Below are 115,343 nucleotides of genomic sequence, written 5' to 3' on the forward strand. Positions count from 1 at the left end.
CAGGAGCCCACCGGGACGCAGCACCTGCGCGGCCTTGGTGGCACCCGCGACCGGGTGCACCCAGTGCCAGGCCTGCCCCGCGACGACCGCGTCGAAGACTCGGCCGGCGGGATCCCAGTCCTCGAACGTCGCCACCTCGACCTCGACCCCACTGCGGCGTGCGAACTCGGCCATCCGTACGTCCGGATCGACACCCAGCACCGTGCAGTTGGCCGACTGGAACTGCCGGGCTTCGATGCCGGTGCCGCAGCCAACGTCAAGGACGTCCGGTCCGGGGCTGGCGGCGACGATCCGGTCCACCAGGGCGTCGGGATAGCGGGGTCGGGCCCGGTCGTAGCGTTCGGCCTCCGCACCGAACGACTCGGCCACCTGCCTGGCCTGGTGAAGCTCGGGCCGAGACGGACGTGATTGCTCCTGCGGTACCGTGGGCACGCGCCCACCGTAGTGGGCATATGCCCACTCGTCAACGGCGAGCACAAGGAGAGTGCGCGGAATGCCGACCGGGATACAGATCCGGGACGCGCGCAAGCAGCTGCTAGACGCCGCCGAGCGCATCCTGCTGCGGGCCGGGCCGAGCGCGCTGACCAGCCGCGCGGTCACCACCGAGGCGGGCTGCGCCAAGGGCGTGCTGCACAAGCACTTCGCCGATTTCGACGCCTTCCTTGCCGAACTCGTGCGTGACCGCATCGCCCGGATCGAGGACCAGGCCACCGCCCTGCGCAAGTCCGCCGGGACCGGCAGCGTGGCTGACAATCTCACCGACACGCTGACGGACTTGTTCGACCCGGTCGCCGTGGCGATCATCAGCCTGGTCATCTTCCGGGACGAACTGCGCGCCCGGCTACGCCAAGCCAGACCAGCCCATCGCGTCCCGGTCCTGACGGAGGCCAGCGCCATGATCGCCTCCTACCTCACCGCCGAGTGCGAAATGGGCCGCATCGCGGCCGACGCCGACATCGACTCGCTCGCGCTCTCGCTGATCGGGGCAGGGCACCTACTGTTCACCGCCCGGAACGGCACCCCGCCGGACGCTGGAGCTGTCGACAAGGTCGTCACCACCATCGTCGCCGATGTCGTACAACGGCGACTGCTCTGAACGGCCCAGCAGCAAGCCGCTGGATGCAACGTGTTGAGGAACGTCGCACAAGCGCTCGCTGCTGAGCAGTCCTCACCGGATGCGGCGTCCGCCACGCCGTAAACGGCCTTTGCTCCCGTCCGGTGGGCAACCATCATCAACCACCTGCCGCCCACCGTTGACCATCGGTGGCGGACGCAGCCAGGTGCCTTTGCCTCGATCCGCCACCGGGTCGACGTACTCGTGGTCTACCGTGGTGGGATCAGCTGCAGGAAGCAGAACCCGTCCGAGTAGTTGGTACCGGCGTACGTGCCGATCACGCGGATGCAGTGGTTGCGCTGCCACACGTCCAGCTCGCCGTTGCTGAGCACGAAGCGGTGCTTGGCCCAGCCGCGTGCCTGGTCGCGGACGATGCCCGTGTCCTCGGCCTGGATCCCGTCATACCGCCAGCCGGGCGCGACGATCTCACTGCCCGAGTCGTACATGCTGACCTCGGTGACGGTCTGGCCGACCGCGCAGTAGTAGATCATCGTCCAGAAGGTGTAGAGCGGGTCGCCACCGGCCGTCTGCCGGGAGTCCCAGCCTCTGGCGTACCAGCATCCATCGACCTGGCCGGAGACCCTGTCCGGCTTGTTGCCGGCCTCGGCGTTCCTCCGCGCCACGGCGTCCGCCGGCTCGATCTCCACCGAGACGACGGACCTGGCGGGCAGCATCCTGCGGTCGAACGCGGCCCGGTCCGCCGTCGACAACCCGTGGTACGCCGTACTCGGGTCTGCGGCGTTCAGAACCCGCGCCACCACGTCGCTCGCCGCACTGTCTACGCCAGAGCCGAGCGCCGGTTGCGCGACGCCGAGCACCATCACGACAGCCGCGAGTACGGCGACAGCCGGTCTTCGGCCGGCTGCCAGAGTCTTCCTGGGCTTCATCACTTCTCCTTCGGGGCAGTGGGGGAGCGGCACGACTACGTTCACCATCTCCGGATCGATCGCCTGGGATCGATTGCCACGCTACGGGTCGATGGCCCGGTCCACAAAGGGCGAAACTGGCCCGACAGCCGCTACCCGGCATGCCAACATCTGCTGCCTGTACGCCATCTACTGCCGGAGGCGAGTTGGCCAGGTAGCCTGCCAGCATCCGCCACCGTGCCCCTACTGACTCTGGACGAGCCTCCAAATGAAAGTGAACGAAAACCGGCCGGTAACCTCGTAGGAGCCCAGCTCAACAAGTCTGCTCCCCGCGTACGCGGGGATGGTCCCTGTCCGAACTGATCAAGGCGGCGGTGGAGTCCCTGCTCCCCGCGTACGCGGGGATGGTCCCAGTGCGGCGGCGAGTGAGCCGACCGCGTGGTGCTGCTCCCCGCGTACGCGGGGATGGTCCCAACGCGATCGCCACCGTCGACCCGAAACCGGTCTGCTCCCCGCGTACGCGGGGATGGTCCCCTCGCCGTGGCCGGCTGGCTCGTCGACGGCGACTGCTCCCCGCGTACGCGGGGATGGTCCCCAGGGCTTCTGACGCCTGCTGGATGGGCTTTGCTGCTCCCCGCGTACGCGGGGATGGTCCCCGGAAATCGCGCTGCTTCGCCTGGTAGCCGACCTGCTCCCCGCGTACGCGGGGATGGTCCCATCGGTGGCGCCATCTGTCTTGGCGTCGACTCCTGCTCCCCGCGTACGCGGGGATGGTCCCTCTTGCTGGCGAGGTCACGGCTCCGGGTAGCCCTGCTCCCCGCGTACGCGGGGATGGTCCCCAGGGTCAGCAGCCGCGCAGCACCGGCCGCAGCTGCTCCCCGCGTACGCGGGGATGGTCCCGGTGAGCCCGCGGGCCGGGCGGGGCGCCACCCCTGCTCCCCGCGTACGCGGGGATGGTCCCGGCGTTGCGGTCCGGGCGGTACGGCAGCGGGTCTGCTCCCCGCGTACGCGGGGATGGTCCCGTCGTCTGGGGTCGGCGCGAAGACGCGCGGGACTGCTCCCCGCGTACGCGGGGATGGTCCCGTCTTGCGTCTGGGGCAGCAGCTGGGCCTGGTCTGCTCCCCGCGTACGCGGGGATGGTCCCCGGCCGGCGGCTCTACCCGGCACGGCCGCACCCTGCTCCCCGCGTACGCGGGGATGGTCCTGGACCACTACAAAGTCGATGAGATCCGAAACCCTGCTCCCCGCGTACGCGGGGATGGTCCCCCGCGACGATCTCCGAGCCTGCCGCGACCAGGCTGCTCCCCGCGTACGCGGGGATGGTCCCCTCCTCGCCGTGCGCTCGGGCTGCTTGCTGCGCTGCTCCCCGCGTACGCGGGGATGGTCCCGGGTCAGCCCAGCAGCGGCCAGCGCGCCGCACCTGCTCCCCGCGTACGCGGGGATGGTCCCGGGTGCTGGTAACACCCGAGCCGGCCTAAGGACTGCTCCCCGCGTACGCGGGGATGGTCCCTGCGCGCATCACGCCCAATTGCTGACAGGTATCTGCTCCCCGCGTACGCGGGGATGGTCCGTACGGCAGCCAGTCGATTCGCGCCCGGCACGTCTGCTCCCCGCGTACGCGGGGATGGTCCCTCGTTACGGATGCTGACCACCCGGTGGCCTTCCTGCTCCCCGCGTACGCGGGGATGGTCCCCGGGGCACCAGTCTCCCCGGGCCGCCCGCCAACTGCTCCCCGCGTACGCGGGGATGGTCCCGGCCGGCAACCAACCGGGGCTACGGGCCACGACTGCTCCCCGCGTACGCGGGGATGGTCCCATGCGCAACGCCCGCGCGAAGCTGATCGTGTTCTGCTCCCCGCGTACGCGGGGATGGTCCCTTGCGCGGGGTGTGTGCGCGGTGTCATGCGCACTGCTCCCCGCGTACGCGGGGATGGTCCTTACGCGGGCAATGCCCGCCGACACGCCATCGGCTGCTCCCCGCGTACGCGGGGATGGTCCTCCCACGCTGCCGCGGGACCTGGAGGCTAATCCCTGCTCCCCGCGTACGCGGGGATGGTCCCGCCAGGTCGTTCACCGAGTCGGCGCCGTCGCGCTGCTCCCCGCGTACGCGGGGATGGTCCCGCAGCACCGACATCACAGACGAAGCCGAAACCCTGCTCCCCGCGTACGCGGGGATGGTCCCGCGGTGAAGTTGCGGCCGTAGAAGATGGTCAGCTGCTCCCCGCGTACGCGGGGATGGTCCCTGCCATGGATCACCTCGGGCGGTAGGTGTGGACTGCTCCCCGCGTACGCGGGGATGGTCCCAATCTCAGTGTCCGGTGCCGACCGGCACCGCGCTGCTCCCCGCGTACGCGGGGATGGTCCTCGTGGCAGGTCACGATCTACGACCGGGAAGCCCTGCTCCCCGCGTACGCGGGGATGGTCCCCAGCCCCAGGAGCCGAGGTGTGCCGCATCGGCCTGCTCCCCGCGTACGCGGGGATGGTCCGGCGGATGCGGCCTCGCCCCAGAGGTTCTGCAGCTGCTCCCCGCGTACTCGGGGATGGTCCCAGTGAAACGGCAGTCCCCGCCGTGTCACACAACTGCTCCCCGCGTACGCGGGGATGGTCCCGGTGCCGGAGGTCGCCGGGTTCCTGGGCGTGGCTGCTCCCCGCGTACGTGGGGATGGTCCCTAGGGCATGGTGTCCTACCTGTACTACCGCTCCTGCTCCCCGCGTACGCGGGGATGGTCCTCCGCTTACGCTCATGTCGATAATTGCCCGGCCCTGCTCCCCGCGTCCGCGGGGATGGTCCCTGCCAAGTCGGGATGCCGTACTCGTGCACGGTCTGCTCCCCGCGTACGCGGGGATGGTGTCCGCGCATCGAACGCGACCAGCCAGGTGCACTGCCGCTCCCCGCGTACGCGGGAGATGGGTCCTTACCGAGGAGACGGTCTTGGCCGTCGGCAGGCTTACGTTGGCCGCGACCGAGCTGGAGTACCTTCTCGCGGGGATCGGTGCCGGTCAGGCCTACGGCGATTGTGCCGCGATCCGCACTGCTCCGGCGAGCCGTCCCGAGCGGTACGAGGTGTTGCTCGGCTCGCCTCGCTGGACCGCCGTGACGAGTTCATCGGACTGGTCGAGGCTGCCGGGAACTGCCTGCGATGCCGGGACCGGTTGCAGGCGCTGCCTGACGATCTGGACCGCACGCCGTCCGCCCTGCCCTGTCTCGGTAGCAGCCGCGACCACGCCTTGTCGGCGGCATGTGTGGATGCGCTCAGAGGTGCAAACCTGACGTCGACAGTGACGGATCAACGACAGCAGTCTGCTTCGACTGTCGCGCCATCAATCGATGAAGGTGTATGATCTGCTCTTGCGGCCTACTTCATGGGAGCGATTGTGCCGATTGGGCAGGGCGTGCCGGATCCGATTGCGCTAAGGAAAGTTTGGCCGAAGGGATCGCAACTTCTCTCTCGCTGTCGACCACTCACTTATGCGCTTTTCGCGGCGGCCCTGGCCGCAGCACAATTTGCTGCAGCGGAGTTTATTCATGTACGAGACGTAGGAATCGATGACGGAACCTTTGTCGTCGTAAGAGAGAACGGACAGGTGTATCGCATAGCTGGCGGGGCTCCGCTGCACGTCTCCAGTTGGGATGCGTTTGGTGGGCCGCAGCCGACGATGCCAATTTCGGTGGCGCAGCTGAACGCGCTTCCCTATTATCCGGCGGATGGCACGTTCATTGTTGGTGGTCAGACTGATCAGATTTTTCGGGTTGCTGGTGGGGCTCCGTTGTATGTGTCTAGTTGGGTGCCGTTTGGTGGGCCGCAGCCGACTGTCGTTGTTGACCAGGATGCGATTGATAATGCTGGAAGTGGTGGTGCTGGCAGTCCGTGGAGCCATCTTAGCCTCAATCCGTGGACCTGCCTGGTTGGGTGATGTCCGAATCACAGTATGGATGCAGTGAGAGTGCCCTCTGAGCTGGGATGATCGGGTTTGTCTAGAACACGATCGATTTCCAGTCAGGAAGGCACTCTCGGTGCAAGGATCTCATGCTTGGCGTGGCGACAGCGCGGTCTTCGACGAGGAGAATCTCGTGTCGCACGCCGGACTCGTACCGCTGATGGCGTTGGCCGAACAAGCCGGGCTGTCTCGGCTGCTCGATGAGCATGTGCGGTTCACCAGTGAGCGGGTCAAGTCCGGGGCGGCCAACCCGACGCCGAAGCTACTGTCGATCATCGCCGGGATGGCTGCCGGGGCTGACAGCATCGACGACCTGGACGTGATCCGCGCTGGCGGGATGAAGAAACTCTTCCGCGCGGTGTATGCCTGCGCCACGTTGGGGATCCTGTTGCGGGAGTTCACGTTCGGCCATGTTCGCCAACTCGGCGCGGTGCTGCGCACGTCGTTGATCGCGTTGGCCGGGCGGACCACGGTCCTGGCCGGAATCACCGAACGCGCATTCATAGACATCGACTCGCTGCTGCGGCCGGTCTACAGCAAAGCCAAGCAGGGCGCCTCATTCGGCCACACGAAGATCTCAGGCAAGAACGTGCTGCGGCGCGGGCTGTCCCCGTTGGCGGTCACGATCTCCACACCGCAAGCGGCACCGGTGCTGGCCGGGGTCCGCCTGCGCGCGGGTAGGGCCGGGTCGGCACGAGGCGCGACGACCATGGTCGTCGAAGCGATCAACACCGCGATCGAGGCGGGAGCCGACCCGGCCACCATCGTGGTCCGCGGCGACTCGGCGTTCTGCTCGGGCAAGACCATCGCCGCGATCGTCAAAGCCGGAGCCACGTTCTCATTCACTATCGCCCGCAATCCCGCCGTCGACGCCGCGGTCGCGAGCATCCCCGACGATGCGTACACTCCGGTGCAGTACCCCGGCGCTGTCACCGACCCCGACACCGGCGAACTGATCTCCCACGCCCACGTGGCCGAGATCGAGTACACCGCCTTCGCCGGCACCCCATACGAAATCACCGCCTGGCTGGTCGTACGGCGGGTCCTTGACGCCAACACCCAGGACCCGCTGTTCCCGGTCTGGCGTCACCACCCGTTCTTCACCAACAACGTCGAGCCCGTCGCCCAAGCCGACATCACCCACCGCGCCCACGCCATCTGCGAACAGGTCTGGGCTGACCTCATCGACGGACCCTGGGCCCACCAGCCCTCCGGCTCATTCGCCGCCAACGCCGCCTGGAGCGTGCTCGCCGCGATCACCCACAACCTGCTCCGCGCCGCGGGCACGCTCACCGCCACCACCCGCCACGCCGTCGCCCGCGGCGCCACCCTCCGCCGCGAACTGGTCAACGTTCCCGCCCGCCTGGCCCGCCCACAACGCCGCCCCGTGCTGCACCTACCCGCCCACTGGCCCAAAGCCCAAGCCTGGCAACACCTCTGGATGGCCGTCTTCACAACCTGAACACCCATCCCGGCACCACGAGCACCTGACCAGCACCGCGAAACCCCCACGCCGCCACGATCGCAACAACCGAGGGAAGCTGGCAGTCAGGCCAGCAGATCCGACACGCCCCCATCCACCACCCGCCAGACATAATCGTCAAGTGTCGATGACTGCCGTCAAGTCCTATCGAGTCCACGGATTGAGGCTTAGCTATCGTCCGGCGGATGGCACGTTCATCGTCGGTGGCCAGACCGGTCAGGTTTACCGGACTGCGGGTGGGGCTCCGCTGTACGTCTTCAGCTGGGTACTAGATGACGGATCGCAGCCGACTGTCGTTGTCGATCAGGATGCGATTGATAATGCTGGAAGTGGTGGTGCTGGCAGCCCATGGAGTCACCTGAACTATTATCCGGCAGACGGCACGTGGTTGACGGGATCACAAACAGGTCACACCTTCCGGGTCGGCGACGGATACGCTTATCGCCTTGCAATGCCGCCGGGGGAGAGATCTGTCGTGATCGACCAGGCCGCAATCGACAACGCCGGTACCGGTGGTACAAATGGTTCATGGAATCATTTGCGCGGTGTCCGTTAACTACCCGGCCATGTCAGGGTGCAACACAAGCTGCTGTGGCGCTGCTCTCCGCGTACGCGGTGATCGTTCCGGCGGCGGACGGGGAGACCTTACTGGCTCTGCTCGGCAGTCGGCCCGCCGGCCGAGTCCGGTCATCGACCGCCGTCTGATTTTGTCACGGTCAAGCCGTTGTCGTTGTCGTAGTGCAGGTTGAATCCGGCGACCTGGGCGTTGCCGTCGTCGTCGAAGTCGAGAACGAGCTCGCCGGCAAGCCAGTGCGACTCGTCCCACGCCGGAAAGTGGTTCCGGGCTTCGAGTTCCGCGATCACGGCGTCGAGGCCGCCGGTCATCACCTTCGGCAACGCGATGGTGCAGCGGGCGATCGATCGGGCGAGCCGATGGTCCGGCGCCATCTCGGTGGGCACTTCGCGGTCCGGATCGTCCGGCACCCAACTCGGGATGCGCAGCCGGCCGTCCCGGCGTACCAGAAGGATCACTTCCAGGCTCTCGGCGGAGTCGGCGCGGACGTGACCCCGGCCGCGGGCGTCGTTGCCATGTGCGTCGGCGTCGCCGATGTGCGCGCTCAGCCAGCCGAGCAGGGCAGTGGCGCTCCCGGCGACACCACCGAGCCGGTACCGGTCGGCGCGGTCGCGGTGCTCCTGCTGCTTTTTGCCGCTCGCCTGATCAGCCTCCCGCATCGCCGGATGCCAGTCGGCTGGCCCCACCACCGGGTCGTCGTAGGCGGTCTGCACCAACCTCGGGATGTCCGCCGGCAGTTCGACCGGTGCGCCGCCGTCGAGGTGCGGCCACAGCACCCCGGCCGACCGCAGCAACGCGGCATCGCCGTAGACGATCCGGGACCCCAGCACCGGCTCGGGCGGGGTGGCCGACCAGTCCGCGCCGGTGACCAGGCAGCGGGCGGTGGCGAGGTGCGCCGGACGGCTGCGGTGGTGCCGGTGCAGCCGACCCATTCGTTGCAGCAGCAGGTCGACCGGGGCAAGGTCGGTGACCAGCAGGTCGAAGTCGACGTCCAGGGACACCTCCGCGACCTGGCTGGCGACCACGACGTAACGCTGCGGCCGGTCCGCGGCCCGGTTCGGTGGACCGAACTTCTCGACCAGCCACCGGTCGTTGGCCGCCCGGTCGGGTGCCAGGAAGCGGGAGTGCGCCACGAAGACCGGGATCGCACCGCCGAAGCGGCGCCGCAGTACGGTCGCGGTTTCCTGCACCCGCCGCACCGTGTTGCGGATCACCAAGGCGCAACCGGCCGGCCCGATCCCGGTCGCGAGCAGATCGGCCAGGCTGTCGAGGTCGTCGTCGAGTCGGCTCACCCGCACCGACACCGCGCGACCGGACGACGCGGTCGTCGTCACCACCGGGTCGCGTCCCGGCCCGGACGCGCTGATCACCGGGTAGCCGATGTCACCGGTCAGGGAAGCGTACGGGTCCGGTGCGGATGCCCGCCGCTGCCGCCGTCCCGGCGTCCTGCCGGGACGTCCGAGACGGCCGTCGTCGTAGGCGGCCATCATCTCCCGACGTCGACGCGCCGGCAGCGTCGCCGACAGCACGATCACCGGTACGCGGTACGCGGCCAGCCACTCCAGCGCCCGGTCCAGGAACTGGCTCATGTGCACGTCGTAGGCGTGTGCCTCGTCGATGACGACGACCTTGCCGGCGAGTCCGAGATGACGCAGCACCACGTACCGCGCCTTGAGCGACATGAACAGCAGCTGGTCGATGGTGCCGATCACGAAGTCCGACAGCAGGATCTTCTTCCGGGACGCCAACCAGCGGTGTACGGCGAGGTCGGCGCCTGCCTCGTCCGTGCCGATCGCGCTGGGGCGGCCCTTCATCCGCAGAGTGCCGTACTCGTCGTTGAAGCCTGACTTGCCGTGCGCGAGCGCGACCCCGTACGCCCCGCGCCCGGTGTCGCGGTCCGGCAGCCGCTCCAACCAGGACAGCCCACGCGACAGCATCGCGTCGCTGGTGGCCCTGGTCGGCAGGGCGACGAAGCAGCCCGACGCGCCGAACCTGGCGGCGAGGATCTCCACGGCGGCGAGCGCCGCCTCGGTCTTGCCGTCGCCCATCGGTGCCTCGACGATCATCAGACCCGGCGCGATCATCCGCCGGGCCTGCTCGATCACCGCCCGCTGCACCGGGTACGCCGACGCCCCGGCCGGCAGCCCGAACCGGGTGCCGATGATCTCGTCGGGGGACAGGTGCGGGTCCGCCGCCCGCCACGGTGACGGCAGGTCGAGGTCTTCCCACGCCTGCCGCACCCGGTCGGCGTCACAGGCGTACGAGGTGGGAAACAGCTCCTGGTTACTGGCGATCCAGTCGGCGACCACGACGACGCCGGTCAACAGCGCCTGCACCGGTTGTGGCAGCGCCGCGTCCCGCCACGCCGCCAGCCGGTCCCGGACGCCGCAACGGTCGGTCATCCAGTCCAGCAGCTCCTGCTGCACGTCGACCCACGCGTCGTCGCCGAGCAGGTAGCCCAGGCCGCGTGCCTCGGCCAGCTCCTTGTCCGAGGGCGGTACGCCGTGATGACCGCCGACCACGATCGCGAACGTGCCGGCCGTTTCCGGTTTCCAGTCGTACGCGTCGATCAGCCAGTCTTCAAGCAGGATCTGCCCGGCCAGCGCGTGCGGGGCGAACCGGCGGTCCGCCTTCACCCGGTCGTCGAAGGAAAGCCCCTGCTGGCGCATCCGATCGGCGAGATGGCAAACCTGGAAGGCGAACGCCGGAGTCGCCTTGCCGATGTCGTGCAGCCCCGCCAACCAGGTGACGAGAAGCAGCCCGTCCTCGTCGCCGCCGGGCAGCGCCGCGCTGATCCGTCGCCGTACGGCGTCGTTGAGCCAGTCGCGCCACAGCCGTTCGGCCACTGCCGCCGCGTCGGCGAGATGACGCCACAGGGGCAGCCAGCCGAGGCCGTTCTCGCTCGTCTTGCCCCATGCCGACGCCGCCGGTCCACTCAGCTCGACAGTCCCATGTGCAGCCACGGCCGTCCATCCAATGTGACTACAGGTGACCTATCCATCGCAAGATCGAGCGGAATGCGCCGCCGATCGGATGAGTCACTGTCGGACAAGTGACTGATTCTTCGAGAGTTCGATGCGTCGTCCAGTTCTCATTGTCTCGTGATTCTGCGGTGGAAGGGCAGCGTTGGGCGAGCTCAACGCATTGTCAAAGGTAGACGCGACGAATCTTCACGACGTACTGATCAAGTTCTGAATGTCGGTGGACGGCAGTATGGTCCCGGCTTGTGTCAGCGTGCAGTGCCCGCCAGGTGATGGGGGACCCTCGTGTCATTTGATCTTATTGATCGACCGTGGCTGTTGGTGCAGCGGCTCGACGGCCAGGTCGAGGACGTATCGCTGGCCGACGTGTTCCGACGAGCCCACCAGCTCAAACGTGTCGCGGGCGATTTGCCCACACAGGAGTTCGCCATCCTGCGGCTGCTGCTGGCGGTGCTGCACTGCGCGGTCGACGGCCCGACCACCGGCCAGTGGGCCGACCTGTGGCGAGCCGGGGAGCTGCCAGTCGACGACGTCATCGGGTACCTCGACGACTACCGGGACCGGTTCGACCTGCTCCACCCGCAGACCCCCTTCTACCAGGTCGCCGACCTGCGCACCGGCAAGGACGAGGTGTTCGGGTTGGAGCGGCTGATCGCCGACGTACCGACCGGATCGCCGCTGTTCACCGCGCGGAGCGGACCGGCACTGCGCCGGATCAGCCACGCCGAGGCCGCCCGATGGCTGGTGCACGCCCAGGCGTACGACCCGGCCGGGATCAAGTCCGGGGCGGTCGGCGACAGCCGGGTCAGAGGCGGAAAGGTGTACCCGCAAGGGACCGGATACGTCGGGTCCCTCGGTGGCGTCTTCGTCGAGGGCGAGACACTGCGCGAGACGCTGCTGCTCAACCTCGTGCCCCACGGCGACGACGTGCCCTACCTGCGTGGTGCCGACACCGACGCCCCGATCTGGGAGCTGGACCAACCCGGGCCCGCCGCCCAGGACGACCTCACGCCGCACGGCGTGCTGCGCCTGTACACCTGGCAGTCGCGGCGCATCCGGCTGTGCGGTGACAGCGACGGCGTCACCGGCGTCGTCCTGGCCTACGGCGACCCGCTCAGCCCGCGCGACCTGCACCAACGCGAGCCGCTGACCGCCTGGCGCCGCAGCCCCACCCAGGAGAAGGCACTCAAGACGACCCCGGTCTACCTGCCCCGCACCCACACCACCGACCGGGCACTGTGGCGCGGCCTCGACGCGATGCTGCCCGGCACCGCCGGCCGGGGGAGTGCCGGCGAACCGCCAGCCAACCTTGACCCCGCCGTCATGGAATGGATCGGCGCCGCCGCCAACCGGCGACTCCTCGACCGCCGTCTCGTCCGGCTGCGTGCCATCGGCGCGGTCTACGGCACCCAACAGTCCGTCGTCGACGAAATCGTCGACGACGCGGTGACGATGCCGGTACGTGCCATCACCGACGCCGAGACCGCCGCCGAGGTGCAGCGCGCCGCCGACGACGCCGACAAGGCGGTACGCGCGCTCGTCACGCTCGCCCGTGACCTGCTGCGGGCGGCCGGAGTCCGCGACGACAAGCGGACCGACGGCTCCCGGGCCGAAACGACCGCCGCCGCGTACAACGCTCTTGACCAGCAGTTCCGCGACTGGCTCCGCAGCCTCGGCGACGCTGGCGACCTCGCCGCCGCCCGAGCCGCCTGGCACCGGCAGGTCGCCGCGACACTACGGCGAATCGCCGACCGGATGGTCGCCGACGCCGGACCGGCCGCCTGGGCCGGCCGGGACGTCGACGGGCACCTGCTCACCAGCTTCAAAGCCGACGCCTGGTTCCGCGTGCAGCTGGCAAAGGCCCTGCCTCTGGCGAAGCTCGCCGCGCACGCGGAGGCCGGCCCACCTGATGTGAAGCAGAAGGAAGTGGTCCCGACATGAGCCAGACCAGCACACCGACCCGGCCATCGGCCCGTGCCCGCACACCGTTCGGCGACCACGTCGCCGAAACCGTCGCCAAGCTGCAGGCCGGCTACCTCCGGGAGGCACCCGCCACCGTCGCCATCCTCGCCCGGCTGCGCGCCGCCGCCGGCACGCCCACCGGCTCCCGCCTCGACGTGCTCGGCGCCACCGCCGTGCCGCCGGAGTTCCTGCCCCGGGCGATCGGCGACGATCCCGAGCCGATCGAGCACGCCAAACACGCAGCCCTCACCCTCTACGCCGTGCACCAGCAGTCCTACCGGGAGCGTGGCCTGCACCGCGACGGGTTCGGCTTCGGTCAGGCCGTCGCGCTGCTGGCCAAGGAGAGCAGCAGCCCCGAAGCGGTACGCCGGCGGTTCGTCGCCGTCGGCACCGCCGCCACCTTCACCGAGGCGCTGCACCACTGCCGTGGCCTGATCCGGCTGCTGCGCGACAAGCGGATCGCCCTCGACTACGGGCTGTTCGCCGACGACCTGCGCACCTTCCAGCACACCGGCGGTCCGGACCGGGTCCGCTCCTGGTGGGGCCGCGAATACCACCGCCTCCAATCCGACACCGTGACCAGCGACACCGCGAAGGACGAGCAATGACCCGCACCATTATCGACATCCACCTCCTGCACACCGTTCCGCCGAGCAACCTCAACCGCGACGACACCGGCTCGCCCAAGACCGCCACCTACGGCGGAAAGCGCCGTGCCCGGGTCTCCAGCCAGGCGTGGAAGCGGGCGACCCGCACCGAGTTCGACAAGCTGCTCGACCGTGCCGACCTGGGGGAGCGGACCAAGCGGCTCGGCGAATCGCTCGGTGAGCAGATCGCCGACCAGGCTCCTGACCTTGCCGACCAGCGACTCGAACTGGCCAACCAGGCGTTGACCGCGTTGGGCCTCGCCAAGCCCGCCAAGGCCAAGGCGACCGGCAAGACCAAGACCGACGACACGGTGGCCGCCGCCGAATCCGACTACCTCGTCTTTCTCAGCCACCGTCAACTCGACGCGATCGCCGCCCACACCGTCGAGGCGTACCGGGAAGGCAAGCAGGCCGACGGCAAGATGCTGAAGAGGCTGGCCAACCAGCACCACTCGATCGACATCGCCCTGTTCGGCCGGATGCTCGCAGACCTGTCCGACACCAATGTCGACGCCGCCGTCCAGGTCGCGCATGCCATCAGCGTGCACGCCGTCACCAACGAATTCGACTACTACACCGCCGTGGACGACCGTAAGGACGACGCGGGGGAGCAGGGTGCCGGGATGATCGGCACGATCGAGTTCAACTCGTCCACCCTCTACCGCTACGCCACTGTCGACGTCGACCGGCTCAACGACAACCTTGGCGACCCGGACGCCACCCGCCGTGCCGTCGACGCCTTCCTCACCGCGTTCGTCAAGAGCATGCCGACCGGCAAGCAGAACACCTTCGCCAACCGCACCCTGCCCGACGTCGTCGTCGTCCGGCTACGCGACACCCAGCCGATCAACTTCGTCGGCGCGTACGAGGAAGCGGTCGCCTACGACGGCGCCACCGGCCGGATCCGGGACGCCGCCGCCCGGCTCGCCGAATACGCCACCGCCGTCGAAGCCACCTACGGCGAGCAGCCGGTGCGCGCCTGGGTCAGCCGGGTGGGCGAGCACACCACCGCGCTCGACACGCTCGGCGAGGTCGTGCCCTTCGCCGAACTGGTGGCCTCCGTCGCCGACGAGGTGGCCGTGCGGCTCGGGAAGGAATGATGGACAGCCTGCTGCTCCGGCTGGCCGGGCCGCTACAGGCATGGGGCGCCAGCAGCCGGTTCGTCTACCGCGGCACCGAGATCGCCCCCACCAAGAGCGGCGTCATCGGCATGCTCGCCGCCGCGAAAGGCATCCGGCGCACCGAGCCACTGACCGAACTACTCGGGCTCAGCTTCGCCGTACGCCTCGACCAGCCCGGCACGGTCATCCGTGACTTCCAGACCGCCCGCCGCCTCGACGGCACATCCCTGCCGTTGTCCTACCGGCACTACCTCAGCGACGCCGTCTTCGTCGCCGCCGTCGGCGGCGAAGCCGACCTGCTGACCGGCCTGCACGAGGCCCTGCGCCGCCCACAGTTCCCGCTCTACCTCGGCCGGCGGTCCTGCCCACCGGTGCTCCCGGTCAGCCTCGGCGTGCACCCCGGCACCCCGGTCGACGTGCTGAGCCGCCATGAGTGGCAGGCATCGGCCTGGCACCGACGGTCCAAGCGGACAGCCACCGTGCAACTGGAGGTGCTGCGCGACGCGGACCAGACCGATCAGGTCAGCGAAACGATCCGCGACGAACCGGTCAGCTTCGACCCCAGCCACCGCCAACACGGCTGGCGCCTGGTCGTCCGCGAACACGTCGAGCTGCCGCACCCCGATCCACAGGTGCCCCGCGTTCCCCGCCACGATCCCATGTCCGTAGTCGGAGGCTGACGATGTACCTGACCCGCTTCCGCTTCAACCGGGCCCGCCGGGACAGCCGACGCCTCCTCGGCTCCCCGCAGGTCATGCACGCGGCGGTCATGTCCAGCTTCCCGCGCGACACCGACCACACCCGCGACGGCCGGCGCACGCTGTGGCGACTCGACCAGGTCGACGGGCAGCCGATCCTGTACGTCGTCAGTCCGGGCCGACCCGACCTCACCCACCTCGTCGAGCAGGCCGGCTGGCCGACCAGCGACGAGCGGTGGCTCACCCGACCGTACGACGACTTCCTCGACCGGCTCGCGCCCGGCCAGCGGTGGGCCTTCCGGCTCACCGCCAACCCCGTCCACGACGGGCGCCCCAAGGACCCGACCGCCGACACCCGGCGGTTCGGGCACGTCACCGTCGAGCAGCAGACGCAATGGCTGCTCAAGCGGGCCGAGCGCAACGGCTTCAGCATCATCACCGGCGCCAGCGGGCAGCCCAACCTGATGCTGCACAACCAGAGCACCCAGAGCTTCGGCCGGCGCGGGGCAGACCGGCCGGTGACCTTGCGGACCGCCACCTATGACGGCGTACTCGACGTCGTCGACGCCGACGCGTTGCGGCGCACGTTGACCGCCGGGCTGGGCCATGCCAAGGCGTACGGCTGCGGGCTGATGACCCTCGCGCCGGCCAACGACGCCAGATGAAGATCCCCGGCGTCCCGCCGCCCGAGCTCCCCGACCTGGTCCGCGCCCAGGACCGGATCAGCTTCCTGTACCGCGACCGGTGCATCATCCACCGGGACAGCAACGCCATCACCGCGACCGACGCGAAGGGGACCGTACACATCCCGGCCGCCAGCCTCGGCGTGTTGCTGCTGGGACCGGGCACCTCGGTCAGTCACCAGGCGATGATGCTGCTCGCCGACAACGGTGCCACCGTGGTCTGGGTCGGGGAGCAGGGAGTCCGCTACTACGCGCACGGTCGGTCGCTGGCCCGGTCCAGCCGGCTGCTTGTCGCGCAGGCGGCTGCCGTCACGCACCGGGACCGGCGGCTCGCCGTCGCCCGCGCCATGTACGACATGCGCTTCCCGAACGAGGACACCGGCAAGCTCACCATGCAACAGTTGCGGGGTAGGGAAGGGGCGCGGGTCCGGCGGACGTACCGGGAGCATGCCCGGCGGACGAAGGTGACCTGGACGCACCGCGACTACGACCCGGACAACTTCACCGGCTCCGATCCGATCAACCAGGCGCTGTCCGCCGCGCACGTCTGCCTGTACGGCGTCGTCCACGCCGTGATCGTCGCCCTCGGCGCGGCACCGGGCCTCGGCTTCATCCACACCGGGCACGAGCGCTCCTTCGTGTACGACATCGCCGATCTGTACAAGGCGGAGATCAGCATCCCGGTCGCGTTCGACGTCGTCGCCGCCAACTCGGCCGACATCCCCGCGGACACCAGGCGGGCGGTACGCGACAAGATCTTCGAGCTCGATCTGCTCGACCGCTGTGCGGCTGACATCCGGCGGTTGCTGCTGCCCGGCTCGGACGCCGACGCCGACAGCCACGACTTCGGCGACGATGTGGTCAACCTCTGGGACGAATCCGGTGTGGAGATGCCGAGCGGAATCAACTACGCCGACGAGTACGAGGTCGATTTCTAGTGGTCGTCATCGTCCTCACCGCCTGCCCGGCCGGACTGCGTGGCCACCTCACCCAGTGGCTGCTGGAGATTTCCGCCGGCGTGTACGTCGGCCACGTCACGGCCCGGGTGCGCGACCGGCTCTGGGGACGTGTGGTCGAACTCGCCGGTCCGGGGCGGGCACTCATGGTCTACCAGATGCGCGGCGAGCAACGGCTCTCCTTCAAGGTGCACGATCACCACTGGGAGCCGGTGGACTGCGACGGCATTACACTGATGCGTCGTCCGGCCGACCCCGTCGCACTTTCGACCGCACCACCGTCCGGCTGGAGCAAAGCCTCGAAGCGGCGCCGATTCGCTCGACGCGCCTCCACCCAATCCGGACAAGCTGCCCGACAGGAGCCAACTCAAAGTGAATGAAAACCGGGCTCAGAGCTTGTAAACCTGCAGGTCAACAAGTCTGCTCCCCGCGCACGCGGGGATGGTCCCCATTTGCCGCATGTCCGCGACCGCGCGGGCTTCTGCTCCCCGCGCACGCGGGGATGGTCCCGATCATCCAATCCGGTCTTTTTCAAACACCATCTGCTCCCCGCGCACGCGGGGATGGTCCTCGCCCACAAGAATGTGGGCGGACGGGGTCGAACTGCTCCCCGCGCACGCGGGGATGGTCCCCGGCCCCGATCGAGCGCTTCAACGCTTGGTGGCTGCTCCCCGCGCACGCGGGGATGGTCCCGCCACCAGATCATTAGCGGTGTTGTAGATTTCCTGCTCCCCGCGCACGCGGGGATGGTCCCGGCGAGAGTAGCACGGGCGGAGATCAGTGGGACTGCTCCCCGCGCACGCGGGGATGGTCCCAGAGGCAAGCCCGATGGTTCCCGACTCGCCATCTGCTCCCCGCGCACGCGGGGATGGTCCCGGCCAACCGGCCGGCAAGAAGAATGACAAGGACTGCTCCCCGCGCACGCGGGGATGGTCCATGCGCCGGGACAGATCAAAGTGAACATGACGTCTGCTCCCCGCGCACGCGGGGATGGTCCTGAGTTTTTTCACTCCCACCAACGACCCCACCACTGCTCCCCGCGCACGCGGGGATGGTCCCAACATCGAAGAAGCAAGGAAGTTGACCGAGCTCTGCTCCCCGCGCACGCGGGGATGGTCCCGCGGCGGCCGTCCGCCAGTGGGACATGCCGGCCTGCTCCCCGCGCACGCGGGGATGGTCCCGCAGTATTGGGACATCTCGGACTACACGGTGACTGCTCCCCGCGCACGCGGGGATGGTCCCGCACCCACTATTCCCCACTCTTGGGAAGAGAACTGCTCCCCGCGCACGCGGGGATGGTCCCCGTCTGCCGGGCGGTCCCGATGTGGCTTTCGACTGCTCCCCGCGCACGCGGGGATGGTCCCCGGCCGCCCGCGGACGTCGGTGCCTGGTGGTGCTGCTCCCCGCGCACGCGGGGATGGTCCGCACATGTGGGGGGCCGAATACCGACCATTGGCCCTGCTCCCCGCGCACGCGGGGATGGTCCTTGTACGGATTTCGCGCGGGCGGGGCGAACAACCTGCTCCCCGCGCACGCGGGGATGGTCCCAATGGGACGGAACCATTCCATCGGCCGGAAACCTGCTCCCCGCGCACGCGGGGATGGTCCCCGATTCAACATCGCAGGCACACGGACTCACTCACTGCTCCCCGCGCACGCGGGGATGGTCCCTCCGAGAAACAGATGGAACTGCTGGCAGAATCCTGCTCCCCGCGCACGCGGGGATGGTCCCCGTTGCGGAGCAACGGTTTCACCGTTAGGTGACTGCTCCCCGCGCACGCGGGGATGGTCCTGGTTCCGTCCCATTGTTGAAAAAAGGTTCCCCCTGCTCCCCGCGCACGCGGGGATGGTCCTTAAGCTCATGGTCAGACGGTAGATCGGAGGCACTGCTCCCCGCGCACGCGGGGATGGTCCGGTTCGTGCAAGACGGACCGATTGACGACACTGACTGCTCCCCGCGCACGCGGGGATGGTCCGATTCTCTCAACCGGATTCCTGCGCATTGACGGCTGCTCCCCGCGCACGCGGGGATGGTCCCCGAGACCGGGAAGGACAGCGGTGATCCTCGGACTGCTCCCCGCGCACGCGGGGATGGTCCCGAAAAGCTGCAGGTCAGGCTGGACTATTGGAACTGCTCCCCGCGCACGCGGGGATGGTCCCCGCAACTTCTTCATCAACTCGGCAGAGCCGGGCTGCTCCCCGCGCACGCGGGGATGGTCCCAACCCGGGTGTCTTCCTCGCCGCCTTGCTCGACTGCTCCCCGCGCACGCGGGGATGGTCCCGCCGACCCGAACGCCTCGAAGAGTCCCCGCATCTGCTCCCCGCGCACGCGGGGATGGTCCCTCCAACGCCCCGGCGTGCAACGTCCCCCGGGTCTGCTCCCCGCGCACGCGGGGATGGTCCCAAGTACGTGGCGACGGGCAGCTTCTTCAGCTCCTGCTCCCCGCGCACGCGGGGATGGTCCCTTGATAGTAACAGTCACGATGTGGTAGGGCCCCTGCTCCCCGCGCACGCGGGGATGGTCCCACCCACCGGTCGACGTCACGGTGGTCGACGCTCTGCTCCCCGCGCACGCGGGGATGGTCCCAGCTTCGCCGCGTCGGCGAGATTGCCCGACGCCTGCTCCCCGCGCACGCGGGGATGGTCCCGCCGCGCCGAGGTAGTCGTCAGCCGCACCCACCTGCTCCCCGCGCACGCGGGGATGGTCCCACGATCTTGTCGTTGTCGGCGAGCGCCGTCGACTGCTCCCCGCGCACGCGGGGATGGTCCCCGGCCCTCGCTGCCCGTGCCGTGGACGGCGGGCTGCTCCCCGCGCACGCGGGGATGGTCCCTCGTCGGGCGGCCCGCTCGACCTGCGGGTGCACTGCTCCCCGCGCACGCGGGGATGGTCCCGGGCAGCTGCGGGAGACCCGGGCGTGGACGGACTGCTCCCCGCGCACGCGGGGATGGTCCCTCGTGGCCAGCAGGTACGCCGCGCACGACGAACTGCTCCCCGCGCACGCGGGGATGGTCCCGCGTCCGCCGATCCGCGCACCCCGACCAGTCCCTGCTCCCCGCGCACGCGGGGATGGTCGGATACGGCCACCGCGACACCGGCACCACCGTCCCTGCTCCCCGCGCACGCGGGGATGGTCCCGTGTTCCCCGCCGACGTCGTCCGCACCTTCGGCCTGCTCCCCGCGCACGCGGGGATGGTCCCGCGCCTGAGCCGCACATCAGGCCGTCGGCCGCTGCTCCCCGCGCACGCGGGGATGGTCCCGAGCAGCTGCTGGTGGAGACCTAGCCGATCGTCTGCTCCCCGCGCACGCGGGGATGGTCCCCAGCAGTCGACAGCCGGCCCGCAGACGCGGGCCTGCTCCCCGCGCACGCGGGGATGGTCCGTGGGCGGGCCGGGCAACGCTGGCCTTCGCGGCCTGCTCCCTGCGCACGCGGGGATGGTCCCTGGGCTGAGACCGGGAAGGCGTCCGGTGAGGCCTGCTCCCCGCGCACGCGGGGATGGTCCCGGGCTCTGCACCCGCTCCGCTCGCCGAATCAGCTGCTCCCCGCGCACGCGGGGATGGTCCCCACCCGGTACCTGTCGTCGGCCACGGTCAGACCTGCTCCCCGCGCACGCGGGGATGGTCCCATCGCGGCCCCGACCGTGGCCGAGCTCAACGCCTGCTCCCCGCGCACGCGGGGATGGTCCCGCGCCGAGCGCAAGGCCGAGGCGGCCGGCAGCCTGCTCCCCGCGCACGCGGGGATGGTCCCCGCACTCGGGCCTCGGCGGTCGGCGCGTTCGCCTGCTCCCCGCGCACGCGGGGATGGTCCCGTGCCCGACGTGCTCGCCGAGAAGAACAGGGCCTGCTCCCCGCGCACGCGGGGATGGTCCCGCCACCGGTTCGACTCGTCGGTACCGGCGGCGCTGCTCCCCGCGCACGCGGGGATGGTCCCGCGTCCAGTTCCAGATCGCATGTCGCGCTGGACTGCTCCCCGCGCACGCGGGGATGGTCCCCGACGTGCGCGGGTTCAACGCCTCGTCCCGGTCTGCTCCCCGCGCACGCGGGGATGGTCCCGAGTCCCGCGACTACTCGCCGGAGAACGGGTCCTGCTCCCCGCGCACGCGGGGATGGTCCCCGGGCGCTGGCGGTGCCCAACCGGTCGAGATCCTGCTCCCCGCGCACGCGGGGATGGTCCCGTCGAGTGGCCACACCGCCCGCCACGGCGTGCCTGCTCCCCGCGCACGCGGGGATGGTCCCGCCCGGGGTGGCGACTCCGACGCGGCCTCCGTCTGCTCCCCGCGCACGCGGGGATGGTCCCGCCGTCCGGCGGATGCCCGCCGCCCCGATCTGCTGCTCCCCGCGCACGCGGGGATGGTCCCTCGACGGTGGGCTTCTCTGTCTCCCACTTGGCCTGCTCCCCGCGCACGCGGGGATGGTCCCGCGGACCCCGAGTCGATCTGGCTCGACTGGCCCTGCTCCCCGCGCACGCGGGGATGGTCCCTCGGTCTTACCGGCCCCGGACGTCCCGACGACCCTGCTCCCCGCGCACGCGGGGATGGTCCCGAGATTGCCCGCCGCCTCGAAGCCGCTGCACCCTGCTCCCCGCGCACGCGGGGATGGTCCCGCATACCAGTTCTTGATTCAGGTCGACGACGGCTGCTCCCCGCGCACGCGGGGATGGTCCCACCCCGCCGCGTACGCGCACCGGCGGGTCGACCTGCTCCCCGCGCACGCGGGGATGGTCCCGCGGCCAGATCGGCCAGCTCAGCGGTCATCGCCTGCTCCCCGCGCACGCGGGGATGGTCCCAGCTCAGTCACCGGCGTGAAGCGGCTCATCGGCTGCTCCCCGCGCACGCGGGGATGGTCCCCTCCCGTGATGGGGGACGAACGGCTGAGGGCTCTGCTCCCCGCGCACGCGGGGATGGTCCATCCGCCGTGAGCTCGTCGACGTCGTCGTCGGACTGCTCCCCGCGCACGCGGGGATGGTCCCATGACCAGCTTCGTGCTCAAGGGCGCGGAGTGCTGCTCCCCGCGCACGCGGGGATGGTCCCATCTCTTCGACGTACGCGATGGTGTGCCGGTACTGCTCCCCGCGCACGCGGGGATGGTCCCAGCGCCGCCCGGTGGATCGGACCGGCAGAGTTCTGCTCCCCGCGCACGCGGGGATGGTCCCCGGAGTTCACCGTGTAGTCCGAGATGTCCCAACTGCTCCCCGCGCACGCGGGGATGGTCCCCGGCTCGGATAAGCCCGGCCGTTGGAGTGGCCCTGCTCCCCGCGCACGCGGGGATGGTCCTTTCGGTAATTTCATGGTGACCGCCTCGACAATCTGCTCCCCGCGCACGCGGGGATGGTCCCAAGATCCGCACCACCCTCGGACTCCTGCCCGACTGCTCCCCGCGCACGCGGGGATGGTCCCACGGCAGTAACTACAGCCCGCTGCAGTGGATTCTGCTCCCCGCGCACGCGGGGATGGTCCCTGGCTACCGAGGAGGTGGGGGCGGCTGCAGGGCTGCTCCCCGCGCACGCGGGGATGGTCCCTCGGCACCCCGTACGCGATCTGGCAGGGAGACCCTGCTCCCCGCGCACGCGGGGATGGTCCCCGGCTGCCAGCAGACTCTTCATCCGGGCTGACTGCTCCCCGCGCACGCGGGGATGGTCCCCCAGCGCGGTCCACGCCGGGTCCCACGGGGTGCTGCTCCCCGCGCACGCGGGGATGGTCCCTCGACACCACGGTCACCGTCAGTAGAGGCCGTCTGCTCCCCGCGCACGCGGGGATGGTCCCGCGGAGCTCACTACCGTCAAGAATTGTTATCGCTGCTCCCCGCGCACGCGGGGATGGTCCCCCCAGCCAGCCAGGACCCAACCGGCAGCCGCGCTGCTCCCCGCGCACGCGGGGATGGTCCCGACAACCGCGGCGAGGCGTGGCCCACCGAGCACTGCTCCCCGCGCACGCGGGGATGGTCCCGCCGCGTACGTCGGCCTCGGCTACGTGTCCGACTGCTCCCCGCGCACGCGGGGATGGTCCGTGAAACGTGGGGTAGACAAGTTGTGAAACCTCCTGCTCCCCGCGCACGCGGGGATGGTCCCTGTCCAATAACGGCGCGGGTCCGGGCGGACGACTGCTCCCCGCGCACGCGGGGATGGTCCCGATTTCCGATGGTCACGGACGGTGAATTCGGACTGCTCCCCGCGCACGCGGGGATGGTCCCACGGCGACCGTCCACCAGTGGGACATGCCGGCCTGCTCCCCGCGCACGCGGGGATGGTCCCGGTCGAAGCTGGCGCGCTGGAGGCCGAACAGGCTGCTCCCCGCGCACGCGGGGATGGTCCCGGTCCGGACGGGGCCACCGAGCGTGACGCTCTCTGCTCCCCGCGCACGCGGGGATGGTCCCCGGTGATGCCTCCGTGCCGGAGCCGACCAGCACTGCTCCCCGCGCACGCGGGGATGGTCCCTCCCGGCGATCGAGGTAGCCACCAGCTACCTGCTGCTCCCCGCGCACGCGGGGATGGTCCCGAATTTGGGACGTTGACCGGTCGCACGTTGAGCTGCTCCCCGCGCACGCGGGGATGGTCCCTGATTCGGCGATGGCCCGCTGCTTCGACCACACTGCTCCCCGCGCACGCGGGGATGGTCCCTCCTGGAAGTCCCCCAGGATGAGGTAGCCGTCCTGCTCCCCGCGCACGCGGGGATGGTCCCTCGGTACCCAGCTCGTACGGGGTGCTATCCGTCTGCTCCCCGCGCACGCGGGGATGGTCCGGTGCTGGTGAAGCTGGTCAACGACCACGGGCCCTGCTCCCCACGCACGCGGGGATGGTCCCTGCTCATCACGGAGCAGTACCCCGGCACGTGTCTGCTCCCCGCGCACGCGGGGATGGTCCCCCGACTACCGGCCGGGCGTCCTGGGCATCCTGCTGCTCCCCGCGCACGCGGGGATGGTCCTACCGGCCATTGGCCTATCACAATGTGGACGTCCTGCTCCCCGCGCACGCGGGGATGGTCCCACCGTCTTGGTCGGGTGGGCGGGGCCAGCCGCCTGCTCCCCGCGCACGCGGGGATGGTCCCTCGAGTTCACCGCTGGCCGGGCTGGTGCTGCCCTGCTCCCCGCGCACGCGGGGATGGTCCCTCCTTGCGCCTTGCGGCCTCGCGCAGCGGTCGCTGCTCCCCGCGCACGCGGGGATGGTCCCTACGCCACCACCTCGCCGACCAGGCCGACCGGCTGCTCCCCGCGCACGCGGGGATGGTCCCTACGCCACCACCTCGCCGACCAGGCCGACCGGCTGCTCCCCGCGCACGCGGGGATGGTCCCTGGGCGGCCTACATCGTCGCCCTGACCGACATCTGCTCCCCGCGCACGCGGGGATGGTCCCGACCGGTCAGCCTGCGACCGCGACAAACCGGCCTGCTCCCCGCGCACGCGGGGATGGTCCCACCTCGCAGGGCTACATGCAGGTCACGAGCGACTGCTCCCCGCGCACGCGGGGATGGTCCCGGCAGCAGCGCGAGCGCGAGGCCGACCAGCGTCTGCTCCCCGCGCACGCGGGGATGGTCCCGCCGCGTTCACGATCCAGCTGCTGAGGTACTGCTGCTCCCCGCGCACGCGGGGATGGTCCCATCAGGCCGTGCAAGGCGTGCGCCTCGGCGATCTGCTCCCCGCGCACGCGGGGATGGTCCCGGATCGAGGGCCGCCCCGACCTCATCTCTGCGCTGCTCCCCGCGCACGCGGGGATGGTCCCACCGCGATCCGGCAGCGCTGCCACTCTCTGTCCTGCTCCCCGCGCACGCGGGGATGGTCCCCTCTCGGCGAACCGCTGGACGATCTCGGGGCCCTGCTCCCCGCGCACGCGGGGATGGTCCCACGTCGTCGACGAGCAGGACCCGGCCGCCCAGACTGCTCCCCGCGCACGCGGGGATGGTCCCCACTCTGTCAGCTCGTCCTCAAGGGCCTGGTGCTGCTCCCCGCGCACGCGGGGATGGTCCCGGCTACGGCAGATCGAGGTGAAGCGGTACGACCTGCTCCCCGCGCACGCGGGGATGGTCCATCCCGCCACCGTGCCCTGATGGGTGGCGAAAACTGCTCCCCGCGCACGCGGGGATGGTCCTGTGAACCCGCTTCGCGTAGCCGCGATCTGGTCCTGCTCCCCGCGCACGCAGGGATGGTCCCATCCTGCAGTCGCCCCGTCGGCCATGCTTTTCCTGCTCCCCGCGCACGCGGGGATGGTCCCGTCACCAACAACAGCCGTCTCGCGGCGCCGTCCTGCTCCCCGCGCACGCGGGGATGGTCCTTTCGGGTGCGGCAATGGCTGCCTGGGGCTGGACTGCTCCCCGCGCACGCGGGGATGGTCCCGCGGCGTTCGAGGTCTGCGTGATCTGCCAGCGCTGCTCCCCGCGCACGCGGGGATGGTCCCCATGACCCGACGCACTCGTCCCGCGCCGCTGCTCCCCGCGCACGCGGGGATGGTCCCCCGGAGCGCGTCAAGCCGGCCGCCTGAGCCGGCTGCTCCCCGCGCACGCGGGGATGGTCCGCACATGGACGAGTTCCGCGCCGTGAGCCGCGCCTGCTCCCCGCGCACGCGGGGATGGTCTCACATCCGCGCTGATGTCATGCCACTCGCCGCCCTGCTCCCCGCGCACGCGGGGATGGTCCGTGGCGGAGTGCATGGAAGCCATACCCCTTGGGCTGCTCCCCGCGCACGCGGGGATGGTCCCTGGCGCGCCACCGCCTGCATCTGCCCGGCCATCTGCTCCCCGCGCACGCGGGGATGGTCCCGCGCGCGGCCATCGCGGTGGTCTTGCCGGAGCCTGCTCCCCGCGCACGCGGGGATGGTCCCTGGTACCGGCCCGGCAGACCCGCCGACACCAGCTGCTCCCCGCGCACGCGGGATGGTCCCATCTGGCAAGGATCAGTCCGCAGCGGGAAGACCTGCTCCCCGCGCACGCGGGGATGGTCCCCGCGTCGTGTGCGCCGACGGCAAGGTGCGCACCTGCTCCCCGCGCACGCGGGGATGGTCCCTGCCGGCCGCACGCCCGGTCAACGGCGCGGCTCTGCTCCCCGCGCACGCGGGGATGGTCCCGCGCCAGCCAAGGAGATTTCGGCGTCGAAACGCTGCTCCCCGCGCACGCGGGGATGGTCCCCGCTGCGCGCCGGTCGGACCGGTCATGAACGGCTGCTCCCCGCGCACGCGGGGATGGTCCCGCCGCCCTGACCGCCAACCCGATCGGCCTGGTCTGCTCCCCGCGCACGCGGGGATGGTCCCGGGTGGGCCGAGTACTGGGGCGCGCTCGTGCCCTGCTCCCCGCGCACGCGGGGATGGTCCTGATCCTGAACCACCTGCACTGGCGGGACATCGCTGCTCCCCGCGCACGCGGGGATGGTCCCGGCTCACGAAACGAAGCGTGCGGCCCTGATCGCTGCTCCCCGCGCACGCGGGGATGGTCCCGCGAACGTCTTCCCGCTGCCGGGTTGGCCACCCTGCTCCCCGCGCACGCGGGGATGGTCCCGAACAACTACCTCTGATCAGGGAGATGTCATGCTGCTCCCCGCGCACGCGGGGATGGTCCCCAATGGGCACGACGAGGTAGTCGGCGCACTGCCTGCTCCCCGCGCACGCGGGGATGGTCCCGCGACGGCGACGAACAGGGCGGCCAGGCCGAGCTGCTCCCCGCGCACGCGGGGATGGTCCGCTGCCGGATGGTCCCCACCTCGCGATGTTCCGCGCGGTCACGCCGTCCTGCTCTCCGCGTACGCGGGGATGGTCCCAGGTCGTGCTCCCACCACAGACAGACGGTGCGCTGCTCCCCGCGTACGCGGGGATGGTCCTACACGGCGCAGGCCGCATGGAGTCTCCGGGAGTGCTCTCTGCGTATGCAGGGACAATTTTGACTGGCTGGTCAGCTGCCGAGGTGCACGGCGGTCTCGTCGATCAGTGCGTCGATCAGATCGTGGAGAAGTGCGAACACCTCTGTCTTCGATCCGGCCGGGGCGATCGCGTCCCCGTACACCATCAACACCAGGTTGTCGTGGCGGATGAGATGGGTGACATCGACGTGGCTGGCCGCGAAGTCGCCCACGGTGAAGTTGTCCGGGTCCAGGACCTCGACGGTCTCCAGCGACATCCCGGTCTGTCCCCACCAACCGCTGATCTCGGCGGCGGTGGCGTCGGGCAGGGTCTCCTTGCGCAGGTCGACGTAGTTGTAGACGTTCTGGGCGTACGCCTCCACCGCGCCCGCCACATCGTGGTAGACCCGGACCTGCACTGCGCCGGACGGCTGAAACTCCCCGAGTTTGGTGGCGAGACGTCCGTTGGGTGCGAGGGCGACGAAGGCGCAGTGATTCCACCAGTATGTGCGTTCCGCGCGGTAGTCCGAGTTGGGCTCATGCGCGGGCGCGAGGATCAACCCGAACGGTGCGAGCACGTCCTCGAACGGCAGTCTGTCGCAGAGATCTTCGGGAATTTGCTCGTATCGTGGCCGCGGGTCGAGTTGTGGGGTCGGGTCGCCGACCCCGCACCCGCCGGTGACCGTTGCCAGTGTGACTGCCGCGATCATGGCGTGGAGTCTGGCTGTGCGCAGGCGCATGGGTGGTCCTCCAAGGCCCGGTCGACGAGGCATTAGGGGAGGTAGAAGTCATCGCCGTCGACTCCGGAAACGAGGTTCGGCCGGATCGGGATGAGCCGGCCGTCGTTGCTGCCGCCGCTGCGAAGCGTGCGCACCCGCTCGAGTGCGTGCTGAACCTCTTTTCGCAGCGCCTCGTGCTGGACGCTGTCGTTGTGTACGACTTGTCCGATCGCGTCTGACATCGACGTGAGTAGATCGGTGGCGGTGGCACCATACAGGTCCAGCGCGGCCCAACCGCCGTCGGGGATGGCGGTCGAGGCGATGCCGGCGCCACCCGCGACGGCCCCCGCGCCGGCCGCCCACAGGCTGCCGCCGCTGACGATCGCGCCGAACACGGTGGCGGTGCCGCCGGCGATGACCAGGATGCTCCGAGTGGACTCCTGTCTCGCCAGCTCGGCCCGGCTTTGGCACAGTTGGAGCTGTTCGCGCACCGCCTCCCAGGTGTAGTGCACGACGTTCATAAGGCTGCGCTGGGTGGATTCGGCGATCGCCTGGGCGGCGGCGACTCCGCCAGCCAGGGCGGTGAGTAGTTGTTTCTGATTGCGCAGGGTGTGCTCGAACGGATGGTAGAAGCTGGTCGCGAAGTTGTCGGCGGCGTCGCCTTCCCAGCTTCCGAGGCTGTGACCCAACTTGCCGAAGTCTGCGCTGACCTCATCGGCCAGCGTGTCGTGCACGGCCAGGACCGGCTCGACGCACCCAATTTCGTACAACGAGCCGATCGGCCAGGTGAAGGGTCTGACCCGGGTGGCGACGGCGTCGATCTCGGTGGCCGCCCAGGCGTTCGCCTCACCGGCCAGGGCGCGGAGGCGGCTTTCGACCTCCTCCCTCTCGCTGTCGTGCCACGGGATGCGGAAATAGCCCGCCGGCACCTGGTAGATCTTCCGGAACGGGAACGTGGTGCCGAATTGGATCTCGATGTTGAAGGTGCCAGGGCCGATCGGCGCGCTGTGCCACCAGCGGGCTTTCTCGTCTTCCAGGTAGGCCATGGCGGTATCGATGTAGCGCAGTTCGGCGAAACAACTTCGGACTTCCAGGAGCTTCCGATGGAATTTGCCGACGTCGTACGTGATCGAGGGCTCGGCCATGGTGTCTCCTGGTGGGCACGGTGCCTGTCGGCGTCCGGGCTGGATGATCCTCAATAGCCGCCGGGGCGGCCGTTGTCGCGTGTTCTGCTGTGCGGCGATTCGTGGAGCGCGGGTGGTTCCGGGACGTAGGGTGGCAGTGTCCGGTAGTCGTCCGCGTTGTCGGTCAACATCCGGGAGAATTCGTCGGCCGCGTGTTGATCGGTGGCGGCGTAGGCGTCGGCGATCTGCACGAGCGCCGCACCGACCTCCACCATCCGCAGGCAGGTCTGGCGAAGGACGTCGTGTGCCTCGCCCCGCAGCTCCAGCAGCCGCAGGTGTGCCGACTCCATGCCGAGGCCCGGTCGATCGAACTGGGCTTCCATGGCGGCGACAATCTTGTGTATTTCGCCGGTGAGCCGGGCATAGACGGCGGCGATCTCCGGGAGCTCGTTTCGGCCGGCGCGGTACAGGTAGTAGAGGTGGGCTCCGAGACGTCTGCCGGAACCGACACTGCCCAGGCTGTTGCCTCCGGTGTACTCCGGTTGCCATCCTGGCTGGCTCGGGTTGGGCATTCGAGATCTCCGTACGATCTTGAATGTTGCGGTGGTGAGGATGCCCTACCCATCCTGTTGTAGCAGAGCTGTGCAATAAGTGAACGCGAGCTTCTTTGTCGCTTTCTTGACCTTCAAATATATTGATCTTAGTAACCGTTGTACCGACGGTGTCATCGTAATGTAGATCGAGACCGAACGTGTTACCAGCTGACGTACACCTCGCGGTTCGCACCGCTGACGGCGGTGATCTGTACGAACACTCCTTCGGCGGTGACCGACTGCCACTGGCTGGGCGAGGACCTGGTATCCCCAGAATCCACGGTCGGCGCCCAACGCCGCCCCGTGTCGCAAAACTCCACCTGACTGTTCTCCGCCGTGACGCCGAAGCTCTCGTCCGCGATGAACGCGGGTGACCTGCCGATGCCGGTCGCTCCCGGCGGGGAGACGACGTAGAGCGGGTCGTACTGCGAGAAGTCCACGGTCGGGTCCCACAGGTCGACGGCGTCCTGCATGTATTTGTGGTGCTGTTCGAAGGTCGGCGTCGGCCAGCCGTACTCGTCGTGGTCGTCCGGCATCTGCAGCCAACTCGTCGTGAAATCCAGGTCCACGGTGACCTGGCCGTAGGACGCGGCGTCGAACCAGGCCGGCAGGGCGGTGGCGAAGTCGTCCTCGACGTCGTCGCGATCCGTCCCGGTGCCCGCTGCCCCGGTGAAGTCGACGAACAGGAAAACCCCGTGCAGCGTGCCGCCCGGCTCCAGCCATCGGTCGTAGTCCGTGAGCCACCAGGTGCTGTGACGGTGTACGTGTTGCACGATTTTCGATCGACGAAGGCCAATGCCTATGGTGATCGTGACGCGCCGACCTCGGTCACGCGACGGCACGCGATCCGAACTGGATGAATCTGGCGCGCAGCCCGGCCGGCGCGAGTCGGCCGACGAACCGCATCGGCACCGACGCGGCGTCCGGCGACTCGACCGCGCCGCGTTGCGCCAGGCGCGACGCGGCCAGCGTGAGCTGGCGCATGGTCAGTGTCGTACCGAGGCAGACCCGGGGACCGGCGCCGAACGGAAGGTACGCCGTCCCCGGTGCCGGCCGCCCGGCCAGCCACCGGTCGGGCTCGAACTCGTCCGGCCGCGACCACCACCGTGGATCCCGGTGGACCAGGTACGCGCAGATCAGTACCTCGTCACCGGCCGCTAGCGACCATGGTCCCAGCCCGGTGGCGGTCCGGGCGGTACGGGTCATCAGCCACGCTGGCGGATACAGCCGCAGCACCTCGTTGACCACCGCCTCGGCCAGCGGCAGCCGGGCCACCGGTGGCGGGTCTCCGGTGCCGGCCGGCCCGCCCGCCTCGTCGCGCAGATCGGCGACGAGACGCGGGCGGCCGGCGAGCTCCCGGACCAGCGAGGTGAGGGCGGCGGCGGGCACCCCGTGCCCGCCGAGCAGGACGGCCTGCAACACCGCCACGACGGCCCGGTCCGGCATGGCTGCTCCGGCCGGCCCCGCCGCGAGCAGGACGTCGAGCAGATCCACGGCTGACGCACCGGCGTCACCGGTCCGCCGACGCGCCACGATGGACCTCATCGCGTCGCCGAACCTGCGGTGGGCGTGCCGGAACCGCCGGTTGCGGCGCAGCGGCAGCCAGGCCGGCAGCGCGTACGTGGCCGTCTCGAACGGTGCGGTGGCGGCGATTCCCTCGGCCAGCAGCTGCGGAATGTTCCCGGCGTCGGCCCCGAAGCAGTAGTCGGCGATGGTCCGAGCGGTGTAGCCGCGCATCAGGGTGAGCACGTCGACGTCACGGCCGGCGGCGGCGTCGAGGGCGGCGTCGAGGATCTCGACGGTACGGGCGTCCGAGCCGGCGGACGCCTGCCGGTTGAGCCCGGCCCACGCGGCCCGCCGCACCGGCATCCAGGACTGCGACCTCTCGGCGGCCCGGTCGAGGTCGGGCCGCACGTCGAAGGGTGCCAGCTCGGGCAGGAAGCCGCCGTCGGGGCGGGTGAGTACGTCGTGTGCCAACTGCGTGTCGATGACGAACACGGTGCGTTCGTCGAAGGCGAACACATCGCCGTACTCGTCATGGTTGCGCCGGATGAAGCCGATCCGGTCGGCTTCGTACGCGGTGGTGTTGCCGGTCAGCCAGTGCCCGCGCGGACCCGGCGGCCGGTTGTCGTGCTCACGGCCTGCCATCCTGCCGCCCGAGCGGCCTGCCATCGTGCCTCCCGACGCGAGCGCAGGATCCCGTCAACGGGATCCTGCGTGTCTGCCTGGCCCGGGTCCGTGGAGATCAGGACTCGTGGTGGTACCACCACCACTCGTACCGGCCGGTTACTCGCTTCCTGCTCACCAGGCGGGCCGCAAGATGCCGCAGCGTACGCATGACCACCTCCTTGATCGGCTGAGGTGAATACCTCTCACGATCGTGACACTTTGGCAACGTGTACACAACGCCGCGAAAGAAAAACAGCTTGTTACAGCAGTGAGGTCGCCGGCCAGTCGACCGGCAGGGCGAGCGGGCCACGCACGATGGTGCCGGTGCGCCACCGGACCCCGTCCGGGTCGGCCAGCCGCAGGCCCGGCGCCGCCGCGACCAGCGCGCCGACCACCTCCTGGATCTCCATCGTGGCCAGCCAGGCGCCGAGGCAGCGGTGCGGGCCGTAGCCGAAGGTGACGTGCCGGGCGGCCGGTCGCCGCTCCGGATCGAAGGTGTCGGCGTGTGGGAACACCGTGTCGTCGAGGTTGGCGGAGATGGTCGAGGCGAACACCGCCTCCCCGGCGCGGATCGTCACCCCACCCAGCTCGACGTCCTCGCTCGCCACCCGGGGCAGCCCGCTGCCGCCGTTGAGTGGCACGAACCGCAGCAACTCGTCGACCACGGCCGGCACCCGGCCCGGCTCGCGGCACAGCAACTCCCACAGGTGCCGGTGGCGCAGCAGCAGGTAGACCGAGCTGGCCAGCTGGCTGGCGGTGGTCTCGAACCCGGCGGCGAGCAGGGTCACCCCGAACGACACCAGCTCCTGCTCGGTCATCCGCTCGCCGTCGTCGGTGGCCCGCACCAGCACGCCGAGCAGGTCGTCGGTGGCCGACCCACGGTGGCGCGCGATCAGCTCCCGCAGGTAGTCCTCCAGCGCGGCGGCGATCGACCGGAACTCGTCGGCCGGCATCGGGCCGGGCATCAGCAGCGCGTACGTCCAGGCCCGGAACCGGTCCCGGTCGGCCAGCGGTACGCCGAGCACGTGGCACAGCACGGTCAACGGCACCGGCAGCGCGACCGTCGCGTACAGGTCGCCCGATGCCGGGCCGGCCAGCAGCGCGTCGATCCGTTCGGCGGCGACCTGCCGTACGTACGGGCGCAGTCGCTCGATGCGCCACTGGGCGAACGCGGTGGCGGCGACGCGCCGCAGCCGGCCGTGCTCGGGCCGGTCCAGATCCAGGATGGTGGTGGCGACCGGCGGTGCCTCGGTCTGCCGGGGCACCTGCGGGCCGCAGGCGGCGGCCCGGCTGAACCGTGGGTCGGCCAGCACCGTCGTCACGTCGGCGTAGCGGGTGGCGAGCCAGGCGTCGCCGCCGTACGGCAGGCGGACCCGCGACACCGGGCACTCGGTGCGCAGTCGGGCCAACCGTGGATCGAGCGCCAGCTCGTCGTAGTCACGGAACGGGTACAGCGGCGGCTCGTGCGGTGGCTGCGGCCGTGGCTGCGGCTGCGGCTGCGGCTCGTACGGTGGCTCGTGCGGCGCGGGCGTGGTCATGGTCCACCCGGCCTCACACCGCCACGTGCGGCACCGGCCAGTGCCGCATCCGGTACGGCAGGATCAGCACCGCGTCGCCGGCGGCGCAGGCCAGCCCGGCTTCGACGGCGACGGCGGCCGCGTCGGCGTCGCCGGGCGCGGGCACCCCCGACGGCTCCTCGGCCAGGCGCAGGAACGCGTCGGCGCCGTCGGTGATCACCATCCGGCTGGCGTCGACACCGGAGCGGACGTCCTTGACCACCACCATGCCCGGCCCGCGTCGGTAGTAGAAGCTGCCGTACCGGTAGGCCAGGCCCCATTCGCCGGCATAGGCACGGCTGGGCTGATCGACACCGGCCGACGGTGCCACCAGATGCACGTGGGTTTCCAGCGGGAACGACGGCCGCCCGGACAGCGTCCAGCGCAGCCGCACCGCGTGGCTGGTCACCTCGCGCAGCAGCCGCAGCTGGGCCAGGTCCTGTTCGGGGGAACCGCCGAACTCCAGCGGCTCCGGCAGGGTCACCGTGCGCAGCGACCAGGCAGCCAGCTCGGTGCGGTCGGTGAGCAGTGTCGCCGTGGTCATCTCAGGCCACCTTGACCGGTTCGACGGTGGTCGCCAGGGTGATCCAGCGACCGTTCTCCTCGAAGACGAGCCCCGCCTCGTCGAGTTCGGCCAGCCACGCCGCCAACCGGTCGGCGTCGACCGGCAGCCCGGCGGCGGCGAGCCGCCCGGCCAGGGCGGCGACGGTGCGGCCGTGCTCCAGCTCCGCGTAGGCGCGGCACAGCCGGGGGTCGGCGATGCGGTGCTCGCGCTGCGGCCAGCCGACCCGCCGGTCGGCGATCACGATCTCGTCGCCGTCGAGGCCGGTGAGCAACTGCAGGGCACTGGCCGGGTAACCGTCGGTCCAGCGTTTGAGCAGGTCGTTCAATGGTTCGGCGTCGTGGTCGGACAGGCCGGCCGGCTCGGTGTCGAACAGGTACACCAGGTCGGCCAGCTCCTGCTCGGGCAGGTCGTAGACGTGCTGGTAGAGCCGGGCGGCGCGGCGGGTCGGGAAGCCGAGCACCGGGTTTTCGAAGTACGGGCTGAACCGCTCCAGCAGGATCCGCGACGACCCGGCCGCCGGCTGCAGGTGCATCAGCCGGGGGAGCTGGCGCAGCACCGACGCGTAGTCGGCGGGGCGTTCGCCGGGGAACCCGTACAGCCAGTTCCACGACACGGTGAGCCCGGCGGACTCGCAGTCGCGCAGGGTCCGTACGTTGTGAACACCGGAGACGCCCTTGTCCATCAGCTTGAGCACCGGGCTGACCAGTGATTCGATGCCGGGCTGCACGTGCGCCACGCCGGCGGCGCGCAGCGCGTCGATCTCGGTCGGCCGCAGGTTGGACTTGACCTCGTAGTGCAGCCGCAGGTCCCAGTCGAGCGCGGCGACCCGGGGCAGGAAGTCGGCGTAGTAGTGGTTGTCGATGATGTTGTCGACCATGATCACGTCGAGGGTCTGGTGCCGGCCGACCAGCTCGGTCAGCTCGGCGATCATGCGCTCGGCGGGCTTGGCCCGGAACGTCATCGCGGTGCCGTTGAGCCCGCAGAAGGTGCAGTGGTGTTTCTCGCCCCACCAGCAGCCCCGGGCGCCCTCCAGGACCAGCTTGGGTTCGATGTACTCGCCGACCGGCGAGGCGGCGAGGTGGTCGAACCAGTCGTCGAAGTCCGGGGTGGGGATGCGGGCCGGCGCCAGCAGCGCACCCTGCGGGTTGTGCTGCGCGGTGCCGTCAGCGCGTCGCCAGGACAACCCCGGTACGCCGGCCAGCTCAACGTCGCCGCGGACGGTGGGGTCGCCTGCGGCGGCGAGCTTGTCGATGGCGTCGACGGCGTCGAGCAGCATCGGGAACGCGGTCTCGCCCTCGCCGCGCACCACGTAGTCGACGAACGGGAAGTTGCGGTGCAGGGCGATCCCCATCGCGCCGTCGCAGTTGCCGCCGCCGAACGCGATCCGTACGGCGGGGTCGAGTTGACGTATTCGCCGGGCGACCGCCAGGCTCGGCACGTTCTGCATGAACGTGGTGGTGAAGCCGACCAGCCGGGGCCCGGTGGCGAGGATCTCGGCGGCGGCCAGCTCGACGAAGTCGGCGGCGTACTGGCGCATCGCGGTCGGGCCGGCGATGCCGGTGCCGAACTCGGCCGCGTAGCGGCGCAGCGTGTCGACGCCGAACTCGGGATCGTCGTGCAGCACCCCGGCGAAGACCCAGTCGCCGAGGCCGTCGAACAGGCCCACCTCGGCGACCTCGGTGTAGTCGGCCGGGCTCAGCTCGCCGCCGCTGCGCTCCATACAGAACTCGGCCCAGCGCAGGCTGCCGTGATAGGCGGCCGGTGCGGGGCGTCCGGCGGCGACGGTCACCGCCTTGAGCAGTCCGATGGGCAGCGACGGTGACTCGATGGCCTGCCAGGGCATGGCGACCAGACACACGGACATCGGCCGGGCCTCCGGATGGTGAGCGGGGTCGTACGAGGACTGCGGGGACGCCGCGGTGTGCCGGCGTCGCGGGAGATGTGCCGGATGGGGCGGCGCGCCCCATCCGGCCGATCACGTCTCGCCGGCCGCGATCACTTCTCGGCCTTGCGGGTCGGGACCAGGTACTTGCAGGTGCCGTGGGCCGGCGTCTTGATGGTGACCTTCTTGATGGTCAAGATGTTCACCTCCCTCCGTCCATGTCGACTCCACCGGCGCGCAGGCGGGCCCGGTGCCGGCGGAGGAACCAGTGCCGCACCCGGTCGGGCTCGCGGCCGGTCAGCTCGGCGAGGGACACCGAGATCTTGTCGAGATAGGTCAGCCGCATGCCGATCTCGTGCCACTGCGGCCCGTACTCGCGCCACAGCTCCCGTCCCTCGCCCCTGGCGGATTCGCGGGTCAGGTAGTTGAGACCGATCGCGACGTGTTGGATCTCGTCGCGGCGGACGTGGTGGTAGAGCAGGCCGAGCGGATCTCCGGCGAAGACCTCGCGCAGCAGGATGAACTCGTCGGCGGCGAAGCCTTCCAGCATGGTGTGCACGAGTGCCCGGCCCATGTACGGCAGCCGGGTCAGCGCGGTGTCGAGCGGCTCCATCAGCTCGGGTGCCTCCGGCTCCGGCTCGCCACCGACCAACTTGGCGTACTGGTAGAACGCGTCGGCGTGGCGCGCCTCGTCGGCGGTGGCCAGGGCCAGGCTGAACCGCAGCGGCGCGTCCTCGGTCTGCGCGGCCAGCGTCGCGGCGGCGACCAGCCCGGCCTGCTCGGCGTAGTAGCCGCGCGAGGACATCCGCCAGGCCAGCTCGGCCCGTTCCCAGCCAGGGTTCGCCGGGCCGCCGCCGATGATGTCCGTGGCGCGCCACGGCGTCTTGTCGCGGGTCACGCCGAAGACCCGGTACGCCAACTCGTCGCGATCAAGATCGTCGGCATCGATGAGAGCCATGCGCAACTCCCCAATGGCTTGCCGCCCGCATCGATCGCGGGATTCCTCTACACAAGGGCTTCGGGAACGCGGAGGATCGAACGCGGAGGATCGCTGGTGCGGGGATTCGTGTGCGCCGGCACGGTCCGCGCCGCCATCACGGCGCATAATGCGACGATCGTAAATGACTTCGCGGCGATCAGGCAAGCGTTTCGCCGGCAGCCGATAGGGAGTGCGACCGGTCCGACGGCGACGGCACGCATTTACCCTGATCGTGATCGCTTCCGGTGGTGACCACGACTGTGGGAAGGTGACTCGATCCCGCCGAACCGAGGAGTGATGCCGTGCGCGGCCGTCTCGCCACGTCGATCGCGGTGGATCGGGCGCTGCGTCCGGCCGTCGCGGCCCAGGCCGCCAGCGTCGTCGGCACCCACGTGGCCGCGCTGGCCCTGCCGACGGTGGCGGTGGTCGTGCTGCACGCCTCGCCGGTGGCGGCGGCCACCCTGTTCGCCCTGGAATACGGTGCCCAGGCACTCGCCGCACCGGCGCTCGGGGTGGTCGTCGACCGGGTCGCCGACCGCCGCCGGCTGCTCGTGGCCGCCAGCGCCGGCACCGCCGCCGTGGTGCTGGCCGTCCCGGTCGCGGCGCTGGCCGGAGCGCTGTCACTGCCGCTGCTGTACGCCGTGGCCGGCCTGTCCGGCGTCCTCGGTGGACTGGTCACCATCGGCCTGCAGGCCACCGTGCCGCAACTGGTCGCACCGGACCGGCTGGTGCCGGCGAACGCCGCGCTCGCCGGTGCCCAGTCGGCCGGTCAGATCGCCGGCCCGGCGCTGGCCGGCTGGCTGGTGCAGACGCTCGGCGGGGCGGTGGCGATGTCCGCGAACGCCGCGGCGCAGGTGGTCGCCGCGTTCGGCTTCGCCGGGCTGCGGCTCCGCCCCGGCGCGGCGGCGCCGCCGCGACCGGAGCGTCCGCTGCGGGCGTTGCGCGACGGGGTGGCCGCGCTGCGGGGACGCCCCGTGCTGGTGCGCATCGCGGTCACCGCGGCCGCGCTGAACCTCGGCGGGTCGGCGATCGGCGGCCTGTACGTGTTGTACGCCTACCGGATCCTCGGATTGTCGCCATGGGTGCTCGGGTTGACGTTCGCGGTGAACAGCGTCGCCGCCGTGGTCGGCGTGGCCACCGCCCGCCGGGTGATCGCCCGGCTCGGTCACCCCCGGGTGGTGCCGGTGTTCGCCCCGGTCGCCGGGGCCGCGCTGATGCTCATCCCACTGGCCGCCGTCACACCGTCGGTGGTGACCCTGATCTGCTACGAGGCGGTCTTCGGCTACTGCGCCACGGTCTGGCTGATCGCCTCGATCTCGTTGCAGCAGTCCCTGGTGCCCGGGCAACTGCTGGGCCGGGTACTGGCGTTGAGCCGGTCGCTCGCGGTGCTCGCGGTGCCGGTCGGATCGCTGCTCGCCGGTGCCGCCGCGCAACTGTGGGGGGTGCTGCCCACGCTGGTCTGTTTCGCCGCGGTGGCGTTCCTCGGCACCGTCACCGCCGTTTCCCGGCGGGTCGCCGCTCCGCCGTCCTGACCGTATTCTGACCGTACCCCGACCATTTTCGATATTGCGATCAACGCCGACCGGATACTTATACTGGCGACGTTCGGTCGGCGATCATGAATATCGTCGACGAATAGCCGACAGTCGGTGCAGAGACGGGGAAAACCCAGGCCATGGACCTGTCGAACGCGTACCGCGAGATGGTTCGGATCAGGATCTTCGAGGAACGGGTCCTGGAGTGCGCCGCCGCCGGCCAGGTGCCCGGTTCGGTGCACCCGTACACCGGGCAGGAAGCCGTCGCGGTCGGGGCGCTGGCCGCCCGGCGGCCCGACGAGTGGGTGGTGAGTTTCTACCGGTGCCACGGGCACGCGCTGGCCGCCGGCGTGCCCGCCGCCGGCCTGGCCCGGGAGATCCTCGGCCGCGTCGGCGGGGTCTGCGGCGGCAAGGCCGGCTCGATGCACATCGCCGACCACTCCCACCACCTGCTCGGCGCCAGCTCCATCGTGGCCGCGCAACTGCCCATCGCGGCCGGGGCGGCGATGGCGGAGAAGGCCACCGGTGGCGGCCGGGCGGTCATCGCGTTCTGTGGTGACGGCGCGTTCGGCGCCGGTGCCGCCTACGAGACACTCACCGTCGCCGCCGTGCACGACCTGCCGCTGCTGCTGGTCTGCGAGGAGAACAGCTGGCAGGACCACACGGCGAGTGACCTGGTGCGCCACCGCACACCCGGCCAGATCGCCCGGGGGTTGGGGCTGGACAGCGACGAGGTCGACGGCAACGACGTGGCGGCCGTGCACCGGGCGGCGACCGAGGCGCTGGCCCGCTGCCGCGCCAGCCGCCCGCAGGTCCTCGTCGCCCACACCTACCTGCGGCACTTCCACGCCCAGCTCGGCCCGCAGCCACCGGGGGAGTACCGTCCGGCCGCCGAGCGGGAACGCTGGCTGGCCCGGGACCCGCTGGCCCGCGTCGAGGCCGCCGTCGGCCGGGAGCGGGCCGCGGCCATCCGGGAGCAGGTCGTCCACGAGCTGGTCGGGGTCTTCGCCGACGCGCTGCACGCCGACCAGCCCGATCCGGCCAGCGCCGCCACCGCGGTCACCGCCGCCGCCTGGCCGTCCGGCGCCACCTGGCCGGAAGCCGTCACGGTGCCGGAGCCGGTCGCGTGACCCGCCGGCACCCGTCCGTCGGCGCGGTCCGGGGCGCGTTGGCCGACCAGCCCATGATGAGCATGTTCTGCACCTACCAGCAGCCCGACCTGATCGAGCTGTTCGGCGCCGAGCGGATGGTCCGGTTGCCGATCGCCGAGAACACCATGCTCGGCATGGCGGTCGGGATGGCGCTGCTCGGCCGGCGGGTGCTGGTCAGCATCGCCCGCGCCGCCTTCCTGTTCAGCGCCTTCGACCAGCTGATCAACGAAGCCACCAAGTGGCGCTACATGTCCGACGGACAGTTCACCGTACCGGTGGTCGTGCGCGGGTTGACCCAGGGCGGCGAGCAGCTCGGCGCCCAACACGAACACGCCGCCCACGGTCTGCTCAGCCAGATCCCGGGGCTGGTCGTGGCGGTGCCCGGCTCGCCGAACGCCACCGCCGGGCTGCTGCGCACCGCGCTGGTGCACCCGGACCCGGTGGTGGTGCTGGAGTCGCCCCGGCTGTACGCGCCCGACTGGGCGTCACTGCCCGAGCCGGAGCCGACCGACGCCGCGCTGCCGTTCGGCGTCGCCGGCCGTGCCCGTCCCGGCCGCGACCTCACCCTCGTCGGCATCGGCAACACCGTCGCCACCTGCCTGCGGGCCGCCGCCGTCCTCGACCGGGACGGGCTGCACGCCCAGGTGGTCGACCTGCGCACCGCCGCGCCGCTGGACCTCGACGGCGTCGCCGCCATGGTCCGGCACGCCGGTGGCCAGGTCATCCTGGTCGACGAGGCCCCGGCCGGGGCCAGCATCATGTCCGCGCTCGGCCTGCACCTGGTCCGTGCCGGCGCGGTCGCGCCGCAGCGGCTCGACGTGATCGCCGGTGCCCCGGTGCCGGCGCCGGTGAGCCCGCCGCTGAGCGCCGCCCTGCTGCCGGACGAGGAACACGTCGTGTCCGCCGCCCGCCGAGGAGCCGCCCGATGATCGACCGGTCCAGCTACCACGCCTGGCACGGCATCACCCCGATGGGCGAGTTCCTCGCCGAGTCCGACCCGGACATGTTCCTCGTCGGCGGCGACGGCAGCTACGCCGTCGACCAGGCCGGCCGGCGCTACCTCGACGCCCGCTCGTCGATGTGGAACGTCACCCTCGGCTACTCGTGCGAGCCGGTGAAGGCCGCGATGCGCCGCCAGCTCGACGAACTGCCGTCCGGGACGGTCATGCGCTACGAGCATCCGCCCCGGGTCACCGTGCGGTACGCCGCCGCCCTCGCCGCGACGCTGCCGCCCACCCTGCGGCACATCCGGTTCGGCAACACCGGCAGCCAGATGACCGAGGCGGCCGGCATGCTGTCCCGCTTCCACCGGCGGATGACCGGCGAGACCGGCCGTGACCGGATCATCGCGGTGCACGGCAGCTACCACGGCACCGGGCCGCTGGCCACCGCGCTCACCGGTGAGCAGATCCTGCACGAATGGTCGGCACCGCTCGACGAGCGCGTGGTCCACGTCGTCGGGGGCGACGCAGCTGTCGACGCCGTCGCCGAGGTCGTCGACCGGCTCGGCGCGTCGCAGGTGACCGCCGTCATCGTCGAACCGGTGATGGGCAACTACCTGCACGCGGCAAGCGTCCAGCAGCTGGACGGGCTGATCGGCTACTGCCGGGCCCGGGGCATCCACGTCATCGCCGACGAGGTCACCACCGGTGCCGGCCGGGTGGCGGCGATGACGGTCAGCGAGCGGCTGACCGACCCACCCGACATGATCGTACTCGGCAAGGGGCTCAGCGCCGGCTACTTCCCGCTCGCCGCGCTCGCGGTCGCCGACCCGATCTTCGACGCGCTCGCCGAGCCACCGGTGCGGCTCGGTTTCCCCAACGGCAGCACCACCGACGGGCATCCGCTCGGCGCCGCCGCCGGCCTCGCCGTGCTGGACGTCCTCACCGCCGACGGCTTCCTCGACGGTGTCCGCGACCGTGGCCGGCAACTGCGGGACATCCTGCTGGACACACTCGCCGACGTCCCGCACGCCGGCGACGTACGCGGTGAGGGCATGCTGCTCGGCCTGGAGCTGCGCTACCGCGACGACGGAGCCCCGTGGACGGTGCGTGACGTCTACCGGCTGCGGCTGGCCTGCCGGGACAACGGGCTGCTCACCAGCTACTCCGACGGGGTGATGCCGCTGCTGCCACCGCTGACCGTCAGCGTCGACGAGTGCGCCGAACTCGCCGCCGTCCTCGGCAAGACGATCACCGCGTACGCGGCGGAGCATCTCGGCGAGCGCTAGCCCGGCGAGGTGCCGCCGGCCGCGGCCGTGCCGGGCACAGTCGCCGTCACGCCGGGCGCAGCTCCACCCGGATCAGCCGGCCGTTGCGACGCCCGGCGGTGGTGTCGAGGTCGTAGTCGACAGTGGTGTCCAGCGTCGAGCGGTGCACCAGCCCGTCGCGCAGCAGCGCCAGCATCCCCTCGTGGGAGGGCAGCCGGCTGTCGGTACGCAACGTGGTCCCGCACGCGTGGTTCGGCGCTCCGCTGACCTTGGCGATCAGCTCGCCGTCGATGTGGTCGTCGGGTGGTCCGTACCCGCCGCCGAGGTCGTGCACCCGCAGGAAGGTGACCTTCCCGGTGGCCCGCAGTATCGCCATGACTGTTCTCCTCTCACCCGATGGTGCAGTCGCCGGCCGCCGAACGGTTCAGTCGGGGACGACCGCGACGATCTCGCGTACGGTGGGTCCGACGCGCCGGTAGCCGAGCCGGACCCGGCCGCCGGTGATCAGGGCCTCGCGCAGCCCGGCGAGCATGCCCCAGGCGGCCGGCAGCGCCGGGTCGGCACGCAGCGCCAGGCCGAACGTCTCGCCTGCCCGGCCGGCCAGCTGCACGATCACCTCGGTGTCGATGTGGTCGTCGGGTGGGCCGTACCCGCCGCCGAGGTCGTGCACCCGCAGCATGCTGATCGCCGACGGCGCGGTGAGCGTGGTGGTCTCGAACTCGATGTCGTCGACCAGCAGCCGGCCGGTGGGCCGCTCGGAGAAGACCAGCCGCAGCCGTGTCAGCCTGGTGATGTCCAGTCCCGGATTGGTCGCGGTGAACGCGTCGACCGGCAACCGGACCGTCTGGAACACGCTGTAGGCCGGTGGGCCCGCCAGCGGGTAGCGCACCCGGTCGACCACCGACAGCGACACCGCCGCCCGTTCGGTGCCGTCGTCGAGTTCCACGACGACGTCGAGGTCCTCGCCGACCGGGTTGTGTGTCTCGTCCGGCAGACCGTCCTCGGTCTCGTCGTAGTGCTGGGCCAGCCGCATCGACAGCGTGTCCGACGGCTCGACGCCGACGGCGCCCAGATTGGTCTCGTAGCTGGTGGTGTCGTTGCGCCAGGCGACATCCAGCCCCTGCGTGTCGTGCACGCTGCGCGGCAGCTGTGTGCGGTGGTCGACGTCCAACCACCGGTCGGTGCCCGCGCCGGTGGTGCGGGCGGCCAGGCCGCGCCGGTTGACGGTCTTGTCGACCGGGTCCTCGGCCGGCAGGTCGAGTTGGGCGTCGGCGTCGCCGAAGTCGTCGATCACGGTGACTGACGGCGACTGGTGCTGGCGGTGCACCACCGTCGAGCCGACCACCCGGGGCAGCGCCGGGCCGGCGAGGTAGCCACGGTAGTCCTCCCGTCCGGTCAGCACGTCGAGCAGGAACGCGGTCACCAACGCCTGCCCGATCCTTCGCTGTCGGTCGGCGGGCAGCGGCGGCAGCGCCGGATCCGGATCCGGCTCCAGACTGTTCGGGCTGGCCAGCCAGATCGGATTCCAGCCTTCGTGCCGGGCACCGTCGATGAAGGCGAGGCTGCGGGGCCGCCAGGCCCGGTCGTAGAGCCGGAACCCGCCGAAGCGGGCCGCCGGCCCGGTGACGTAGCGCGGATCCTCCAGCAGATAGTCCAGGCTGCCGTGCAGCTGCAGGTAGGCGGTGCGGGTGGCGGCGACGTCCGGCCGGTAGTTGGTCGGGGCGAGGCTGACCAGTCCGAGGATGCCGTACCGGGGCCGGCGGGTGTGGTTGACGGCCTGGGCGAGCACGACGCCCTCGCCGCCCATGGAGTGCCCGACCAGCCCGACCCGGCCCCGGTCGAGGTATCCGGCCAGGTCGTCGTCGGCGGTCAGCCGGTCCAGCATCGCCATGACCACCTCGCCGCGGGACCACTGCTGGGTCGGCATCACCGTCTCGCGGTTGACCGTGGACAGGTCGATCGAGCAGGCAACCATGCCCCACCGCGCCAGGTGGCCGGCCAACCACGCGTACCCGTTGAGGCTCTCGACGTCCTCCAGCGGATCGCCCCAGTAGCCGTGCGCGATGACCACGAGCGGGCGGCGGCCCAGCCCGCCGGGCACCCGTCCGTCACTGTCGGCGGGCAGCCACACCCGGGCGCGCAGCGGTGCCACGAACCCTCCGTCGGTGCCCTGCGGGGTGTCGTGGGTGGGCACGGTGAAGCTGCCGTAGTCGACGTCGCGGACGGCGGCACCGGCGAAATCGCCAACCTCCCCGGGATCCCGTACCGGGGAGACGGCGGCGCTGGTGGCGCTGTCCGGGCCGAGGTGCGCGACGGCCTGGACCGGGCCGCTGGTCACCCCGGTGACGCCGACCGGGGTCAGCGGGCCGGTGGCCAGCCGGCGTCCCCGTTCGACGCCGCCCTGGCGGATCGCGACGGTCGCGCCGGGGGTGGTGCCGCTGACCCAGACGACGCCGTCGCCGGTGGCCACCGGGGCGAGCACGCGCGGCGAGTGGACACTCATGACACCCGCCCGACCGTGGTCCGCACTTCGCCACCGGGCCCGAGGTCGATGGTCACCTCATCGCCGGCCGCACCGCGGTCGACCACCGCGCGCAGGACGGTGCCACCGCTACCGACGATTCGCCGCGCCGGCCGGCCGCCGACGTGGATCAGCGCAGGGACCGCGCCGGTGCGCAGATCCGTTCCTTCGATCCGTACGTCGAACTGTCCGTCCGGGCGCGTCACCAGAACGCAGGAGTGGACCGTCGGTCGTGGCCGGGCCGGCCGACGGGCAGCCCGGGCCGCCAACCACTGTCCGCGTGACGTCGACACGGGCGCCTCCTCGTTGAGACGATGTCTGCTTCGTCACTCACGGTACTTGTATCGGTAGCCCGCGGCGATGGAATCAATGGACCGACCCGCCGGGATGATCCGGTGCCACGGCATCACCGTCCGTGCCAAACGTCACGGGTGGGAGCCGGGAAACCGGCTCCCACCCGTGACGTTGGTCCTATCGCCGGTTCCGGCTCAGTGGTGCCGCAGCGGCGTGGTGACCGCGGCGTAGGCGTCCACGACGCCGTAGCCGTAGAAGCCGTTGAAGCTCTGCCCACCGTCGCAGTAGGCGTCCCACTCCGGCGAGCGGCCCTCGTTGGCGTACGACACCAGGCGCGGGTCGGGGCAGGCCGTCTCCGCGGCGGTCCGGTAGAGGTGCTTCTCCACCTTGGTCGGGTCGAGGGTCAATCCGCCGCGACGCCAGTCCCAGTTGCCGTACTTGCTGACGATGAGCGAGGCCACGCCGGACACGTGCGGTGACGCCATCGAGGTGCCCTGCAGGTACGTGTAGTAGCCGCACACCCCGGCCGACGTGCACTCCTTGAACACGTACGACTCGGCACCGGGCACGATGTCGCCCTCGTCGTCGACCGCGCCCTCCTCCTGCAGCACGTGCAGCGGGTACGACGACAGGATGGTGTTGTCGTAGGTCCGGTGCGTCGGGGTGCCGTACCCGTCGCGGAACCAACCACCCGGCGCGGACACCGAGATCTGCTCCAGGCCGTAGTTGGAGTAGTCCGCCTTGGCCTTGGACGGGCCGAGCGCGGACACCCCGATCACGTGCGCACCTTCGACCGGCAGGTCCCAGCAGGTGGCGTTGTCGATGGGCCGCAGGCGGGGGGTGCCGCCGTAGTTGGGGCTGGACGAGTCCGGCCGTGGGGCGCCGAGGTCCTCGTGGTTGTTGCCCAGCGAGCCGATCAGGGTGACGCCGCGCTTGTGCGCGTAGTGCAGCGCCCGGTTGACCGCGACGATGGTGGCCCGCTGTGACGCCTGCTCCTCGGCCGAGTCGGCCACGTTGTTCAGACAGTTGTACAGCCACGGGTCGATGTAGAACGACATGTTGACCACGTCGATGCCGGCGTCGCCGGCGTAGACCAGGGCGTTGACCACCGAGTCGAGAAAGAAGTAGCCGGAGTCCTGACCACCCTTGAGCGCCACCAGGGTGACACCCGGCGCCACCCCGGACAGACCGAAGCCGTTCGCGGCGGCGCCGATGGTGCCGGCCACGTGGGTGCCGTGGCCGCTGTCGTCGCGGTCGACCGGATCGAGGCAGGACTCCACCTCGCACGGGCCGTCGATGTCGACGATGTCAGGGGCGAAGTTGCGCGACAGTGAGTAGCTGAAGTTGGCCTTGAGGTCCGGGTGCTGCCCGTCGATGCCGGTGTCCAGTACGCCGACGGTGACCCGGCGGTCGCCCGGCTCGACCCGGCGGGACTTGTCCGCCCGCAGCATCGGCAGGCCCCACAGCTTCTCGTCCAGCGGGTCCATCCGGGTGCCGTGGCCGTCCGGCTTGCCGTGCTTGCCGGCCGACTTGCCGCCAGCGATCAGGTGTTCCTGCTCGACCGCGTCGAAGCGCTGGCGCGGCGCGTACCCGATGGCCCGCTTCTCGGCGGCGCCGAGCAGTGCCGGCGCCGCCGCGACCTTGGCGGCGAAGTCGGCCTGGTCACTGACCACCTGGAACATCCCGACACCGGCGGTGGCGTCCACCACGGTGCCGCCGGCCGCCTCGATCGCCTCGATCGCGGCCGCCGTGCTCGTGGTCTCCTCGGCAATGACGGTGTACGACGTGGACTCCGCCGACGTGTCGGGGGCGGCAACGGCCGGTCCGGCCGGTATGGCGCCCAGCAGGGCCAGGGCGGTCGCGGTCGCGACAGCCCCGGCGGTGAAGCGTCTGCTCACCACATCATCCCTTTCGTAGAGTGTGCCGGTTTCACACCGGAGCGACACCGCTGCCCGTCGCGGCGTCCGGCGTAATGTACCGCCGACTCATGACAGCGTCAGTTCCGCGGTGATTACCAACGTGGTCGTGCCCGCCTTTGCAGGACTTGGCCACGATCTGGGGGCTTGCTTCTGCGTCATACCTGGTTGTCCGGCTGTGACGGTGATGCGCCAACCGTCTCCATGCTCCCGGCCAGGTCGTGGGTCGTTCCGGCGATCGGAAACTGCTGGTCCGATCCGGACTCCCCGGTCCGCCGAAAGCGTGTGTCGGCGGTGTGTACGATATGGAATCCTCGTGGACGCGTCTGGTGGGGTATCGCGCCCGACTGAATTGTCGGTCCGCAGTCAGCTGTCAATGCTCAATCGTGAAAGTTCCATGATGGACTCGGTAGGGTGGTCGGACCGTGATGATGCGCCGACGGTGGCTCGTCGTGATGACCGGGCTGGTGACGACACTCTCAGTTGTGCTGTTCGTACTGCTGTGGGACCAGGCCGACCGGGTCGCCGCCGCGCTGACCGCGCTGACCGGCATCGCTGTGGCAGCGACCCCGCTGCTGATGTCGGCCATGGCCGCCGGGTCGGCCGGACGCGTCGACGGCGAAATTCATACGGTTGTCGACAAGCTGGCGGACAGCGTATTCCAGCAACTGGGTGGCGAACCCGCCGAGGACCAATTTCCGTTGCGGCTGCGCAAATCGGATCAGCCAGATCTCTCGTGCCGTGACAGTGACGTCTATCGTACCGACGATCAGCGTGTTCGCTGGGGGCGTGGATTCACCACCGACTCCCTCACCGAGCTACTCGACGAGTTCGAGTTGCTGCCGAAGCGGCGGCTCGTCCTGCTCGGCGAGGCCGGCGCAGGCAAGACCGCGCTGGCGGTGACGCTGGCCCGGCAGCTACTGGAACGCTGCCGGCGACGAACGAGCGACGGCCCGGGGTCCGACCACGGCGGGAGCGGCCGCCCGCTACCGGTCCCGGTGCTCGTCCCGCTCGCCGCCTGCGACCCGGGAGACGTGACCGGGCCACTCGGCAACGGATCCCCGCAGCCGCTGAAGACCTGGCTGGCCCAGCAGCTGATCAACAGGTACGGGCTGGCCCTGGGCCCGGGTCGGCGGCGGGCGTGGCGCAACGCGTTGCACCTGGTCGAGTCCGGGCTGGTGCTTCCGGTCCTCGACGAACTCGAAGCGTGGGACAGGGCCGCACCGCAGCTGATCCACGCGCTCGGCCGCAGCAATCTCGCCGCCATCGTCACCAGCCGCCCCGGCGAGTATCAGGCCGCGGTCACCGGGACCACGGACACGGGCCGGTACCGCAGCCCGATGACCGGCGCGGCCGTCGTCGAGCTGCTACCGGTCGAGCCGGAGCAGATCCGGGAATACCTGCACCGGTCCACACCGCCTCAGCACGCGGCCAAGTGGGACGCCGTGTTCGGGCACCTCCGCCGTCAGCCGGACGGGCCGCTCGCGAACGCCTTCGGGGTGCCCCTGATCCTCTGGCTGGCCTGCGTGGAGTACGCCAAGCGCGACAGGGATCCGGCGGAGTTGCTCGACGCGGACAGGTTCGACGAGCGGGACGCGATCGAGGTCCACCTGCTACACGAACTCGTCTGGGGTGACGACGTCGACCGCCGCGACGCCGACCGGGTGCGGCGGGCCCGCCGGTGGCTGCGCGAGGTGGCCGGCCTGACACGCCAGCTCGGAACCAAGGAGATCGCGTGGTGGGAACTCGCACGGGCGGTTCCGCCGAAGGCCACCGGACTCGTCATCGGCGCCGTCGGCGGTGGGATCACGCTCCTCGCCGTGATGTGCGCCGGAGCGTTGGCCCGGATGACCGAGGCCGCGTCGACGGTCGGTCCGACCGCGACCGTCGCGATCGGCGTCGCGGTCGCCGTGGACATCGCCGTCCTCGGTGGTGTGCTCGGCATCGTCGTCGGCCTGCTCGGTGGGGTGGCCGGCTGGCACGCCGCGCGGCGACCGCCACGGCCCGCGACGCTCGACTGGCGTTCCGGGTGGCGACCGGGGCCGGTGATCCAGCGGGCCGGCGTCGGTGCCGGCGTCGGTGCCAGTGCCGTCGGGTTGGCGCTCGGCCTCGGGGCGGGGGTGTTCGGCAGCGAGGCCATGTGGGAGCTCGCGCTCGCCGGTGTGCCGATCGCGCTGCCCGCCACCAGCCTGATGCTGGTGATCCGACCTGGCTCGGCGACCGACACCAGTCGTGGGGACCGCCCGTCGCACGTCCTGCGGAGCGAGGCCGTGTCGGCGGGCGCGGGCATGGTGTTCGCCGCGGTGGTCGCCGGCATGCTCGCGGCGTTCCTGCTCGACCTGGTCGTCGCGCCGACGGATCGGCCACCGGTCTTCGTCGCCGCGGCGGCCTTCGGCTGCGGAGCGGCGATGATCCATGGCAGCCGGACCGCCTGGGTGCATTTCCTCGTCTCGCGGGCCTGGTTCGCGCTGAGCGGCCGACTACCCTGGCGCCTGACCCGGTTCCTCGACGAAGCGTACCGGGACGAGCTCCGGCTGCTCAGCCGCGTCGGCGGGGTGTACCTGTTCCGGCATGCCCTGCTGCGGCAGCAGCTCAGCGAGGGGTCGCAGCGGCGACCGGCGGTGTCCGCCGACGCCGGACGACCCGGCCCCTCGGCCGCGGCGCCACCGGTGACGCCGGGACCGCGTCCGAGCCGGCGGTGGTGGGACCTGGCCGCCGTCTGCGCTGCGTGTCTGGCGCTGGCGGTGGTGGTCGGCCTGGTCGGTCGGCCGTCCCGGACCATTCGTACGGCGGTGTGCGATCCCGTCGTGGCCGGGCCGCCCGCTGTGCCGGCGCCGGCGCATCCGGTCCTGCTGCGACGTACCGGATGTGTCCTGAGCGCCTCGACCGACGTGTTCCGCAATCATCTCGACAAGATCGATGTCGACTCCGGTGGGCCAGGCCGTGGCGGCAGCCGCCATCTCGTGGGAGCCGCCCGAGCGGGCGGGGCCGCCGACGTGATCGTCGAGTACCACCGGATCCGCAACGCTCACGACGCCCCGTCGTACGTCGTACTGCCCGACGACGCGCAGGGCGACCACCAGACGTGCCGCTCGGCGCTGCGCCAGGCGAGTCGGCGCGTCAGGACCATCGCGCACGGCACGCTGCGCGCCGGCGACAGCGTCTGCCTGTTCACCGACGAGCGACGGGTGGCGTTGATCCGGGTCGTCGAACCCCCGGTTCCGCCCAGACCACGCCTCGTCGCCGATGTCACCGTCTGGGCGGAGCGGCTCGCCGTCGACTCCAGCCGACCGGACCAGTGACCCGGCACGGCGACCGTGGCCGGATATTGCGGCGGCTTGGCACGACGACCACTGGCGCGCGCCGACGATCCAGCCGAGGATCGCTGCCATGTCCAAGGTTCTCGCCGTACCGCCGGCTCCGCCCGAGCACGCCGTTGCCCACTTCGCCGCCCAGCTGGGCTACCAGACGGACGCCAGCGACGTGCACGCCGACCTGGTGGCCGGGGTATCCGGTCTGGTGCTGGTCGACTCCCGGGGGCCCGCCGCCTGGCAGCAGGGCCGGCTGCCGCAGGCGGTGCACCTGCCGACCGCGCAGATCGCGGACCGGGCCGCCACGGTCGTCGCGGCGGACTCCGTCGTGGTCACCTACTGTTGGGGGCCCGGCTGCAACGGTGCCACCCGGGCGGCCCTGGAGTTCGCCCGGCTCGGCTACCGGGTCAAGGAGATGCTCGGTGGCTACGAGTACTGGGTGCGGGAAGGGTTCCCGGTGCTCACCGACACCGGCCCGCGGCGGCTACCGATCGACCAGCTGACCGCCCCGGCCGGTGCCGGCTGCGCCTGCTGACCGATCGCCGGCACCGACCCGCAACGCGAGCCGATCCAGGTAGGTCAGCTGCAGCCCGACGAGCGCGGCGAGGAACAGCAGCATGACGGGCCACGGCAACACCGCCCCGAGGGCCAGCTCGTCGGCCGGCACCCGGGCACTGGTCGCGACCAGCACCGCGTCGAGCGGCGCCGGCCTGGCCGTCGGGCCCTGGGTCACCAGCCACGGCCAGAGCACCTGTCCGGCGCTGAACAGCCAGCTGAGCAGACCGGCCAGCGCCGCCATCGGCAGCGCGGGCAGCGCCATCGTGCGGCCGAACCCGCCGCCGGCGCGCCAGCCTGGCTCCAGCCCCCGGAAGAGCATCGTGAAGGCGACCAGGGCGGGGATGCTCACCCAGCCCGGCGGGATGAGCCCGGTCAGCGTGTTGAGCTGGTCGACGTCGCGTGTGCGGATGAACGCCTCGATGGCCAGCGGGCCGGTCCCGACGAACAGCCACGGCGCGAACGGCACCAGCAGGATCTCACTGAACCTGCCCAGCGGGCGCAGGCCGCCGATGGCGAAGCCACCCACGACGGCGAGGCCGACCGCCACGACGGCGGACAGCAGCGTCGGAGCCCAGGTCGCCACCAGGGTGTCGACCAGGTCGGCGGGCGGTAGCGGCGCCACCTCGTTGGTGAAGCGGAAGCTGCGGCGTAGCCACGGCCAGGCCGCCCAGCCGCCGACCGCCACGAGAACCAGCAGCGCCACCAGGAGCGTGACGCGGGCCGGGCGGCTGCCCGCCGCAGCTTGCTCGTCGACCACCTCGAACCGGGCCCGGGTGAGCAGCAACAGCCCCACCGCGACCAGCCCGAGCAGCATCAGCGGCACCAGCAGCAGGACCGCGCCGGCCGAACCACTGCCCAGGTCGAACCGGTTGAAGGCGACGACGATGACGTGGATCAGCGGCGGTCGCTGGGCCAGATTGCTGCTGCCACCCACGACCAGCGGCGCGGTGAACACCTGCAGCGCCACCGCGACGACCCCGACCAGCAGCAGTCCGGCGACCGTCAGCATCGCGGGCAGTGCCTCGGCCGCACGACGGGTGCGCAGCGCACTGAGATAGGCGGTGGTGGCGATCGCGAGAACCAGCCCGCCGCTGGTGACCGCGGTCAGCCAGATCAGGGTGGCGACGGGATGCTCCTGGACCGACACGCCGCCGATCCGGTCCATCCGCCAACCGACGATCACCGCGACCGGGGCGTAGCCGGCCACCGGCAGGGTGAGCAGAATCCGTGCGATCAGCCGGGTGCGGCGACCGGACGATCTGGCCAGCAGAGCCAGCGCCGGGGCGAGCACGATCGCCAGAAACAGCGGAATCGCCGCGAGGAGCAGACCCAGCCCGACGGCACCGGCGAATCCGTCCTCGAGAATCCGTGAATAGTTGGCGCCGCCGACGCCCTCCGGCGAGCCGAGCAGATCGTCGCGGGTGGTCGACCGCCGGATCGCCAGCAGCGTGGGGATCAGGTACGACCAGCCGAGGGCGAGCACGGCTGGCAGCAGCAGCACCAGCCCGATGCCGAGCCGGGCACCCGGATCGAGTCCGCGGGCGGCGACGGGCAGGGGGTGTGGCGGTTGACTGACTGGCTCGTTCATCGATGCCGACGATACGCAGCCAGGTCAACACGGCCGGGCGTCGCCGGCCGCGGACGGGCTGGCCGCAGCCGGGCTGGCCGCAGCCGGGCTGGCCGCCCGCGTGAGCGGGCGGCCAGCGACGGTCCGGGCGCTCCCACCCGGTGTCCGGGCGGTGCTACTGGGTGAGCTCGACGACGTCCTCGGCGGTGAGTCGGCCACGCGACGCGGTCGCGGCCGTGGTGCGGGCCGCCGCCGGTGCGGCGTCCGGTGGGTTCGGCGGCCGCTGCCAGTGCCAGTCGGTGACCGCCTGGTAGGCGGCGGCGACGGACAACAACCGGTCCTCGGCGTACGGCTGCCCACCGAGGATGGTGCCGATCGGCACCCCGGCGGCGGTGAACCCGATCGGGAAGGCGATCTCCGGCAGGCCGACGATGTCGAACGGCACCGGGCTGGTCTGCACCACCACGTCGCACTCGCTGAAGATCTGGTCCAGGATGCGTTCCAGCAGCAGCAGCTTGGCCCGCTGGCCGGTGACCCAGCCGTTGGCGCCCAGCAACGCCCCGGACAGCCAGCTCGTCACCGAGACCCCGAAGCCGCGCAGATCGCTACGCAGGTACGGCATGAACGGCTCACTGCGTTCGGGCAGCCGTACGTTGTTGAACGATCCGCCGGTGAGCAGGCTCCACTCGTCGGGGAACGGGACCTCGACCAGGGTGCACTCCGCAATGTCCGCCATCGCGGCGAGGAACGCCTGCCGCGCGGCGGCCGTCTCCGAGCTGCCGTCGGCGAAGCCGGGCAGCACGCCGATCCGGGTCTTCCACCGCATCCGCAGGCTGCCGCCGTCGTAGCGCGGCGTGGCCGCGTTGATCAGGTTCGGCACCGGCGGCAGGCCCTGGCTGCGCGGATCGGCCGGATCGGGGCCGGCCATCGCCATCAGCATGATGGCGGCGTCCTTGGCGTCGCGGGCCAGCGGTCCGGGATGGTCCCGGGTGTAGGTGAGCGGGATGATCCCGGCCAACGACACCCGACCCATGGTCGGCTTGACGCCGGTCAGGTTCTGCGCGTTCGACGGCGACGTGATCGACCCGCCGGTCTGGGTGCCGGTGCCGGAGGTGGCCATCCGGCCGGCGACCGCCGTCGCGGTGCCGGTGGACGAACCACCCGGGTTGGTCGACGGGTTCGTCGGCGTCCACGCGTTGACCGTCGTGACCTCCCCGTTGGGTCGGGTCGCGCGGGTGGTGGCCAGCGGGCCCATCTGGGTCTTGCCGAGCACGATGGCGCCCTGGGCGATCAGCTTGGCTACCGAGGTCGCGTCGTACGGCGGCACGAAGTCCTGGAACAGGTACGAGTTGGCGGTGGTCGGCACACCGTCGGTGTAGTAGTTGTCCTTGATCGCCAGTGGGATGCCGTGCAGCGGCCCCCGGTACGGCCGGTTGGCCAGCTGCCGGGCGGCCTTGGTCGCCTGCTCGGCGAGCACGATGTTGAACGCCTGGTACGTCGGCTCGTAGGCGGCGATCCGGTCCAGGTACGCCTGGAGCAGCTCGACCGGGGCGATCTTGTTGTGCCGGATCATCCACGCCGCTTCGGAGATGGTCCACTCGGTCGGGTCGCCCATCGCCGACTCGCGGGGCTTGTTGTATGCCGCGCCCCGATCCAGCTCCGGGTTGTACTTGGCGGCGGGTGCACTGATCGGGCTGGGCGCGGCCGTGGCGGCACCGGCCAGCCCCGGAAGTACCACTGCGCCGGCGGTGGCGGTCGCGGCCAGAGCGGCGGTACGGGCCAGGAAGGCCCGTCGATCGAGGACACGGTCGAGTGGCTGCTGCTCCTCGGTGGGCGTCGGCGTCATGGCGTCCTTCCTCATCGGGGCTTACGCCATTCGGTGCTGATGGAGGGGTAGAGGATCGGCGCGTGCTGCTGCGACAGGGCCATCGCGGTGGCCGGGTCGCCCGCGTCCGGGGTGGGCATCTGGTAGGCGGCGAGGGTGGGCACCGTGCTGCGCATGAACGAGCGCAGCGAGGCGAGGACGGAGTCGCGCCCGGGGGAGCCGGTGACCGGGTCGGCGGTGGTGCCGGCCGGAAGCTGGTCGAGGTCGATGCCGAGCGAGGCGAGCTGAGCGGTGATCAATGTGTTCAGCTCGTCGTCGGTCGGAGGGGTGGGGGCCATGTAACCTCCTGTGGCGGAAGCGATGGCGACAATCTCCGGTCGGCTCGTGTCGGTGATGTGTCGACATCATCACGTGATCATGAATCCGCCCAGGTCACAGCCACATTGGCCGAAGCTGGTAGCGATTTTCTCTGTTGTGACTTCGGGGTATATGAATGGACTGATTCGGAATACGGATCAGATGTCACTATGTAGTCTGATATTTCTTAGATGTCTGTCTGAATGCCAGGCGAGGTAGTGACATCGGCGTAGCCGCAATTCGTTACCGAAACGTATGCCCTCCGCTCCGCTGGCTGGACTCGGAAAACGGCTCGTCGGCTGCTTGTGATCCACGGTGATCGGCCTTGACGGAGCCGCAAATCAATCGACCGACAACGATTTCATCTGATCTTGTCATTGGATTGCTGGCGGATGCCGTCGGGTATCCTGCATCCCATGGCTTCGGGCTCCTCTCCCCGAGGGAGGTTTTCCCGCTTAGCGGACATGAAGGTTACGTTGTTGGCGATCGCTGCCGGCGCAGCCTACCTGCTGCAGGCGACGCCGGGGTGGCCGGACTGGTCGAAGTGGGTGGCGTTGGCGGCCGGAGCGCTACTCACCATCGGAACGTCTGTCGCCAGCAAGCGGGACATGAGTCAGTACGCGAAGCGGCTGGAAGACGCGGAGGATCTTGCCAAGCAGGCGCGATCGAGTGCGATCGAAAGCATTCGTAGTGTGCTTGAGCCTGGTCTGGACGCGCTCATGAGGATCGCATCTGAAAAGCGCTCCGCACGCCGTCGGGAAATGGCGGAGCGTATGAAGCAGCTAATCGTGGGGTTGGCCTGCGACATCAAACCCAACGCACGTGCCTCCTATTTCAGATGTGACGAGGAGGGAGCGGCGCGGGTCCTGCGGTGGGAAGAGATCTGGAAGTCAGGAAGAAACCGAAACCATCAACCGAGGGCCGAATTCGTGGAGGGAGACAAGGGCCCTGGCGACGAGATGTTCCGAATGCTGGATTCCGGTCGTCCCTTCCTGGTGACGGACGTGTCCGGGTTGGCAAAGCACTTGCGTAGGGATCCTCGGGATTACGAGACGTACATCGCAGCGCCGGTCATCCTGGGGTCGAGAAAGTTTGGCTTTCTCGGTGTGGATGCCCCGGGTGTGGGCGAGTTGACCATCGACGACATGTACATGGTACAGAATCTGGCCAACGTCCTGGCAATAGGTCTGTCGCTCGCCGAGTCGGTCACCAACGAAGATCCTGATGGTTGAGTCAAGACGCGTTGCGTATCGCTGGGATAGAGGCGGCGGGTGGTCAGGGTCGGCTTTGGTCTCGACGCCACACCAGAATCCTGTCCAAGAGTTCACGTCGTCGCTGACGCAGCTCGGCCGCGCGGATAGCTTCACGGCGACTCATCTCTTGGCGGAACCACTCCTCTGCTTCATTTTCCGCCTCCTGGTGAATGCGTTCCCGAAACCCGTTTGGATCTCTGAGAAATTCATCGGCCAGAGAATCTTCGCCTGGCGGAGCAAATTGACTGCCCATTTTTCACCGAAACCCGATCACAACAACCGCTGTGGATGCGGTTTTGAAATTCGCTGGGAAAGCCGGCTGTCGACCATTGTGTCACGACTGCATCAATTCGTGATCAACCGCGCCTTGCGTGGTCGAGAAGAATCGCACCCGAGACGGGTCTGTGACTCGATGGCGACGCTGGCATCTCTCATTTGTAACATGATCCGGTCGATGATCCAGCGAACTGTCGGACATTCGACTTCACCCTACCTGACGAGGTGTCGGCGTGCTAAAATGTGAAACTTTCTTCCGTCAATTATCTGTCTGATTTGTTGCGCCGGCCGAGCTCATCACGCTTCACCTGTCACGCGTCACCCACCGACCCATGCCGACGATCTTAACCGGGTCTACACCCACTATGGTGCAGGCGGGCGACTCCAGCCTGCTGGCTGCCTCTCTAGCCCGCTGGTGGCGGCGTCGCGGGGTCGGCCCGGCAGCCCGCCGGGTCCTGCGGCCGGGCCCGGCCGCAGTAGAAGACCTCACGTGGCTCCTCGTCGACCTGCGGCACGCTGGCCACGTACATCAGCGACAGGCGTTTGTCCACCGGCTCGCCGGTATCCACGGAGAACCGGGTCGGCCCGGTCACCCCCGGGTACGGCGCGCCCGCGTTCTGCCGCAGCACCTCGGTGAACACCGCCACCGGACTGACCGCCCGTGGCTCCCACGGCCGTGAGGCGATGTTCAGCCGGGCCGCCAGCTGCTCCAGCGCCCCGATCAGCATCATCGACGCGTCGTAGGCCAGCGCCACCCGCTCACCCACCGGCGGGTTGACGCCATCGACGCAGCGCGGCTCGCCGAGCAGGTCGCCGCGACGGATCAGGTCGAGGAAGCGGCGGCGGGACTCGTCGGCCAGGGCGTCGGCGACCAGCCGGCTGCACATCGCCAGCGCCGCCTTGGACACGTAGGTCACCGGCAGGTTGCCCGGCGCGTTGGTCCGCATCTGGTGGTTGGCCAGGTAGCGGTTGACCGAGTCGTCGGCGACCAGATGCTGCGGCGGATTGTTCTGACAGCCACGCAGCGCCTCCAGGAACTCGTCGAACTCCGAGTAACGGCCGGCGAAGAACAGCAGGCCGGCGTACCCGCACTCGTGGCTGAGCGAGTCACCCACCCGGAACGCCCGAGCGGTGGCCCGTTCGCCGAGCCGGTCGGTCAGCCCGGACACCAGGGTGTTGACGTAGAGATCGTCGGCCAGTGGACTGTCGTCTCCGGTGGTGTAGTAGACGTGTGCCTCGTCGACGCCGAGCACGTCGGTGGCGTACGACGAGACCAGCTTGGCCTGGTCGGCGTTTGGCGCGACCATCTGCAGGTACAGCCGTGAGTTGCGGTGCAGTCCGTCGGCCGACAGCGTCGGGGCGATCGCCGGCAACCCGATCTCGTTGAGCCGGCGTAGCGCCTGGGCGGTGGTGGTCCGGCTCTCCACCAGCCCGACCACCCCGACCACGGTCGGATCCCGGCGGGCGAGGTCGGCCAGCAGGTCGACGGTCGCCTCGGCGTACTGCATCTGTTTGCCGCCGTTGGCCACCACGATCCGGAGCAGGGCCTGCCCGTCGGTGCTGGCCGCGGCCTCCATCCGGGCGTACTGGGCGACGGCCATGCCCTCCAGCTCCTCACGTTCGGAGACGTAGGACACCTCCCGCGGGCCGGTGCGTTGGCCGGTCATGATGCCCAGGTAGACCAGGGTCATCAGGGGACGCCGTCGCTGGCTGCTGCGCCACTTCTGCATCACCTCCTCGTTCTGCCGGAAGATCCGCTCCTGCACCGTCCGCAGTTGCTCCTGCCCCGGGTTGAACACGTACGCCAGGCTGTCGCTGTAGCCGATGCACTCGCCGTCGACCAGGCGTAACGCGATCTCACCCTGCGTCGGCCGGGGCAGGCACCCCGGCCCCCACCGGGTGCCGGCCCAGAGTCCGGCACCGGCCAGCAGCGCCAGCACCACGGCGGCGGCGACGGTACGTCGGGCCCACCAGGGCGGAGCCGGTGGCACCAGATCGGGGATCACCGCGTGGCCGTACCGTTCGTCGCGGTCCGGTGCGGCTTCCAGCACGAGGAACCAAGCGTCGCCACGGCGCAGCCGGCGCTGCTCCGGCAACGCGTCACGCCACTCGTCGAGGCCGATGCCGGCCTCCGCCAGGTGCAGCGGCGGCCCGGTGGCATCGGTGGGGGAATAGCCCGGCCCGGCACCGGCGACGATGAGCAGCGGATCCCACCGCCCGGTCTCGTTGCGTACGTCGTTGACCAACCGCAGCAGCGCGTGCCCCGCGTTGCCCGGTGCGACGTTGTCCAGCAGCAACACCGGGTACGCGGTGCGGCGCCATCCGGTCGGCGACCAGAACCTGCGGGCGAAGCCGACCCGCAGATCCTCCAGGAACGCGTGGACGAGCAGCTTGCGCACCTGCTCCGGCTGCTCACCGGTACGCCAGTCGGTGGTCAGCCGTTCGGCGAATCCGATGAACGTCCCGCTCTGCCGTGGCGCGAGGTACTGCTGGCGCATGAACCAGCGGTAACGACCGCCGATCAGCGGCAGCCGGCCGGACAGCGCCGCCCGGAACACGACGTCGGGCATGGCCCGCAGCACCAGCCACAGCAGCAACCGGAACGCGGCGGCGAACAGCGTCTCCGCCTGGGACGCCTCACGGGCGCTGTCGGTGGACGGCCGCCGGCGCCGCTGCCGCAGCATCTGGGTGATCCGGGCCCGGCGCTCGGTCACCTCGACGTCGGTCAACCGCTGGTCCATCAGCTAGCGTGCCAGCGGATAGTGCCGGAAGGTGAACGGCTCGGCGCCGAAGGCGTCCAGCGCCAGTTGATGGTGCATCGCGTCGAGCAGCGCCCGGATCCCCAGGTTGTCGGGAAATTCCGTGGCGTCGAGCTCGACGTGCGGGACACGCCGCCGGCTCGGCCGGCGCAACCGGCGTAGCAGGCCGTTGCGGATGTCGCTGCCGGCCGGGCCTGTCGTTACCACGATCGGCAGCTCGTGTTCGCCCCGACGGGGACGGCGCAGCAGCCTGCCGACGACGGCGAGCAGCTCGGCCATCCCGCGCGTGGCGAACCGGTCCCGAGCCCGATCAGCCCTGGATTCGCCGGTCACGGCAGCACCTCGCTCTCCGTCGGTGTCCGGTCGGTGCGCGTCCGGTCGGTGCGCGTCCGTGGCCGAGTACTCGTCCAGTGTCAAGCATCTTTGCCATAGTGGAGACGGTCGGCAAGATCGAGTTGGCCAAGATCGATCAGGATTTGTCCGGCACTTCTGATGATCAGGATGCCACTGGACATCAACCGGAAATCTCCATCGGTACTATCACTGGCATGTCACACCCACCGCAGCTTGCGGAGTACGCGTCCACGCAGGAAATCGACCGCCCCGTGGTGGACGGACCGGGCACCGGGAAGACCTCGGGCCGTCGTAAGCGCGCGATCCGGATCGCGCTGGTCGTACTGGTCGTGTTTGCCCTGCTCGCCGGCGGTGGTCTCCTGGCCGGCGGGCTTTACCTGCGGTCCATCGAGTCGGGCATCGAACGCGTACAGGCCTTCGAGGACGTCCCCGAGGAGTCGCGCCCGGAAAAGGTCACCGGCGCGACCAACATCCTGATCCTGGGAAGCGACTCCCGTGACCCGGAAAGCTCCTCGGGATCCCGCAGCGACACGATCATTCTCGCGCACATCGCGGCCGATCGGCAGAGTGCCCAGTTGGTTTCGATCCCGCGGGACACCTGGGTATTCGTGCCGTCGAACCAGAACGGTCAGGGTGGCCAGGACGCGAAGATCAACGCCGCGTACGCCTGGGGCGGTATCCCGCTGATGGTGCAGACCGTCGAGGAGTTCACCGGCGTACGGGTCGACAACGTCGCACTGGTGGACTTCGCCGGCTTCACGGCGATCATCGACGCGCTCGGCGGGGTGGAGATCGACGTCGACCAGGCTTTCACCTCGCACAGCCCGCTGCGGGCCGACGGTGGGCGGTCGTTCGAGGTCGGCCGGCAGCCGATGGACGGCGCCACCGCCCTCGACTACGCCCGGGAGCGGCACGCCTTCGCCGACGGCGACTTCGCCCGGATCCGTCACCAGCAGCAGGTGATCAAGGCGATCATGGAGAAAGCGGCCTCCGGCGGGGTGCTCTCCAGCCCGGGTACGCTCAACTCGTTCATCCGGGCGACCGCCGACGCGGTGGCCGTCGACGAGACACTGTCGCTGCTCGACTTCGGGATGGAGCTGCGCCATCTGCGCGGCGAGGACCTCACCTTCGTGACCAGCCCCAGCAACGGCACCGGCCTGGTGGGCGACCAGAGTGTGGTGTTCGCCGACACCGAGGCCGCCGCGACGTTCTACGACGCGGTGCGCCGCGACGCGGTAGCCGAGATTCTGGCGGCGGTCGGGTGACTGGTCACGTGACTGGTTACACTGCCGCCGCGGCGGCGGGTCGGCGCGGACCGCGCCTCCCGACGCAGACAGGGTAGATGGACGGACGACCATGCGATCGCCGCAATCGAACAACGGCCAGGGGGAGGTCTTGGACATGTCGTCGCTGTCGGCGGCGGGTCGGGAAACGACCGTGGAGCTGCCGACCGTCGGTCCCCGCGCGAGTCAACCGTCGGCTGCGTCGACGCGATCGACAGCGGCGGACCCGCAGACACCCTTGGTACCTCGTCCCCGGCCGTCGGCGGCCGACGGGCAGCTTGCCGCGCAGTTGCCGGAACGCCGTCCTGACCTGACCGTCACCGCCGGTGGCGCCGCCGGTGCGGGCACCACCGGGGACGACGAGAGCTCGGCAATGCGCGCGGGCGCGACCGCGGTGCTGCCGTACGCCGGATCGCGTGCCTCGAAGCGCACCCGGCCCCTGCGGGCCTGGATGATCGCCGCACCGGCGGACGTGGCGGCGCTGCTCTGTCCGCTGCTGGCGACGAACCAGTACTGGCGGGGCACGCTGTTCTTCGTCGCGTTGACCGTGGTGGTGTTCGCCCTGGGCGGCCTCTACAGCGCCCGGCGCCATGTCAGCATCCTCGACGAACTGCCGGGGTTGTGCGGACGGCTACTCGCCTCGGCCGGCATCGTCGCGATCATCGCCGGTCTGCGCCACGACTCCGTCGAGTACGTCGCCGGGATGATGCGCGGGGTGGCGGTCTCCGCAGTGTTGCTGATCCTCGGCCGTGCCGTCACCCGGGGCATGGTCGTCTTCGCCCGGCGCCGCCGCTGGGTGGAACACAATGCCTTGGTGCTCGGCAGCGGTCCGGTGGCCGTGGAACTCGCGCGGTTGATGCGCCGCTACCCGAGCTACGGCCTGCGCTTCGCCGGCTGCGTCGACTCCACCGCCCGGCTGCGGGCCGGTACGTCGTTGCCGCTCGTCGGGACCTTCGGCGACCTTACCAAGATCATCGAGATGGTCGAGTGTGACGTGCTCATCATCGCCGAGCCGGACTGCCCCGAGCCGGAGCTGATGGAGCTGCTGCGCCGACCCGAGTGCACCGCGATGGATCTGTGGGCGGTCGCCCGGCTGTGGGGGTCCGGCTCGCAGGGACGCCAGCCGGATCACATCGGAGCGATTCCGCTGGTCCACGTGCGCCACGTCAGCCTGTCCGGGCCGCGCTGGGCCCTCAAGCGGGCCTCGGACGTGGCCTTCGCCTCGATCGCGCTGCTGCTGCTCAGCCCGATCCTCGCGCTGTGCGCGCTGGCCACCTACGTCGACGGTGGACGAGGCATCTTCTTCCGGCAGGAACGGATCGGGCAGTACGGCAGGCGATTCGACGTCATCAAGTTCCGGTCCATGCGACCCGACAACGACCAGGAGTCGAAGACCAACTGGTCGATCGCCAACGACAAGCGGGTCAGCCCGATCGGGCGGTTCATGCGGCGCACGTCGTTGGACGAACTCCCGCAGCTGTGGAACATCCTGCGCGGCGACATGACGGTCGTGGGTCCGCGGCCGGAGCGGCCGTACTTCGTGGAGAAATTTTCCGCGGAGCACCCCGACTACGCCATGCGGCACCGTGTGCCGGTCGGTCTCACCGGCCTGGCCCAGGTCAGTGGCTTGCGTGGGGACACCCCGATCTCCGATCGGGCCCGGTTCGACAACTACTACATCGAACACTGGTCGCCCTGGCTGGACATCAAGGTGCTGCTGCGCACCGTGGCCGAGGTCTTCCGGGCGGGCGGGCGCTGACCCGGTGGCCAGCCCCGGTCGGCGAGACGGGCGGGCGCGCTCAGGCCGCGTCGCGGACCCAGGCTTCGGCGTGCGGTCCGGCGCCGACGGTGCGCAGCAGGTGGATGGACTCCATCGGATCGTCCACGGTCACGAAGTAGGAGTTGCCACGGCGCAGGTGTCGACGTACGGTCAGGCCCAGTGCCGCCCCGGCATCGGCGAGCGCCGCCAGCGCCCCCGGGTCGGGCACCCGCACCCGCAGCTGGCTGCGGCGCCGCGAGCCGTTGGCCACCAGCAGTGCCGCCCGCCACATCGTCCGCGCGGTCGGGATCCGTTGGGCGTCGCGGGTACGCGATCCGACCTGGACGGTGGCCGCCTGCCAGAGCCGGTCGAGCCAAAAGATCACCTCGTCGGCGTGGCCGCTGGGTACGAGTACGTCGAACCGGTCGCGGTCGTCGCGGCCGCGTGCGGGCTCCGTGGTGGCCAGACGTACCCCGGGGAACTCCGTGTCGACGACCCCCGCGATCCGTCGGGCGAGTGCCGGGTAGCTGGTGCTGGCCAGACTGACCAGGCCGGTGCGGTGCTGCCAGGGCACGGGTCGCTGCAGGTGGGTGACGGTGGCGGTCTCCACTCGTGGCAGCCGGTCGGCCGGGACAGCCGCCGCCACCGCGTCGAGTAGCCGCCGGTGCGGAATGGCCCCCCAGCGCGGAGCGGACGCGAACGATACAGCCACCATCGGGTCGGACCCTCCCCTCTACCTCAGATCGGATCCGGCCCGGCGGGACTGCAACCGGACCCACACCCGGTCGCGGGTGAACGGTGGATCGGTCAGCCGGACACCGGTGGCGTCCCGCACCGCGTTCGCCATCGCCGCGGCCACCGGATTGAACGGGCTCTCACTCATCGACTTGGCGCCGCTGGGGCCCAGCGGGTCGCTGGTACGGGCGAAGTGCACCTCGGTCAGCGGCACATCGGCGAATGTCGGCAGGTGGTAGCTGCGAAAGTCACGGGTTGCGACTTCGCCCCGCCCGTCGATGTCGACCCGTTCGGCCAGCGCCGCGCCCAGCGCCTGAGCCACCCCGCCCTCGATCTGGCCACGGCACTGCATCGGATTGAGCACGGTGCCCGCATCGGCGCTGTGCACGCTGCGTAGAATCCGGATCTCACCGCTGTCGGCGTCGACCGCCACCTGGAACCACTGCGCGTTGAACGCCACCGAACGCTGTGCTCCGTCGGCATGACCCGCCGCGGCCAGCACATCGCCCGCGTCGGACGCCGCCCGGGCCAATTCCACCAGACCGATGCGCTGCCCGGCGCACCACACCGCGTCGCCGTCCAGCCGGTCGTCCTCGCCGCCGGCACCGGCCACTGGCCCAGACCCGGCCACTGGCCCAGACCCGGCCACCGGCCCAGACCCGGCCACCGGCCCGCCGGCCCGCTCCGAGCTGGCCGCCCGCCCCGACCTGGCCAGCCGGCCGGCCGCCGCGAGCAGCAGCTCCCGCAGCGCCAGCGCGGCCCGCTGGGCGGCGGTGCCGGCGACGACGGTTCCGGTGGAGGCGAAAGCGCCGGTGTCGTGCCCGACCAGGGCGGTGTCCGACTGCCGGATCCGCACCCGGTCCACCGTGGTGGACAGCGCGTCAGCCACCAGCTGCCGGTGCACGGTGGTCGATCCGTTGCCGAACTCGGCCATCCCGATGTCCAGGTGATACTCGCCGTCGGGCGACAGCGCGATCCGCGCCCGGCCGTGGTGGCCGCCCGGCGGTCCGGTGGCGATCATCGCGATCGCCATGCCCTCGCCGACCAGCCAGCCGTCCCTGGTACCGGCGGCGGTGCCGGTCCCGGCGCCGGCCGGTGCGCTCCCGGGCCGCGGCGCGCTGCGCGCCTGCTGGATCAGGTCCAGGCACTGGTCCAGGCCGTAGCTGTGCACCCGCACCGTGTCGTCGTGCCCGACCGGCGTGACCAGCGGATCCATCGGCCCGATGACGTTGCGGGCACGGAAGGCCACCGGATCGTGGCCGAGCCGGCGGGCCAGCTCGTCGACCGCGGACTCGACCGCGAACGACACCTGACCCAGGCCGTACCCGCGAAACGCGCCGGCCGGGACCGTATTGGTGTAGACCGACCAGCCGTCCACCTGCTTGTTCGGGCAGCGGTAGACCGCGATCGACTCGCTGCAGCCGTGCGCCAGCACCGCCGGGCCGTGGTTGCCGTACGCTCCGGTGTCGGCCAGCACGCGCAACCGCAGCGCGGTCAGCGTGCCGTCGCGTCGGCCGGCCGCCGTCACGGCGATCCGGAACGGATGTCGGGTGGTGGCGGCGACGAACTGCTCCGTACGGGTGAACTCCAACTTGACCGGCCGCCCGGTGCGCAGCGCCGCAAGCACCACCACGTCCTCGACGAGCATCTCCTGCTTGCCGCCGAAGCCGCCACCGACTCGCCCGGCCACCACCCGGACCCGGTCGGTCGGCAGATCGAACAGCCGGGCCAGCGCCCGCCGGGTCAGGTACGGCGTCTGGGTGCTGGAGCGCACCGTCACACCTCCGTCCGGCTCCGGCCAGGCCACCGCACCGTGGGTCTCCAGATGGGCGTGCTGCACCCGCTGGGTACGGAAGGTCTCCTCGTACACCACGTCCGCCTCGGCCAGCGCCCGGTCCACGTCGCCGACCTCGCCGTGCACCTCACCGGCGACGTTGTCCAGCGGGCGGGCGATGCCGGTGGCGAGCGGGTCCTTGTCGTGCAGCACCGGAGCGCCCGGTGCCATCGCCGCCTCCGGGTCGAACACCGCCGGCAGCGGCGCGTAGTCGACCGTGACCAACGCCGCGGCGGCCTCGGCCACCGCCTCGGTCTCCGCGACCACCGCGGCGACCCGCTGTCCGACGAAGCGGACCACGTCGTCGAACAGCCGGGTGTCGGCCGGGTCCTCGTGCGCGTGCTCGTGCTGCGCCGTGGAGTAGAGCCGGTCGGGACAGTCCCGGTGGGTGAGCACGGCGAGCACGCCCGGCACCGCCAGCGCGGCGGCGACGTCGATGTCGGTGACCCGCGCGTGCGGCACCGTGGCCCGGACCAGTTTGAGATGCGTCAGGCCGGGCACCGCGACGTCGAAGGTGAACCGTGCGGTCCCGGTGACGATCTGGCGGGCGGCCGGTGCCGGCACGTTGCGCCCCACCGCGCCGGTGGGCGGCTGCTCGCCGGTGGGCGGCCCGTCGCCGTCGACATGGCTGCCGTCGACGTGGCTGCCGTCGACGTGGCAGCCGTCGGTGTCGCCACCGACCGCCGAGCAGGTGCCCCGGACCGCGTCACCGATCGCCCGGTAGCCGGTGCACCGGCACAGATTGCCCTTCAACGCCCGGGGCAGGTCGGCCCGTTGGGCGTCGTCCAGCGCGGCGACCGTCATCAGCAGACCGGCGGTACAGAAACCACACTGGAATCCCTGCGCGTCGAGAAACCGCCGCTGCACCGGGTGCAGCCGCTCGCCGTCGGCCAGCCCTTCCACCGTGGTCACCCGGCGGCCCCGGGCACGCACCGCCGGATAGAGGCAACTGTGCACGGGCTCGCCGTCCACGTGCACGGTGCACGCGCCGCAGTCGCCGGAGTCGCACCCCTTCTTGACTCCGTACCAGCCCTGTTCACGCAGGAACGTGCGCAGGCACTGGCCGGCGGCCGGCTCCCCGGTGGCGGCCCGGCCGTTGACCACGAACCTCATCGGGCACCCCCATCGGCCAGTGCGGCGCGGACCTCGGCGGCCATCCGTAGTGTCCGGTGCCGTCGCCAGGCGGGCAGGCCGTGCACGTCGTCGACCCAGCCGGCGGTGGCGCAGGCCGCGTCCACCCGCTCCAGCAACTCGGATTCGCCCGGCACGGCCGGCGCGGCCAGCACCACGGGACGCCGGGTGGCCGCGGTCACCGACAGTGTCCACCCTCCGGCGCCTCGATGGCGCCGGCCGATCACCAGCGCGGCGGAGCGCCCGTGCGGGAACAACGACGCGCGGCGCAGCGCGAACAGGTCGTCGGCCACCCGTGCCGGCACCCGCACGCCGCGCAGGTACTCGCCAGGGGCGAGGGCGGTCAGTTCGGCGTCGCGGACGAACTCGACCGCCGGCATCCGGCGCCGCCCGCCGGTCAGATCGACGAGCAGACAGTCGGCGTCGGTCGCCACCGCCAGCGAGATCATCGGTCCGGCCGGCAGCGCGGCGCAGATGTTGCCGCCGACGGTGGCCACGTTCCAGATCTTGTGGGACGCGAGGAACGCGTCGCAGCAGCGGGCCACCAACCCGGTGACCCCGGCCCATCGTGCCGGAGGGGTGAACCGGGCCAGCTCGGCGATCGTACAGGTGGCGGCGATCTCCAGCCCGTCGGTGGCCAGCCGCAGCGGCGTCCAGCCCAGCATGGTGAGGTCCCGCAACCGGCGCACCTGCGGCTGTGGCTGCGAATAGAGGAAGCTGCCACCAGCGAGCCAACGGTCCCCGGCACGCCAGGCGTCGGCGTCGGCGGCGATCACGTCCTCGACGGTGTGCAAGTCCACGTCACGCATCGTCGCGCCGGGCCGGCGAGATGGACAATGTTGGCGGACCACAACTCCCGGCCCACGGATCACGCCACGGATTGGACGAAGCTACAAGCCGTACGCCGTGGACTTGACCGAGCGGTCAGCCAATCCGCATCGTGGGCTGGTGCTCGCCGGACTGCTGCTCGCCGCCGGTGCCGGCCGCCGGTACGGCCGCCCCAAGGCGTTGCTCGACCACGGCGGCAAGCCGCTGGTGGATCGGACGGTCGAGGTGCTGTGGGCGGCGGGGTGCCGACCGGTGCTGGTGGTCGTCGGCGCGCAGGCCGACCAGGTGCGTGCCGTCGCCGGCCGGGCCGGCGCACAGGTCGTCGACAATCCGGACTGGCCCAGTGGGATGGCTTCGTCACTGCGCTGCGGGTTGGCCGCGCTGGCCGGCACCGCCGCCGACGCGGTGGCCGTGCTGCTGGTGGACATGCCCGGAGTCGGGGCGGGGGCGGTACGACGGGTCGCCGCCGGGGCCGATCGACGTACGCTGGCGGCGGCCAGCTACGCGGGGCGCCAGGGCCATCCGGTGGTGCTCGGCCGGGACCACTGGCCGGGGGCGGCCGCCGCCGCGACCGGCGACACGGGCGCCCGGACCTACCTGCGAACCCACCGGCGATCACTGCGGCTCGTGCCGTGTGCAGACATCGCCGACCCGACCGACCTGGACCGCCCGGTGGACCGGACCGGCGTCGACCGGCTGGAGGTGGACCCGTGAACGGCCCGCTGCTCGACGAGTTGCTGCGCTGGTGGTACGCCGACGACGCGGTGGCGTTGGCGACGGTGACCGCGACCGCCGGCAGCGCACCGCGGCCACCGGGCGCGGCGATGCTGGTCGCCCCGGACGGTACGGTGACCGGCAGTGTGTCGGCTGGTTGCGTCGAAGCGGCGGTGTACGAGCTGTGCCAGCGGGTGCTCGACTGCGGGCAACCACGTACCGCCCGCTTCAGCGACGCCGGCGAACCGTTCGAGCCCGGCCTCAGCTGTGGTGGGACCGTCGAGGTGTACGTCGAGCGGATCGACCGGTTCAGCATGCCCCAGCTGGATCGGATCGGCGCGGCGGTCCGCCGGGGCAGCCCGGTCGCGGTGCTGACCGCGGTGGCCGGATCCCACTGTCTCGGCCGGTCGGTGCTGTTCGAGCCCGGCCGGCAGGGCTCGCCCGATGCCAGCGAAAGCGGCCTGTGCGGCTCGTTCGGCGACGCGACCAGTGACGCCGTCGCGGCGCGTAGCGCCGGCCAACTGCTCGCCGCCGGCCGAACCGGGCTGGTCCGGCCGGCACCGGGGCTGACCCTGCTGGTCCGTAGCTTCGTGCCACCGCCGCGTATGATCCTGTGCGGCGCGACCGACTTCACCGCCGCGCTGGCCCGCCAGGGCCGGTTCCTCGGCTACCGGGTGAGCGTGTGTGACGCGCGGGCGACGTTCACCACCGCGGCGCGGTTCCCCGACGCGGACGAGGTGATTGTCGACTGGCCGCACCGGTACCTGGCCGCCGAGGCCGCCGCCGGTCGCCTCGACGCGCGCGGCGTGCTCTGCGTACTCACCCACGACCCGAAGTTCGACGTCCCGTTGCTGCGGGTGGCCCTGGACCTGCCGCTGGCCTACATCGGTGCGATGGGCTCGCGGCGCAGCACCAGCGACCGGTTCGCCCAGTTGCGGGCGGCCGGGGTGTCCGACGCGGCGCTCGCCCGGGTCAGCGCCCCGATCGGACTCGACCTGGGTGCCCGGACACCGGAGGAGACCGCGGTCAGCGTCGCCGCCGAGATCGTCGCGGCCCGCGCCGGCCGGCCCGGCGGTCGGCTGACCACCGCTACCGGTCCGATCCACGGCGAGCCGAGCGCCGGTCCAACGAGCGCCGGTCCAACGAGCGCCGCCGCGACCACCGGCTCAGTCTCCGGCGGCCAGCCGCAGCGCCAGGAAGAAGTCCACCCGGTCCTCGAAACGGCCGACGTCCCGGCCGGTCAGCTGCTCGATCCGGCTGATCCGGTACCGCAGCGTGTTGACATGCACGTGTAGCTGCTCGGCGCACCGGCTCCACGATCCGCCGCAGTCGAGGAACGCGGCCAGGGTGCGCAGCAGATCGGCGTGGTGGGCGCGGTCGTACGCCTCGATCGGCCCGAGCAACCGGGACCGGAAGCCCCGCCGGATGCCGACCGGCACCCCGGCCAGCAGCAGCGAGTGCGACGCCAACTCCCCGGCGGCCACCACGGTGACCGGGCCGCTTGCGGTGCTGCTGGCGGACCGGTGCGCGTGCAGCGCCTCCTCGACCGCCCCGCCCAGCGCCGCCGCCCCCGCCGCCGGGGTGCTCACGCCCAGGGTGAGCCGCCCGCCGCGCAGGCCGGGCGCCATCCGGTCGGCGGCGGTGACCAGCGCCGCGCCGACCGACGCCGCGTCGTGCGGTGGCACGGCGAGCACCGCCAGCGCGCCCGAGGGCAGGTCGGGATCGAGGGCGGCGACCGCCCGGTCGGTGTCGAGCCGGCTGAGGACCTCGTCGACCACGGCGACGGTCAGCGTGGCCGGTGCCCGCATCCCGTCCAGGGTGGCGGTCACCGCTACGAAGGTCGCCTCCGGGTCGAGCCGGGCCGCCAGCAGCGCGGCCCGCAGCCCGGCCAGGTCGCCGGGCATCCGCAGCGCGGCCCGCAACTGACCCGCCAGCCGGGCCTCGACCCGGGCCACCTCGTCGAGGTGGGCCCGTTCCAACGCGACGACGCTGGTCAGCTCGTCGACCGTGCCCGGCAGCGCGTCCAGGGTGCCCCGGCAGGCGACCAGCCAGGCCGCGAGCCGGTTCTCGGCCCGCCCGGGCACCCCGAACATCGAGTACGACGTCCCCTCGACGGGCACCGTGACCGGCAGTCGAGGGGCGGTCAGGAACGCGTTGGCCAGGGTCTGTGCGACCGAGGCGGGCAGCTCGGCGGTGCCGGCGACGACCCGTCCGCTGGTGGTCAGCGTCCAGCAGTCGCTGCCGATCGCGCCGGCCACGGTGGGCAGCAGGTCGGTCAGCCGGGCCCCGGCGGCCATCGCCGCGACCAGGCCGCGCTGGCGGCCGAGCACCGCCGCGAGGGAACTGGCGCGTTGCGCCCACACGGTGGGATGCACGTCGTCGATGATGTCGCGAAACGACACGTCGGCGGGCACCTCGAACAGCGGCAGACGGTGCCGGCGGCAGGCCGCCACGAGGTCACCGGGCACGCAGCCGTGCAGCGCCTCACCGGCGCCCAACGCGGTCACCCCGGCAGCGGCCAGCGCCGACACGAACACCTCCGAATCGGCCGGCCCGCGGTGCCACATCAACCCGGTGAGGACCAGATCGGCGGCGGCGACGTACCGACCGGGGTTGGGCAGGTCGATCACGTTCACCCGGCCGACCGTGCGGTCGTGGCCCTCGTCGCCGGTGAGCGGCACGAGCTTGAGGTGAGTCTTGCCGAGCACGTCAGCCAGCAGCACGGTCGCCTCCGGTCTGCGGTCGTTGGATGAACCTCCAAAACCGTACGGTGATGATGTTTCGTCTTTGGTCCCCGCGCCGCTACCGGCCAGCTCACCCCGGCTGCTTGACTGCTTGCTGCGCGAGAGGGGGATCCGGCGAGTGGATCGCGGACTGGACGTGTTCAACACGCTGCCCGGCGACGCGGCGCGGCCACAATTGCTCAGCTGCTGCGCCGCACCCGGCTGGGCGCGGGCGGTGCTGGCCGGGCGGCCGTACCCGGACCGGGCCGCGCTGGCCGACGCCGCGCTGGCCCAGGTGCGGGCGTTGCCGTGGGCCGAGGTGGTGACCGCCGTCGCCGGGCATCCGCGGATCGGGCAGCCGCCGGCCGGTGACGGCCGGGAAGCCGGCTGGTCCCGTCGGGAGCAAGCGGCCGCCACCGCCACCGCCACCGCCACCGGCGACTCGGCGCAGCCCGCGCAGCAGTCCGCCCGGGCCGCGCTCGGGACGCTCAACGAAGCGTACGAGCAGCGGTTCGGGTTCCGGTTCCTGGTGTTCGCCAACGGCCGGAATGCCGCCGAACTGGCCGCGGTCGCGCAGCAGCGGCTCGGCAACGACGACGACACCGAGCGGGCCGTGGTCCGTACCGAACTGGGCCGTATCGCCGCACTGCGGATCGGGCGACTCGTCGACGATCTGGCCGGCCCGGACGAGGCGGGCTGGGCGCCGCTGTCCACCCACGTGCTGGACACCGCCAGCGGCACCCCGGCAGCCGGCGTCCCGGTCCGGCTGGCCCGCGCCGACCTGGGCGGCCAGTGGCGCACGATCGCCCTCGGGCGCACCGACGACGACGGGCGGCTGCGCGACTGGGCACCGGCCGCGCAGTGGGGCACCGGCACGTACCGGCTGGTGTTCGACGTGTCCGGCCGGCTCGGCCCGGACGCGTTCTACACCGAGATCCCGGTGGTCTTCACCGTCCGCGACGCCGGTCGCCACCATCACGTGCCACTGCTGCTGAGCCCGTACGGGTACACCACCTACCGAGGGAGCTGACGAATGGGGATCGTGCTAGGGCCGAACCGGTACGGCAAGGCGGAAACCCGTGTCGTACGGGTCTACCGCGACGGTGCCCGGCACAGCCTGCAGGACCTCAACGTCAGCGTGGCGCTCTCCGGTGCTCTCGACGCCACCCACCTGACCGGCGACAACAGCCAGGTGCTGCCGACCGACTCGCAGAAGAACACGGTGTACGCCTTCGCCCGCAGCCACGGTATCGGCTCCGCCGAGGAGTTCGGCCTGCTGCTGGCCCGGCACTTCGTCGACAGCCAGCCCAGCATCACCCGGGCCCGGGTCGGTATCGAGCAGTACGACTGGCAGCGGCTCGGCCCGCACTCGTTCCAACGCGACGGCTCCGCGACCCGCACCGCCACCGTCCGCTACGACGGCGAGCGGGCCGAGGTGATCGCCGGGGTGACCGGGCTGGTGCTGCTCAACGCCACCGACTCGGAGTTCCGTGGCTACGTCCACGACCCGTACACCACGCTGCCCGAGACCGGCGACCGGATCCTCGCCACCGCCGTCGACGCCACCTGGCGCTACGCCGACGCCGACGCCGAGCCGGCAGTCGGCACCGGCGCGGCCGACGGCGGGTGGGACGGCGCCTACGCGGCGGTGCGGGCCGCGCTGGTCGCCGCGTTCACCGGGACGTACAGCCGGTCGCTGCAGCAGACCTTGTACGCCATGGGACAGCGGGTGCTGACCGAGCGTCCGGACGTGGTCGAGGTCCGGCTCGCCCTGCCCAACAAGCATCACCTGCTCGTCGACCTGAGCCCGTTCGGGCTGGACAACCCGAACACCGTCTTCGTCGCCGCCGACCGGCCGTACGGGCTGATCGAAGGCACTGTCACCCGCGACGACGCGCCACCGCCGCTGGGCGAGTGGTGATGCTGGTCATCACCGGCGCGGCGATCGCCACCGTCGACGCCGCCGGCACCGAGCACCGCGACGGACACCTCGTGGTCGGCGACGACGGGCGCATCGCCGCGGTCGGTACCGGCGCCGTCCCCGCCGGGCTGCTCGACGAGCTCACCGCCGGGCGCCGCACCGAGATCCGCCGCGTCGACGGATCCGGCTGCCTGGTCACCCCGGGCCTGGTCAACACCCACCACCACCTCTACCAGTGGGCCACCCGGGGCCTCGCCCAGCAGGACAACCTGTTCGGCTGGCTGACCACCCTCTACCCCGTCTGGTCGGGCCTGGACGAGGACACCGTGCACGCGGCGGCCGCCGCCAACCTCGGCTGGCTGGCCCTGTCCGGCTGCACCACCAGCACCGACCACCACTACGTCTTCCCGCGCGACGGTGGCGACGTGTTCGCCGCCGAGATCGCCGCCGCGACCCGGATCGGGCTACGCTTCCACCCCTGCCGCGGCTCGATGGACCTCGGCCGTTCGGCCGGCGGACTGCCCCCGGACTCCACCGTGGAGGACACCGACGCCGCTCTGGCCGCCACCGAGGCCGCGATCGACCGCTGGCACGACCCGGCGCCGGAGTCCATGCTGCGGGTCGCGGTCGCGCCCTGCTCGCCGTTCTCGGTCACCCCGCGGCTGATGCGTGAGGCCGCCGAACTCGCCCGCCGTCGTGACGTACGGCTGCACACCCACCTCGCCGAGACCGTCGAGGAGCAGGAGTACTGCCAGGCCAGCCACGGCTGCACCCCGGTGCAGTACGCCGAAGGACTCGGCTGGCTCGGCGACGACGTGTGGCTGGCGCACGGCGTACACCTCGACGACGCCGCGGTCGCCCGGCTCGGTGCCACCGGCACCGGCGTCGCGCACTGCCCGAGCTCCAACGCCCGCCTCGGCGCCGGCACCGCCCGGGTCACCGACCTGCTCGCCGCCGGTGTCCCGGTCGGCCTCGGCGTCGACGGCGCGGCCAGCCAGGAGGCCGGCCATCTCGGCGCCGAGCTGCGCCAGTCGCTGTACGCCGCCCGGCTGCGTGCCGGGCCGGGCGCGCTGACCGCCCGCGACGCGCTCGCCCTGGGCACCATCGGTGGGGCCCGTTGCCTGGGCCGTGCCGGCGACCTCGGCTCGCTGGAGCCCGGCAAGCTCGCCGACGTGGCGTTGTGGCGCGTCGACGGGCTCGGCCATGCCGGCATCGACGATCCGGTCGCCGCCCTGGTGCTCGGCCCGCCTGCCCCGGTCGAGCTGCTGCTCGTCGGTGGTCGCCCGGTGGTCGAGCGGGGCGAGCTGCGTACCGCCGACGCCGCCGAGCTGGCCCGGCGGGCCGCCCGCGCCCACCACACCCTGCTGGAGCGCACCGCTGGCAGCGCCGCCCGTCCCGTGACCCAGGAGTGAGCATGCCCCGCCCGCACACCGAGCCGAAGCCCGCTGCGGCGACCGGTTCCCGCACCGCCGGTACGGCGGATCCCGACCCCGTCGGCGGAGTCCTCAGCACGGCGGCGCTCGCCTTCCTCACCGACCTGCATCGCAGATTCGCCGGGCGCCGTCGTGACCTGCTCGCCGCCCGGCAGCGCCGGCGGGCCGAGACGGCCCGCACCGGCCGGCTCGACTTCCGCCCCGACACCGCCGACGTGCGCTGCGCCGACTGGCGGGTCCCCGCGCCGCCGGCAGACCTCACCGACCGGCGGGTCGAGATCACCGGACCCACCGAGCGCAAGATGGCCATCAACGCGCTCAACTGCGGTGCCAGGGTGTGGCTCGCCGACCTGGAGGACGCCAACACCCCGCACTGGGCGAACGTGCTCGGCGGCCAGCGCAACCTCGCCGATGCCGTGCGTCGCACCATCGAGCTGCGTACCGAGGCCAAGACCTACCGGCTCGGCCCCGGACCGTACCCGACGATCGTGGTCCGCCCCCGCGGCTGGCACCTCGACGAGCGGCACCTGACCATCGACGGCGCGCCGGCCGTCGGCGCACTGGTCGACGCCGGGCTGTACCTGTTCCACAACGCCGCCGAACAACTCGCCCGGGGCAGCGGACCCTACCTCTACCTGCCCAAGCTGGAAAGCCACGAGGAAGCGGCGTTGTGGCACGATGTGTTCGGCCACATCGAGCAGACGATCGGCCTGCCCTGCGGCAGCATCCGGGCCACCGTCCTGATCGAGACGATCACCGCGGCGTTCGAGATGGACGAGATCCTGTGGGCGCTCGGCCCGTACGCCGCCGGGCTCAACGCCGGCCGGTGGGACTACCTGTTCAGCATCATCAAGAACTTCCGCGACGCCGGTGGCCGGTTCGTGCTGCCGGACCGGTCCGCGGTCACCATGACCGCGCCGTTCATGCGCGCCTACACCGAACTGCTGGTCGCCACCTGCCACCGGCGGGGCGCGATGGCGATCGGCGGCATGTCGGCGTTCATTCCCAACCGGCGCGACGCCGAGGCCACCGCCCGCGCGATCGACCAGGTCCGGGCGGACAAGCAGCGTGAGGCCGCAGACGGGTTCGACGGCTCCTGGGTCGCCCACCCCGACTTGGTGGCGGTCTGCCGGGAAGTCTTCGACGAGATCCTCGGCCAGCGGCCCAACCAGCTGGACCGGGTGCGTCCCGAGGTCGCCGTCACCGCCGATCAGCTGCTCGACGTCGCGGTCCCGTCCGGCACGGTCTCCTCCGGCACGGCCATTTCCGGGGGCGTCACCGAGGCCGGCCTGCGTGGCAACGTTGCGGTGGCGTTGCGCTATCTGGAGGCGTGGTTGCGCGGCAACGGCGCGGTGGCGATCAACAACCTGATGGAGGACGCGGCCACCGCGGAGATCTGCCGGTCGCAGATCTGGCAGTGGATCCACAACGGCGTACGGTTGCCCGACGGCACCCCGATCACCGCCGAGCTGGTCCGCCGGATCGGCGCCGACGAACTGGCCACCATCCGTGCGTCCCTGCCCGAGCTGGCCTGGTCGACCAGCCGGTTCGCGGACGCCCACACGCTGTTCGACGAGGTCGCCCTCGACGACGACTTCGTCGACTTCCTCACCCTGCCGGCGTACCGGCTGATCGACTGATGACCCGCCTCGACCCGGGTGTGTACGCCGCCCTCGACGATCGGCTCGCCGCGGTCGACGCCGCGCTGGCCGCCCGTTACCCGGGCGAGCGACCGCGACGCCAGCCGGTGCACACCGTCTACGTACCGGCTGACAAGGTCACTGTCGATCTCGTCCCGGCCTGGGGCGCGGGCGCGCTGGCCGCGCTCGACGCGCACCCGCCGACGCCCTACCCGGCAGAGCTTGACCAGCGGGTACGCGCCAAACTCGCCCGCGAACCCGTCGAGGACCTGCGCATCGACGTCGAGGACGGGTACGGCGTGCGCGACGACGCGACCGAAGACGCCGACCTGCGTGCCGCCGCGCACGCGCTGACCACCGCCCGTGCCGCCGGATGCGCCGCGCCCTGGGTGGGCCTGCGGATCAAATGCCTGGAAGCGGCCACCAGGCGGCGGGCGGTCCGCAGCCTGGACCTGTTCCTCGACGCCTGCGGCGGACCGCCGGCCGGCTTCGTCGTCACCCTGCCGAAGGTCAGCCACCCGGCGCAGGTGGCCGCGATGGCCGACCTGTGCGCCCGCCTGGAGCAGGCGTACGGGCTCGCCGAACGGATGCTGCGGTTCGAGATCCAGGTGGAGACGCCGGCCGCGGTGCTCGGCGCGGACGGCACCGCGACCGTCGCCCGCCTGATCGGCGAGTCAGCAGGTCGCTGCACCGGCCTGCACTTCGGCACCTACGACTACGGAACCTCGTGTGGTGTCGCCGCCGACCACCTGAGCATGGACCATCCGTCGTCCGAACACGCCAAGGCGGTGATGCAGGTGGCGGCGGCCGGCACCGGCGTACGGCTGAGTGACGGCTCCACCAACATCCTGCCCGTCGGCGACACCGCCGCCGTGCACGCGGCCTGGCAGCGGCACGGCGAGCTGGTACGGCGCAGCCTCGCCCGAGGCTTCTACCAGGGTTGGGACCTGCACCCGGCGCAGCTGGTGACCCGGTTCGCCGCCACCTACGCCTTCTACCGTGGTGGGCGGGCGGCGACCGTGGCCCGGCTCGGTGCCTACCTGGGCCGCCGGGCCGGCGGTATTCTCGACGAACCGGCCACCGCCCGTTCGCTCGCCCGGTTCCTGCTACGCGGACTGGACTGCGGTGCCCTCGATCCCGCCGAAGCCGGCTTCGACCGCGCCGACCTGGTCACGCTGGCCGACCCCGCGCCGCCCAGGCCCGACCGGCTGGCCGCCGACCCCGCGCCGCCGGCCGGCACAACCGCCGACGAGGAGCCCGAACATGCCTGTTGACCTGGTGCTGCGGTCGCGGCGGGCGGTGCTGCCCGACGGCGAGCGGCCGGCGGCGGTCGTGGTCGCCGACGGGCGGATCATCGCCGTCGCCGGCTACCACGAGTCGGTACCGGCCACCGTCGACAACGATCTCGGTGACGTCGCCCTGCTGCCCGGACTCGTCGACACCCACGTGCACGTCAACGAACCCGGGCGTACCGAGTGGGAGGGGTTCGCCACAGCGACCGTGGCCGCCGCCGCCGGCGGGGTCACCACCATCGTCGACATGCCGCTGAACAGCCTGCCGCCGACCGTCGACACCGCCGCGCTGCGCGTCAAACGGGACGCCGCCGCCGGCCGGTGTTACGTCGACGTCGGTTTCTGGGGCGGCGCCATCCCCGGCAACCAGGACCTCCTGGCCGGCCTGCACGCCGCCGGCGTGTTCGGGTTCAAGGCGTTCCTCGCCGACTCTGGCGTACCGGAGTTCCCACCGCTGGACGCCGACGGACTCGCCGCGGCGCTGGCCGCCGTTCCCGCGCTGTTCGTCGTGCACGCCGAGCAGCCCGACCAGCTCTGCACCGCGCCGTCGTCGACCCGCTACCGCGACTTCCTGGCCAGCCGGCCGCCGGCGGCCGAGATCGACGCCGTCGCCGCCGCGATCGCCGCCGCTCGGCGTGCCGGGGCTCGGCTGCACGTCCTGCACCTGTCCGCCGCCGGCGCGTTGCCGTTGCTGTCCGCGGCCCGTGCCCAAGGGTTGCCGGTCAGCGCGGAAACCTGCCCGCACTACCTGACGCTGGACGCCGGAGACGTGCCCGACGGCGCCACCGAGTTCAAGTGCTGCCCCCCGATCCGGGACCGCGACAACCAGGACGCGTTGTGGGCAGGATTGGCTGACGGCACCATCTCCTGCATTGTCTCCGACCACTCGCCGTGCCCGCCGGCGTTGAAGACTCCCGAGACCGGCGATTTCGCCACCGCCTGGGGTGGGATCGCCTCGGTGCAACTCGGGCTGCCGGCGGTCTGGACCGAGGCGAGCCGGCGCGGGCACAGCCTCGTCGACGTGGTGCGCTGGATGGCCCAGGCCCCGGCCGACCTGGTCGGACTCTCCGGCAAGGGTCGGCTGGTCGTCGGCGCCGACGCCGACCTGACCGCCTTCGACACGGCCGCCACCTACACCGTCGATCCGGACCGGCTGCGCACCCGGCACCGGATCACCCCGTACGCCGGACGGCGCCTGACCGGCATCGTCCGGGCAACCTGGCTGCGTGGCGCGCCGGTCACCCTGGCCGCACCCCGTGGCCGCCTGCTGGCGAGAGGGGACAGATGACCACAGCCAGGCCGATCCTCCCACCGACCGACCTGCCGGAGGGCTCCGATCCGACGAGGCTGCCCGACCTGGCCTCCCGTGCCCTCGGCGGGGGAGTGGTGGCCACCAACGACGAGTTCTTCGCCGCCGCCGACAACCTGGTCGATCCGCGGCCGCCGACGTTCCGGGCCGGCACCTTCGGCACCAAGGGCCAGGTCTACGACGGCTGGGAGACCCGGCGGCGCCGCCAGCCCGGCTCCGACCAGGCGATAGTCCGGCTCGGCGTTCCCGGGGTGGTGCGGGCGGTGCTGATCGACACGGCGCACTTCACCGGTAACTACCCGCCGTACGCGCAGGTGGACGGCTGCGCGCTGGCGGGCCACCCCGGGCCGGGCGAGCTCACCGCGGCGGCGTGGACACCGCTGGTGCCGCGTACCGCCCTGGCCGGGGACAGCCAGGTCGTCGTCCCGGTCGCCGTCGCGGCCCGACAGACCCACGTGCGGTTGACGATCTTTCCCGATGGGGGCGTCGCCCGGCTGCGGATCCACGGCGAACCGGTGCCCGACCCACGACTGCTCACCGAGGTGCTGGACCTGGCCGCCGTCGAACACGGCGGCCGGGTCGAGGCCTGCAGTGACCGGTTCTACGGCTCCCCGCAGCAGTTGCTGCTGCCCGGCCCGGCCCGGACGATGGGCGAAGGCTGGGAGACCGCGCGTCGACGCGACGACGGCAACGACTGGGTGCAGATCCGGCTCTGCGCCGCCGGTCTGATCGAGTTCGTCGAGCTCGACACCAGCCACTTCAAGGGCAACGCGCCGGCCGCCGCCCGGGTACGCGGCGTCGACGCCACGGTCGCCGGCCGGTCCGACCTGACCGATCCGCCTGACCTGACCGATCCGCCTGACCTGACCGATCCGGCGTGCTGGAGCGATCTGCTGCCGAGCACCCCGCTGCAGCCGGACACCCGGCACCGGTTCCGGCTCGACCATCCGCGGGCCGCGACCCACGTGCGACTGGACATCCTTCCCGACGGCGGAATGGCCCGATTGCGCCTGTTCGGCCGGCTCACTCCGGCCGGGGCGGCCGAGTTGGACACCCGGTTCCGCGCTGCCGCCGGGCAACCACAACCCTGACCTGGGCACATGCGGCAGGGCCGGACCCCGGTGTCGGGTCCGGCCCTCGCGTTGTCCTGTCGCGGGTCAGCTGTTCCAGTGGGTGGCGACGAGTTCGGCGGCCTGGGTTTCCCATTGGGCGTAGTGGTCGGGGTAGGCGGAGACCTGGACGGTCTGGGCGGCGTCGGTCAGTGCCATGTCCTGCCAGCCGTCGACTTGTTTGAGGGCGTCCAGGAACGCGGTGGTGGAGTGTTCGGGGTCGGTGATCTGTTCCACGGTGCCCCAGCCGGAGGAGGGGCGTTGTTGGAACAGGCCCTGGGAGTCGTGGTCGTTGCGGTCGCCGAGGTGGCCGAGGTTTTCCAGTTTGGATTCCTGTAGGGCGGTGGCGGTGGCGATGACGGCGGCGCGTTGGTTCATGCCGGCTTTCTTGGTGGTGGTGATGATGGTTTTGGCGTTGGTGGTCTGTTCGTCGTCGAGGTCGATGTGGGATTGGGTGCCTTGGGTGCCGTGGGGGGTGAGGGTGGTGGTGTCGGTGTTGTCGTTGGTGGTGGCGAGGGCGGTGGTGTGGGTGGTGAGGGGGGTGTGGTCGGCGGCGAGGGCGGGGGCGGTGATGGCGCCGCCGGCGAGGGTGAGTCCGGCGATGCCGAGGGCGGTCTTGCGCAGGGTGGTGGTGATGGTGGTGGTGGTGTTCATGGGGGGTCCACCTTCCGTGTCGGGGGGTGCCCTGCCGGGGCGGGGCGGGTGACAGGTCAGATGGTGGTGCGGCTGCCGGGGTGCCGGTGCGGGTGCGGGTGCGGGTGCGGGGCCCGGGAGGCGGTGGCGCGCGGTCGGTGTCGCGGCGGCGACCATGTGTAACGCCCCGGTGGGCGGGGTCATTCCGGGCCGGGTGGCCCCGGCGATCTCGGGCTTGTCGTGGAACGAATCCGGCGAATCCTCGCGACCAGTCCAAGATCGTCGGGGGTGGGGGGCGAAGCTCGTTGGGGGACGATGGGCCGGCCGGGCTACAGATCGTCACAGATGTTGTCGGCCCCGCCGACGGTGAACGTCAACGTCCGATACCCGGTCTTGCTGACCCTCACCGTGTAGATACCGTTCGGGATGTACATTCCGGCCGGCATGTTCGACTTTCCCGCGTGCATGCCCAGCAAGATCGGACCCCATACCTGCCAGGTGACGTTGGCGGAATATGATCCGCCGGGCCGGATGTGCAGTACCGAGGTGCCGCTGATGTCCACCTCGACCGACGACCCGGTCGACTTGTTGGTGACCCGGTAGATGAGCGCACCGGTGTACATCTCACGTTTGACCGAGCCGTCCGGATACCTCTCCAACACCATCTTCATCACCCGGTCCAGCACGGGCTCGCCATGGATCGGAAAGTCACAGGTGATGCCCGCTTCCTGATCGAATGGCGCCGACGGAGCCGGCACCCATTCGTTGTCAGTGCGGAGCTCGGGACGATTGTCGACGGTCGCCGAGGCGGGAACGGCGGCGACGAGCACGGCGGTGGCGGTGGCGACCGCAAGTGAAATCATTTTACGCATGGGCGAAGTCTCACCGACAGTGCTGACCACCGCCTCACCACGATCTCTGCCGAGTCGGGCGGGCGCGGCGACGGGCCGCACAGTGGGCACCGCCAGCCGTCAGAGGTGTGGCGCCCTCGGGCGTATCACGGTCGGCCGCTGCCCGTTGCGCGGCGCGACACGCTGCGTCCGACGGCGCTCGTCGACAATGTCGGAATCAAGATCGGAATCGGAGCCGGAGTCACGGTCGGCAGTGGATTCCTTGACCAGATAGTGCGGCCGGCGTTTGGTCTCGTAGTAGATGCGGCCGATGTATTCGCCGATCACCCCGAGAATCATCATCTGGATGCCGCCGAGGCCGATCACGCTCACGATGATGGTGGTGTAGCCGGGGGCGTCGATGCCACGGATCAAAGCCGCCGCCACCACCCAGGCCGCGTACGCCACCGCGATGAAGGTCAGCCCCATCCCGGCGTAGATCGCCGAGCGCAGCGGCCGATTGTTGAACGACAGCAGTCCGTCGAATGCGTAGTTGAGCAGGGAACGCATGCTCCACCGGCTGCCGCCGCCGGTCCGCGCCTCGTTCGGGTACGCGAACACCACGGTGTGGAAGCCGATCCACGAGTAGAGCCCTTTGGAGAACCGGTTGTACTCCGGCATGGCGCGTAGCGCGTCCACCGCCCGTCGGGACAACAACCGGAAGTCGCCCGCCCCGTCGAGCAACTGTACGTCGACCCATCGGTTCATCACGCGATAGAACGCCCGGGACGCGAGGGTACGGACGAACCGGTCACCACGGCGGTCTCGGCACGCGATCACCTGGTCGTAGCCCTGCCGGTACAACGTGATCATCTCCGGCAGCAGCCTGGGTGGATGCTGCAGGTCGGCGTCCATCACGACGACCGCGTCCCCGCTCGCCACGTCCAGGCCGGCCAGCATGGCGGCTTCCTTGCCGAAGTTGCGGCTCAGCGCCAGGTAGCGGACCCGCTGGTCGCTGTCGGCGAGCTCTCGCAACCCGGCGAGCGTGCCGTCGGCGCTGCCGTCGTCGACGTACACGAACTCGACGTCGACATCCGGCAGCGGGGCCAGCGCCTCGGCCACCGCGGCGTGCAGCCGGGTCAACGACTGCTCCTCGTCGAAGCAGGGCACCACGACGGACAGCCGCAGCCCGGCCGAACCGGCGGTGGTGGTGGGTTCAGCCGAGCCGGTAGACGAGGACACCGTCGATCTCCTCACGGGTGATGCCCAGTCCGTCGATCGGTCGTTGGGCGACGCCGTCCCACGGGGTGCCCGCGAGGCGTTCGGGTATCACCAGCACGCTACGTACGCCCAGGTCCCGAAGGTAGGCGACGCTGGCCGGATCGGGGAAGAAGGCGGTGGCGGCCCGGGTCTGCTCCTGGCTGGCCGGGACGAACCCGGCCAGGCCGTTGGCCACCCTCGGGAAGCCGCCTTCGGTGGTCCACAACATGACGTTGAGCTCGAAGGCACCGGCGTCGCTGGGCAGGACCAGCACGGGCTCGTCGATGGCCTGCCACGCCGCCGGCGGGGTCGGCACCGTGGGGTGCGCGGTCCGGTTGACCCCCTCGATCACCACCAGGGCCAGCGGGACCAGCAGCAGCGCCGCCATGGCGCGCCGCGGCGTGCGCGCCATGGCGGTGGTCGACTCGCGCAGGGCGTCGGCCGCCGCGGTGACGGCGCCGGCCGCCAGGATCGCCAGCAACAGACTGGTCCAGATCATCATCCTGCCCGGCGTGCGCAACGCGTCCCAGCCGGGCAGGTGCTTGGACAGGGTGATGTAGCCGGGTTCGCCGTCGCCACCGAGGTTGGAACCGAGCGCGAGCAGCGCGGTGACGATGACGCCAACGGCCAGCAGCACCCGGTGGCGCAACCGGTACGTCGACAGGATCAACCCGGCCAGTGCAAGGACGATCACCGTCATACCGGGCAGCAGGGCCATCTCGGGCGGCCAGGTGAGTTGCTCGCGGGCGGCGGCGTGCCGTTCGCCCCACAGCCACGACTCACCCGGGGCGGTGATCAGTCCGAGCGGCGGCGGCGAGAACAGCTCGGTCCAGGCCAGGGATCGTTCCGCCTGCGGATTCAGCTCGACGACCGTGAAGTACGCCTGGGCGAGACCGATCGTGACCAGTCCGAAGACGGCCCCGCCGGCGATGTCGGCCGCGAGCAGTCGCCCACCGAACGCGGGTCGCTGTCGCCTGCGCAGCCAGGACCACCCGTAGCCGGCCGCGGCCACCAGCCCGGCACCGAGTAGGAAGTAGACCAATGGCAGCCCGATGCCGAAACCGAGGCTGACCTGCCAGGCCGCCACCAGCCAGCCGGCGAACGCCCAACCGGGCCGGCGTCGCTCGGGGCGGTAGCCGTGCCGCAGCGACCAGCCGTGTCCGCGGGCCAGCATGGCCAGGCACAGCGCGATGCCGCCGGTGGACAGGATGTTCATGTGTCCGGAGTGGGCCAGCCGCCAGGGGGCGAAGGCCCAGGCCACCGCGGCCACCGCCGCGCCGACGCGGCCCGCGCCGAGTTGGCGGACCAGGGCGTACGCGCCGATGAACGCCAGGGCGCACAGCAGCACGTACAGGAGGTTGTAGCGGACCAGGGCGGCCTCGAACCCGGAACCGATCATCCCGGCCGGCGCGTAGCCGAGCAGGGTGTCGCTGTACGCGAAGGTGTACCACTCGGGGTAGAAGGTGTTGGAGTGCCAAAGGCCGTTCGGATCGGTCAACAGGGCATGACCACCCCAGGCGACCTGCCAGGCCTGCAGCGTGGGGTCGGCGATGTCGCCCGGGATGGTGCTGGCCGGATGCCGCAGCGTGGGCCAGGTGAGCACCACCGCGAGCAGCAGTCCGCCCAGGATCGCCAGCGTCCACTCATGGCGCGGCAACCGCTGGAGCATCGATCCGACTGCAGGACGGGGATTCCGATCGATGTCCACGAGGTCGGATGATTTCAAATGCTGGCTGAACTGTCGAACCGTCACCTCTCAGTGCGCTCCAGCGAGCACACGGTCGGTAGTCCCGCCTTGCGGTGGGACGGTCCCGGTATGCCAGTTGCCGCCGCAGCTCGGCGAATCCCGTGTCGGTGATGTGCCGGGCCAGCCGCCGGTTGTGCAGCCCGTCGCGGCGCAGAGGACGCTGGCCGGTGCGCCGGTCCTGGCCGACCCTGCGACACAGGGTCCGGCAGAGTGCCCGCAGCCGGGACCCCGCGCCGACAAGGTGTCGCGGGTTCGGTACCAGTTCGCCGGTGGACAGCACGGCGAGGTGCGTGATGCCGACGTCCACACCGATCACCGAATCGGGCCGAGCCACAGCGCGTTGAGCGCGGTTGACCTCGACGCAGAACGGCGCCACGTGAGGATCACCGGTCCGAACCCGGAGGGACGGGTGGCGGGTGTGCGGGCGGGTGGTCCGGGTCGGTCAGGTCAGCTCGATGTAGTCGAGCTCGGCGTATCCGGTGCCGCCGGAGAAGTAGGGCGCGCCCTTGGCCAGGCGGATCACGTTGTGGCCGGCCCGCAGGCCGACCGTGGTGCTGACCGTCGCCCCGAACTGCCCCCAGGCGGCGGTTGGCGGGTAGCTCACGGTCGACCACCCTCCGCCGTTGTACGCCAGACCGTGGGTGGCGGTGGCGCCGGTGGCGTTGGCGTACCCGATGCGCATGGTGTAGTCGCGGGCGGTGGGCACGTTGACGATGAAATCGACGTAGCTGTCGGTGCGCATGTCGCCGCTGTTGTCGATCTGCCCGACGTACGCGCCGGCGGAGGCGCTTGCGCTGCCGTGGATGTTGGCCCGGAAGACGGCCGCGTTCTCCGCCTCGTACCGCTGCTGGTAGCCGGGTACGCCGCTGGTCGGCTGGATCCTGATGTGGTAGCCGCTGGTGGCGCTCATGTTCGGCACCGTGACGGTCAGTTCGCCGTTGCTGACGCTCGCGGTGGTGTCGCTGATGAGCGTCGGCGCCACGACCGCGCTGTGCCGGCCGGACGCCGGAGTCGACTCCAGCCGTACCCGCACCGAGCCGCCCAGCGCGGACAGGCCGGTGACCCGGACGTAGTTGGTGCCGGACTCGCCGCCGAAGACGACGTCGACGATGCGGCGGGTGGGGTCGTGCGAGGCGAACCCGTCCAGCCCGGTCTGCGCCCGGGGCGTGGTGACGACCATGTTGCCGGACATGTCGCCGTACCACTTGTACAGCCACCAGCTGCCGGTCGGCTGGTTGTTGACGGTGAGACCGTTGACGGTGCCGTACTCGTACCAGAACGCACGGTGGGCGTTGTCGACCCCGCCGCGTTCGAACTTGGCGATGTAGCTGGCCACCGGTCCCGGCTGGTCGACCTCGGTGGGGGTGGCGTACTCGTTGATGGAGATGCGGCGCGGGCTGATTCCCAGCGAGGCCTCCACCGCGCGGTAGTTCGCGACGTGGCTGGCGATGTTCGCCGAGCTCTGCAGTTCGTGCCAGCAGATGATGTCCGGCAGGGTGCCGGTGTTGCGGGCGTGGGTGAGGAACGCACGCATCCACGACTCGTTGTAGGTCGCGGTGCTCGGCCCGACGATCGGGGTGAGCGTGTCCCGCGCCCGGACCCGCTGGTAGGTGCGCACCCAGGCGTCGTTGAAGGCGCCCGCGGCCGAGGTGTCCCAGGTGTAGTCGGGTTCGTTCCACAGCTCCCAGCCGGTGACGTTGCTGACGTCGGTGCGCCCGAGCCGGGCGGTGACCTGCGCGTCCACCTTGGCCAGCCAGTCGTTCCAGCTGACCCACCGGTACGGGAAGTCCGGGTAGATGTCCGGCATCCGGATGTACTCGGCGGCACCGACCCGGATCGCCTGGTGCGCCACCAACATCGAGTCGCCACCTGGCGGCTGCCCGTTGGGTCGCTGCCCGACCCCGGGCGCCGGCTGGGTGAGGGTGTGCAGTTTCAACGGCAGCAGCATGGCGTCGGCGGGTCGGTCGTTCTCGGCCAGCGCGTAGAGACCACCGGCGGCGACCTGGGTCACCGGCCGGAACGGGCGGGCCGCGTCGACCGCCAGGGTGGAGTTGGCTGCGCTGGCGGTGCCGGGGGCCAGACCGACGGCCAGGGCGGTCGCGCTGGTCACGGCGACGGCCAGCGCCGCCGCGACCGGACGCCGGCCGGACCGGTTGTGGACGGATCGCACGGGGTGCCTCCTCGATCGGGGTGCGGAGTGGGAGATCCGGGCTGAGCGGTCAGCGCGGGCCGGGCAGCACCCGGCTGAACGGGGCGATCGTGACGGCGTCGATCACCGGGGCGTACCGGGAGCGCAGCAGCAGGCCGGGGAACGTGTCCGAGGCGTAGCCGGTGCCGTCGAAGTTGGGCAGTTCCTCGGCGGAGAACTCGATGGTGTTGTCTCCTTCGCGCAGGTCGGCGAGGACGGTGAGCTCCCAGAAGTTGTTGTCGTGGAAGGTGTGCGGGAACAGCACCCGCTGCGCCTGGCCGCCGTTGACCCGGATGTCGGCGTGCCGGGCCAGCGGGTCGGGGTTGTAGTGGGTGGCCGGCGACTGCTCCGGGTTGGCGTAGCGCACCCGCATGGCGTACGTCCCGGCCCGCGAGACGGGCACGGTGACGGTGAGGGTGTTGCCGTTGCCGGGCACACCACCGACCCCGGTGACCGCCGCGCCGCCGTCGGCCAGCGACCGCGCCGACACGGTGGCGGTGCCGGCCAGCCGGGCGTCCTCCGCCTGGTGGGTGGTGGCCGGCAGGTGGCCGGTGCCGGGCCGTACGGTGAGCCGGTCGATGAGCGAGGTGCGCGCCGCGCCGGTCACGGTGACCTTGTTGATCCCACCGGACAGCGAGACCGCGGCGGCCGACCGGCCGCGCCGGGCGTGCATGACGGCGGTGCCGTTGACCCGCACCGCGACCCGGCCGGCCGGGTCGACGATCCCGACGTCGAGGATCGACTCGGCGTCGGCGCCGGAGTACACCCAGAAGGTGACCGACTCGCCCCGGTCGACGGCGACGACCCCGGCATCAGACGCCGGGCCGGCGAAGTCGGCGAGCTCCGCCTCGTACACGGCGGTCGCCGCGGCCGGGTCGGGCAGGCTCAACGTGATCCGGTCGATGATCGCGTCGCCGGCGGTGGTCCGGCTGCCGTCGAGGCTGCGGGCGGCCAAGGAGATGACGTGCCGGCCGGCGCTGAGCCGCACGGTGGTGTCGGCGTGGTCCCAGACCACCCACTTGTAGCCCAGCGGCAGATACAGCTCCTGCTCGGCGCCGCCGTCGACCCGCACGAAGACGTTGGTCGGCCCCTGTTCGCGGACCAGGTGATAGGTGTTGAGCGAGTTGGCGAACACGCTCAGGTCGTAGCGGCCGGCGGTGGGCACCTCGACGGTGAAGTCGAGCACGCCGTCGCTGCCGGTGCGCAGCCCGCCGACGTCGTATCCGCCGGAGGTGTAGAACTTCGACACGTCGGCCGGGGAGCCCTCGGGACCGTTGCGGCTGTGGCCGCCGCCGGTGTAGACGGCGTCTTCCGCCTCGTACGACCGCTCCCACAGCTGGGGCGGACCGACGGTACGGCGGGCGTCGCGCCCGCCGCCGGGGGCCAGGACGATCTCGTACGCCGAGGACTCGGCCAGCGGCGGCAGGTCGCCGTCGCCGAAGTCGACGACCACCGTGCCGTCGCGCACCGCGAGGTCGCGTTCGGCGACGATGCGCGGCGGCGCGGAATCGCCGATCTGCCCGGTCCAGACGATCTCCCGGATCCAGGCGTGCACGGTAGTGCGACCGAACACGCGACCGGGAACGTTCTCGAACCGTACGTGGGCGGCGCCACCGGCGCCACCGATGATCGCCCTGGCCTGCCGGCGGTCACTGTCCAGGCTGGCCACGCCCTGCAGGCTGTAGTTGCGGCCGGGGTACGGCGGGGTGACCGCGACGGTGTCGCCGGTCATCGCACCGTAGGCGTTGAACAGCCACCACTGGCCGTTCGCCCGGTTGGCCTGCACCGCCGAGTCGGACAGGTTGCCGTCGATGTTCCAGTACGCGATGTCGGCGTCGACCTTGGACTCCTCGATCGCCGAGATCCACTGGATCATCTGCCCCGGCACCGAAGTGTGGTAGTTGAACGCGTACTCGTTGATGTTGATCGGTAGTCGTCGGCCGGCGTGCCGCGTGCCGGCGAAGATCTCGGCCTCCCACGCCCGGTAGCGCGCCACGCTGTCGCGGACCGCCTGCGGGTGGCTCAGCTCGTGCCAGGTGACGACGTCCGGCACGGTCCCGGCGGCCAGGGTGTGCGTGAGGAAGTCCTTGACCTGCGTGAACAGGATGCTGGTGTTGGGGCCGGCGATGCGCGCGTCGGGCATTGCCCCTTTGATCAGCGCGTGGATGTCGTCCCAGGCCCGGAAGTAGTCCGTCGGGTCGTCGAGCCAGCTGGTCCCGTCGTAGCTCCACTCGCCGGTGCCGAACATGTTGCCTTCCGGCTCGTTGAACGGCACGAACACGATGTTGTCCCGGTACTGCGGCGCCAGCTGCGACACCTGGTCGACATGGGTGGCGATCTTCTGCTTGTACAGGTCGAGCTTCTCCTGCGGCGTGTCGCCGGGCCACTGGTACGGGAACCCACGGTGGATGTCGGTGAGGTAGATGTAGACGTCCCCGTCGGTGCTGTCGGCCAGCGGCTGGACGACTTCGAGGGCGTCGGCACCGGGGTGCTGGGGTCCGTCCTGGGCCTTGGTCGACACCGAGCGCAGTCGCATGCCCTCGATCAGGTTGTTCGTCGGCACGCCGGGGCCGTACAGGCCGTACAGGGTGCCGGCCGCGCCGCCGTGGAACGCGCCGGTGCCGCGGGCCAGGTCGATGACGACCTCGCCGTCGCGGATCACCGTGACGGTGGCGGTCACCGGCTGGCCGGCAGCGGTGCCGGTCACCGTGAACGACCCGCGCTCGGCGTACCGGTCGGGGTCGACGGCCGGCCAGGTGACGGGCACCTGCCGGTCGTAGCCGTCGGTGAAGGTGGCCGGCACGGTCGCCGGCAGCGCCGGCGCGGTGCCGACGGTGGTGCGCACGTCCATCGCGGTCTGCGTCAATCCGGTCGGGGACGGCGGTGTGCCGCCGTAGTCGAGGGCGACCTGCGCGGCGGTGAGCGCGGCGGGGTAGACCCGGAAGTAGTCGACCGCTCCGTCGAACAGCGGGTCCGGATAGAAGGACCGGCCGAGGTAGCCGGCGGTGGTCGTACCGGCGTCGATGAGCTGTGCGGCCGTCACGCTGGTCGGTGCCGACGTCAGGGCCGCGCCGTCGAGGTAGCTGGTGATCCGCCCGGCGGCGGAGTCGAGGGTCACGGTGAGCGTGCGCCACTGCCCGGCCGGTAGCGCCGCCGACCCGGTGACCTGCGCCTCGCCGCCGGCGCCGGTCGCGGTGATCGCGGTACGCAGCCGAGCGTCGGCGTTGTACGGGGTGCTGAACAGGTAGCGGCTGGTGTCCTTGCCGAGCGCGTAGATCCACTGCCAGGGGGCGGTGGTGCCGTCCCACCGGATCCGGGTGGCCACGGTCAGATCGGTGCGCCCGGCCAGCACCGGCAGGGGGAGCCGGACGTAGGCGCCGGCCGACGTCGGCGACCCGCCGGGCAGGTCGATGGCGTGCCCGCCGTCGGCACCCTCGACCAGGGCCGCGCTCGCCCCACCCACGAGCGTGCCGTGCAGGTCGTTGCCGGAGCTGTCGGTGATCGTCGCGGTGGCCAGATCGTCGTCGTCGAACTCGTAGCTGACGACCGGCGCGGGTAACTCGGCCGCTCCCGGCGCGGTCGCCGCTGAGGTCGCCGCCGCCCTCGCGGGCACGGCACCGCCGGTGCCGCCCGTTGCGGCACCGGCTGTCGCGGCACCGGCTGTCGCGGCACCGGCCACGAGTACGCCGGCGAGGATGGCCGACGGCAGTCGGGTCCGGATTCCGCTCGGTCCAGCCACTGCTGCCATCGCCATCCCCTCGGAAGCTTGTGATCGCTAACAAATTGTTGGTGCGAGTCGGTGGGTCGAGAGTTGAGGAAAATTTTTTCCGCACTTGGGAACCACAGCTGGTTCATCCGCAAGTACCACGATGCGCAGATGGCATCGTCATTTCGGGTAGGTTACGGATCGTCTAGGCGTACGTCAATGTCCGATGGTCCCGGTCATTGAGGCAAAGGGTTTCCGAGCGCTAGCGTATCGAGCTATGACGGACGGACAGGGCGGCGCACGGGCGGACGGGCGGACGGCGCGGCGGTCCCGCCGTAGTGGCATCGTGGACGTGGCCCGGCTGGCCGGGGTGTCGATCGGCACCGCGTCCAAGGCGCTCAACGGGCGCGGCCAGTTGCGTCCCGAAACGCGGGCCAGGGTGCAGGCCGCCGCCGACGAACTCGGGTTCATCCCGAGCGCGGTGGCGACCAGCCTGCTGCGCGGCCGCACGTACACCGTCGGGCTGATCATGACCGACCACCACGGACGGTTCAGCCTGCCCATCCTGCACGGCGCCGAGGACGCGCTCGGCTGGGACGAGACGTTGGCCTTCGTCTGCGACACCCGGGACGACCCGATCCGTGAGCAGCACTACGTGCGCAGCCTGTTGCGCCGTCGGGTGGACGGGATCATCGTCGCCGGCCGCCGGACCGAACCCCGCCCGCCGCTGGTGGGCAACCCGCCGGTGCCGGTGGTGTACGCGTTCGCCCGCTCGACCGAGCCGGTCGACTGCAGCGTGGTGGTCGACGAGGCGGCCGGTGCGGTCGCCGCCGTCGAGCATCTGCTGCGTACCGGCCGGCGGCGGATCGCCCACGTCACCGGCCCACCCGGCCACGCGTCCACCCGGGCCCGGGTCGACGGCACCCGCGAGGCGCTGGCCGCCGCCGGTGTCGAGCTGGTCGGTGATCCCTGGTACGGCGGGTGGAGCGAGGTGTGGGGGCGGTTCGCCGCCGCCGCGCTGACCCGGACCCACTCCGACGTCGACGCGGTGTTCTGCGGCAGCGACGCGATCGGCCGTGGTGTCGCCGACGGGCTACGCGAGTGCGGTCGCCGGGTGCCCGACGACGTCGCACTCGTCGGGGTGGACAACTGGCAGCCCACGGTGGAGGGCTGCCGTCCGCCGCTGACCAGCGTCGACCTGAATCTGCGCGAGGTGGGCCGGAGCGCCGGTGCCCTGCTGCTGCAGGCGATCGGGCAGGGGGCGGTGCCCGGCGTCCACCAGGTGCCCTGCCGGCTGGTCGTGCGGGCCTCGTCCGCACCGGCCACGATCGATGGGTGAGGTGCCTCTTGACATCGCGGCCCGACTGGCGTCACAGTCGTGAAACATTTTCGAACCGGTTCGACGAGTGGGGGTGATCATGGCAACGATCGGTGACGTCGCCCGTGCCGCCGGCGTCAGCCGCAGCACGGCGTCCTACGCGCTGTCCGGCAAACGGTCGATCTCACCAAAGGTCCGCCAGCGGGTCGCCGAAGCGGCCCGGGCGCTGGACTACACGCCGAACGCCGGTGCCCGGGCGCTGGCCACCGCACAGACCATGGTGCTCGGACTGCTGGCCCAGTTCCACACCGACGAGTTCGCTCCCGCGATGCTGCAGTACATCCTCGGCGTCTCGGACACCGCGCGTGCCCTCGGTTACGACATCCTGCTGGTCACCGAGGCCGACGGTGCCCGGGCACTGCGCCGGATCACCGACTCCCGGATGGTCGACGGCGTGGTCCTGCTCAACATCGCCGAACAGGACGAGCGGTTGCCGGTGCTGCGCGCGGCGGCGCAGCCGGGCGCCTCGGTGGGGCTGCCCGGCGACTGTTCCGGCCTCGACGTGTTCGACCTGGACTTCGAGGAGGCCGGTCGGGTGATGGTGGAGCACCTGCACCGGCTGGGCCACCGGGAGTTGCTGCTGGTCTCCCAGCCCCGGCACGTGGTCGAGCGCGGTGGCGCGTACGTGTGGCGACTGCGTGACGCGGCCCTGCAGCGTGCCCACGAGCTGGGCGTGACACTGCACGCCGTGTACGGGCAGTCCCGTCAGCCGGCCGTGGGGCAGTTGCTGAACTCGCTGCTCGACAGCCATCCGGCCGTGACCGGTCTGCTGGTCGACAACGAGGCGGTGGCCGCCGCGCTGCCGTCGGTCGCGCACGCCCGGGGGCTGCGGGTGCCCAGCGACCTGTCGGTGATCGGGCGCTACTCCGACGAATTCGCCAAGACGTTCTCACTGCCGTACTCGTTCATCGAGAGCGCACCGGACCGACTGGGCGCGATGGCCGTACGCCACCTGGTCCGCCGGGTGGAGTCGCCGGCCGCCCGGTCCGAGCCGTACGTCGTCCGGTTCATCTCCCCCGAGCTGATCCCGTTGGGCAGCACCGCACCACCGCGCTGACGGGCTCCGGGCCGTCGGCGCCGTCGGCACCGTCCACAGCACCACTGTTGTGAACGCTAACATAGACAGGAGGCATAGGGATGAAGTCCGCGACAACCCGCCGACGGGTCGCCGTCGTGCTCGCCGCCGCGCTCGGCGCGGCCGGGCTGGCCGCCTGCTCCACCGAGTCGGGCACCGACCCCGGCACGTACACCTGGTGGGATCCGTACCCCCAGCACGAAGTCGGATCCGCGTGGGCGCAACGGGTCGACACCTGCGGCGAACAGGCCGGGGTCACCATCGACCGCACCGCCTACGACACCACCGCCCTGACCAACCAGGCACTGCTCGCCGGGCAGGAGGGCAACGCGCCGGATGTCATCCTGCTCGACAACCCCGCCGTGTCGACGCTCGCCGAGGCCGGGATGCTCACCACGATGAGCGAGTTCGGCCTGGACACGGCACGCTTCGACCGCAATCTCATCGCCGCCGGTGAACTCGACGGCGAGACGTACGGCATCCCGATCGGCGCCAACACCCTCGCCCTGTACTACAACCAGGACATCCTCGACGCGGCCGGGGTGGACCCCGCGTCGATCACCGACTGGGCGTCGCTGAACACCGCGCTGGCGCAGGTCAAGGACGCCGGCAAGCGGCCGATCACCTTCTCCGCCATCGGCACCGAGGAGGGATCGTTCCAGTTCCTGCCCTGGTTCTGGGGATCCGGCGCCGAACTGACCGAACTGGACTCGCCGCAGGCCGTCGAGGCGCTGCGACTGTGGACCGACTGGGTGACCGACGGCACCGCCCCGAACTCGGTCATCACCAACTCGCAGAACACCACCTGGGAGGAGTTCCTCACCGGCGAGTTCGGCTTCGCCGAGAACGGCACCTGGCAGATCAACAGCGCAGCGCAGGCGGGGTTCCCCACCGGCATCGTCCAGATCCCGGCCCGTGACGGCGGGGTGGCTCCGACCCCGACCGGCGGTGAGTTCATCACCGTACCGGTGCAGTCCGACACCGGTCGCTACGACACCACCAAGCAGGTCCTCGAATGCATGACCACCCCGGAAGGCCTGGTGCAGACCGGTACGACGTTCGCGTACTACATCCCCTCGACCGCCCAGGGACAGGAGGCGATCCTCGTCGAGGAACCGAGCCTGCGGCCGTGGGTCGACGCGGTCCGCTCCGCCAAGGGCCGCACCAGCGACAACCTCGGCACCGACTACCCGAAGATCTCCGAGGCGATGTGGACCGCGGTGCAGAAGGCGCTCAGCGGCGCCGCGTCCCCGGCCGAGGCGCTCGCCGAGGCCCAGGCGCAGGCCGAGTCCACCACCGGCGGCTGAGACAGGAACCGGTATGAGCAGTCCTACCCGTACCGCCGGGCACGCCGCCGTCCGCCGGCGGCGCGCCCGGCACTCACCATGGGTGGCGTTCGCGTTCCTCGCCCCGCTCATCGTCTACCTGCTCGCGTTCTACGCCTACCCGTTGGTGCGCAACATCGAGCTGAGCCTGCACGACTACACCCCCCGGGCCTTCGTGCAGGGCGATCCCGAGTTCGTCGGGCTGGACAACTTCGCCGCGGTACTCACCGACGGCAGGTTCCTGCAGGCCCTGCGCAACACCGCGGTGTTCACCCTGGGGTCGATCGCCGTGCAGTACACGCTCGGCCTGGCACTGGCGGTGTTCTTCCACCGGCGTTTCCGGCTCGCCGCCCCGCTGCGGGCGATGTTCCTCGTCCCGTGGCTGCTGCCGCTGATCGTCTCGGCCTCGACCTGGTCGTGGATGCTCAACAGCGACAACGGCATCGTCAACTCGGTGCTGCGGTCCTTCGGCATCGGGCAGATCAACTGGCTGACCTCGCCGGGCACCGCGCTGCTGGCCGTCACCATCGCCAACATCTGGCTCGGCATCCCGTTCAACCTGGTCATCCTGCACGCCGGTCTGCAGAACATCCCGACCGAGCTGTACGAGGCGGCGGCGCTGGACGGGGCTGGCCCGTGGCAGCAGTTCCGACGGGTGACCCTGCCGCTGCTGCGCCCGGTGTCGGCGATCACCCTGCTGCTGGGACTGATCTACACCCTCAAGGTCGTCGACATCATCTGGATCATGACCCGGGGCGGGCCGGCCGACGCCTCGACCACCCTGGCCGTCTGGTCCTACCGGGAGGCGTTCGGCACCGGCCAACCCGACTTCTCGCCGGCCGCCGCGGTCGGCAACCTGCTCATCCTCATCGCCCTGGTCGCCGGGCTCGGGTACGTCCGGCTGCAACGTCGGGAGGCCCGGCCATGACGAGAAATCGGCACCGGTGGTGGCACACGGTGGTCGGCGTCGTGCTGACCGCACTGATGCTCTTTCCGGTCTACTGGATGTTCAACGTCTCGCTCACCCGTACGCAGAACATGCGGGCCAACCCGCCCCACTGGTTCCCCCGCGAGCCCACCGCCGACGGCTACGTCGCCGCCCTCGGCGAACAACTGCCCGCGCTCGGCACCAGCCTGTTCATCGGGCTCGGCTGCGTGGTCCTCACCCTGGCGATCGGGCTTCCCGCCGGCTACTCGCTGGCCCGGCTGCGCCCGCGCGGCGCCGGCACGCTGAGCTTCCTGCTGCTGGTCGCGCAGATGATCCCGGCGGTGGTGATGGCCATGGGCTTTTACGCGATCTACATCCGGCTCGGTGTCCTGAACACCGTCTGGGGTCTCATCGTCGCCGACTCCACCATCGCCGTCCCGTTCGCCGTGCTGCTGTTCCGCGCGTTCATGGCCGGGATCCCCGGTGAGTTGACGGCGGCGGCCCAGATCGACGGCGCGGGTGCCTGGCGGACCTTCCGGTCGGTCGTCCTGCCGCTGAGCCGCAACTCGATCATCACCGTGTCGCTGTTCGCGTTCCTGTGGGCGTGGTCCGACTTCGTCTTCGCGTCGACGCTGAACCGCAGCAGCGACACGGTCCCGATCACCCTCGGGATCTTCCGCTACATCGGCAACAACACCACCCAATGGAACTCGATCATGGCGACTGCGGTGATCGCCTCCGTACCGGCGGCGTTTCTCCTGGTCATCGCGCAGCGCTATGTCGCGGCCGGGGTGACCGCCGGCGCGGTGAAGGACTGATCGCCGTACCCGACCCGCTACCCGTGACCGACCGACCCGCGAGCGAGGCGAGATGACCGACGGCACCACCCAGGCCGACCTGCCGGGCGCGGCCGGACGTCGCGGGCCGTCCGCCGACCCCGCGCCGGTGCGGCCATCCCACGGGGTTCTCCGGCCGCTCGGGCTGGCACAGGTGCGCATCGACGGCGGCTTCTGGGGTGCCCGGCAGCAGGTCAACGCGGTGGCGACGCTCGCGCACTGCGAATCGTGGATGGAGCGGGTCGGCTGGCTGTCGAACTTCGACCGGGTCACCGACGGCACGACCGGTCCGGACCGGCCCGGCTGGCCGTTCTCCGACTCCGAGGTCTACAAGCTTCTCGAAGCCCTGTGCTGGGAAACCGCCCGCAGCGCCAGCCCGGCCGCCGAGGCCGCGATCGGGCGGCTGACCGCCCGCATCGCCCGCGCCCAGGATCCGGACGGGTACCTGAACACCTGCTACGGCCACGGCGACCAGCCGCCACGCTACAGCGACCTGGAAGGCGGCCATGAGCTCTACAACACCGGTCATCTGCTGCAGGCGGCCACCGCCCGGCTGCGCACCCGGGGCGCCGACGAACTGGTCGAGATCGGCCGGCGGGCGGCCGAGCACGTCTGCCGGACCTTCGGTGCCCACGGCCGGGCGGCTATCTGCGGGCACCCGGAGATCGAGCTGGGGCTGGTGGAGTTCGGCCGGGCGCTCGGCGAGGACCGGTACGTCGACCAGGCCCGGCTGTTCCTCGACCGACGCGGGCACGGCACCCTGCGGGACATCCCGCTGGGGCGCGGCTACTTCCAGGACGACGTGCCGATCCGGCAGGCCGAGGTGTGGCGTGGCCACGCGGTGCGGGCCCTCTACCTGAGCGCCGCCGCGGTCGACGTGGCGGTGGACCGGGGCGACGACGGGTTGCTGGCCGCCGTACGCCGCCAGTGGCGGCGCACGGTCGCCCGGCGGACCTTCATCACCGGCGGCATGGGCTCCCGGCACCAGGACGAGGGCTTCGGTGACGACTGGGAGTTGCCGCCGGACCGGGCGTACTGCGAGACCTGCGCCGGCGTCGCGTCGATCATGGTGTCGTGGCGGCTGTTCCTCGCCACCGGCGACACCCGCCACACCGACCTGATCGAGCGCACCCTCTACAACGTCGTCGCCACCTCACCCAGCGGCGACGGCACCGCGTTCTTCTACGCCAACCCGCTGCACCAGCGCCTACCCGGCCCACCGGCCGACGGGACGCAGGTCAGCCCGCGGGCCGAGGCCGGCACCCGGGCGGCCTGGTTCGACGTGTCGTGCTGCCCCACCAACCTGGCCCGGACCCTGGCCAGCCTGGCCGGCTACGTCGCCACCAGCGACGACGACGGCCTCCAGATCCACCAGTACCTGCCGGGCACCGTGCGGGTCACCCTGCCCGGGGACCAACGGGTCGCCGTACGGGTGGTGACCGACTATCCGGCCGACGGCACCGTCGAGGTGCACGTCACCGCGACCCCGGAGCGGCCGTGGACCCTGTCGCTGCGGGTGCCGGCATGGGCCGGCGGGGCCTGGTTGGTCGTCGACGGCCAGGTCCGCCCGGCCGAGCCGGGCCAGGTCGGCGTCCGGCGCCGGTGGCGTACCGGCGACGTGGTCCGTCTCGCGCTGCCGGTCGGGCCCCGGCTGACCTGGCCGGATCCCCGCATCGACGCGGTACGCGGCTGTGTGGCCGTCGAACGCGGCCCGGAGGTGCTCTGCGTCGAGTCGCGCGACCTGGCCGCCCCGCAGCTCCTGTCGACGATGGAGGTGGATCCGGCGGTGCTTCCGGTGCAGGCCGGTGACGCGGTACACGTACGCGCCCGGTTCGCGCCGGTGCCCTCCGGCGACGACTGGCCGTACACCTCGGCCGCGGGTGAGCCGGCCGACCGGGGTGACTGGGCCGACGTGCCGTTGCGCCCGTACCACTCGTGGGCCCGCCGGGGCCCGTCCGGCATGCGGATCTGGCTGCCGGCGGTGCGGCGCGGCTAGGAGCGACGGAGGGGCCGCCGGGTGAGCGGCGGCGGGGCCGGCCGCCGACGGCACGATCCGGCCCGGCGGCCCGGCGTCGCCGGCCGCGTGCGGTGACAATGGCTGGGTGCGGGAGCGGGGGTGGCGTCGCTGCGGGGCGGTGGACGTGCACTATCCCGCAGCCGGCGGAGCGCACGCCGCACTGGTCGTCGCCGCCGACTGCCGCTTCGGCACTCCGCTGGGCGAACACGTCGCCTGGCTGGCGAGCGTGGCGCCGTACCAGCCGGGACGGTTCTTCGCCCGCGAACTGCCGGCGCTGCGGGCGGTGCTCGCGGCCGCCGACCCGGCCGGCGACCGGCCGCTCGACCTGCTGGTCGTCGACGGCTACGTCGACCTGGACCCGCAGGGGCGTCCCGGTCTGGGCCGGCACGTGCACGCGGCACTGGGCGCACCGGTGATCGGGGTGACCAAGACCGCGTTCCGGTCCGCGACCCACGCCGCCGAGGTCCGCCGCGGTGGGTCGGACAGACCGCTGTACGTGACCGCCGCCGGCCTGCCCGTCGCCGAGGCGGCGGCGATCGTCGCCGGGATGGCCGGGACGTACCGGCTGCCGGACGCGTTGCGCCGGGTGGACCAATTGTCCCGATCAGGTCGTTGAGCGTCCCGAGCGGTTCGCTCCGGGCAGTTCGCTGAGCCGCAGAAAATTTCTCGACCGGTGTGTCAGTCTGGGCCGGTCCCGTTCGTCGTCATGCTGTGCGGCACCCGCCGTACCTGACAAAGACGGAGAGATACAGACATGAAGTATATGTTTCTTATCTACAGCGACCCGTCGGTCGACCCGACCGACGGTCCGGAACTGCAGGCCGAGATCGACGCGTACTGGGCCTACGACAAGGCTCTCGCCGACGCTGGCGCGCTCATCGGCGGCAACGCCCTGCAGGGCACCGACACCGCCACCACGGTGAGCGTGCGTGGTGGCGAGCGGGCGGTGACCGATGGGCCGTTCGTCGAGTCGCGCGAGATCCTCGGCGGCTACTACCTGGTCGACCTGCCCGACCTGGACACCGCGGTGAACTGGGCGGCTCGCTGCCCCGGCGCCCGACGGGGCAGCGTCGAGATCCGGCCGATCATGGAATTCGAGCAACCATGACCGACGGCGCGGCCGGTGCCGGCGTCGGCAGCGCCAACGTCGACCCTCCCGAGCTGAACAGCGTCGAGGCGGTGTTCCGCGAGGAACACGGTCGGCTGCTGGCCACCCTGGCCCGGCAGTTCGGCGACCTGGACCTCGCCGAAGAGGCCGCGCTGCAAGCAAGCCGACGCCGATCGCCAGCGGCCGCCCGGCCCGGACCTGACCCGCGCCGACCTGGCCGGTGAGGCGATCCGGCTGGCCCGGATCCTGCACCGGCTGCTGCCCCGCGAGGCGGGGGTGACCGGCCTGCTGGCCCTGCTGCTGCTCGTCGACGCCCGGCGGGTCACCCGCACCGATCCCCAGGGCGAACTGGTGCTGCTCGATGAGCAGGACCGTTCCCGGTGGGACCGGTCGATGATCGAGCGGGGCGCACGTTGCTGGTCGCCGCGCTGCGCGACGCTGGCGGCCGACCAGGCCTGTACACGCTGCAGGCCGCGATCGCCGCACTGCATGCCGAGGCGGCCGACGTGGCCAACCACCGACTGGCCGCAGATCGTCGCCCTCTACGGGCTGCTGCGGCGGGTGGCGCCGTCACCGGTGGTAGAGCTGAACCGGGCGGCGGCGGTCGCGATGCGCGACGGACCCCGGGCCGGGCTGGACCTGCTGGACGCACTCGACGCGAGCACCGGCCCGGGCGGCGGGACGCTGCGGTCGTACCATCTGCTGCCGGCCGCCCGCGCGGACCTGCTGCGCCGCCTCGGCCGGCGCGCGGAGGCGGCGGCCGAGTACCGCCGGGCGCTGGACCTCGTCGGCAACGAACCGGAACGGACGTACCTGCGCCGTCGCCTCGCACAGGTCGATCGCCCCGGTGACAGGGTGCGCAGCTGACCTGCGTTCGACCTGCGGTTCGACGGACCGGCCCTGCTGGTGTGTCCCGAGCCCGAACTCGACGGCGAGTGTGGTGCGGGTCAGCGAGAACGAGTAGGTCCCGCTGCCGACGCCCGGGCGGCCGACGCCACGCTGCTCGGCACCGGCGATGCCACCGAAGCGTCACTCCACTTTCAACAGCGCGTACGTCTGCGCCGGGGTGAATCCCTCGCTGATCAGGGTGGTGACCGGGTCAGCGACGTCGCCCCGGAACGTGCGGTCGCGGCCCAACGGGTCGAGCGTGTAGACGTGGACCTTGGCGCCTTCCCCCACCAGGCAGTCGTTGTCGTGGCAGGAAACCCAGTCGGGATAGAAGAACTCGGAGCCGAAGTAGACCCACAGCTTCGGTGGCCCGTCGTTGGCGTCGGTGGGCCAGCCGAGCACCGCCTCCTCGGTGGGGCTGGGCGACAGGTCCGGTGACGGGCTCGGTGCAGGCGTGGGCGCCTCGGTGACCGTCGGCGTCGGCGACGGGGTAGGTGAGCCGCTGGGTGCCAGCGACTCGGCCTCATCAGGATTGTCCTGACCACTGGCCGAGGGCAGCCCGACCAGCAGCGCGACGGGGACGGCCAGCACCAGGATCAGCAGAGACCACGGCAGCGGCACGGCCGTCCGACCGCGCCCGATCAGCAGCCGTTGGGCCGCATACCACCCCCACGCCACGGCAGGGCCGAGGACCCCGGAGATCGGGGCACTGATCGCCACTCCCGCGAATCCTCCGGCGGCGTAGCCGATGATCGTGCCCGCCGCGATCACCACCGGCACGATGACGGTGAACGCGTCCGGCAGCGACGGCATCCTGCCCGGTGCCTTCGAAGGGGTGCCCGACTCGCTGTCGTTACGCCACATGATCACTTCCTGTGCCCGGCCCGTCGCAGATCATTGTGACCGGGCGTCCGGCGCGACCGAGCCCCAGGGGTCGACCAGGGACACCAACGTGATGCGGCACCACCCCGCCCCGGTCGACGCCGCCCGCTGCCTCGCCCGGAAGACGGCCGGGACGTCTCGGATCCCGAGTGGATCCGTCTGGGTCTGAGCCGTGGCTGGACGCTGCTCACCCAGGATCAGCGGAGTCGGGCGAGGGCTGGCGTTCGACCCTCGGTGACGCCGGTTGACGTACAGGGTCAGGCCGACCACGACCGGGGTGTGCGCGGCGGCGACGATGCCGCCCACGGACAGGATGTCCACCGGGTCACGGACCAGCAGGAACAGCACGAGCGGCGCGAGGGTCGTCGCCACCGCGACGTACGCCAGGTAGAGGGCGGTCAGGTCGCGGGCCACGTCGATGCCGTCGGACCCCCGGCCCTCGGGGGCGAGCAGTTCCGCCCGGGGCAGCACGAAGTGCGGGCCAGCACCAGCGCACCCGAGCCGAGGATGACGCTGTACCGGCCGGCCTCCCGTGGCGGCAGTCACAGCGACGTCTCTCCTTCTCCAGGGCCTGCGGTTTCGTGGCAGCGCTACCCGGACCTGGCGGGACTGACACCTCCCGGCTGCCCGATGGTTGGCGGAAAGTGTCGCACCGGTCACGCACAATGAAGAGTCCATCGCCTACCGGGGAGCCGCCGATGCCGCGGGTGCGCGGACACTACCGCCGTAACGGATCCCGCGTCCGGGGTCACTACCGCAAACGGCCGGCCCGCCGTACGGCACGTCGCGACGCGGCGGCCGTCGGCCTCGTCGTCGGTGGGCTGCTGCTCGTGGTGCTGCTGGCCACCTGGGTGCGACGCAATCCCGGCTGGGCGGCGCTGATCGGCGGCCTCGCGGTCGCGGCGGCGGTCGCTGTGCTGGCACTGGTGCTGTGGGAGCGCCGCCGCCGTACGGAGTTGAACATCGCACTGGCCCGCCAGATCGAGACCACCGACCTGATGAGCGGACCGCAGTTCGAGCACTGGGTGGCCGCGCTGCTCGCCGGCTCCGGATTCACCGGCGTGCGGGTTCGTGGGGGCAGCGGCGACCGGGGTGTCGACATCCTGGCCACCACGTTCGACGGGCGTCGCGCGGTGGTGCAGTGCAAGCGGCGTAGCGTGACGAACAGGGTCGGCAGCGCGGCGATCCAGCAGTTCAACGGCACCTGCCGGCGGGTGCACCACGGCGAGCTCTGCATGATCGTCACCAATGGCTACTTCACCGATGGCGACGGCCGCCGCTTCGCCGCGGAGGAGGGGATCGTGCTGGTCGACCGGGACGCGCTGGCGCGCTGGGCGTACACCCGGGTGCCGCCACCGGCCGTCGCCGGCTGACCGCCGGCTGGACGTGACGGGATTCCTCGGCTCCAGGGCCGGATTCGCGTCCAGATGGAAAGCGGGGCGCCACCCTGATGGGCGGCACCGGCTACTCGTTCGTGGTCGGTGGGCAACAGGCCAAGATCGAGTATCAGCGCCGCGGCGACACCCGCTGGTACGGTGGCACCGACTTCGACACGGCTACCCCGATCGTCGTCCGGTACGTCGGGTGGACCCAGGTGCGTCTGTCGTAGCCGGCTCGGCGGGCGGTCTTGTCGGCGGCGGTCGGACCGTGCGAGGTGAGCCGCACCGGCACGCCGAGCGCCGCCTCGACCGCCGCCACCCAGGCGTTCGGGTCCGGACCGGGGTCGGCGCCGTAGCTGGGCCGGCTGGTCAGCAGCCGCCGGGTCAGCGCGGCCTGCCGGTCGAGGTCACCGGGCGGACCGGCCGGCAACCGGTCGGTCCAGTCGTACGCCTGGCACAGCCGCAGCCGGTGCCGCCCGAGAAGGTCCAGATGGGTCAGCGCGAGGGCGTCGACGCCACCGGCGACGTCCATGGCGTACCGGTGGGCGACGGCGTCGAAGTGGCCGAACCGGAATCGACCCTGCCACCGGTTGGTGCCGTTGTGCCGCTCCGCCGGGCGCAGCGCCGGGTCCTCGGTGACCAGCGGCCCGGGCCCGTGCCGGGGGGTGAGCACCCGCAGCACCCCGAGTCGGGTCACCGCCTCCGGTGACATTCCGGCCTCGGCCAGCAGCGCGTCCACGTTGGCGAACGTCGTGGTGCTCCACGTCGTGTACGGGTGAAAGCCGTGCCACTCGTCGAGCAGCACCCCTTGGGCGCCTTCGAAGACGACCGTGCCGGCCCGCAGCAGCCGGGCCGCCCACGAGCGGTCCACGATCGATACCCGGTCGGCGAAGGCGGTGTACGCGGCGACGGTGTCCGCGACCGGCGGGGCGTCCAGCGGCCCCAGTTCGGCGGCGAGCCGCTCGCGCAGCAGCGCCAGCCGGTGTCGCAGCAGCCCCGGGTCGAGGCAGTCGCCGACCGTGGGCGCCGAGTCGGGGTGGGCGAGAGCGTATGCCATGCTCTCGCCCACCCCCATCCCGCAGGAGCCGTGCCGGTCGGCGCCGCGGGCGATCTCCCGGGCCTGGTTGGCGGCCCGGTGGTACGGGGTGGCCAGCAGCGCCTCGCGATCGACGGTGAGCCGGTCGAGCGCGTCGGGTACGCCGAGCGCGGCCAGGTGCGTCGCCTCGCCGGCCAGGGCGAGGGGATCGACCACCATGAACCGGGACAGGTGGGTGCGTACCCCTGGGCGGAAGGTCCCGGCGCCGAACTGGGCGAAGGTGTGCGCCCGGCCGTCGGGCAGGACGACGGTGTGCGCCGCCTGCCCACCCCCGTTGAACCGGACCACCGCCCGCACCGGTCGGGTCGCGCACAGCCAGTCCACGACCGTGCCCTTGCCCGCGTCGCCGTAACCGAGGTCGACCACGGCGACGTGCCGGTCTGCCGCCGACTCGCCGAAGCCGCCGGCCACCCCGCTCACAGCCGGGTCACCTCGTCACGCCGGCCCGACCCGGCGGGTAGGGCGCCGCGTACCGCCGGGACCCGGCCGGCGTCGATGCGGGCCAGCGCCCGCGACACCGTGGCGGCGGCCCGGCCGGCACCGACGTCGTGCAGGTCGGCCAGAGCGGTGTCCAGGTCGCAGGCTTCCTCGCCGAGGGCGATCGTGGTAGCGATGGTCTCGCAGACCGCGTCCAGGTCGTCCAGCTCGACCGCCTGCTGGCCGAGCAGCTTGCGCCAGAAGTCGAGAATGCGTCGGTTACCGGCGTAATGGCTGCCGGCGGGCATCAGATAGTAGGTGTCCCACCGGCGGCGTACCTCGTCGAGGATGGCCGCCACGCCGACGTCCTCGCCCGGATCGGTGCCGATCACCTGACGTACCTCGCGGGACTTGACCTTCGGGTACGCCATCTCGTCGCCGATGATGAACAGGTAGCCGCGCCTGCCCCGTCGCTCGTAGCAGTCGATCGACGTGTGCCGGGCCATGAAGTACAGCGCCAGTTCGTACGACTCCATCATCTGCCCGCCGCCACCGCCTTCGAGCAGGATGTTGCCTAGGTGCTCGTCCATCCGGTTGTCCGACTCGAACTGGCCGATCTGCAGCGGCGCCCGGTCGCAGGTGGCGTCACCGATCGCGCCGAAGAGGATCTGCGGGTCGGTGGCGTATCCCTTGCGCAGCAGCAGACCGAGCAGCTGCGGCAGCTTGGCCTGCAGGGTTCGCGGCACCGTGCCCATCGATCCGGTGACGTCGAACAACACGGCGATGGCCAGCGATTCGGGGTGCTCGGCCGAGTCCCGGCTCTCCCGGCTCGTCACCCCGTGCGGGTCGAGGCTCGGGTGGACGGTGCGGGCGCCGCCGTCGCTGTAGGCGAACGCGCTGGCGCCGGTGGCCCGCCGGTAGGTGCGGGCTGCTTCGTAGACGTCGGTTGACCAGGCTCCACTGCCCATGTCAGGGCTCCTTACTACTTGTCGTGGTCTTCGGTGGGGATCGGGTCGGCCACGGCGAACGGCCGGAACCGGCGTGGTCCGTAGAGCCGTTCGAGCAGATCGTCGAACTCGGCCAGGAGCCGCCACGCGTCGTCGGGACGCCGGCGCAGCGCGGCGAGTCGGCAGCCGGCGGTGAACCGGCGTATCGCGTTCGGGGCCCGGTCACCGGTGAGCCAGGCCAGGCAACCGGCGGCCATCGCGATGTCCGTGCCGGGACCGGGCGTGCGGCGCTGGCGGATCTCGTCGGGGTACCAATCGCGGTACGACGCAACCAGCGCCGGCACCGCCTCGCCGCTGGTGCTGGCATAGCACCAGTCGATGAGCACCACGCCGTGCTCGTCGGGTTGGATGAGCACATGGTCAGGCAGCACCGCCCCGTGCACCACGCCGGCCCGGTGGGCGAACCCGAGCCCGACCAGCAGCCGCCGGAACATCCAGGCGGCGTCGCGTGGGTCGACACCCTGCGGGTACGCCCGGCGGACCTCGGCCAGGCTGCGTAGCCCGGTCGCGGTGCCGACGACGCTGATCTGGCGGACCGTGCCGGCACCGCCGGTGTCGCGGTGCCGGAAGCTGTCCACCAGCCGTGGCACGTACGGCAGGTAGCGCGGGTCGCCGCGGTCGACCAGCTGCCGCAGCGCGGTCACTTCCCGGGCCATCAGGTCGTTGTTGGCCGGGTCGCGCGGAATCTTCACCAACTCGCCGTCGACGAACCGGCCGGCTCCGGTCGACGGCGTGCCCCGGTGGCGGTAGAGGTCGGCCAGGTCGCCCGCGTAGCGAGGGCCGGCCTCGATGACGTACCGCCGACGACCGGTGTCCAGCGACACGTCGGACGCCGCGGTGCCCTGCTGCCACAGACCGGTCAGCCGGATGAAGGCGGCGGTGGCCCGCGCGCGGGCGGCCGTACCGCCGGCTGCGGTGTCGGGGTGCAGCAGCCTGGCCAGCTGGTGGTAGCGGCGGGCCGGGGCGCTGGTGCCGAACAGCTGGGTGCCGTCTCGTGCGGTCATCACCAGGTCGATGGCTTCGGCAGTGGTCACCGGATCGCCTCCTCGCGGGCCGGACGCAGCAGAGCCGGGTGCAGCAGGCGGGCGTCGCCGGCCCGGTAGATGCGGGCCCGGGGTCCGCCGCGCGGGCCACCGCGTTCGGTGGTCGTGCCGACGCTCTCCAGGAAACCCGGCACGGACAGCACCTTGCGGTGGAAGTTGCCGGCGTGCAGTTCGACGCCCCAGACGGTCTCGTACACGGCGCGCAGTTCGGTGACGGTGAACTCCTCACCGACGAACCGGGTGGCGAGCGGGGTGTATTCGAGCTTGGCGCGCGCCCGGTCGAGCCCGTCGTGCAGGATGCGGGCGTGGTCGAACGCCAGCCGGCGGCTGGTGCCGGGTCGCTGCCGGACCGAGCGGGCCGGGCCGGTGTCCTCGGGCAGCCCGAGACCGCTGACCGGCACCCAGGCCGCGTCGGCCGCGTCGGTGCCGGCGGCCGGGTCGGGTAGCTCGGGCGCGAAGGCGAGGTAGGCCACCGAGACGACCCGCATCCGGGGGTCCCGTTGCGGCGCGCCGTAGCTGGCGAGCTGCTCGAGGTGCACCCGGCGCAGCACCGGGCCGCCGTCGCGGGTGTCCAGCCCGGTCTCCTCGGCCAGTTCGCGGGCAGCGGCGTCGGGTAGGTCCTCCTGCGGCTGGACGAAACCGCCGGGTAGCGCCCAGGTCCCTTCCTGGGGTGGGGCCCCGCGTCGGACGAGGAGCACGTGCAGGTCATCGTCGCGGATGGTCAGTGCCACGACGTCGACCGTGACCGCGACCGGCGCAAAGGCCCGGGGATCGTAGCCGGCCAGGAACTCCGCGTCCGACATCGTGATCCTTCCCTGGAACCTTGACTACCGAGCGACTCTCGGGGTGGGTACTTCTCGGATCGAGAAAATCTCTAACTGAGAAGAACGTAGCAGATGGCGGCCCGGCTGTCACGCCCGACGCGGTGCCCGTCGTCCGCCCGCCCGCTCGTCGGTTGTCCGGGCGCGTGGTCGGGCTTGGCCGGTTTGGTCATGAATGACCGCGTCGTCCTTGACCTTACTTGAAATATTATTTAACGTCGCACATCGATGTGTTGGTTGCGTCCGTCGAGGGAGACGACTGTGCGTCGCTGGAGATTCGTGGTCGCGGGAGGTGCCGCGGCGCTCGTCGTCGCGGCGGTGGCGCTGCTCGCGCCGGCCGCCAGCGCGGCCACCGCCGCTTTCGTCAAGGTCAGCGACTGGGGCAGCGGCTACGAGGGCCGGTTCACCGTCACCAACGACACCGCCTCGACGATCACCGCCTGGCGGGTGGCCTTCGACCTGCCGTCCGGAACCGGCATCGGCTCGGCCTGGAACGCCCGGATGAGTGCCGCCGGTAACCGGTACACCTTCGACAACGCCAGCTGGAACGGCACCATCGCCGCAGGTGCGAGCACCACGTTCGGGTTCATCGTCACAGGTCGTGGCACCCCGGCGAACTGTGCGGTCAACGGCGGTCCCTGCGCCGGCGGGCCCGCTCCGACGAGCGCGCCGCCGACCGTCACCCCGCCGACGACGGCACCGCCGACCACGCCACCGCCGACCACGCCACCGCCCTCCGGCGGATCTCCCGTGCAGATCAACGGGCAGTTGCGGGTCTGCGGTACCGACCTGTGCAACCAGCACGGAAACCCGATCCAGCTGCGCGGGATGAGTAGCCACGGCCTGCAGTGGTACGCCCAGTGCGTCAACGACGCGTCACTGGACGCGCTCGCCACCGACTGGCGTGCCGACGTGTTGCGTATCTCGATGTACATCCAGGAGGACGGCTACGAAACCGACCCGCGCGGCTTCACCGACCGGGTGCACGACCTGATCGAAAAGGCATCCGCACGGGGCATGTACGCGATCGTCGACTGGCACATGCTCACCCCGGGTGACCCCAACTACAACGTGGACCGGGCCCGGACGTTCTTCGCTGAAATCGCCCGGCGGCACGCGGCCAAGCCCAATGTGCTCTATGAGATCGCCAACGAACCCAACGGTGTGAGCTGGGCCGCGATCAAGGGCTACGCCGAGCAGGTCATCCCGGTGATCCGGGCCGCCGATCCGGACGGGATCGTGCTGGTCGGCACGCGGGCCTGGTCGTCGCTGGGGGTGTCCGAAGGCGGGAACGAGTCCGAGGTGATCAGCAATCCGATCACCGCGCCGAACGTCATGTACACATTCCATTTCTATGCCGGTTCGCACCACGATTCCTATCGGGCGGCGCTGTCCCGGGCCGCTGATCGGCTGCCGATGTTCGTGACCGAGTTCGGTACGCAGACCTACACCGGCGACGGCGCGAACGACTTCACCAGTGCACAACAGTGGATCGATCTGCTCGCCAGCCGCAAGGTCAGTTGGATCAACTGGAACTTCTCCGACGACTTCCGCTCCGGTGCGGTGTTCCGCACCGGAGTCTGCGCCGGCGACAGCTATGCGGGCAGCGCGGTGCTGAAGGAGGCCGGTGTGTGGATCCGGGATCGGATTCGGACTGCGGACGACTTCCCGACGAGCTGATAACCAGGTGCGTTTCGGGCATGTGCCACATGTGGATCTATGGGGTCGGTGGACCGGTGGGTCGCTGATGTCGGGATTCATGGTCACCCAAAGTTAGATATTTGCAGTAGTGATTGGGTGGCCTAGTCTCCTGGTAACGACCTGACCGCGCTCCGTTGTGGAGTGGGACTGATCGGCACCTGTGTTGCCGTGAGGAGACCACGGGGATGACGTCCGAAGTTGTCCGGCCCGACCCTTTCCCGGCGTCCGCCGCGGCGCAGGCCGGGCATCCGCCGAGGACCGCGACGTACCGGACAGGGTGGCCGCCCGCCGCGGCGTCCGGTGGTGGACCCGGGCGGGTAGCGGCCCTGGCCGCCCTGGCCGCCGCCGAGACGGCCGCGCGACTGGGCCGGTCCATTCCGGTACGCAGCATTGCCGCGACGGTCGCCGTGGACCTGGTCACCGGGCAGGCGGACCTGCGCGAACTCGCCACCGACCGGGCCTGCGCCCGGCTGTCCGGTGACTGTCGACCCGTCGGCCGGTTGCGACAGCTCGACGACGCGCTGGTGGTACGAACCGGTTCGGCCGCCACCGGTGCGGCGCGGCCTGCCCCGGTACACCTCGACTGGGCCGCCACCGAGGCCGGGTTGACCGTGGCCGTCCAGTGCGGACCCGACGATCCGTGGCGGTCCTGCCTGCCCGCGGTCGCCGAACTCTATGCCGAGGTGCTGCGGGAGCTGGTTGGTGACCCGGGGCTGTCCAGCAGCCGGCCGGCGGGGATCGGCGCGGACTCACGCCAGCTCCTGCTCACCCGGTACGCCGGAACCCGCCGGGACGGCGGCCCGTTCCGGGCGATTCCGCACCTGGTCGAGGACATGGTCGATCGCTTCCCCACGCGCGTCGCGGTGACCTGTCCGGACCGCTCACTGAGCTACCGCCAGCTCGACCGCTACGCCAACGGGTTGGCCGCGCGCCTGGCCGCCGCCGGAGTGCGGGCCGGCGACCTGGTCCCGGTGCTGCTGGCCGACGGCCCGGAACTGCCCGTGACGTATCTCGCCCTGCTCAAACTCGGTGCCGCGTTCGTGCCGGTCGATCCGCGGTGGCCGGCCGCCCGCCGGCAGGCGGTCTGCGACCTGCTGGACACCGTACCGGTCCTCGCCGGCGCACCGGGACAGGCGGTCCCGGCCCACGCCGGGCGGGTGATCGTCGTACGGCTTGCCGGCGTCGTGCCGTCGGCCCGTCGCCCGGCGGTGCGGATCGCCCCGGATGACGCCATCTACGGCGTTTTCACCTCCGGCACCACCGGCCCGCCCCGCTGCGCGGTGAACCGGCACGCCGGGCTGGCCAACCGGTTCCAGTTCATGACCCGCTTCTTCCAGGCGACCGGCGACGAGGTCGTGCTGCAGAACAGCCGACACACCTTCGACTCGGCTGTCTGGCAACTGTTCTGGCCGCTGACCACCGGCGGCCGGACGGTGCTGCCGCCGGCGGGTGAGTTCCTGGACCTGACCGGCACGGTCGCCCTGATCGCGGCCGAGCGGGTGACGATGACCGACTTCGTACCGAGCGTGCTCAACGCACTGGTGCCGATGATCGAACGGGATCCGCTGCTCGCCGCCCGGCTCGCCACCCTGCGGCAGCTCATCGTCGGCGGCGAGGAAATCAACCCGGCGATGATCCGCCGGCTGCGCGACGTGCTGCCGGCGGTGGAGGTCACCAACGGGTACGGACCCACGGAGACCTCGATCGGGATGGTCTTTCACCGGGTGGCCGACGCCGACGGCGAGGTGATCCCGCTCGGCCGGCCGATCGACAACTGCTACGCGATCGTGGTCGACGACCGGATGCGCCCGCTGCCGCCGGGAGCCGTCGGGGAGATCGTCATCGGTGGGAGCTGTGTCGGCGCCGGCTACTTCGGCGCGCCACGGCGGACCGCCGTGGCGTTCGTGCCCAACCCGTTCCGGGAGATCCCCGGCCGGCGACTGTATCGCAGCGGCGACCTCGGTCGCTTCGACGAGCGGGGCACGCTGCACTTCGCCGGCCGGCGCGATTTCCAAGTCAAGATCAATGGTGTCCGGGTGGAGTTGGGCGAGGTGACCAGCGCCGCCCAGCGGGCACCCGGCGTCCGCCAGGCGGTGGCCATCCTCGCCGGGCCGCCGGGCAACGGCGAGCTCGCGCTGTTCGTCGTCGGTCCAAACGGCGGTGGGCAGCCGGATCTTGAGCACGGGCTGCGCGGGTGGCTCGCCGAGCAGCTGCCGCGTACCAGCCGGCCGCGGCACATCGTGGTCCTGCCTGCGCTTCCGTTGACCAGCCACGGCAAGGTCGACCGTCGCCGGCTCGCGCTGATCCTCCACGACCGGCTCGCCTCGGCCGCCCGGACCGCTCCCGCCGCCACGGCCGCCGACCTGCGTGACCTGGTGCTGGCGCAGTTCCGGACCGTGCTCGGCCAGCCCGACCTGCCGGCAGCGGCCGACTTCGTGTCGGCCGGGGGTGATTCCCTGCAGGCGCTTTCTGTCGTCGAGGCACTGGCCCGGGCGACCGGGCGGCCGGTCGACGTCGCCCGGCTGTTCGCCCACCCGAGCGCCGAGGCGCTCGCCGTCGACCTCGGTGCGGACCTCACCCGGGTGACCGAGTCCGTCGAGGAGCCGGAGACCGCCCTGGTCCGACGCGACGCCGCGGTGGTTCCACCGGTTCCCGCGCGGGCCGCCGGCACTGCGGCGCACGTCGATCCGACCCGGCCGGTGCGGGTCGTCCTGCTCACCGGAGCGACCGGGTTTCTCGGCAGCCAGCTGGCGTACGAGTTGCTCAGCGGCACCGGTCTGCAGGTCTGGTGCGGCGTCCGGGCGGCCAGCGACGCCGCCGCCACCCAACGCGTCCACCAGGCCCTGCGGGAGCGGGGCCGGTGGCGGCCGGAGTTCGCGGTGCGCTGCCGTGGGTTCGCGATGGACCTCGCCCGCCCGGGCCTCGGCCTCGACCCGGTCGCCCAGGGGCAGTTGGCCGGCGAGGTCGACCTGATCCTGCACAACGGGGCCATGGTCAATTTCCTGTTCGACTACCGGGCACACCGGCCGGCGAACGTCACCGGCACGGCCGCCCTGGTCGAGCTCGCGCTGCGGGACCGGCCGAAACCGGTGCACTACGTGTCGACCCTCGGCGTGCTGCAGACCGTGGCCGCCCGTAGCGGCGTGCCGGTCTCGGAGGAACATCCACTGACCCCGGACACCCTGCCGGTCAGCGGCTACAGCCGGTCCAAGTGGGTGGCCGAACGCTACCTCGCCACCGCTCGGCGGCTAGGCGCGGTGGTCACCGTCCTGCGTCTCGGTGAGCTGATGCCGGCCGCCGACAGCGGACACCCGCACCGCCGGGCACTGACCCACCTGTTGCTCACCGCGTTCCACCGGCTCGGCGTCCGTCCGGACGTGGTGGTCCGGTCGGACTACACCCCGGTCGACTACGCCGCCCGGCGGGTGGTCGCGAGCGTGTCCGACCCCGCCTGCTGGGGCCGTACCATGCACGTCTTCCACCCGCAGAGCGTCTGCCTGGCCGATGTGCTCTCCGCGGCCGGACAGCCGATCCCGCGTGTCGGCTGTGTCGAATTCCTGGCCCGGATCGACGCGGCCGCCGACGGTGATCGCGATTTGGCGCTGCTGCGGCGCATGCTGCCGATCGGCGGGAACGGGGTGTCCCGGTACGACGAACCGGGACTGGCCCGGCTGTTCAGCACGCTGCTGACCGACAACCCCCGGTTGTTCGGCAAGGAGACCTGCCGGCAGTTCGAAGCCCGTTGGGGCCTGGCCGACCGGCCGCTACGGGAGCCGGCCGCGGCGTACCGGACCTGGCTGGGCCGTCACCTGCGACCGGCGGTGACCCGGCCGGTGCCGGCCAACGTGGCATGACCACCACGACGTACGAGGTCAGGACGGCAACCGCGACAGGAAGGAACGACCCCGATGAGACACCGCCGGATGGGTCGGCTCGGCTGGCAGGTCAGCGAGATCGGGTACGGCATGTGGGGCATCGGCGGCGGGCCGGGCGGATTCACCGGCTGGGACTACGACACCGCGCCCGGCTGCCTCGACCTGGCCGTCGAACTCGGCTGCACCTTCTTCGACACCGCGTGGGTGTACGGGCGCGGGATCAGCGAGCAGATGCTCGGTGCGCTGCTGCGCCGCCACCCGGACCGCCGCCTGTACGTGGCGACCAAGATCCCGCCGAAGAACCGGGCCTGGCCACCGGCACCGACCGACACGCTGACCGATGTCTTCCCGGCCGACCACATCCGCGAGTACACCCGCCGCAGCCTGGACAATCTCGGAGTCGAGCGGATCGACCTGCTGCAGTTGCACGTGTGGGAGGACCGCTGGGCGAAGGAGACGCAGTGGCAGGAGACGATCGGCGGGCTCAAGCAGGAAGGTGTGGTGGACGCCGTAGGGATCAGCGTCAACAGGTGGGAGCCGACCAACTGCGTCGCCGCGCTGGACAGCGGTCTGATCGACGTCATCCAGGTCATCTACAACATCTTCGACCAGGCACCGGAGGACGAGCTGTTCCCGCGCGCCCAGCGCGACGACATCGCCATCATCGCCCGGGTCCCGTTCGACGAGGGTTCGCTGACCGGTACGGTCACGGCGGACAGTACCTGGCCGGCCGAGGACTGGCGCAGCACCTACTTCGGTCCGGAGAACCTGCCACCGACCGTGGCGCGTACCGAGGCGCTGGCGGCCGAGGTACCGGACGGGATGACCATGCCGGAGCTGGCGCTGCGGTTCATCCTTGACCATCCGGCGGTCAGCACCGTCATTCCCGGCATGCGCACGACCACGAACGTGCGGGCGAATCTTTCGGTCAGCGACGGTGTACCGCTGGACCCGGCGCTGCGGTCGCGGTTGCGTCGCCACCGGTGGGACCGCACCCCGACCTGGTGGTCCCAGTGACCGCCGTCCCGGCGGAGGATCGGTCGAGGCAGGTCACGGCGGGCCCGAGGCCGGCCACCGGAGAACGCGGCGGGCCGGTGATCGTGCTGTGGGCGCATCCCCGTGCGGTGTCCACCGCCTTTCTGCGGATGATGATCGCCCGCGGTGACGTGACGGTGGTACACGAACCGATGGTGACGCTCACCGATCTGGGACAGGTGACGGTGCCCGACGGCGCGGGCGCGACGACGACCGTCACCACGGCCGGCGAGTTGTACGAGAACCTGGCGACCCTGGCCCGGCGGCGTCCGGTGTTCGTCAAGGACACCGTCGAGTACCGGTACCGGCATCTGTTCGACCATCCCCGCGAGGCGGCCCGGCTGCGACACACCTTCATCGTCCGCCACCCGGCCCGCACGATCAGTTCACACTACGCGATGAATCCCAATGTGACCTGTCCGGAGATCGGCTACGAGCACCAGTGGGAGTTGTTCGACCTGGCTCGGCGAGTCACCGGCCAGGTGCCGACGGTGGTGTCGGCCGAGGAACTGGTCCGCGACCCACAGCGGGTCGTCGCCAGCTACTGCGCCGCGGTCGGGCTGCGTTACCTGCCGCAGGCGCTGCGCTGGTCCGCGCAGGATCGGACCGAGTGGGCCCGTACCCGCCGCTGGCACACCGACGTCATCGACAGCACCGGCTTCGCCGAGGTGCCGCGCAGCTATCCGGTCACCGTGGACAACGACCCGCTGCTGCGGTCGTACTTCGAATACCACTACCCGTTCTACCAGCGACTCGCCGAGCACTTCAGTTGATGGGAGGCACCGCCGCATGACCCTGGCCGCCGATTCCGCTCAGGCCGCGCCCACCAGCACGATGTCGCCGGGCGAACTGTTCGCCGCCGCGTACCTGGCCGACCCGCTGCATGCCGAGGTGCGCTTCGACTACACCATCACCGAGGCCTTCCAACCGACCGCGCAGCGGCCCAGGGTCACCGTACGCAACCTGCTGCGCAGCCAGCGGGTGACCGTCGAGACGGTACGCATCTGGTCGGAGTCGCGCGGCGAGCACCCGGACCGGGTGCACGAGTCCGGCCTGCGGCGCGAGGCCGCGTTCCGGTTCGGCACCACCCAGGCCCAGGTCGTACCGATCCGCGCCTGGGTCCAGGTGCCGGATGGACTCGCCGACGACCCGACGGCGCTGGCGGTCTTCATCGACCACCGGCTGCTGGTTCGCCTGGCCACCGCCGAAAACCAGGAACTGACCATCGGCGAGCACGGTCTGCTGCGGCACCGGCAGATCGCGCGGCTCGACTACCGTGGCGACTTCCTGACCGGTCTGCTCACCGCCTGCGACGAGATCGAACAGACCGGGGCCACCGCGCACGGGATGATCGTCAACCCGCGGGACTTCTACTTCCACCTGGCCGGTCGGGGTGTGCTCGCAGATCTGAACGCCAACGGGGTACGCATCAGCCGTACCCGGATGGTGCCGCCCGGCACTGCCCTGGTCGGCGATTTCGCGATGGGTGCCCGGCTGCTCGACGCCGGCCGTTCGTCGATCAGGGTGGCCGAGCCGCCACCGGGTACCTTCGCCACCGAGGGGCCGGCGGTCTGCGCCGAGGTTCATGAGGGACTGGCGGTCCACCTGCCGACCCACTTCTTCCTGGTCGTTCCGGCCGGTCAGGAGACGTGATGGGACGCATGCGCGAGACGGCGAGTTTCTACCGGCCGCTGGCGCCGCTGTTCGGCGCGATCTTCTGCTGCATGCTGGGAGTCGGTGCGTCGCTGGCGGTGTTGCCGTTCCTCGTCCGTGACGACCTCGGTGCCGACACGGTGACGGTGGGCGTGGTGATCGGTGCCATCGCCGTGGCCGCGGTGCTGACCCGCCCGGTGGCCGGCCGGCTGGCCGATCGGCACGGTTACCGCCGGGTGATGCTCGTCGGCGCGGTGACCAGCGCGTTGGCGGGCGCGGTGTACCTGCTCGGGGAGTCGTCGGTACCGCTGCTGATGACGGCCAGGATCCTGCACGGGGTGGGGGAGGGGGCGGTGTACACCGCGGGCGCGGCCTGGCTGGTGTCGCTGTGTCCGCCGCAGCGTCGCGGTCGGGTCGTCGGCCTGTACGGGATTCACATGTGGCTCGGCATCACCATCGGCGCGCTGCTGGGCACGGTGGCGTTGCGGGTCGGCGGCTATCCGACGGTCTGGCTGTTCTGTGTGGTGGGATCCCTGCTCGGGATGGCCCTGGTGGCGGTGCCACCGGCGCCGGCACGGGTCGCCGCGACCAGCCGGGCGGCGCTGTTTCCGACCAGCGCGTTGACGCCGGGCATAGCACTGGCGCTGGCCGGCCTCGGGTACGCGGCGCTGGCCGCCTTCGTCGGTCTGCACATGGCCGAGCGTGGGGTGGCCAACGGTATCGCCGCCTTCAACGCCTTCGGGTTCACCTACATCGGCGTCCGGCTGGTGCTCGGCAACGTGCCGGACCGGCTCGGTGCCCGCCGCGTGGCGATCTGGTCGGCCGGAGTCGAAGCGGTCGGGTTGCTGCTGGTGGCGATCGCGCCGAACCTGGCCGTCGCGATCGTCGGTGGACTGGTGACCGGGGCCGGACTGTCCCTGCTCTTCCCGTCGCTCGCCCTGCTGGTGATCAACCGGACCGAACCGGCGAACCAGGGCGCCGCGCTGGGCATGTTCACCTCGTTCTGGGACGTCGGACTGGTGGTGGGTGGTCCGCTCGCCGGGTTGGTGGCCGGGCTGGCCGGCTACCCGGCGGCCTTCGTCGTGACGCTCGGGTGCGCGCTCGCCGCCGGGCTGCTGGCCGCGGCCGGGATCCGGTCCACGCCCCGGGCCACCCCGCAGCCCGTCACCGGGTCGACCCCGGCGAGCGCCTGCGCCGACCCGGGCTGAGCCACGCCGTCGAGGACTGCGGCTCAGCCGTGGCGTCAAGGACGGGCTCAGCCGTGGCGTCAAGGACGTCGGTGCAGCCGGGCGGGTGCGACCGCGTCGGCGAGCACCGTCAGGTCGTCGTCGAGTCGCCCGCCGGTGAGCAGCGTCGAGAGGAGCCGCCCGAGCGCCGGTGCCGCCTGTACGCCGTACCCGCCGAGACCGGCCAGCCAGGCGAACCCGGGCAGCAACGGATCCGGACCGACGACCGGTGTGTCGTCCGCCGTCGTGGTCCGGTGTCCGGCCCAGGCGCGACGCACCCGCCGGATCGCCATGGTGGTCATCGCCTCGACAGCGGCGATGCCGCGGGCGACGTCGAGGTCGTCCGGCCGGGCGTCACCGGGCGGATCCTCGGTGGCGTCGACCGGGGAAATCAGGAGACCACCGGACTCCGGCTTGGCGTAGAACGTCTCCGGCACGTCGTTGATCAGCGGCCAGTCGGCGGCGTGTGCCGAGGGCGGGAGATCCACCACGCAGGCGGTGCGGCGCAGCGGCCGGCAGCCGGCGGGTGCCGCCCCAGCGGCGGCGGCCACCTCGTCCGCCCAGGCGCCGGCCGCGTTGACCACGACCGGCGTGTGATAGGAGCCGGCACAGGTGGCAACCTGCCAGCCGTGGCCGACACGGCGTACGACCTCGGCGCGGGAGCCGCGCAGTATCTGGCCGCCAGCGGCACGCACCACCCGCAGCAGGCCACTGTGCAGGGCATCGACGTCGATGTCCCACGCGTCCGGCTTGAGCATGGCCCGTTGGTAGGCGCCGGGACGGATCACCGGACAGCAGGCCGCGACCTCGTCCGGAGCGATCTCGCGCGCGGGCAGGTTCGCGGCTCGCGCGTCGGCCAGCGCCGCGTCGAATCGCGGCTCGGCACCGGCCGCGCACAACGTGAGGACGCCGCGCGGGGTCAACAGCGGGTGATCAGCGAAGCCAGCCGGTGGATCGACGAAGAACCGCCGGCTGGCCCGGGTCAGTGCCCGTACCACGTGGTTGCCGAAGTAGGGCGAGTAGAGCGCGGCGGAGCGCCCGGTCGAGTGCACGCCGGGTTGTCCGGCCATTTCCAGCAGCAGGACCCTGCCGTGTGCGGCCAGGTGGGCGCCGGCGACGGCGCCGGCGATACCGGCGCCGACGATGACGAAATCAGCGTGCATGAGCCAGCCTACCCGGCGGTGGATCAGCTCCGATTACAATGGACACATGGCTCAGTCTCCGACCGCGGTGCGGCCGTGGCCGGTCGCGGTCCTGGCGGGCGCGCT

The 115,343-nt window shown here is 71.3% G+C and carries 83 protein-coding genes, 3 pseudogenes and 3 CRISPR repeat arrays (1 of these 89 running past the window's edge); of the genes and pseudogenes, 47 read left to right on the plus strand and 39 right to left on the minus strand.

Annotation, left to right across the window (positions count from 1 at the left end; all coding sequences use genetic code 11):
* A partial coding sequence (locus ACN27F_RS00005) for a class I SAM-dependent methyltransferase (RefSeq protein ID WP_421430464.1) occupies positions 1-432 on the minus strand: 432 nt, incomplete at its 3' end.
* 61 nt (positions 433-493) lie between these two features.
* On the opposite strand from ACN27F_RS00005, the gene ACN27F_RS00010 reads away from it, so the two are divergent.
* On the plus strand, positions 494-1,096 hold the full coding sequence (locus ACN27F_RS00010; protein ID WP_421430465.1) for a TetR/AcrR family transcriptional regulator: 603 nt from the start codon (positions 494-496) through the stop codon (positions 1,094-1,096).
* A gap of 227 nt (positions 1,097-1,323) precedes the next feature.
* Here ACN27F_RS00010 and ACN27F_RS00015 read toward each other — a convergent pair whose 3' ends face one another.
* A complete protein-coding gene (locus ACN27F_RS00015; RefSeq protein WP_421430466.1) occupies positions 1,324-2,001 on the minus strand; it encodes a hypothetical protein in 678 nt (225 codons plus the stop codon).
* Positions 2,002-2,302: 301 nt separating this feature from the next.
* A CRISPR array of direct repeats spans positions 2,303-4,832; the repeat unit is 29 nt; unit sequence CTGCTCCCCGCGTACGCGGGGATGGTCCC.
* A 510-nt stretch (positions 4,833-5,342) separates the two neighbouring features.
* Between ACN27F_RS00015 and ACN27F_RS00020 the strand changes: the two genes are divergently transcribed.
* The 3 genes from ACN27F_RS00020 to ACN27F_RS00030 all read left to right on the plus strand — a co-directional run bounded on the left by ACN27F_RS00020 (position 5,343) and on the right by ACN27F_RS00030 (position 7,957).
* Positions 5,343-5,894 (plus strand): hypothetical protein, encoded by a 552-nt coding sequence (locus ACN27F_RS00020; RefSeq protein WP_421430467.1) that lies wholly within the window; start codon positions 5,343-5,345, stop codon positions 5,892-5,894.
* 100 nt (positions 5,895-5,994) lie between these two features.
* Positions 5,995-7,380, plus strand: a complete 1,386-nt coding sequence (locus tag ACN27F_RS00025) for an IS1380 family transposase (RefSeq protein WP_421430468.1) — start codon at positions 5,995-5,997, stop codon at positions 7,378-7,380.
* A gap of 142 nt (positions 7,381-7,522) precedes the next feature.
* Positions 7,523-7,957, plus strand: coding sequence for a hypothetical protein (locus ACN27F_RS00030; protein ID WP_421430469.1), 435 nt, complete (start codon positions 7,523-7,525; stop codon positions 7,955-7,957).
* 131 nt (positions 7,958-8,088) lie between these two features.
* Here ACN27F_RS00030 and cas3 read toward each other — a convergent pair whose 3' ends face one another.
* Entirely contained in the window at positions 8,089-10,938 is a 2,850-nt protein-coding gene (gene cas3, locus ACN27F_RS00035; protein WP_421430470.1) for a CRISPR-associated helicase Cas3', read from the minus strand.
* A gap of 303 nt (positions 10,939-11,241) precedes the next feature.
* Here cas3 and casA point away from each other — a divergent pair, with 303 nt between their 5' ends.
* Genes casA through cas2e form a run of 7 tightly spaced genes read left to right on the plus strand, consistent with a single transcriptional unit; the run spans position 11,242 to position 17,403 of the window.
* A complete protein-coding gene (gene casA, locus ACN27F_RS00040) occupies positions 11,242-12,897 on the plus strand; it encodes a type I-E CRISPR-associated protein Cse1/CasA (RefSeq protein ID WP_421430471.1) in 1,656 nt (551 codons plus the stop codon).
* Entirely contained in the window at positions 12,894-13,526 is a 633-nt protein-coding gene (gene casB / locus ACN27F_RS00045; protein WP_421430472.1) for a type I-E CRISPR-associated protein Cse2/CasB, read from the plus strand. The genes casA and casB overlap by 4 nt, the downstream gene beginning before the upstream one ends.
* Positions 13,523-14,665: a type I-E CRISPR-associated protein Cas7/Cse4/CasC gene (cas7e, locus tag ACN27F_RS00050; protein WP_421430473.1), complete on the plus strand. Its 1,143-nt coding sequence runs from the start codon at positions 13,523-13,525 to the stop codon at positions 14,663-14,665. The genes casB and cas7e overlap by 4 nt, the downstream gene beginning before the upstream one ends.
* Positions 14,665-15,366, plus strand: a complete 702-nt coding sequence (gene cas5e, locus ACN27F_RS00055; RefSeq protein WP_421430474.1) for a type I-E CRISPR-associated protein Cas5/CasD — start codon at positions 14,665-14,667, stop codon at positions 15,364-15,366. Before cas7e ends, cas5e begins: the two co-directional genes overlap by 1 nt.
* A 2-nt stretch (positions 15,367-15,368) precedes the next feature.
* Complete coding sequence (gene cas6e / locus ACN27F_RS00060; RefSeq protein ID WP_421430475.1) at positions 15,369-16,049, plus strand: type I-E CRISPR-associated protein Cas6/Cse3/CasE; 681 nt, start codon at positions 15,369-15,371, stop codon at positions 16,047-16,049.
* On the plus strand, positions 16,046-17,005 hold the full coding sequence (gene cas1e / locus ACN27F_RS00065) for a type I-E CRISPR-associated endonuclease Cas1e (protein WP_421430476.1): 960 nt from the start codon (positions 16,046-16,048) through the stop codon (positions 17,003-17,005). Before cas6e ends, cas1e begins: the two co-directional genes overlap by 4 nt.
* Positions 17,005-17,403, plus strand: a complete 399-nt coding sequence (cas2e, locus tag ACN27F_RS00070; protein ID WP_421430477.1) for a type I-E CRISPR-associated endoribonuclease Cas2e — start codon at positions 17,005-17,007, stop codon at positions 17,401-17,403. The genes cas1e and cas2e overlap by 1 nt, the downstream gene beginning before the upstream one ends.
* 40 nt (positions 17,404-17,443) lie before the next feature.
* A CRISPR array of direct repeats spans positions 17,444-25,831; the repeat unit is 29 nt; unit sequence CTGCTCCCCGCGCACGCGGGGATGGTCCC.
* Positions 25,832-25,922: 91 nt separating this feature from the next.
* Positions 25,923-26,820: direct repeats of the CRISPR family, unit length 29 nt; unit sequence CTGCTCCCCGCGCACGCGGGGATGGTCCC.
* A gap of 70 nt (positions 26,821-26,890) precedes the next feature.
* Here cas2e and ACN27F_RS00075 read toward each other — a convergent pair.
* From ACN27F_RS00075 to ACN27F_RS00115, 9 genes are all read right to left on the minus strand, one after another.
* The gene (locus ACN27F_RS00075; protein WP_421430478.1) at positions 26,891-27,547 is read right to left on the minus strand and encodes a hypothetical protein; all 657 of its coding nucleotides are present in this window, start codon (positions 27,545-27,547) and stop codon (positions 26,891-26,893) included.
* A gap of 62 nt (positions 27,548-27,609) precedes the next feature.
* Positions 27,610-28,701, minus strand: coding sequence for a hypothetical protein (locus tag ACN27F_RS00080; RefSeq protein ID WP_421430479.1), 1,092 nt, complete (start codon positions 28,699-28,701; stop codon positions 27,610-27,612).
* 50 nt (positions 28,702-28,751) lie between these two features.
* The gene (locus tag ACN27F_RS00085; RefSeq protein WP_421430480.1) at positions 28,752-29,252 is read right to left on the minus strand and encodes a hypothetical protein; all 501 of its coding nucleotides are present in this window, start codon (positions 29,250-29,252) and stop codon (positions 28,752-28,754) included.
* Positions 29,253-29,434: 182 nt separating this feature from the next.
* Entirely contained in the window at positions 29,435-30,046 is a 612-nt protein-coding gene (locus ACN27F_RS00090; protein ID WP_421430481.1) for a hypothetical protein, read from the minus strand.
* Positions 30,047-30,101: 55 nt separating this feature from the next.
* A complete protein-coding gene (locus ACN27F_RS00095; RefSeq protein ID WP_421430482.1) occupies positions 30,102-31,445 on the minus strand; it encodes a cytochrome P450 in 1,344 nt (447 codons plus the stop codon).
* Positions 31,446-31,702: 257 nt separating this feature from the next.
* Positions 31,703-32,980, minus strand: coding sequence for a cytochrome P450 (locus tag ACN27F_RS00100; RefSeq protein WP_421430483.1), 1,278 nt, complete (start codon positions 32,978-32,980; stop codon positions 31,703-31,705).
* A gap of 13 nt (positions 32,981-32,993) precedes the next feature.
* Positions 32,994-33,542, minus strand: a complete 549-nt coding sequence (locus ACN27F_RS00105; protein WP_421430484.1) for a DUF5825 family protein — start codon at positions 33,540-33,542, stop codon at positions 32,994-32,996.
* Position 33,543: 1 nt separating this feature from the next.
* A complete protein-coding gene (locus ACN27F_RS00110) occupies positions 33,544-35,427 on the minus strand; it encodes a RiPP maturation radical SAM C-methyltransferase (RefSeq protein ID WP_421430485.1) in 1,884 nt (627 codons plus the stop codon).
* A 220-nt stretch (positions 35,428-35,647) separates the two neighbouring features.
* Entirely contained in the window at positions 35,648-36,403 is a 756-nt protein-coding gene (locus tag ACN27F_RS00115) for a ferritin-like domain-containing protein (protein ID WP_421430486.1), read from the minus strand.
* Positions 36,404-36,726: 323 nt separating this feature from the next.
* On the opposite strand from ACN27F_RS00115, the gene ACN27F_RS00120 reads away from it, so the two are divergent.
* From ACN27F_RS00120 to ACN27F_RS00135, 4 genes are all read left to right on the plus strand, one after another.
* Positions 36,727-37,956, plus strand: coding sequence for an MFS transporter (locus ACN27F_RS00120; protein ID WP_421430487.1), 1,230 nt, complete (start codon positions 36,727-36,729; stop codon positions 37,954-37,956).
* Positions 37,957-38,099: 143 nt separating this feature from the next.
* Positions 38,100-39,089: a thiamine pyrophosphate-dependent dehydrogenase E1 component subunit alpha gene (locus ACN27F_RS00125; protein ID WP_421430488.1), complete on the plus strand. Its 990-nt coding sequence runs from the start codon at positions 38,100-38,102 to the stop codon at positions 39,087-39,089.
* Entirely contained in the window at positions 39,086-40,039 is a 954-nt protein-coding gene (locus ACN27F_RS00130; protein ID WP_421430489.1) for a transketolase C-terminal domain-containing protein, read from the plus strand. The genes ACN27F_RS00125 and ACN27F_RS00130 overlap by 4 nt, the downstream gene beginning before the upstream one ends.
* A complete protein-coding gene (locus ACN27F_RS00135) occupies positions 40,036-41,340 on the plus strand; it encodes an aminotransferase class III-fold pyridoxal phosphate-dependent enzyme (protein ID WP_421430490.1) in 1,305 nt (434 codons plus the stop codon). Before ACN27F_RS00130 ends, ACN27F_RS00135 begins: the two co-directional genes overlap by 4 nt.
* Before the next feature lie 46 nt (positions 41,341-41,386).
* Here the strand turns inward: ACN27F_RS00135 and ACN27F_RS00140 are convergent, their stop codons facing one another.
* The 4 genes from ACN27F_RS00140 to ACN27F_RS00155 form a co-directional block, all read right to left on the minus strand.
* Positions 41,387-41,695 carry a hypothetical protein gene (locus ACN27F_RS00140; RefSeq protein WP_421430491.1) on the minus strand — a complete coding sequence of 103 codons (309 nt, stop codon included), beginning with the start codon at positions 41,693-41,695 and terminating at the stop codon, positions 41,387-41,389.
* 48 nt (positions 41,696-41,743) lie between these two features.
* On the minus strand, positions 41,744-43,822 hold the full coding sequence (locus ACN27F_RS00145) for a hypothetical protein (protein ID WP_421430492.1): 2,079 nt from the start codon (positions 43,820-43,822) through the stop codon (positions 41,744-41,746).
* A complete protein-coding gene (locus ACN27F_RS00150; protein ID WP_421430493.1) occupies positions 43,819-44,133 on the minus strand; it encodes a hypothetical protein in 315 nt (104 codons plus the stop codon). The genes ACN27F_RS00145 and ACN27F_RS00150 overlap by 4 nt, the downstream gene beginning before the upstream one ends.
* A 195-nt stretch (positions 44,134-44,328) precedes the next feature.
* A complete protein-coding gene (locus ACN27F_RS00155; protein ID WP_421430494.1) occupies positions 44,329-46,032 on the minus strand; it encodes a S8 family serine peptidase in 1,704 nt (567 codons plus the stop codon).
* Positions 46,033-46,475: 443 nt separating this feature from the next.
* Between ACN27F_RS00155 and ACN27F_RS00160 the strand changes: the two genes are divergently transcribed.
* Positions 46,476-49,352: a hypothetical protein gene (locus tag ACN27F_RS00160; RefSeq protein WP_421430495.1), complete on the plus strand. Its 2,877-nt coding sequence runs from the start codon at positions 46,476-46,478 to the stop codon at positions 49,350-49,352.
* An 88-nt stretch (positions 49,353-49,440) separates the two neighbouring features.
* A complete protein-coding gene (locus ACN27F_RS00165) occupies positions 49,441-49,896 on the plus strand; it encodes a rhodanese-like domain-containing protein (protein ID WP_421430496.1) in 456 nt (151 codons plus the stop codon).
* Here ACN27F_RS00165 and ACN27F_RS00170 read toward each other — a convergent pair.
* The 3 genes from ACN27F_RS00170 to ACN27F_RS00180 all read right to left on the minus strand — a co-directional run bounded on the left by ACN27F_RS00170 (position 49,846) and on the right by ACN27F_RS00180 (position 53,649).
* Positions 49,846-51,507 (minus strand): sugar ABC transporter permease, encoded by a 1,662-nt coding sequence (locus ACN27F_RS00170; RefSeq protein ID WP_421430497.1) that lies wholly within the window; start codon positions 51,505-51,507, stop codon positions 49,846-49,848. The two genes, ACN27F_RS00165 and ACN27F_RS00170, sit on opposite strands and share 51 nt — an antisense overlap.
* A 154-nt stretch (positions 51,508-51,661) precedes the next feature.
* Positions 51,662-53,332, minus strand: a complete 1,671-nt coding sequence (locus tag ACN27F_RS00175) for an amidase (RefSeq protein WP_421430498.1) — start codon at positions 53,330-53,332, stop codon at positions 51,662-51,664.
* An 11-nt stretch (positions 53,333-53,343) separates the two neighbouring features.
* Positions 53,344-53,649: a hypothetical protein gene (locus ACN27F_RS00180; RefSeq protein ID WP_421430499.1), complete on the minus strand. Its 306-nt coding sequence runs from the start codon at positions 53,647-53,649 to the stop codon at positions 53,344-53,346.
* Positions 53,650-54,147: 498 nt separating this feature from the next.
* Between ACN27F_RS00180 and ACN27F_RS00185 the strand changes: the two genes are divergently transcribed.
* Positions 54,148-54,900, plus strand: coding sequence for a GAF domain-containing protein (locus ACN27F_RS00185; RefSeq protein WP_421430500.1), 753 nt, complete (start codon positions 54,148-54,150; stop codon positions 54,898-54,900).
* 701 nt (positions 54,901-55,601) lie between these two features.
* On the opposite strand, the gene ACN27F_RS00190 is transcribed toward ACN27F_RS00185, so the two are convergent.
* Both ACN27F_RS00190 and ACN27F_RS00195 read right to left on the minus strand, forming a co-directional pair.
* Positions 55,602-57,938 carry a hypothetical protein gene (locus ACN27F_RS00190; protein WP_421430501.1) on the minus strand — a complete coding sequence of 779 codons (2,337 nt, stop codon included), beginning with the start codon at positions 57,936-57,938 and terminating at the stop codon, positions 55,602-55,604.
* A 3-nt stretch (positions 57,939-57,941) separates the two neighbouring features.
* Positions 57,942-58,289 (minus strand): hypothetical protein, encoded by a 348-nt coding sequence (locus ACN27F_RS00195; protein WP_421430502.1) that lies wholly within the window; start codon positions 58,287-58,289, stop codon positions 57,942-57,944.
* 335 nt (positions 58,290-58,624) lie between these two features.
* On the opposite strand from ACN27F_RS00195, the gene ACN27F_RS00200 reads away from it, so the two are divergent.
* A complete protein-coding gene (locus ACN27F_RS00200; RefSeq protein ID WP_421439871.1) occupies positions 58,625-59,575 on the plus strand; it encodes an LCP family protein in 951 nt (316 codons plus the stop codon).
* A 91-nt stretch (positions 59,576-59,666) separates the two neighbouring features.
* A complete protein-coding gene (locus ACN27F_RS00205; RefSeq protein ID WP_421430503.1) occupies positions 59,667-61,352 on the plus strand; it encodes a sugar transferase in 1,686 nt (561 codons plus the stop codon).
* Between the two features lie 40 nt (positions 61,353-61,392).
* Here ACN27F_RS00205 and ACN27F_RS00210 read toward each other — a convergent pair whose 3' ends face one another.
* The 3 genes from ACN27F_RS00210 to ACN27F_RS00220 are packed head-to-tail and all read right to left on the minus strand — an operon-like array spanning position 61,393 to position 65,861.
* Positions 61,393-62,067 (minus strand): hypothetical protein, encoded by a 675-nt coding sequence (locus tag ACN27F_RS00210; protein ID WP_421430504.1) that lies wholly within the window; start codon positions 62,065-62,067, stop codon positions 61,393-61,395.
* An 18-nt stretch (positions 62,068-62,085) separates the two neighbouring features.
* Positions 62,086-65,034 carry a molybdopterin-dependent oxidoreductase gene (locus ACN27F_RS00215; RefSeq protein WP_421430505.1) on the minus strand — a complete coding sequence of 983 codons (2,949 nt, stop codon included), beginning with the start codon at positions 65,032-65,034 and terminating at the stop codon, positions 62,086-62,088.
* Positions 65,031-65,861, minus strand: a complete 831-nt coding sequence (locus ACN27F_RS00220) for an FAD binding domain-containing protein (RefSeq protein ID WP_421430506.1) — start codon at positions 65,859-65,861, stop codon at positions 65,031-65,033. The genes ACN27F_RS00215 and ACN27F_RS00220 overlap by 4 nt, the downstream gene beginning before the upstream one ends.
* Before the next feature lie 103 nt (positions 65,862-65,964).
* On the opposite strand from ACN27F_RS00220, the gene ACN27F_RS00225 reads away from it, so the two are divergent.
* Positions 65,965-66,594, plus strand: a complete 630-nt coding sequence (locus ACN27F_RS00225; protein ID WP_421430507.1) for a nucleotidyltransferase family protein — start codon at positions 65,965-65,967, stop codon at positions 66,592-66,594.
* A pseudogene (locus ACN27F_RS00230) lies at positions 66,591-67,628 on the plus strand (XdhC family protein); the annotation flags it as partial. The gene ACN27F_RS00225 and the pseudogene ACN27F_RS00230, both read left to right, overlap by 4 nt.
* A 132-nt stretch (positions 67,629-67,760) precedes the next feature.
* On the opposite strand, the gene ACN27F_RS00235 reads toward ACN27F_RS00230, so the two are convergent.
* Complete coding sequence (locus ACN27F_RS00235; RefSeq protein WP_421430508.1) at positions 67,761-69,317, minus strand: PucR family transcriptional regulator; 1,557 nt, start codon at positions 69,315-69,317, stop codon at positions 67,761-67,763.
* 139 nt (positions 69,318-69,456) lie between these two features.
* On the opposite strand from ACN27F_RS00235, the gene uraD reads away from it, so the two are divergent.
* The 7 genes from uraD to alc are packed head-to-tail and all read left to right on the plus strand — an operon-like array spanning position 69,457 to position 78,003.
* Complete coding sequence (uraD, locus tag ACN27F_RS00240) at positions 69,457-70,347, plus strand: 2-oxo-4-hydroxy-4-carboxy-5-ureidoimidazoline decarboxylase (RefSeq protein WP_421430509.1); 891 nt, start codon at positions 69,457-69,459, stop codon at positions 70,345-70,347.
* 3 nt (positions 70,348-70,350) lie between these two features.
* Entirely contained in the window at positions 70,351-71,238 is an 888-nt protein-coding gene (gene pucL, locus ACN27F_RS00245; protein ID WP_421430510.1) for a factor-independent urate hydroxylase, read from the plus strand.
* Positions 71,238-72,650, plus strand: a complete 1,413-nt coding sequence (locus ACN27F_RS00250) for an 8-oxoguanine deaminase (protein ID WP_421430511.1) — start codon at positions 71,238-71,240, stop codon at positions 72,648-72,650. The genes pucL and ACN27F_RS00250 overlap by 1 nt, the downstream gene beginning before the upstream one ends.
* Before the next feature lie 2 nt (positions 72,651-72,652).
* Entirely contained in the window at positions 72,653-74,311 is a 1,659-nt protein-coding gene (aceB, locus tag ACN27F_RS00255) for a malate synthase A (protein WP_421430512.1), read from the plus strand.
* Positions 74,311-75,585: a DUF6986 family protein gene (locus ACN27F_RS00260; RefSeq protein ID WP_421430513.1), complete on the plus strand. Its 1,275-nt coding sequence runs from the start codon at positions 74,311-74,313 to the stop codon at positions 75,583-75,585. The genes aceB and ACN27F_RS00260 overlap by 1 nt, the downstream gene beginning before the upstream one ends.
* Positions 75,575-76,891 (plus strand): allantoinase AllB, encoded by a 1,317-nt coding sequence (allB, locus tag ACN27F_RS00265; protein WP_421430514.1) that lies wholly within the window; start codon positions 75,575-75,577, stop codon positions 76,889-76,891. Before ACN27F_RS00260 ends, allB begins: the two co-directional genes overlap by 11 nt.
* On the plus strand, positions 76,888-78,003 hold the full coding sequence (alc, locus tag ACN27F_RS00270) for an allantoicase (protein ID WP_421430515.1): 1,116 nt from the start codon (positions 76,888-76,890) through the stop codon (positions 78,001-78,003). Before allB ends, alc begins: the two co-directional genes overlap by 4 nt.
* A 66-nt stretch (positions 78,004-78,069) precedes the next feature.
* On the opposite strand, the gene ACN27F_RS00275 is transcribed toward alc, so the two are convergent.
* The 7 genes and pseudogenes from ACN27F_RS00275 to ACN27F_RS00305 all read right to left on the minus strand — a co-directional run bounded on the left by ACN27F_RS00275 (position 78,070) and on the right by ACN27F_RS00305 (position 88,427).
* Positions 78,070-78,657, minus strand: a complete 588-nt coding sequence (locus ACN27F_RS00275; RefSeq protein ID WP_421439873.1) for a hypothetical protein — start codon at positions 78,655-78,657, stop codon at positions 78,070-78,072.
* A gap of 326 nt (positions 78,658-78,983) precedes the next feature.
* On the minus strand, positions 78,984-79,517 hold the full coding sequence (locus ACN27F_RS00280; RefSeq protein ID WP_421430516.1) for a hypothetical protein: 534 nt from the start codon (positions 79,515-79,517) through the stop codon (positions 78,984-78,986).
* A 108-nt stretch (positions 79,518-79,625) separates the two neighbouring features.
* The gene (locus tag ACN27F_RS00285) at positions 79,626-80,672 is read right to left on the minus strand and encodes a glycosyltransferase family 2 protein (RefSeq protein WP_421439875.1); all 1,047 of its coding nucleotides are present in this window, start codon (positions 80,670-80,672) and stop codon (positions 79,626-79,628) included.
* Positions 80,673-80,700: 28 nt separating this feature from the next.
* Positions 80,701-82,395, minus strand: a pseudogene (locus ACN27F_RS00290) (hypothetical protein); the annotation flags it as partial.
* Positions 82,388-82,867: a transposase gene (locus ACN27F_RS00295; protein WP_421430517.1), complete on the minus strand. Its 480-nt coding sequence runs from the start codon at positions 82,865-82,867 to the stop codon at positions 82,388-82,390. The gene ACN27F_RS00295 and the pseudogene ACN27F_RS00290, both read right to left, overlap by 8 nt.
* A gap of 66 nt (positions 82,868-82,933) precedes the next feature.
* A complete protein-coding gene (locus tag ACN27F_RS00300; RefSeq protein WP_421430518.1) occupies positions 82,934-84,661 on the minus strand; it encodes a hypothetical protein in 1,728 nt (575 codons plus the stop codon).
* 49 nt (positions 84,662-84,710) lie between these two features.
* A complete protein-coding gene (locus ACN27F_RS00305) occupies positions 84,711-88,427 on the minus strand; it encodes a LamG-like jellyroll fold domain-containing protein (RefSeq protein WP_421430519.1) in 3,717 nt (1,238 codons plus the stop codon).
* 235 nt (positions 88,428-88,662) lie between these two features.
* Between ACN27F_RS00305 and ACN27F_RS00310 the strand changes: the two genes are divergently transcribed.
* From ACN27F_RS00310 to ACN27F_RS00355, 10 genes and pseudogenes are all read left to right on the plus strand, one after another.
* Positions 88,663-89,724, plus strand: coding sequence for a LacI family DNA-binding transcriptional regulator (locus tag ACN27F_RS00310; protein ID WP_421430520.1), 1,062 nt, complete (start codon positions 88,663-88,665; stop codon positions 89,722-89,724).
* A gap of 79 nt (positions 89,725-89,803) precedes the next feature.
* On the plus strand, positions 89,804-90,820 hold the full coding sequence (locus tag ACN27F_RS00315) for a LacI family DNA-binding transcriptional regulator (protein WP_421430521.1): 1,017 nt from the start codon (positions 89,804-89,806) through the stop codon (positions 90,818-90,820).
* An 80-nt stretch (positions 90,821-90,900) separates the two neighbouring features.
* Positions 90,901-92,145 carry a sugar ABC transporter substrate-binding protein gene (locus ACN27F_RS00320; protein WP_421430522.1) on the plus strand — a complete coding sequence of 415 codons (1,245 nt, stop codon included), beginning with the start codon at positions 90,901-90,903 and terminating at the stop codon, positions 92,143-92,145.
* Between the two features lie 13 nt (positions 92,146-92,158).
* A complete protein-coding gene (locus ACN27F_RS00325) occupies positions 92,159-93,091 on the plus strand; it encodes a carbohydrate ABC transporter permease (RefSeq protein ID WP_421430523.1) in 933 nt (310 codons plus the stop codon).
* Positions 93,088-93,909 (plus strand): carbohydrate ABC transporter permease, encoded by an 822-nt coding sequence (locus tag ACN27F_RS00330; RefSeq protein ID WP_421430524.1) that lies wholly within the window; start codon positions 93,088-93,090, stop codon positions 93,907-93,909. The genes ACN27F_RS00325 and ACN27F_RS00330 overlap by 4 nt, the downstream gene beginning before the upstream one ends.
* A 52-nt stretch (positions 93,910-93,961) precedes the next feature.
* Entirely contained in the window at positions 93,962-95,923 is a 1,962-nt protein-coding gene (locus ACN27F_RS00335) for a glycoside hydrolase family 127 protein (protein WP_421430525.1), read from the plus strand.
* A gap of 106 nt (positions 95,924-96,029) precedes the next feature.
* A complete protein-coding gene (locus ACN27F_RS00340) occupies positions 96,030-96,560 on the plus strand; it encodes an endonuclease V (RefSeq protein ID WP_421430526.1) in 531 nt (176 codons plus the stop codon).
* Between the two features lie 138 nt (positions 96,561-96,698).
* Positions 96,699-97,052 (plus strand): YciI family protein, encoded by a 354-nt coding sequence (locus ACN27F_RS00345; protein ID WP_421430527.1) that lies wholly within the window; start codon positions 96,699-96,701, stop codon positions 97,050-97,052.
* Positions 97,049-97,276 (plus strand): hypothetical protein, encoded by a 228-nt coding sequence (locus ACN27F_RS00350; protein ID WP_421430528.1) that lies wholly within the window; start codon positions 97,049-97,051, stop codon positions 97,274-97,276. Before ACN27F_RS00345 ends, ACN27F_RS00350 begins: the two co-directional genes overlap by 4 nt.
* Positions 97,242-97,919 (plus strand): annotated as a pseudogene (locus ACN27F_RS00355) (DUF6596 domain-containing protein); the annotation flags it as partial. The gene ACN27F_RS00350 and the pseudogene ACN27F_RS00355, both read left to right, overlap by 35 nt.
* A gap of 162 nt (positions 97,920-98,081) precedes the next feature.
* On the opposite strand, the gene ACN27F_RS00360 reads toward ACN27F_RS00355, so the two are convergent.
* A complete protein-coding gene (locus ACN27F_RS00360; protein ID WP_421430529.1) occupies positions 98,082-98,804 on the minus strand; it encodes a hypothetical protein in 723 nt (240 codons plus the stop codon).
* 30 nt (positions 98,805-98,834) lie between these two features.
* Positions 98,835-99,368 carry a hypothetical protein gene (locus ACN27F_RS00365; RefSeq protein WP_421430530.1) on the minus strand — a complete coding sequence of 178 codons (534 nt, stop codon included), beginning with the start codon at positions 99,366-99,368 and terminating at the stop codon, positions 98,835-98,837.
* 152 nt (positions 99,369-99,520) lie between these two features.
* Here ACN27F_RS00365 and ACN27F_RS00370 point away from each other — a divergent pair, with 152 nt between their 5' ends.
* Positions 99,521-100,195, plus strand: coding sequence for a restriction endonuclease (locus tag ACN27F_RS00370; RefSeq protein ID WP_421430531.1), 675 nt, complete (start codon positions 99,521-99,523; stop codon positions 100,193-100,195).
* Between the two features lie 133 nt (positions 100,196-100,328).
* On the opposite strand, the gene ACN27F_RS00375 is transcribed toward ACN27F_RS00370, so the two are convergent.
* The 4 genes from ACN27F_RS00375 to ACN27F_RS00390 are packed head-to-tail and all read right to left on the minus strand — an operon-like array spanning position 100,329 to position 104,567.
* Positions 100,329-101,717: an adenylosuccinate synthetase gene (locus tag ACN27F_RS00375; protein WP_421430532.1), complete on the minus strand. Its 1,389-nt coding sequence runs from the start codon at positions 101,715-101,717 to the stop codon at positions 100,329-100,331.
* Complete coding sequence (locus tag ACN27F_RS00380) at positions 101,714-102,682, minus strand: hypothetical protein (RefSeq protein WP_421430533.1); 969 nt, start codon at positions 102,680-102,682, stop codon at positions 101,714-101,716. Before ACN27F_RS00380 ends, ACN27F_RS00375 begins: the two co-directional genes overlap by 4 nt.
* A 14-nt stretch (positions 102,683-102,696) precedes the next feature.
* Positions 102,697-103,755, minus strand: coding sequence for a serine/threonine protein kinase (locus ACN27F_RS00385; RefSeq protein ID WP_421430534.1), 1,059 nt, complete (start codon positions 103,753-103,755; stop codon positions 102,697-102,699).
* Positions 103,752-104,567, minus strand: a complete 816-nt coding sequence (locus ACN27F_RS00390; protein ID WP_421430535.1) for an NUDIX hydrolase — start codon at positions 104,565-104,567, stop codon at positions 103,752-103,754. The genes ACN27F_RS00385 and ACN27F_RS00390 overlap by 4 nt, the downstream gene beginning before the upstream one ends.
* 246 nt (positions 104,568-104,813) lie before the next feature.
* Here ACN27F_RS00390 and ACN27F_RS00395 point away from each other — a divergent pair, with 246 nt between their 5' ends.
* From ACN27F_RS00395 to ACN27F_RS00420, 6 genes are all read left to right on the plus strand, one after another.
* Complete coding sequence (locus ACN27F_RS00395; protein WP_421430536.1) at positions 104,814-106,265, plus strand: cellulase family glycosylhydrolase; 1,452 nt, start codon at positions 104,814-104,816, stop codon at positions 106,263-106,265.
* 206 nt (positions 106,266-106,471) lie between these two features.
* On the plus strand, positions 106,472-110,140 hold the full coding sequence (locus ACN27F_RS00400; RefSeq protein WP_421430537.1) for an amino acid adenylation domain-containing protein: 3,669 nt from the start codon (positions 106,472-106,474) through the stop codon (positions 110,138-110,140).
* 54 nt (positions 110,141-110,194) lie between these two features.
* The gene (locus ACN27F_RS00405; RefSeq protein WP_421430538.1) at positions 110,195-111,178 is read left to right on the plus strand and encodes an aldo/keto reductase; all 984 of its coding nucleotides are present in this window, start codon (positions 110,195-110,197) and stop codon (positions 111,176-111,178) included.
* Positions 111,175-111,969, plus strand: a complete 795-nt coding sequence (locus tag ACN27F_RS00410) for a hypothetical protein (protein ID WP_421430539.1) — start codon at positions 111,175-111,177, stop codon at positions 111,967-111,969. Before ACN27F_RS00405 ends, ACN27F_RS00410 begins: the two co-directional genes overlap by 4 nt.
* Before the next feature lie 16 nt (positions 111,970-111,985).
* Complete coding sequence (locus ACN27F_RS00415; RefSeq protein WP_421430540.1) at positions 111,986-112,849, plus strand: family 3 encapsulin nanocompartment shell protein; 864 nt, start codon at positions 111,986-111,988, stop codon at positions 112,847-112,849.
* Entirely contained in the window at positions 112,849-114,057 is a 1,209-nt protein-coding gene (locus tag ACN27F_RS00420; RefSeq protein ID WP_421430541.1) for an MFS transporter, read from the plus strand. The genes ACN27F_RS00415 and ACN27F_RS00420 overlap by 1 nt, the downstream gene beginning before the upstream one ends.
* 59 nt (positions 114,058-114,116) lie before the next feature.
* On the opposite strand, the gene ACN27F_RS00425 is transcribed toward ACN27F_RS00420, so the two are convergent.
* Positions 114,117-115,238, minus strand: a complete 1,122-nt coding sequence (locus ACN27F_RS00425; RefSeq protein ID WP_421430542.1) for an NAD(P)/FAD-dependent oxidoreductase — start codon at positions 115,236-115,238, stop codon at positions 114,117-114,119.
* Between the two features lie 46 nt (positions 115,239-115,284).
* On the opposite strand from ACN27F_RS00425, the gene ACN27F_RS00430 reads away from it, so the two are divergent.
* Positions 115,285-115,343: the 5' portion of a hypothetical protein gene (locus ACN27F_RS00430; RefSeq protein ID WP_421430543.1), read on the plus strand. The gene runs 1,147 nt beyond the window's last position; only the first 59 of its 1,206 coding nucleotides appear in the window; its start codon is at positions 115,285-115,287; the stop codon falls past the right edge of the window.

Source organism: Solwaraspora sp. WMMB335, from assembly GCF_049179075.1.
In the GTDB taxonomy this organism is placed as follows: domain Bacteria; phylum Actinomycetota; class Actinomycetes; order Mycobacteriales; family Micromonosporaceae; genus Micromonospora_E.

Coding starts and splice junctions, on each gene's coding strand:
- ACN27F_RS00010 (WP_421430465.1), top strand. CDS start 494: ATGCCGACCGGGATACAGATCCGGGACGCGCGCAAGCAGCTGCTAGAC.
- ACN27F_RS00015 (WP_421430466.1), bottom strand. CDS start 2,001: ATGAAGCCCAGGAAGACTCTGGCAGCCGGCCGAAGACCGGCTGTCGCC.
- ACN27F_RS00020 (WP_421430467.1), top strand. CDS start 5,343: ATGGGAGCGATTGTGCCGATTGGGCAGGGCGTGCCGGATCCGATTGCG.
- casB (WP_421430472.1), top strand. CDS start 12,894: ATGAGCCAGACCAGCACACCGACCCGGCCATCGGCCCGTGCCCGCACA.
- cas7e (WP_421430473.1), top strand. CDS start 13,523: ATGACCCGCACCATTATCGACATCCACCTCCTGCACACCGTTCCGCCG.
- cas5e (WP_421430474.1), top strand. CDS start 14,665: ATGGACAGCCTGCTGCTCCGGCTGGCCGGGCCGCTACAGGCATGGGGC.
- cas6e (WP_421430475.1), top strand. CDS start 15,369: ATGTACCTGACCCGCTTCCGCTTCAACCGGGCCCGCCGGGACAGCCGA.
- cas1e (WP_421430476.1), top strand. CDS start 16,046: ATGAAGATCCCCGGCGTCCCGCCGCCCGAGCTCCCCGACCTGGTCCGC.
- ACN27F_RS00075 (WP_421430478.1), bottom strand. CDS start 27,547: ATGATCGCGGCAGTCACACTGGCAACGGTCACCGGCGGGTGCGGGGTC.
- ACN27F_RS00080 (WP_421430479.1), bottom strand. CDS start 28,701: ATGGCCGAGCCCTCGATCACGTACGACGTCGGCAAATTCCATCGGAAG.
- ACN27F_RS00085 (WP_421430480.1), bottom strand. CDS start 29,252: ATGCCCAACCCGAGCCAGCCAGGATGGCAACCGGAGTACACCGGAGGC.
- ACN27F_RS00095 (WP_421430482.1), bottom strand. CDS start 31,445: ATGGCAGGCCGCTCGGGCGGCAGGATGGCAGGCCGTGAGCACGACAAC.
- ACN27F_RS00100 (WP_421430483.1), bottom strand. CDS start 32,980: ATGACCACGCCCGCGCCGCACGAGCCACCGTACGAGCCGCAGCCGCAG.
- ACN27F_RS00105 (WP_421430484.1), bottom strand. CDS start 33,542: ATGACCACGGCGACACTGCTCACCGACCGCACCGAGCTGGCTGCCTGG.
- ACN27F_RS00110 (WP_421430485.1), bottom strand. CDS start 35,427: ATGTCCGTGTGTCTGGTCGCCATGCCCTGGCAGGCCATCGAGTCACCG.
- ACN27F_RS00115 (WP_421430486.1), bottom strand. CDS start 36,403: ATGGCTCTCATCGATGCCGACGATCTTGATCGCGACGAGTTGGCGTAC.
- ACN27F_RS00125 (WP_421430488.1), top strand. CDS start 38,100: ATGGACCTGTCGAACGCGTACCGCGAGATGGTTCGGATCAGGATCTTC.
- ACN27F_RS00135 (WP_421430490.1), top strand. CDS start 40,036: ATGATCGACCGGTCCAGCTACCACGCCTGGCACGGCATCACCCCGATG.
- ACN27F_RS00140 (WP_421430491.1), bottom strand. CDS start 41,695: ATGGCGATACTGCGGGCCACCGGGAAGGTCACCTTCCTGCGGGTGCAC.
- ACN27F_RS00145 (WP_421430492.1), bottom strand. CDS start 43,822: ATGAGTGTCCACTCGCCGCGCGTGCTCGCCCCGGTGGCCACCGGCGAC.
- ACN27F_RS00165 (WP_421430496.1), top strand. CDS start 49,441: ATGTCCAAGGTTCTCGCCGTACCGCCGGCTCCGCCCGAGCACGCCGTT.
- ACN27F_RS00170 (WP_421430497.1), bottom strand. CDS start 51,507: ATGAACGAGCCAGTCAGTCAACCGCCACACCCCCTGCCCGTCGCCGCC.
- ACN27F_RS00175 (WP_421430498.1), bottom strand. CDS start 53,332: ATGACGCCGACGCCCACCGAGGAGCAGCAGCCACTCGACCGTGTCCTC.
- ACN27F_RS00180 (WP_421430499.1), bottom strand. CDS start 53,649: ATGGCCCCCACCCCTCCGACCGACGACGAGCTGAACACATTGATCACC.
- ACN27F_RS00190 (WP_421430501.1), bottom strand. CDS start 57,938: ATGGACCAGCGGTTGACCGACGTCGAGGTGACCGAGCGCCGGGCCCGG.
- ACN27F_RS00205 (WP_421430503.1), top strand. CDS start 59,667: ATGCGATCGCCGCAATCGAACAACGGCCAGGGGGAGGTCTTGGACATG.
- ACN27F_RS00210 (WP_421430504.1), bottom strand. CDS start 62,067: ATGGTGGCTGTATCGTTCGCGTCCGCTCCGCGCTGGGGGGCCATTCCG.
- ACN27F_RS00215 (WP_421430505.1), bottom strand. CDS start 65,034: ATGAGGTTCGTGGTCAACGGCCGGGCCGCCACCGGGGAGCCGGCCGCC.
- ACN27F_RS00220 (WP_421430506.1), bottom strand. CDS start 65,861: ATGCGTGACGTGGACTTGCACACCGTCGAGGACGTGATCGCCGCCGAC.
- pucL (WP_421430510.1), top strand. CDS start 70,351: ATGGGGATCGTGCTAGGGCCGAACCGGTACGGCAAGGCGGAAACCCGT.
- ACN27F_RS00250 (WP_421430511.1), top strand. CDS start 71,238: ATGCTGGTCATCACCGGCGCGGCGATCGCCACCGTCGACGCCGCCGGC.
- aceB (WP_421430512.1), top strand. CDS start 72,653: ATGCCCCGCCCGCACACCGAGCCGAAGCCCGCTGCGGCGACCGGTTCC.
- ACN27F_RS00260 (WP_421430513.1), top strand. CDS start 74,311: ATGACCCGCCTCGACCCGGGTGTGTACGCCGCCCTCGACGATCGGCTC.
- allB (WP_421430514.1), top strand. CDS start 75,575: ATGCCTGTTGACCTGGTGCTGCGGTCGCGGCGGGCGGTGCTGCCCGAC.
- alc (WP_421430515.1), top strand. CDS start 76,888: ATGACCACAGCCAGGCCGATCCTCCCACCGACCGACCTGCCGGAGGGC.
- ACN27F_RS00280 (WP_421430516.1), bottom strand. CDS start 79,517: ATGATTTCACTTGCGGTCGCCACCGCCACCGCCGTGCTCGTCGCCGCC.
- ACN27F_RS00305 (WP_421430519.1), bottom strand. CDS start 88,427: ATGGCAGCAGTGGCTGGACCGAGCGGAATCCGGACCCGACTGCCGTCG.
- ACN27F_RS00310 (WP_421430520.1), top strand. CDS start 88,663: ATGACGGACGGACAGGGCGGCGCACGGGCGGACGGGCGGACGGCGCGG.
- ACN27F_RS00315 (WP_421430521.1), top strand. CDS start 89,804: ATGGCAACGATCGGTGACGTCGCCCGTGCCGCCGGCGTCAGCCGCAGC.
- ACN27F_RS00320 (WP_421430522.1), top strand. CDS start 90,901: ATGAAGTCCGCGACAACCCGCCGACGGGTCGCCGTCGTGCTCGCCGCC.
- ACN27F_RS00325 (WP_421430523.1), top strand. CDS start 92,159: ATGAGCAGTCCTACCCGTACCGCCGGGCACGCCGCCGTCCGCCGGCGG.
- ACN27F_RS00330 (WP_421430524.1), top strand. CDS start 93,088: ATGACGAGAAATCGGCACCGGTGGTGGCACACGGTGGTCGGCGTCGTG.
- ACN27F_RS00335 (WP_421430525.1), top strand. CDS start 93,962: ATGACCGACGGCACCACCCAGGCCGACCTGCCGGGCGCGGCCGGACGT.
- ACN27F_RS00345 (WP_421430527.1), top strand. CDS start 96,699: ATGAAGTATATGTTTCTTATCTACAGCGACCCGTCGGTCGACCCGACC.
- ACN27F_RS00350 (WP_421430528.1), top strand. CDS start 97,049: ATGACCGACGGCGCGGCCGGTGCCGGCGTCGGCAGCGCCAACGTCGAC.
- ACN27F_RS00360 (WP_421430529.1), bottom strand. CDS start 98,804: ATGTGGCGTAACGACAGCGAGTCGGGCACCCCTTCGAAGGCACCGGGC.
- ACN27F_RS00370 (WP_421430531.1), top strand. CDS start 99,521: ATGCCGCGGGTGCGCGGACACTACCGCCGTAACGGATCCCGCGTCCGG.
- ACN27F_RS00380 (WP_421430533.1), bottom strand. CDS start 102,682: ATGGGCAGTGGAGCCTGGTCAACCGACGTCTACGAAGCAGCCCGCACC.
- ACN27F_RS00390 (WP_421430535.1), bottom strand. CDS start 104,567: ATGTCGGACGCGGAGTTCCTGGCCGGCTACGATCCCCGGGCCTTTGCG.
- ACN27F_RS00395 (WP_421430536.1), top strand. CDS start 104,814: ATGTGTTGGTTGCGTCCGTCGAGGGAGACGACTGTGCGTCGCTGGAGA.
- ACN27F_RS00400 (WP_421430537.1), top strand. CDS start 106,472: ATGACGTCCGAAGTTGTCCGGCCCGACCCTTTCCCGGCGTCCGCCGCG.
- ACN27F_RS00405 (WP_421430538.1), top strand. CDS start 110,195: ATGAGACACCGCCGGATGGGTCGGCTCGGCTGGCAGGTCAGCGAGATC.
- ACN27F_RS00415 (WP_421430540.1), top strand. CDS start 111,986: ATGACCCTGGCCGCCGATTCCGCTCAGGCCGCGCCCACCAGCACGATG.
- ACN27F_RS00420 (WP_421430541.1), top strand. CDS start 112,849: ATGGGACGCATGCGCGAGACGGCGAGTTTCTACCGGCCGCTGGCGCCG.
- ACN27F_RS00425 (WP_421430542.1), bottom strand. CDS start 115,238: ATGCACGCTGATTTCGTCATCGTCGGCGCCGGTATCGCCGGCGCCGTC.